Source organism: Pseudomonas sp. SGAir0191 (assembly GCF_002812565.2).
Classification (GTDB): Bacteria; Pseudomonadota; Gammaproteobacteria; order Pseudomonadales; family Pseudomonadaceae; genus Aquipseudomonas; species Aquipseudomonas parafulva_B.
Window position 1 is genome coordinate 57672 of record NZ_CP025035.2, and the last position, 115343, is coordinate 173014.

Sequence of the window (115343 nt, forward strand, 5' to 3'; positions counted from 1 at the left end):
TTGACACTGTCCGACTTCACCGTCTTCGAGATCGAAGAACTGATGAACCTGGGCGACAAGTATGCCCTGCCCGTGCTGCTGTACCTGTTCCGCCGTATCGAGCGCGCGCTCAAGGGGCAGCCGGCGGTGATCATTCTCGACGAAGCCTGGCTGATGCTTGGCCACCCCGCTTTCCGCGAGAAGATCCGCGAGTGGCTCAAGGTATTGCGTAAGGCCAACTGCCTGGTACTGATGGCTACCCAGAGCCTGTCGGACGCCGCGAACTCCGGCATTCTCGATGTCATCGTCGAGTCGACGGCCACCAAGATCTTCCTGCCTAACGTCTATGCACGTGATGAAGACACTTCGTTGCTGTACCGGCGCATGGGCTTGAATGCCCGGCAGATCGAAATCCTCGCCACCGCCGTACCCAAGCGTCAGTACTACTACGTATCGGAAAACGGTCGACGGCTATATGACCTTGCCCTGGGCCCGCTCGCCCTGGCGTTCGTCGGTGCCTCCGACAAAGAGTCGGTTGCTGCCATCAAGCGACTGGAAGCCAAGTATGGCAACGGTTGGGTGGACGAATGGCTGGCCGCCCGTGGCCTCAGACTGAATGATTATGGAGTGGCCGCATGAGCTTCGCTGAACGCATGAAGGCGATGGTGCGCAAACGCCCCGCTGAACCCGTCGATACCGCTTCCGGCGCCCCGTCGCCGCAAGGCGCGGTACTCGACAACCCTTACCTGACGGCCCGTCGTACCTGGAACGACCATGTCGGCAGCGTCGTGACTTCGCGCCTAATGTGGCAGGTGGTTGCGATCCTGTCGATGATGATCGCGCTGGCCTGTGTGGGCGGCCTGATCCATATCGGCAGCCAGTCCAAGTTCGTACCCTACGTGGTCGAAGTGGACAAGCTTGGACAGCCGTTGGCGGTAGCGCCGGCGCAGGTGGCGCAGCCAGTCGATCAGCGCGTCGTGAAATCGCAAATCGCCAGCTTTATTGCCGATGCCCGCACCGTCACGCCGGATGTGGCGCTGTTGCGCAAATCGATCTTCCGCATTTATGCGCTGCTCAGCCAGAACGATCCGGCTACGCAGAAAATGAACGAATGGCTCAACGGCACCAAGGACTCGAGCCCGTTCGTGCGCGCCGCAGAAGAGACCGTCAGCGTCGACATCCGTTCGGTCATGCAGCAGACCCCGGAGACCTGGCAGGTGGACTGGGAAGAAGTCACTCGTGATCGGCAAGGCCTGGTCAAGAGCAAAGTCAACTGGCGTGCCCTGGTGACCACCTATACCGCCGAACCCACTACTCAAACCAGCGAAGAGCAACTGCGGATGAACCCGATCGGGACCTATGTGCGCGACTTCTCCTGGTCTAAGCAACTCTGAAGGACCGACCATGAACCGTTATCTTTGCGCTTTGCTCGCCGCCGCACTGCCTGCGTTCGTTCAGGCCGCGCCCGGCACCAGTCAGGCCGACTTGTATTTCTCGGACGCCAATCCAACCCTTACTCCGCAGGAAAAGGCCGCCCTGGCCATTTCCCAGCGTTGGCAGCAGGCCAGTGCCACCGGCATCAAGCCGGTCGATGGTGGTGATGGCACTGCCCGCTTCATCTTTGGTGCCCAGCAGCCGAGCATCGTCTGCGCCGTGTTGCAGGTGTGCGACATCGCCCTGCAGGCCGGTGAGCAGGTCAACTCGATCAACCTGGGCGACACTGCCCGCTGGACGGTCGAGCCGGCCATCACCGGTGCTGGCCCGAGCGAAGTGCAGCACCTGATCATCAAGCCCATGGACGTGGGGCTGGAAACGTCGCTGGTGGTCACCACCAACCGCCGTACCTACCACTTCAAGCTCCGCTCGCACCGCACCCAGTACATGCCGCAAGTGGCCTTCACCTATCCCGAAGAAGCGCTGGCGAAGTGGAACATGATCAAGCAGCGCGAAACCACCGAGCGCAAGCGCGCGACCATCCCCGAAACCGGCGAATACCTGGGTAACCTGAGCTTCGACTACACCGTCGAAGGCGACACTGCCTGGAAACCCGTGCGGGTTTATAACGATGGCAGCAAGACCATCATCCAGATGCCGCAAACCGTAGCCCAGACCGAGGCTCCGTCGCTGATGGTGGTGCGCAAGGACGGCGGCTGGTTCCGAGATGATGAGACCGTGATGGTCAACTACCGCATCCAGGGCGACCGTTACATTGTCGACACCGTGTTCGACAAGGCCATCCTGATTGCCGGCGTGGGCAAGTCCCAGGACCGTGTCACCATCCAGCGGGGTAAATGAGCATGCGCGCTTGTCTAGCACTGTTCGCCACCCTGTGGCTGGCCGCCTGCGCCAACGGGCCTTATGGCAACTTCGCCGAGCGCACATCGCCTGCGGTCAACCAGCAGCTGGCGCAGGCCACCGTTCGCCAGTTGGCAGTGGTGCACCCGCCTGCCAGTACCCGCTTGCGTTTTGCCCAGGAAACCCGTGATGGCTTCGGCACTGCCCTGTTGAGCACCCTGCGCGCCTCAGGCTATTCCGTGCAGGAGTTCGACCCCAAGGCCCAGCCAGCGTCTGCCGCGCGCGGTGTGGTACCTGCTCTGCCGCTGAACTACGTGGTCGACACCCCTAAGGACACCCAGCTGCTGCGGGTGATTCTGCGGGTCGGCCCAGAAACCCTGAGCCGTGCCTATGGCGTGCAGAATGATCGCCTGCTGGCCGCTGGCGCCTGGGTTCGCAAGGAGTGACATGGGATGAGTAAAGCTAACGATGCCATGTCCCCGGACGCCTCCCCCGGCAAGCTGAACCGCAGCAGCGGTGTGCGCCGTGTGAACAACTGGCCGATGTACATCATCGGCGCTGCAACCGCTATCTTCCTGCTGATCATGATGCTGGTGGCAGCGGATCGGTCGGGCGAGCAGAACGAGCCGAAGGACAAGAAGAGTGAAAAAACGGGCAACAGCAGCCTGTTTGCCAGTCAGATCAGCGGTATGGACTCGGACGGGATCATCCCGAGTAAGGCAGAACCGCCGAAAGTGCCAGTGCTCGACAACGCGCCAGCGCGCGAGCCTGAGCGGCTACAAGTGGTGCGCCCGGACAACCTTGACGCGCCGCCATTGCCGCCGCGTGCGTCGCAGCCGGATGTGAATGCGGACGAGTTGGAACGTATTCGCGTAATGAAGGCGCAGCAGTTCCAGGAGGCAGTGCGCGCCAGGAGTACGGTTCAGGTGCAGGCGCCGCGTAGCGCAGCATCCTCTCAACCGACCCACGGTCCGCTCGGCCCTCAGGACGCGCTTGCAAACATTGCGGCTGCACGCCAACGGTTGGACGAGCAGGCACGAAGTGATCCAAACAGCGCCTTCAAGGCCCGGATGGCCGAACTGCGTCGTGCAGGCATGGGCGGCGTCGGTGGTGGCGACGATGATTCGCCGTTTCGAGTTACGCCTTCATCTTCTCGTAATGCGGGCTACGATCAGTTCGCTGCAGATGGGAGCGAAGACCGTTGGGCGCTGAAGTCGAAAGTGGAGGCACCGAGGAGCCCCTACGAGTTGCGCGCTGGCTTCATTATTCCCGCGATGCTGGTGTCTGGGATCAACTCCGACTTGCCAGGGCAGATCATTGGGCAGGTCACTCAGGGTGTCTACGACACGGCGACCGGCAAGCACTTGTTGGTGCCTCAGGGCGCGCGACTGGTGGGGTCTTACTCCAGCGAGGTGGCCTATGGTCAGGCGCGAGTGCTGGTTGCCTGGCAGCGTATTATTTTTCCAGATGGCAAGGCGATGGATATCGGCGCCATGCCTGGGGCGGACGGCCTGGGCTATTCCGGGCTGAGTGATCAAGTCAATAACCATTACGTGCGACTCTTCGGGTCTGCCTTCCTGATGTCCGGCGTAGTGGCCGGGATCAGCTTGAGCCAAGACCAGAACAACAGCAGCAGTTTTGGTGGCGGCAATCAGCGTGAAAGTGCCAGCAGCGCCATGAGCGAGGCATTGGGGCAGCAGTTGGGTCAGGTAACGGCTCAGATGATCGCCAAGAACCTGAACATCGCCCCCACCCTCGAGATCCGCCCTGGATTCCGCTTCAACGTAATGGTCACCAAAGATCTTACGTTTTCCAAGCCTTATCAATCGTTTGACTACTGATGGACTAAGTCAAGGAGAGGACTATGAACAGACCTACTGCGTTTAAATCGGCTCTGGGCTTAGTGGCTGGTATTGGGCTCGCCCTGCAAGCCCATGCGGGGATTCCAGTCTTTGATGGTGTGAGTGTGGCTGAGAGCGTTAAGCAGACATTGCAGCAGCTTGAAGACTATAAAATGCAGGTGAGCCAATACACGGCGCAACTTGATCAATACGAAAACATGCTCAAAAATACTGCCGCACCTGCAGCCTATATCTGGGATGAAGCGAACAACACGATCAACAAACTGATGCGTGCGCAAGACATGCTTGACTATTACACCAATCAGGCAGGTAGCTTCGACTCGTATCTGGACAAGTTTCAGGACACTAGCTATTACAGAAACTCTCCCTGCTATGGGAGCGGTGGGTGCACTGCGGCAGACGAGGCGGCTATACAGAAACAGCAGGACATGGCCACTGCATCTCAGAAAAACGCAAACGATGGGATGTTCAAGAGCATCAAACAGCAGCAAGAAAACCTAAAAGCGGACGCTCGGCAGCTTGAGAGGCTCCAACAGGCTGCCACCACTGCCGATGGGCAAGTGAAGGCCATTCAATACGCCAACCAACTGTCTAGCCAGCAGGCCAATCAGCTACTGCAACTGCGTACGTTGATGCTGGCGCAGCAAACCGCCGAAGCCAACCGTCATGCTGCAGAGCTCGATGAGCGAGCACGTGGCGAAGCCCAGAACCGCAGGCTCACCGATTGGACGTATAAAAAGAGCCCTAAAGATGATTTTTAACGGAGAAGTTATGAAAGTGTTTAGCGTAAAAGCTGCCCTCGTGCTGGTCACTGCCGGGTTGCTGGCAGGTTGCTTTGGCGAAGACGTACCGCAGGCTACGGCTGAAAACTGCTCGCCCATTATGTACGAAAAAGTTCTTGCAGAACTTTCGAAAGAGGCCAGTAAAAATGAGTTCAAAGCCAACTGTGATAGTTTCTTGTCTTCGAAAAAAATGACGGATTGGGAATTTAAGAAAAGTCCGAAAGACGATTTCTAGTAAGGAATGAGTTTTATGCTTGGCAAACGTCGGGATTTGTTCGTAAACGCCTTGGCTATCCTCGCCATTCTGTCAATCCCGGCGGTGGCTCAAGCGGCGGGCCCCGGGTTAGGCAGCTCGGGAATCATGAACGAAGTACTCCATCGCTTCCGTGATGCCACCCAGGAATGGTTGCCCGCCATTCAGGCTGCGGCTGAACGGTTATTTTTGGCGCTGACCGTGATTTCCATGGTGTGGACGTTTGGGCTCATGCTGCTCAAGAAAGCCGACATCGGCGAGTTTTTCGCAGAGCTGATCCGGTTTCTGGTGGTGTTCGGGTTGTTCTGGTGGTTACTGAGAAATGCCATGCAGGGCCTCCAATTGGCTGAGAGCATCGTGAGATCATTGAGCGAATTGGGATCGACAACCGGTAAAATTGGTACCACTGATCTCCAGCCGTCTACCATTGTCGACATAGGGTTCGAACTCTATGACCGTACCGTTAAAGCGACTGATAAGCTGAGTTGGTACCAAATGGGCCGCCAGATCACTATGGAACTAATGGCGATCGTTGTTCTGGTCGTTCTGGCCGTGGTGGGCATCAACTTGCTGATACTTCTGGCATCCAGTTGGTTCTTGTTGTATGCCGGTGTGTTTTTCCTAGGCTTCGGCGGCTCGCGATGGACTTCTGATATTGCCTTGAACTATTACCGAGCAGTATTGGGTGTTGGGGCCCAGCTATTTTCAATGGTCCTTCTTGTCGCCATCGGTAAACGTTTCATTGAAGACTTCGCTAACCGCATCAGCGATAAGATGGCAGTGCAAGAGCTCGCGGTGATGCTCGTAGTCTCTGTGCTGCTACTTTTACTTGTCCACAAGATCCCGCCCATGATCGCAGCGCTGGTCGGTGGCGCAGGCAGTGCTTCATCGGGCATCGGAAACTTTAGCGCAGGCGCGGTAGTGGGTGCGGCAACTACCGCCGCTTCGATGGCTGGGAAGGGTGCTTCTGCAGTCGCCAGCGGTGGGGCAAACTTGATAGGTGGCGCCCAGGCTGTGCATGCCGCATTCAAAGGAGCGCAATCAAGCGTTGCGTCCGGCTCCGACATTGGCACGCGCATGGCTAGTGGTCTTTCCGGCATGTTGGGTGGTGGCACCAATGGTGGCCAAGCGGGTTCACCTGGCGGCAAGAGTAGTAGTTCGGAATCAAGTCCTCTCAGCTCAGTGATGGGCCTGTCCTCATCATCGAGTGCGGGAAGCGTACAAAGCGCCTCTTCCAGTGGAGGCGAACAGTCCTCGGCCGGTGGAGGTGCAGAGTCGGCGGGTTCATCTGCTGGCGGGGCGCAAGAGAGTGTCGCGGACGCTGGAGGTGGAAGCACGGCTGGGGGCGGTAACGACTCTAGCGCTGCCGCTGGCGCTGCGGGTGCCCAGGGGGGTAGCACCTCCTCCGCTTCAAAAGACGCTGCAGGCAGCACCGCTGGCAGCGGTTCAGCTCAAACCTCGTCAAGCAAAATGGGTAATGCTGGACGTGTCGCTCTGCAAACAGCAGCGAATCTGATCTCAGGTTCAGGCAGCGTGGCACAGGCGCGTGTCGACAAAAGCCTGGGCGGTAAGCTGGCACAGGCGGTGAGCAGTAGCGGGCAGCGTTCATCAGGCAATTTGGACACGCAGTCGAAAAGCCGTGACTTCAACCCCGACGCAGAAGTGAAAAGCTTCAGCGAGCGCAAACAAGATTTGACCTGACCTGGAGACTGTTGTGAAAAGCTCAATACGCTCAACTCATATACTGTTGGCCGCCACGCTCGCACTTGCTGTTGTGAGCCCCGCCCAAGCGGGTGACCCATGCGCCACTGTGTTGTGCATGTTTGGCAAACTGAAAGGCGCCGGTGTCGTTGAAGGCTGCGAGGGTCCGGTAGCGGACTACTTCAATATCGTGAAGAAAAAGAAAGGCAAAATCAGGCTGGATAGGACCGCCAACGCAAGACAGTCTTTCCTGGACAGCTGCCCAGCAGCTGACTCGGATAAGACCAAAGAAATTAACAAGAAATTTGGCAAAGTGATCTAGGCCTACGCGCATGCCCATCGACGCCCCGCCTTCGCTCCCGCCACTTGAAGAGCCGATCGTATGCTCGGTCATGGCCGCCGTTAAATACGAGCTGCCCGTGAATATCGTGCTCGCGGTGGCCGCTCAGGAAGGTGGAAAGCCGGGGCAATGGGTGCGCAACACCAATGGCACCTACGACGTAGGCCCCATGCAATTCAATACCAGCTACCTTCGCGAACTCGCCCGTTACGGCATCACTGCCCAGGATGTGGAGCAAGGTGGCTGCTATGCCTACGACTTGGCGGCTTGGCGCTTGCGCGGCCATGTGCGCAACGACCGTGGCGATTTGTGGACGCGGGTCGCCAACTACCACTCGCGTACCCCCGCGATCAATGCCCGCTATCGCCAGCAGGTGATGCGGCGTGCGGCCTGGTGGGCCGATTGGCTGGATGAGCGCTTCGCCACGCAGCAGATAGCACAAGCCGCCGTCTTGTCTGGCGCACCGGGCCAATCGCCTGTCGTTGCGGCGAACATCTCTTCTGGAGCGACGCCGGTCGTTGAAACGCAGCCAGCCGTGGCCCAGCCTAAGGCGGCGACGGCGTATGTGCCGCGAAGTCTGGTGCTGGGGGGCAAATGATGGGGAAGGTACTGCGCGGTGACAGTGTAAGCAGCGGAAACCGGGAGTTGTCCACATGGGTGGATAACCGAGTAGTGGCCCCGATTTCGGGATCAATCAGTATGCTTCCATCAACCTAGCCGGATGACCCCGTGCGAATTCAACCTATCAAGCGCCACCCGAAGACGGGCGTCATGGAGAATAAATGAGTAGAACCGACAACCTGAGTACATGGGTTCCCGTCGCTGCAAATAGCGCCATTCAAGGCTGCTGGTCTCGCCTGCGCCTGAGCTGGCTCGCCCCGCTGGTTTTCGGAGCGTTCGTGCTCCTGCCGGCCACTTCCTCTGCACTCCAAGCCAAGGAGATTTCCATGCAAGACAATCAAGGCCAATACCAACCCTACACACCTGGCATGAAGCTACCGGAAGGTGTGTTCCCTCCTATGCAGGGTTATACACACGAAGATTTGGTAGGCGCTGCCGCCAAGCGTGCCGAGGCCGTGCTGAAACGTGGTGGCGTGGATCCAACGCTCATACGCGAATCGTTGATAGCGCTAGCCAAGCACTTCAACCAGGCGCTTGAAGCCCAGAATGTCGAGTACCAGATATCGACCTGGTATCAGAAACCTTATGCAAACCCTGCCGATCGCGACAAAAGCGTCGCTGACATGGCAGAGACCTTCGGCGCACTGGCCGTCCGGGCCGCAACTGAATCCCTCAAGGGATCGCCGTTGCTGGATCAAGACAGAGAGCTGCTGGGTGAATACATCAGCAGTGCTGGGGATGGCGTTCACGATTTGATCGCTGGCTTGGAAAAGCCAGGCGCCTGATCGTTATCCAAAGCGGTACCTTAATCCTGTACCGCGCTCCAAAAGCACCATAGGGACATGAAATGAGTGATGCCAAGCGCTTTACGGTGTACTTCGATGGCACCGGGAACAACAAAGACCTGAATACGCCGGAAGGTACGCAGACTAACGTCGCGCGCCTTTTTGAACTCGACACGGCCAAGGGCACCAACTTGGCACGTAACTCAGGGCATGTTCCGCAGCAGTACGACGCGCAGGAGCGCTCGGGCCAATCTGAGAAAATCTATTTCGATGGCGTGGGCAGCCAGGGCCAGACGTCGGGGCGCTCGCTCATCGAAGGCGCTACCGGGCGCGGCGCGCAGGAGCGCATTGACCAGGCCTACGACGCTATCGTGGCCTTTCATAACAAGTACCCCGATGAGCAGGTTGACGTAAATATTGTCGGCTTCAGCAGGGGTGCATCCCAGTCCCGAGCACTCGCTAACAAGTTCATTGAAAGCGGCGTGCCCAAGCTTGATGGGCAAGGCAAGCCTACCGGGGAGTTTCTGATTCCGCCTGGCCAAGCGCATGTCAACAAGCTGGGGATCTTCGACACCGTGGCCACCGATGGCCTGTCCAATACAGATACGCACCTGGGCAAAAATCTCGAAATCGGCAAGAACGTCGATTCGACTACCCACTTGGTGGCCATGAACGAATACCGAGATACGTTCAGGCTGACCAGTGCGCTGCGCAATGACGATAACGGCAAAATCGAGGAGCTGAAGTTCGCAGGTGCCCACTCGCAGGTGGGGGGTGGTTATCAGAATGACGTACTGGCCGCAGGCCCGCTTGCCGTGATGTACGACCGCCTGCAGTCAGCAGGCATCGAACTCAAACCGATGCAGCAGGAAGATGTGCAACGCGTCGAGCAGTACAATGAATTGATTAAGGATCCGCAGAAGGTCCAAGCAGCGCTCATTGATTCACGCCTGATAAAAGGTGAAAAGGCATTTTCCCAAGACGAGAACGGCGTCTACAAAACCCTCGACAATCAGCCCTTTCCTCTGGAAAGAGGGACTATCAATATCTTTGATCGCCAAAACCGGCCTTTTGATCATGAGCCCGATGGCAGGGGCGTGATTTTCGAGAACGACGACAGACTAAGCCGCAGCAGCATCACGCGTGGTCTGGAAGGGCTGGGTGGCAGTCTTAAGGCGTTGGGCCAGAATGCACTGGACGCCACATCGCGTTTCGTTGGGCTTGATACGCGTAAGCAGGCCAAGCAAGACGGTCTTGACGTCATCGATCAGCTGCAGGCAGAAAGAGCAGCAGCTGCGCAGAAGCAGGTTTCTGATTTGACGGGCGACTTGAAGGCCTCGCGACCCAACGCGACTTACATCGAAGGCATAAAATTACAACCTGTCCCGATCCCCAAAACTGCTTCGCAAGCCCAGGAACTTGATCCTCTCTCGCAGCAGCGTAACGAGTCGTTCAAAGCGATGGAAGAGAAGGCTCGAGCCATCAGTTCGTCAGCAAGTATCAATGAAGCGTCTCAATCCGGGCGCAAGGCCACCAGCGGTATGGTCGTCGGCATGGACGAACACCATATCCTTCAAAAAGTCGGTCAGACTGATCAGTTCGTGATCCATGACCGGCGTGACGTCGATCCTAACCGGAACTTCCAGATAGGCAAAAGTACAGCCATCGTCAACGAGAAGGGTATCGGGGAGCTGGGGCGTAGCACCACACCCAAGATAGAACTCGATGTGGGGCTTGGTCAGGCGATGCGTAGGTGAGCGAATTATCGGACGCTCATCAGAGTTGTCCGATAACCGTATGCCGAATCCCAAAGCGCACTTCTGATGCCGGAGCAATGGCGAAGCCTTCAATTTCTATGCTTTTTGCGCAGCTAGGGAAGCGCGGTTGGATTCGCCTCTGGGGCTTAGGGATGAAGTATTTTTCCCCAAGGCTAGTCAGCATGGCGGGCAGGGATGCTGAATGAACGCTGGGCTGCGCTTGTCAAGAAAGCTTCGATGCCAAAGAAGCTATCCGTCTCCGTGAACCCATCTGTCGGCATTGGCGTTGAATTGCACTCTCATGACGCTGCTAATCATTCTTTCCATTGAAGCAAAGGAGCCAACCATGGCTGGAAAAGAATACATCTGCCGTCCCTATAGCCCCGGCATGGAACTGCCTGAGGGCGTCTTTCCACCCCTGCAAGGCTATACCCATGGTGATTTGATTGCTGCAGCCCATGGGCGTGTCGAGGCATTGATGCTAAAAAAGGGTATCGATCCTACGCTTATCCGTGAGTCACTTATTGCACTTGCCACCCATCTCACTGAAGCGTTTGAAAAAGAAGCAGTTGAATATCAAATCGCCAGTTGGTATCAAAAACCTTACATTGATCCAGCCGCTCGCTCCCGAAGCGTTGAGAAAATGGGCGAAGACTTTGGCGGCGCAGCAGTTGATGCTGCTGGTGATTCTTTGAAGAGATCGCCACTGCTTCTGCAAGGCAAAAACTTTTATGGCGATTACATAGAGGCTGCTGGCGATGCTGTGCACGATCTGATTGTGACCTTGAATGCAAGAGAACCTAACGCATTGTAGAGTTTCGGGGCATATATTTTGAGATGCTTAGATGAGTCAACCGAACTTTTGGACCCAGGAACGCTGGACGCGCTCAAGGATTGGCGTATTGGGCCTCGCACTGTCTGTCAGTCTAGTAGCGCTGCTGCTCACCTCCCCAGTTCACGCAAAGGAGCCAACCGTGGCTGATAAAGACTACACCTACCACCCCTATACCCCTGGCATGAAGCTCCCCAACGGGGTCTTCCCGCCCATGGAGGGCTACACCCATGGTGACCTGATCGCAGCCGCTCAAGTCCGCGTTGAGGCGTTCATGAAAGCGCACGATATCGACCCCACGCTGATGCGCGAGTCGTTGATTGCATTGGCGGCGCACATGAATGAAAAGTTCGAACGCGAAGGCGTCGAATACCAAGTGTCGAGTTGGTATCAGAAACCCTACGATGATCCTGCTGCACGAGCGCGCAGTGTCAAGGCAATGAGTGAAGAGTACGGCTCTGCGACCGTTGAAGCGGCCGCAGAATCGATGGGCAGCTCGCCATTGCTACATCAGGGTAGGGGTTTCTACAAAGGTTACATCGGGGCGGCAGGTGAGGCCGTTCGCGACCTCATCATCACTTTGAACAAATCAGATGCCTAAACGAATACAGACGGGTATGCGCGTCAGTACTCGGACACGATGCATGGCAACTGCATAGGGACATGACATGAGCAACGTTCTGCGGCTTCCGATATTTGTCCATGCCACTGGCAATCGCAACTGCGACAAAAAGCCTGAAGTTACTCCAGTGAGCCGGGCTTGCCTGTACGGCTTTTACGATGCCTCAAGTATCATGACACCCAGGTTCTGTCTCGAAACTGGACAAGGCCAGGCGATGCGCAGATGACACTCACCAGCACGCATTGCACCCCCGCCCCTGCCGATCAGGTAGCAGCCCCGGGCATTCGATTCCAGACCGGTGCGCTCGAAGCGTTGAAGTGGCTGGCATTGCTGTTGATGACCGGCGATCACGTGAACAAGTACCTGTTCAACGAGACGCTTCCCTACCTGTTCGAAGCTGGCCGTATCGCGATGCCGCTGTTCGTGATGGTGCTGAGCTACAACCTGGCGCGCCCAACGGCTTGGCCCAATGGCGGCCACCGGCGTACCGCCTGGCGCCTGCTGGGCTTCGGCGTGCTCGCCACGCCGCCGTTCATCGCCTTGGGCGGGCTGTGGTATGGCTACTACCCCTTGAACATTCTCTTCACTCTGCTGGTGATTACGCTCACCCTGGCCGCCTGCGAGCGCGCCTTGGCAGGCCAACGCTGGGCGTGGTTCGTGGCGCTGATGGTGTGCGTGCTGGGTGGCGCACTGGTGGAGTTCTGGTGGCCGGCGGTACTGCTGGGGCTGTGTACAACTTGGTTCGTCCGCCGTCCCAATCTGCTAGCCGCATTGGGCGCAGTGCTCTCGTTGGCATCGCTTACCTATATCAATGGCAATGCCTGGGCCATGGTTGCCCTGCCCCTCGTGCTGCTGGCGCGCGGCCTGTCACTGAACGTGCCGCGGTGGCGCTGGCTGTTCTATGCCTATTACCCCCTGCACCTTGCGGCGCTTTGGCTGATCCGTATCCCCATGGCCAAGGCCGGCTACCTGTTCCTGATTTGAGGAGTGCTTGATGAAAATGCCCACCCCCATCAACCCGCCGGCCGATGATGCCGGCCAAGGTATCGAGGCGCAGGCCCAGGCATTGGCCGCCGAGCAGGCTGCACTGCTGCAGGGCAGTTCGGTGCAGGCCCGCTATGATCAGGCCCTTGGCGAACTGGTCGAGCAGAAAGCCGATCAGGCGGGTGCGCTGGAACAGCGGCTGGAGAACATGCTGGACCGCCAGCAGGCGCAATTGCAGCAGAACATGGCTTCACGCCCAGGCATGATCGCCCTGCCCTCCACGCGTGCTGCCTGGGAACAGGCGAACCAGCGCTGCCAGGCACGCCTGCAACAGTTGCAGGCACGCCTGGAGCGGGTGCAGGACCTGCACCATGGCATGGGTCTGTACTCCCCTCGTATCGAGGAAATGGCAGCGCGCCAGTTACGAGCCCAGCAACCTGAGCTGGTCGAGCAATGGAGCCTGCAACGCCAGGCCGAGCGCAGCTTGACCGAAACACAGCGCCGCAGCCTCACCCAAGAGCTGAGCCGTGGCCGGACACCATCGCCATGATTCCAGCCCTATTTCCTAATCACTTCATCCTTTCCGGAGCCCATCCATGAAGCACAACAACGCCGTTGGGCCGCAAATTCGCGGCGAGAAGCGCGGCGGCGCCAGCCGTTGGCAAGCTTTGCTGGCGCTGGCGTTTTTGCTCGCCGGGTTGGCCACTGCCACGCAATATTTCGCCTATTTGTTCAACTATCACGCCGCCCTTGGGCCTAACCTCAACGGGGTCTATGCCCCTTGGATGATCTTGGTGTGGGCCGCTCGCTGGTCGACCGAACAGCAGGACGCGCTGATGACCGCAGGCTCCGTCGGAGTACTGGTCACAGGGGTTGGCCTGATTGCCGTGGTGGTGGTGCGCATGATCACTAACAACAGCGCCCAGGCCAACGCCTTCCTGCACGGTTCGGCGCGCTGGGGTGGGCACAAGGACATCCAGAGCGCGGGTTTGCTGGCCGATGAAGGCGTGTACGTCGGCGCCTGGCTCGACAAGCGCAACAAGCTGCATTACCTGCGTCACAACGGGCCGGAACACATCCTCACCTTTGCCCCGACGCGCAGTGGTAAGGGCGTGGGGCTGGTGATTCCTACCTTGCTGTCGTGGAAGCACAGCGCTGTGATCACGGACCTCAAGGGTGAGCTGTGGGCGTTGACCGCAGGGTGGCGCCAGCAGCATGCGGGCAACCGTGTGCTGCGTTTCGAACCGGCGACCGCCAATGGCTGCGTGGGTTGGAACCCGCTGGAAGAGATCCGCCTGGGCACCGAGTTCGAGGTGGGAGATGTACAGAACCTGGCCACACTGATCGTCGACCCTGACGGCAAGGGCCTGAACGACCATTGGCAGAAGACTTCCCAGGCCATGCTGGTCGGCTGCATCCTGCACCTGTGCTACCGCGCCCAGGATGAAGGGGGCGTGGCCAGCCTGCCGATGCTCGATGCCATGCTGGCCGATCCGTCCCGGCCCATTGCGGAGCTGTGGGAAGAGATGACCCATTACGGTCACCTGGACGGCGAAAACCACCCGCTGGTGGGCTCTGCCGCGCGTGACATGCTCGATCGGCCGGCCGAGGAAGCCGGCTCGGTGCTGTCTACCGCCAAATCCTACCTGTCGCTGTTCCGCGACCCGATCGTGGCCCGCAACGTGGCGCGCTCGGAGTTCAAGATCCGCGACCTGATGAACCACGATGACCCGGTCAGCCTGTTCATCATCACCCAGCCCAACGACAAGGCGCGCCTGCGCCCGCTGGTGCGAATTCTGGTGAACATGATCGTGCGGCTGCTGGCCGACAAGATGGACTTCGAGGACGGCCGGCCCAAGGCCCACTACAAGCACCGCCTGTTGATGATGCTCGATGAGTTCCCAAGCCTGGGCAAGCTGGACATCATGCAGGAGTCGTTGGCGTTCGTGGCCGGCTACGGCATCAAGTGCTACCTGATCATCCAGGACTTGTCGCAGTTGCAGGAATTCTACGGGCAGAACGAGAGCATCACCTCCAACTGCCATATCCAGAACGCCTACCCGCCTAACCGCGTGGAAACCGCCGAGCATCTGTCCAAGCTGACAGGCCAGACCACCATCGTGAAAGAGCAGATCACCACCAGCGGGCGCCGCTCCAGTGCGTTGCTCGGGCAGGTTTCGCGCACCATTCAGGAGGTCCAGCGCCCCTTGCTCACCACCGACGAAGCCCTGCGCATGCCTGGCCCGCGCAAGGACAGCCAGGGCAACATTCAGGAAGCCGGCGACATGGTGGTGTACTGTGCAGGCTACCCGGCGTTCTACGGCAAGCAGCCGTTGTACTTCCAGGACCCGATCTTCCTGGCCCGCGCCAAGGTGCCTGCGCCGCGCGAGAGCGATCGCACCATCGACCTGCGGGACACTGCGGCCACGGCATGAAACGACCGCTGAGCGTGGCTGCCGCCGTGGCCATCCTGTGTTTCCTGCTGTTGCCCCTGGCGCTGCACTGCGGCGCCAGGATCAACGTGACCAGTAGTTTCCCGCCCGGTATCTATTGGGTAGTCGACAAGACGCCGGCCAAGGGCGACCTGGTGATGTTCTGCCCGCCCGAGCAACCTCTGTTCGATCTGGCCCACAGCCGTGGCTACCTGGGCAGCGGATCATGCCCTGGCGGCTACATGCACATGCTCAAGCGCCTTGTGGCCGTGGCGGACGACGAGGTGGACTTTGCCGAGACGGGCGTGCGGGTCAATGGTCAGTTGCAGGTGCGCAGCCAGCCGCTGGCCAAGGACCCCAGTGGGCGGAGCATGCCACGCCCGCCTCAGGCTCACCTGCGCCTGGCGGACAGCGAGGTGCTTCTGCTCTCCGACTACAGCAGCTTGTCGTTCGACGGTCGCTATTTCGGGGTCTTGCCGCGCAAGCAGGTGAACGAAGTGGTCAGGCCTTGGCTGGTATGGCAGCGCGAGCCACGTTGAGCGCTGGGGGTTTAATCCCCAGCCTCACTAATCCGAGCAAATAATTGCAGTCATGGTACTTGGCAATTGATGCTTTTTTGCTACTATTGAAGCACCCTCCTGATCATCTGGAACGCCCGTTCTAGAGCCTCCGAATTAAGTTTCAGTTAAGTTTTCCCGGCTAGCGTAGGAAATCAGTCCACACCGACTGTGATTTATGCTCAATGCCTGTCATCTAAATCCCAGCATTGCCAGAATCTTTCACCGGTAAAATGGATTTGCCTACTCACCGTCAAGAGGATGAATCATGCCCGTAAAGGACCCATCCAAGGTCGTGCCGCAGGTCCCTGCGGAAAGCGCCGATGCCGCCCTGAAGCACATTGTCGACGGCTTCCTGCGCTTTCATCATGATGTTTTTCCTGAGCAGCAAGAGCTGTTCAAGAAACTCGCCACGGCGCAAACGCCGCGCGCCATGTTCATTACCTGCGCCGACTCGCGCATCGTGCCGGAGCTGATCACGCAAAGCTCGCCGGGCGATCTGTTCGTCACCCGCAACGTCGGTAACGTGGTCCCCCCTTATGGACAGATGAACGGCGGCGTTTCCAGCGCCATCGAGTACGCCGTCATGGCGTTGAAAGTGCATCACATCATCGTCTGCGGCCACTCCGACTGCGGCGCCATGCGCGCCGTGCTCAACCCGCAGTCGCTGGCCAAGATGCCGACCGTCAGCGCATGGCTGCGTCATGCCGAAGTCGCCCGCACCGTGGTAGAGAACAACTGCTCGTGCGAAACCGAGCATGAAAACATGCAGGTGCTGACCAAGGAAAACGTCATCGCCCAGTTGCATCACCTGCGTACGCACCCCTCCGTCGCCTCGCGTCTTGCCGCGGGCGAGCTGTATATCCATGGCTGGGTATACGACATCGAGACCAGCAAGATCGAAGCCTACGACGCCTTGAGCGACAGCTTCCTGCCGCTGTCGGCAGACCAGCCAGTGCCCTGCGCTACGCCGAGAGGCCGCTACTAAGCGACCCGACCACCGCTGAACCTTGATGGCCGGCTACACCCCGCTAGGGTGTGGCGTGGCCGTCTGCTGCCCTGAATTCCCTGACTGGTGTGCCGGCTGCTGCGCTGGCGGCCTGCTGCTGCGCGCCTGTCGGGGCTAAACGTGCCCACGGCCAGAGGAATGGCCGTGCGATAGAGAAAGGAGTAATACGGTGAACATTACACAGCTGAAAGCGGCCCTGCCGCGTGAGTTGCTGGCCTCGGTAGTGGTCTTTCTGGTGGCCCTGCCCTTGTGCATGGGCATTGCGATCGCCTCCGGCATGCCGCCGGCCAAGGGGCTGATCACCGGTATCATCGGCGGCATTGTCGTCGGTTTTCTCGCCGGTTCCCCGTTGCAGGTCAGCGGACCGGCAGCTGGGCTGGCGGTGCTGGTCTTCGAACTGGTGCGCCAGCACGGCATGGCCATGCTCGGGCCGATTCTGCTTCTGGCAGGCTTGCTGCAGTTGCTGGCCGGGCGCCTGCGCCTGGGCTGCTGGTTTCGAGTGACTGCACCCGCGGTGGTGTACGGCATGCTGGCGGGTATCGGGGTACTGATCGTGCTGTCGCAAGTCCATGTGATGTTCGATACGGCGCCTCAGCCGTCAGGCATGCAGAACCTGCTGGCGTTCCCGGCAACCGTCGCTGGGGCGTTGCCGCTGGAAAGCGCAGGCATGGGTTGGCAGGCCGGTGCATTGGGGTTGGGCACCATGCTCATCATGTGGGGCTGGAAGCGATTGCGGCCACAGCGCTTGCGCTTCATTCCGGGAGCGTTGCTGGGCGTGACAGCCATGACTGCCATCAGCCTGTGGCTGGCGCTGCCGGTGAACCGCGTGCAGGTACCGGCGGACTTGTCCGAGGCCATCGACTGGATTCGCCTCGATGACCTGATGAAGCTGACCGACCCTGGCCTGCTGGTGGCGGCCTTTGCACTGGCATTCATCGCCAGCGCCGAAACCTTGTTGTCTGCCGCAGCGGTGGACCGCATGCACAGTGGCCAGCGTTCGGATTTCGACCGGGAACTGTCGGCCCAAGGCATCGGCAACATGCTGTGCGGGATACTGGGCGCGCTGCCCATGACCGGCGTGATCGTGCGTAGCTCGGCCAACGTCCAGGCCGGCGCACAAACCCGGGCCTCGGCGATTCTGCATGGCGTGTGGCTGTTAGCGTTTGTGGTGGTGCTCAGCAGCATTCTGCAGCAGATTCCGATAGCGAGCCTGGCCGGGGTGCTGGTGTTTACCGGGATAAAACTGGTCGATCTCAAAGCCTTCCAGGGCCTTGGGCGCTATGGCCGGATGCCGATGTTCACCTATGCGGCTACCGCTCTGGCGATCATCTTCACCGATCTGCTCACGGGCGTCTTGTTGGGCTTTGCCCTGACGTTGCTCAAGCTCGCCTTCAAGGCCGCACGCCTCAAGATCAACCTGGTGGACCTGCCCAAGGCTGGGCACATGGAACTTCGCCTGAGCGGCGCGGCAACCTTCCTCAAGGTGCCGGCGCTGACCAAGGTGCTCGACGGCGTTCCCGCCGGCACCACGCTGCATGTGCCGCTGGGCAACCTCAGCTACATCGACCACGCCTGCCTGGAATTGCTCGAAGACTGGAGCCGCAGCAATGCGGCCAGTGGTTCCAAGCTTCGAGTCGAGCACAAGCGCTTGAAACGACGGGTGGAAGGACGGCTACGCACCACGTCCGGCGTGGGCGCCTGACCTCGGGCTGTGGCCCAGGCTGGCCATCGCAACGTCGGCCAGCCCAGCCATGCTCAAGCCGGCTGGCCGAGCTCCACGCCCAGCTGACGTGACAGGCAAGGCCATCGCTTCCAGGCAGCGCCGGTTTCGGGGCTGCTCAGCTTTTCACGGTAGGCTTCCACTGATTCGGCGGCAAAGCTCTCGTCGTCGAGCATTTCATCGACCGAATGGTGCACCACCTCATCGAGCTGATTGGCAAAGGCCTCGCCGATCAGCTGGTGAGCGATCAGGTTGGCAACGGTGGTATCGACGGGGATGAGCGGCTGCTGGAAGTGCCGGATGTACAGGTCGTTGACCTCCTCCACCAGGCGATGGGCCAGGTAGGCCTCGTCCAGCAGGCAGTCGAGGCCGACATGCCCTTGCATCACGCTAGGCGGCTGCAGGAAGTAAGCCTCGGCAATCTTCAGCACCGGCGTGATCTGCGACTCGATGCCGGCTTCACGCGCGACTTCATGGGCCGCTTCAAGCAGTTCCGGCACCTGATCGATGTAGGCACCCACAAAGCGCGCCAGCGTGTCCTGAGCGCCCTGCTCCGGCAATTGGATGGAAGGGTGCAGGTGCGGCAGTTGCAGCGCGAGGCGTTTTTTCAGCTGGCCGGTCTGGCCTTCGTGTTGGTGGGCTTGACTCACCTGCTCGCGTACAGCAGCGATGTTCATGACAACTCCAAGGACAAAACGTTTCAAACGGAAGACACTAACTTAGCTGGATATTCAATTAAGTTAAGATCCATTTGTTATAAACGGATGCGATGCCTGTCGCATCCAGCATATATGGCGCTCCCTGCGTGACCGTTCTCCTTCAATTACATCGGTTTAGAGCCATTGGGCTGTTGATGAAGTTCATTTCATGCAAACCCGGGTGCACTGTGCTAATCGTCCCGGACGGCCTATCAAGACCAATGCAGGCCGTGGCGCCGCGCCGCATGCGCAGTACGCCGGCATGGCGTACCCTAGCGCCTACCTTGTGCGCTGTTCATCGCAGTGATCGTCGACCTCAACCTGTACCGAGCCCATGACCCGAACCCAGAAAGCCGTCTTCATCATCGCTGCCCTGATCGTCGTGATCATGGGCCTGATCCTCAACAATGTGCTCAACGCCAAGCGCCTACCGAGCGCTACCGAGCTCATCGATGCCGGCATCATCCTGCTGCCGCAAAGCCGGACGGTGGTTGACGTGACCATGACCAACCAGAATGGCCAGCCGGTGCAACTGGGTCAGTTGAAAGGCAAGTGGTCGCTGCTGTTCTTTGGCTATACCTACTGCCCAGACATCTGCCCCACCACATTGGCGCAGCTGCGACAGGTAAAGAGTGAACTGCCCAAGCAGGCGCTGGACCGCTTGCAGGTGGTATTGGTGAGCGTGGACCCCAACCGCGACACGCCGAACCAGCTCAAGCAATACCTGGGTTACTTCGACAAGGACTTCGTGGGGTTGGCCGGTTCCGTGGAAGACACCCAGAAGCTGGCCAATGCGCTTAGCATCCCCTTCATCCCCGCCGACACCAGCAAGCCCGGTTACACCGTGGACCACAGCGGCAACCTGGCAATCGTCGGCCCGGATGGCCGTCAGCGTGGCTTCATTCGTGCGCCGTTCGACAGCAAGAAGTTGGTGGCCCGCCTGCCCGGTCTGGTACAGGGCGACTGAGCATCTGTCAGGGCCCTGCGCGGGACCTGGCCTCTGGAGCGACAGCACAGGCGCATGACCCCCGTGCTTGCGTCACGCTCCAAATGGCAACCTCACCCTGGGCCGCTTGGCGACCCAGGGTGCAGGCTCAGAACGCGGGTACTACGGCGCCTTTGTACTTCTCAGTGATGAACTGCTTCACCTCGGGCGAATGCAGGGCGGCTGCCAGTTTCTTCATGTCCTCGCTGTCCTTGTTGTCCGGACGCGCGACGAGGATATTCACGTAGGGCGAATCGCTGCCCTCAATGGCCAGCGCATCCTTTTCCGGGTTCAGCTTGGCTTCCAGCGCATAGTTGGTGTTGATCAGGGCGGCATCGACCTGGGTCAGCACGCGCGGGATGGTGGCCGCTTCAAGTTCGCGGAACTTGATGTTCTTCGGGTTCTCGGCAACGTCCTTCACGGTGGAGAGGATGTTTGTGTTGTCCTTGAGCTTGATGACGCCGGCCTTGTCCAGCAGCAGCAGGGCACGGCCACCGTTGGTGGCATCGTTGGGGATGACCACGGTAGCGCCGGACGGGAGTTCGTCGAGCTTCTTGATCTTGGTGGAATAAACGCCCAGCGGTTCGATGTGCACGCCAGTCACATTCACCAGATCGGTGCCCTTGGCCTTGTTGAACTCATCGAGGTAAGGCTGGTGCTGGAAGAAGTTGGCGTCCAGGCGCTTTTCCGCCACCTGCACGTTTGGCTGGATGTAGTCGGTGAATTCCTTCACCTTCAGCTCCACCCCTTCCTTGGCCAGCAGCGGCTTGACCACGTTGAGGATCTCGGCGTGGGGTACCGGCGTAGCAGCGACGGTCAGGGTATCGGCCTGGGCCGAGAAGGCCGCAATGGCGGCAGCGACAGCAAGCAGCTTCTTCATTGATCACTCCTTGTGAGGGCCGCGACGGCCCCCGAACGAGTCGGCCGAGCCGACCCCATTGGGGTTACTTACGGGAAAAATGCACAACCAGCCGGTCGCCGACACTTTGCAGGACCTGCACCAGCACCAGCAACAGCACTACGGTCACGACCATGACGTCAGTCTGGAAACGCTGGTAGCCGAAACGAATCGCCAGGTCCCCCAGACCACCCGCACCCACGACACCGGCCATCGCGGTATAGGAAACCAGCGTGATGGCCGTGACGGTGATCGCGGCGAAGATCCCTGGCCGGGCCTCGGGCAACAGGGCGCTGGTGATGATCTGGCGCGTGGTGGCACCCATGGACTGTGTGGCTTCGATGATGCCGCGATCCACTTCGCGCAGAGCGGTTTCGACCAGGCGGGCGAAGAATGGCGTGGCGCCCACCACCAGGGGCGGAATCGCACCCGCCACGCCCAGCGACGTGCCGGTGATCAGCACGGTGATGGGGATCATCACGATCAACAGGATGATGAACGGCAGCGAACGCAGCACGTTGACCACTAGCGACAGCAAGGCGTACACGCCCTTTTGTTCGAACATCTGGCGCGGACCGCACAGAAACAGCAGCACGCCCAGCGGCAGGCCCAGCAGCACGGTGAAGAACAGCGAGCCGAACAGCATGATCAGGGTATCGACGGTTGCCAGCCAGATTTCGGCCCAGTCGACATTGGCAAAGAAACTCAAGGCGTCCATCAACGCAGTACCTCCATATGAACATCCGCGGCCTTGAAGCGGGCAAAGGCCGCTTGCATGTCGCCGCCAATCAGGGCGAGCGTGAGCTGACCGTAGGGGACGTCCTTGATGCGGTCGATACGCCCGGCAAGGATGCTGTAGTCCACGCCGGTCTCACGGGCAACGGTACCCAGCAACGGCGCGTAGGTGGCTTCGCCCTGGAAGGTCAGGCGTACGATGCGGCCTGGCACATGGGCGAAGTCGTCGCGCTGTTCGCCTTCATCGACGTGATCGTCTTCCTGCACGAAGCGCTTGGTGGTGGGGTGCTGCGGGTGCAGGAACACATCCGCCACCGAGCCTTGCTCGACGATCTGACCGGCGTCCATCACTGCTACCCGGTCGCAGACGCGGCGAATCACGTCCATTTCGTGGGTGATCAGCACGATGGTGAGTTTCAGCTCCCGGTTGATCTCGGCCAGTAGCTGCAGTACCGAGGCAGTGGTCTGCGGGTCCAGGGCGCTGGTCGCCTCATCACACAACAGGATTTTCGGGTTGGTGGACAAGGCACGGGCAATGCCGACGCGCTGCTTCTGACCGCCCGACAACTGCGCAGGGTACTTGCGCGCATGGTCCGACAGACCGACCCGGGCCAGAAGCTCGACCACGCGTTTGTCGATCTCGGCACGCGACAGTTGGCCAGCAAGGGTGAGCGGCAGGGCGACGTTGTCTGCAACGGTCTTGGAAGCCAGCAGGTTGAAATGCTGGAAAATCATGCCGACCTGTTGGCGAAAGCCGCGCAATTGGGTGGCATTGAATGCGGTCACTTCTTCACCGTCGACGATGATCTTGCCGCCTGAAGGCTCTTCCAGGCGGTTGATCAGGCGCAGCATGGTGCTCTTGCCGGCCCCGGAATGGCCGATCAGGCCGAACACCTGGCCATCCTCGATCGTCAGGGTCGTGGGATTCAGTGCGGGAATTTCTCTACCGGCAACGCGGTAAGTCTTGTGTACCTGTTGGAACTCGATCACGTAGCGAACCTTGTGGGGCGCATGGAAATTGATTCAGCGGTGGGCTGGGGGCCGCATTTTAGCCTTTTATAACCGCTGTTCTTAGCATTTATTTTGCCTCTGACCAATCTGAACGCTATATGGCGACAGCTGGTCATCCCGATGGAACGCTCGCTCCTCTGCCCGAGTCACTAGCTGGACAAGCCCGATCGGGCGCCTGAAGACTGATGAGGAAAGCCAACCATGCCCAGCAAGAACAAGGATGCGCCGAAGCACAGCGAGGCCGCAGGTACCCAGACCCCGGATCGGGCCAATACCAATGCCAAGCTGCAGAGCCTGGAAGCAGACCGCAGCGATGCCACCGGGCAGGCGCTGCGCACTAATCAGGGTGTGCGCATCTCGGACAACCAGAACACCTTGAAGGCCGGCGACCGCGGCCCCTCGCTGCTTGAAGACTTCATCATGCGCGAGAAGATCACCCATTTTGACCATGAGCGCATCCCGGAGCGTATCGTCCACGCACGAGGCACCGGTGCCCACGGTTATTTCCAGAGCTATGGCTGCCACGCCGAACTGACCAAGGCCGGGTTCCTGCAAGACCCGGAAAAGATCACCCCGGTATTCGTACGCTTCTCCACCGTACAGGGGCCGCGTGGCTCCGGTGACACGGTACGTGACGTGCGCGGCTTTGCCGTGAAGTTCTACACCGATGAAGGCAACTTCGACCTGGTCGGCAACAACATGCCGGTGTTCTTCATCCAGGACGCGATCAAGTTCCCGGACTTCGTACACGCCGTCAAGCCCGAGCCGCACAATGAGATCCCTACCGGCGGCTCGGCTCACGACACCTTCTGGGACTTCGTCTCGCTGGTGCCTGAATCGGCGCACATGGTCGTCTGGGCCATGTCCGACCGTGCCATTCCGCGCAGCCTGCGCATGATGGAAGGCTTCGGCGTGCACACCTTCCGCCTGGTCAACGCCGAAGGCGTGGCCCACTTCGTCAAGTTCCACTGGAAGCCCAGCGAGGGCGTGCACTCCGTACTGTGGGACGAGGCGCAAAAGCTGGCAGGCAAGGACACCGACTATCACCGTCGTGACCTGTGGGAAGCCATCGAAACCGGCGATTACCCGGAATGGGAACTGGGCGTGCAGATCGTGCCTGAGGCCGACGAGCACAAGTTCGACTTCGACCTGCTGGACCCGACCAAGATCATCCCCGAAGAGCTGGTACCGGTCACTCCACTGGGCAAGATGGTGCTCAACCGCAACCCGGACAACTTCTTCTCCGAGGTCGAGCAGATTGCATTCTGCCCAGGACACATCGTACCGGGTATCGACTTTACCAATGACCCGTTGCTGCAAGGTCGCCTGTTCTCCTACACCGATACCCAGATCAGCCGCCTGGGTGGCCCGAACTTCCACCAGATCCCGATCAATCGCCCGGTCGCGCCGAACCACAACAACCAGCGCGACGCGATGCACCAGCATATCGTGCACAAGGGCCGCGCCGCCTACGAGCCCAACTCCATCGATGGTGGCTGGCCGAAGGAAACCCCGCCCGGCCCCCGCGATGGCGGTTTCGAGACCTATCAGGAACGCGTCGATGCGCACAAGATTCGCCAGCGCAGCGATTCGTTCGGTGACCACTTCTCCCAGGCGCGCCTGTTCTTCCAGAGCATGAGCCCGACCGAACAGCAGCACATCATCAAGGCCTACAGCTTCGAATTGGGCAAGGTGGAGCGTGAGCACATCCGCGCCCGCCAGGTGAATGAAATTCTCGCCAACATCGACCTGAAGCTGGCAGCCGCCGTGGCCGAAAACCTGGGCCTGCCAGCCCCTAAAGCCGGTACCGTCAAGGTCAAGGGCAGCCAGCTGGCCGAATCGCCAGCCTTAAGCCAGATGAACCACCCGGGCAAGGTTGGGATCAAGGGTCGCAAGATCGCTGTACTGATCGCCAACGGCGTAGATGCTGCCAGTGTCGACAAGATGGTCAAGGCTCTGGAGGCGCAGAGTGCTCGCCCCATGCTGCTGGGCCCGACCTCCGCGCCTGTGAAGGCCGCCGACGGTACGCAACTGCCGGTGGATGCATCGATGGAAGGCATGCCGTCGATCATGTTCGATGGCATCGTCGTACCCGCTGGCAAGGCGTCCACCGATGCCATGGCGGCCAGTGGCCTGGCCAAGCACTTCCTGCTTGAGGGCTACAAGCACCTCAAGGCGATGGTGTTGACTCAGGAACTGCTGGCAACGTTGGGTCTGAAGGAAGACAAAGGTCTGCTGACCGGCGACGACCAGAAGGCCATGGACGCGTTCGTCAAGGCAGTGGAAGGGCATCGCGTGTGGGAGCGTGAAGCGGCTGCCGAAGCGGTTCCTGCTTAAATCACTGGTGTATCAGGGGCTGCCTCGCAGCCCCTGTTCACTGGCTTAGCGCTGGTGGGGAACCAGCACCACCTGAGCAGGCAGCGCGCGCTGGATATCGTGCTTCTGTTTCAGCTCGAAGGTGCTGTCGATCTTGCGAACACGCTTGGCCAATAATGTCTTCAGCCACGGCGCATCCGCGCTGCGTGGTACCTGGAACACCACATCGCAACCATAGTTGACCACGTCGGCGGCAATGTCATCGAGTTGCTGGCGCATGGCTTGGATGTTGGTGGTTTCCAACGCAATGACCGTGCTGGGCGCACTGGGGTCGATCACCCGAGCCCTGGGCTTGGCTTCGGCAGCCTTGAGTGCGGCTTCGGCCTTGGCCAGCTCGGCCTTGCGCGCTTGTGAAACGGCATCACCGCCAGTAACCGCCGGAGCCTGTGGCATGAGTGCGCGCGCGCGCGCCAAGGCTGTGACCGCCGCGTTCACGTCACCCTTCTGCAGCATGATCTGACTGCGTTGCAGGTAAGCTTCGGCCAGCTCGCGCTGGTATTGTTCGATGCGGCCGTCGCCAGGCGACTGCGCTTGCAGGGAGACCAGTTGGTCCTCTGCGGTGGCCAGCTCGTTGCTGGCGATACTTTGTTGCAATTGCTGCCATGCATCAGGCTGGGCAGGCGTGCTGGCCTGTTCGACCGGTGCTTGGGAGCACGCGGCGAGGAACAGGGAAAATACGCCAACAAGCAGACAACGGGAGGCAAACGGCTTCATTCCTGCGGCTCTCTATTTGCGCAAAAAGCGAGCAAGTCTACACCCAGGTGCGCACGCTCGAAAACTGGTCTTACAGACCCTTAACTGCGCCGAAGGTTGCAAGGCAGGCCTTGTAAGCCTTTCGCTCACCGTTTGGGCAGGGCCAGACTCAGCAAGAATAGCACCGCAGCGCACACCACAATGGATGGGCCGGCAGGGGTGTCCTTGAACCATGACAAGGCCAGCCCGCCGCAGACCGCTAGTACGGCGATGACGCTGGCGCCTACAGCCATCTGCTCCGGAGAGCGCGCATGCCGTTGTGCAGCTGCCGCCGGAATGATCAATAAAGAAGTGATCAGCAAGACGCCGACGATCTTCATGGCCACCGCAATGACCACGGCAATGAGCAGCATCAGCGCCATGCGCAAGGCTGCAACCGGTAGCCCTTCGACCGTTGCCAGTTCTTCGTGGACGGTGACGGCGAGCAAAGGGCGCCACAAGACGGCGATCAGTACGAGTACCAGGGCGCTGCCGCCCAAGATCCAGGCAAGATCGGTCGGGCTGATGGCCAGCAGATCTCCGAACAGGTAAGCCATCAGGTCGATGCGCACGTCGTGCATGAAGCTCAGCACCACCAGGCCCAGGGACAAGGTACTGGGTGCCAGGATACCCAGCAGTGTGTCGGATGCCAGAGGCTGGCGTTGCTGCAAGGTCACCAGCAGAATCGCCAGCAACAGGCAGCCCACGGTGACGGCCAACGTGGGGCTGACATCCAGCACGAAGCCCAGGGCCACGCCCAGCAAGGCGGCATGGGACAGAGTGTCGCCAAAATAGGCCATGCGCCGCCAGACGACGAACGAGCCAAGAGGGCCAGCTACCAGCGCGAGGGACAGACCAGCGAGCAGGGCGTAGAGAAGAAAATCAGCCATGCTTGCAGTGCGCTCCGTGAACATGGGGGGCTGGGGCGACCACCGAACCGTGCAGGTCGTGGCTGTGGTCATGATGATGGTGATAAATGGCCAGGCTCGGTGCGGTCTGGCCGAACAGTTCGACGAATGCCGGGTCACCGCTGACCTGCTCGGGATGACCGGAGCAGCACACATGGCGGTTCAGGCACACCACCTGGTCGGTCGCACTCATGACCAGGTGCAGGTCGTGGGAAACCATCAACACGCCGCAACCCAGGCGGTCACGCAGTCGGGTGATGAGGTTGTACAGCTCGGTCTGCCCTACCACGTCAACGCCTTGGACCGGCTCGTCCAGCACCAGCAACTGCGGCTCTCGCAGCAGTGCACGGGCCAGCAGCACGCGCTGCATTTCACCCCCGGACACAGTCTGGATCGGGCTGTCGATCACGTGCTCGGCGCCGACCTGCTGAAGCGCTGACAAGGCCGCCACGCGATCTACGCCGGGCACCAGGCGCAGAAAGCGCAGCACCGACAATGGCAGCGTGGCGTCGACCTGGATTTTTTGCGGCATATAGCCAATGCGCAGCCGGGGTTTGCGCCATACCGAGCCGCGGTGTGGCTTGAGCAGCCCCAGCACGGCGCGGACCAACGTGGTCTTGCCCGCCCCATTGGGCCCGATCAGGGTGACGATCTGGCCGGGCGCGACTGCCAGGTCAATGCTGTCGAGCACGGCCTCGCCGCCATAGGTGACGCCGACCTGCTCCAGGCGGATCAGCGCGTCGCTCATGCCGCATCCTTGCAGTTGCTGCACACGCCCACGACTTCGACGGTCTGGTTCTCGACCGTGAAACCCACATGCCTGGCGCTGCCGACGATGGCATCGCTGATACTCGCCTGCTCCAGTTCAATGGCGATATGGCACAGTCGGCAAATCAGAAACTGCCCCTGGTGCGAATGCTCGGGATGGCTACAACCGATGAAGGCGTTCAGCGAGGCGATGCGGTGCACGAGGCCGTTCTCCAGAAGGAAGTCCAGCGCGCGGTACACCGTGGGCGGCGCCGCGCGACGACCATCCTGTTCGCTGAGCACCGCCAGGATGTCGTAGGCGCCCAGCGGTTTGTGGCTCTGCCACACCAGCTCCAGTACCCGGCGACGCAGCGCCGTCAGGCGCAGCCCCTGACGGGCGCACAAGGCGTCGGCTTCGGCCAGGGCGCTGTGCACGCAATGGGAATGGTCATGGGGACGGTTGGCCAGCGGCGTAATGGACATGGGCAGCGACGATTCTGGATGGAGACGTTATTATGTTACCTGTTTCTGACGATTCGAGTACCTACCGTGGCCCGATTCCTTACCCTGTTTGTCGCTTTCATCGCATTTTCCGCCCACGCCGACGTGCGTGTGCTGACCAGCATCAAGCCACTGCAACAGATCGCCGCTGCTGTGCAGGACGGTGTCGGCAGCCCTGAAGTGCTGTTGCCGCCAGGCGCCTCGCCTCACCATTACGCATTGCGTCCCTCGGACGTGCGCAGGGTCGCGGATGCGGATTTGCTGTACTGGATCGGCCCGGACATGGAAGGCTTCCTGCCAAGGGTGCTGGGCAACCGCAGCAAGACGACCGTCGCGGTACAGTCGCTGCCGGGCATGAAGCTGCGTCACTTCGGTGAAGATAGCCATTCCCATGACGAAGACCATGACGACCATGACCATGACCACCGCCCGGGCAGCCTCGATGCGCACTTGTGGTTGTCTTCGGTGAACGCCCGGGTGATCGCTGGAAAGATGGCCGCCGATCTCGCCAGCGCGGACCCTGCCAATGCCGACCGCTACAAGCGTAACCTGGCGGCGTTCACCCAACGCCTGGACGCGCTCGACGCCCGTATCAAGGCACGGGTAGCGGGCGTGGCCGGCAAGCCGTACTTCGTATTCCACGAGGCCTTCGATTACTTCGAAGCTGAATATGGCCTCAAGCACACCGGCGTGTTCAGTGTGGCCTCCGAAGTGCAGCCCGGCGCTCAACACGTGGCCGCCATGCGCAAGCGGCTGCAGGAAGTGGGCAAGACGTGCGTCTTCAGCGAGCCGCCCTTGCGCCCTCGGCTGGCCGAAACCCTGACAGCCGGTTTGCCGGTGCGCCTGGCCGAGCTCGATGCGCTTGGCGGCACCGATCCGGTAAATGCGCAAGGCTACGAGCGCTTGCTCGACAAGCTAGGAAGCGACCTGGCGAGCTGCCTGGAGCAGTTGTAATGGTATGAGGTGGCGGCATGCCTGGGTTGAGCGCCGCCTGGGCAGCGCCCGATTCCCAAGGGCAGGCCCAGGGCCTGCCGACAGGGTCCGGGTCAGAGGGCGAACGGCAGCTTCACGGCCACCTGTTGGCGCTGCGCCAGGCGCACTTCGAATTCGCTTGGGTCGTGGATCATCACGTCCATGCCGGCGAAGGACTCTGCCGCGATCAGGCGAGACAGCCAGAACCGCACGCAGGCAACGCGCAACATCTGCGGCCAGAGTTCAGCTTCGGCTGCCGTGAATGGCCGCAATGCGGCGTAGGCGGCAAGCAAAGCCTGGGCGCGGGGTACATCGATGCCGGCCTGTGCATCCAGGCACCAGTCGTTCAGGGTAATGGCAATGTCGTACAGCATCGGCCCCGAGCAGGCATTGTAGAAGTCGATGACCCCAGACAAGTGGGTGCCTTCGAACATCACGTTGTCGCGGAACAGGTCGGCATGCAGGTTGGCCCGGGGCAATGCCAGGATCTGCGCCTGGTAGGCGGCGATTTCATCCAGCGCCGGTTGCAGCAGGCTGGCCTGCTCGGCGTTCAGGCGCGGCAGCAGTTCGGCCCCGGCGGCTAGCATCCACTCAAGGCCTCGGTCCGTGCGGCGCTCGATGATATGTTCGCGGGTGGCCAGGTGAATGTGTGCCAGCAGTTCACCGACCTGGGCACAATGCTGGGCATTGGGCGCCTTGATATGTTTGCCCGAGAGCCTGGGTTGCAGCAGCGCCGGCTTGCCGCACAGTTCGCGCAGGCCATGGCCGTCACGGTCACGAATGGCGTAGGGCACTGGCATCCGGGCCGTATGCAGGGTATCGAGCAACTCGATGAAGAACGGCATGTCCTCGCTGGGCCCACGCTCGATCAGCGTCAGCACGAACTCCCCCTGTTCGAGGCTGACGAAGAAATTGCTGTTCTCGGTGCCGGCGGCGATACCCTGGAAATCGAGCAGACGACCCAGCTCGTAAGGTGCCAGAAAGGTTTCCAGCTCAGGCCGGGTCACGGGGGTGAAGACTGACATGATGAAAGATTGCCCATGCAGGCACTTCTGGCCGAAGTGCCGGGTTGATGTGAACGGTGCGCTTCAGATTACCACTCGAAGATCTTCCAGGACGGAATCAGCATGTCCGGCTGGTCGGAACGAATGAAATTGCCATCGGAGCCATCGGCGCGTACCAGAAAGTAAGGTTTGCCATGTTTGGGCGTGATCTTGATCGCATACAGGAAGCCGTTTTGGCGATACTCCTGAATGGTCTTGTCGCCTTCCGTGCGAATGGTCACCTCGGGATCGGCCGAAGGCGCGTCATCCGCCGCCAAGGTGACGACGGGCAGACCTGCCATCAGGCAGAGCAGTAACAGGCGATTGAGTGTACGCATGATAACCTAGTCCCTTTGTCGTCAATGATTCTGGCTATTCTAGCGCCGGACCCGTCGAAAAGGTTGATTCTGCTCATGAGCCAAGCGCCCCTCGTCCTCGTGGACGGTTCCTCCTACCTTTATCGCGCCTTCCATGCCCTGCCCCCGCTGACCACGTCCAAGGGTATGCCGACCGGTGCGGTCAAGGGTGTGCTCAACATGCTCAAGAGCCTGCGCAGGCAGTACCCGGACAGCTTGTTCGCGGTGGTGTTCGACGCCAAGGGCGGCACGTTCCGCGACACCCTGTTTGCCGACTACAAGGCCAACCGCCCCAGCATGCCGGACGATCTGCGGGTGCAGATCGAGCCGCTGCATGCCAGCGTCAAGGCCATGGGCTACCCACTGTTGTGCGTCGAAGGCGTCGAGGCTGACGATGTCATCGGTACCTTGGCCCGTAGCAGTGCGGCGCTGGACCGGCCGGTCATCATTTCCACCGGCGACAAGGACATGGCGCAGCTGGTCGACGGGCACATTACCCTGGTCAACACCATGACCGGTAGCGTGCTGGACGTGGCTGGCGTGCACGAGAAATTCGGGGTCGGCCCCGAGCACATCATCGACTTCCTGGCGCTGATGGGCGACAAGGTCGATAACATTCCAGGTGTGCCAGGTGTGGGCGAAAAGACCGCCGTCGGGCTGCTGACCGGGATCGGCGGGGGCCTCAGCGACCTGTACGCGAACCTGGACAAGGTGCCTGCACTGCCTATTCGTGGCGCCAAGAGCCTGCCCGCCAAGCTTGAAGAGCACCGGGATGCGGCTTTCATGTCCTACGAGCTGGCTACCATCAAGATCGACGTGCCGCTGGACATCGAAGTCAATGCACTGGTGTGCGGCGAACCGGACCGCGAGGCGCTGCTGGCGCTGTACACCGAAATGGAGTTCAAGAGCTGGATTGCCGACCTGCAGCGCGATGCGGCTCGGGAGGGGGACCAACTGCCCCCGATGGAGGCCCCGGCGGCCATGGTCGAAGCCCGCTATGAAACCATCCTTGATCAAGAACGCTTCGACGCCTGGCTCGAGAAGCTGCGCCAGGCACCGCTGTTCGCGTTCGATACCGAAACCACCGGCCTTGATGCCCAGCGCGCCCAGCTGGTAGGGATTTCCTTTGCCGTCGAGCCCCATGAAGCGGCCTACGTCCCTTTGATGCACGACTACGAAGGCGCCCCTGTCCAGTTGGATCGTGAGGCCGTCCTGCTTGCGCTCAAGCCCCTGCTGGAGGATCCGGCAAAAGCCAAGGTGGGCCAGAACGCCAAGTACGATATCAACATCCTTGCCAATGGTTCTCCCGCGATCCAGGTGCGGGGTGTGGCCTATGACACCATGCTCGAATCGTACGTGTTCAACTCGACGGGCACGCGGCACGACATGGACAGCCTGGCGCAAAAGTACCTTGGGCACACCACCATCGCTTTCGAGGACATTGCGGGCAAAGGTGCCAAGCAGCTGACCTTCAACCAGATTCATCTGGACAAGGCTGGCCCCTATGCGGCCGAAGATGCCGACATCACCCTGCGCCTGCACCAGGCGTTGCAGGCGCACATGGCCAAGACGCCCAGTGTGCAGCCAGTGCTCATGGACATCGAAATGCCGTTGGTGCCGGTGCTGGCCAAGATCGAGCGCCAGGGCGCATTGGTCGATGCGGCACTGTTGCACGTCCAGAGCGGCGAGCTGGGTGTGAAGATGGCCGAGCTGGAACAGCGGGCCTTCGAACTGGCGGGGGAGGAGTTCAATCTGGGTTCGCCCAAGCAACTGGGCGCGATCCTGTACGACAAGCTGGGCATGCCGGTGATCAGCAAGACGGCCAAGGGCCAGCCATCGACGGCAGAAGCCGTGCTGGACGAGCTGGCCGAGCAAGGGTATCCACTGCCTGAAGTGCTGATGCAGTACCGCAGCCTGAGCAAGCTCAAGAGCACCTATACCGACAAGCTGCCAGGGCAGATCAACCCGCGCACGGGTCGAATCCACACGTCGTACCAGCAGGCAGTGGCGGCCACGGGCCGTCTTTCGTCCAGTGACCCGAACCTGCAGAACATTCCGATCCGCACGGCCGAAGGCCGGCGAATCCGCCAGGCCTTCATCGCAAGCCCTGGCTACAAGCTGCTGGCCGCCGACTACTCCCAGATCGAGCTGCGCATCATGGCGCACCTGGCCAAGGACGAAGGTCTGCTGCACGCCTTCCAGAACGATCTGGACGTGCACCGTGCGACGGCAGCGGAAGTATTCGGCGTCGCGCTCGAACAGGTTACCCATGACCAGCGGCGCAGCGCCAAGGCGATCAACTTCGGGCTTATCTACGGCATGAGCGCTTTTGGCCTGGCCAAGCAGATCGGGGTGGACCGCAAGCAGTCCCAGGACTACATCGATCGTTACTTCACCCGCTATCCAGGGGTGCTGGCCTACATGGAACGTACCCGTGCCCAGGCCGCAGAGCAGGGGTTCGTGGAAACCTTGTTCGGTCGCAGGCTCTACCTGCCTGATATCAACGCCAAGAACCCAGCCTTGCGCCGGGGAGCCGAGCGCACGGCGATCAACGCGCCGATGCAAGGCACGGCCGCCGATATCATCAAGCGCGCCATGGTCAACGTGGACAACTGGCTGACCGAAAGCGCACTGGATGCGCGGGTGATCCTGCAGGTGCACGACGAACTTGTTCTCGAGGTGCGCGAAGACCTGGTGGACCTGGTGAAAGATGAAATTCGAAAGCATATGAGCCAGGCGGCGCAGCTGGATGTGCCGCTGCTGGTCGAGGCCGGTGTAGGCGCGAACTGGGACGAAGCCCACTGATTGCACGGGCCAAAGGGGCGTTGTGTGGCGATTTTTCGTTACAGGCGCCCCGGCCTGTGTCCAGCTGTTTCATGAAACTGCGGCAAATAGTTCCAGGCCCCAGGAACTAAAGCAGTGAACTGCAACTCAGAGTACCTGAATGGCTGGTGAAGCCGTTCGATGCTCCTATGTTGTGTTAAGTGTTGGCAGATATCCGGCCCCCGCCCTAGCGGTCCGGGCTTGGACCCCGAACTTCCCCCTCCCCATACGAAGTCCGGGGTTTTTTTTGCCTGAAATTTGCCTGATGCGGGCCTTCGCCCTCAGGCGGCAGGCTTGTCTTCGAGCGCCATCCAGTCGGCCAGCACGCGGTAGGCGTCTTCAAGGCCCAGGCGCTTGGGGGCCGAGAACAGTTGGATGGTCACGCCTTCGCCCCAGCCTTTCCTGATCTCCGATTGCACCTTGAGCAAGGTGTTCTTGGCGGCGCCGTGGGTGAGCTTGTCGGCCTTGGTCAGCAGGATGTGCATGGGCATGCCGCTGGCCTTGGCCCAATCGAGCATCATTTTGTCGAAGTCCGTCATCGGGTGGCGGACATCCATCATCAAGATCACGCCACGCAGGCATTCGCGGCTACCCAGGTAAGCTTCCAGGTGGCGCTGCCAGTGCTGCTTGAGGGGGATGGGCACCTTGGCGTAGCCGTAGCCTGGCAGGTCGACCAGGCGGCGTTCGTCATCCAGGCTGAAGAAGTTCAGCAACTGGGTACGGCCGGGTGTTTTCGAGGTACGGGCCAGGCTGGCATGGGTCAGCGTGTTCAGTGCGCTGGATTTGCCGGCGTTGGAGCGGCCGGCGAAGGCCACCTCGTAACCCTGGTCGTCCGGGCATTGTTCGACCTTGGCAGCGCTGAGGGCGAATTTGGCTTTCTGGCACAGGCCGAGGATGGGGTTCTTGACTTGCATGGGATATCCGATGTGGTGATGCCAGCCCCCTGTCGAGCGGAGCCTGGCAAGCGGTGTCGTTTCCGTTTGGGTGGCGGAAGTATATAATGCCCCAGTTTTTGTGTGCTCATTCTCCCGGCTTTGGGGGACGAGCATGGGGTGTCGAACATGAGCTTGCGCATTAGAACGCAGCGCGGCCCCCAACCCTGAACGTCATGGCGTAGTACGCAATGGCCGCTTGCTGTCGGTCTGTTCCTGCCGGTTTTCAGCGCACAGGCTACACAGGATTCCGAGGTGTTGTACAACCGCGTGTGTGCGGGGGGTACAGCGAACGCCTGCTCCATGAGCCCAGACGGGCGATCGGGCAACCCGAATCCTGATCTGGCGCAATGCATGAATAGCTCGGCACGGCACAATGCTCAGGGTTTCAAGGCTATGCCGCCGCGTGGATTGTGCATGGACTGCAGTGCCGAGGACTACCGTCTGGTCATCCTTTGGATGAATGGCAGTCCCGATACATAACATTTCACCCCTAGCCGTGTTGGATTAGCTGATGAACAAACTAGTCGTGAGTCTGCTGTTGAGCCTGGGTGTCGCAGGTGCGGCCACTGCTGCGCAGCCCGTCAAAGGCGATGCCGCCGCAGGTCAGGCCAAGACGGCCGTCTGCGGGGCCTGCCACAACCCAGATGGCAATAGCCTGGCACCGAACTTCCCCAAACTGGCAGGTCAAGGCCAGCGCTACCTCGAAAAACAAATGCACGACATCAAGTCCGGCAAACGCGTCGTGCTGGAGATGACCGGCATGCTGGCCGGCTTCAACGACCAGGACCTGGCCGACATCGCGGCGTATTTCGCCAGCCAGAAAGGCAGCGTGGGTGCAGCCGACCCTGCGCTGGTCGAGCGTGGGCGTGCGCTGTTCAACGGTGGCGACCTGGACAAGGGCATGCCGGCCTGCACGGGCTGCCACTCGCCTGACGGGGCAGGTATCGCACTGGCCGGGTTCCCTCACCTGAGCGGGCAGCATGCCCAGTACGTGAGCAAGCAGCTCACCGACTTCCGTGAAGGCAACCGCACCAATGATGGGGATGCCATGACCATGCGCACCATCGCCGGGAAGCTCAGTAACCATGACATCGAGGCCTTGGCCAGCTACATCCAGGGCCTGCATTAATGCCGGGTTAATGTTGCAAGCCAAAGATGAAAGGGCGGCGCGGCTGCCCTTTTTTTTGCCCGCAGCCGTTACACTACAGAACTAGAGCCCTCCCCGGCCTGTCTCAATCCAGGTCGTGCCGTGGCGACCCATGACTGCTCAGGAGTAAAGCATGCGTAAACTGATTCTCAGCGCTGCGCTGGTCGCTGCCAGCGTACTTGGTATGACTTCCGTCCAGGCCGCAGAGCCTGTAGCCGGCAAGGAATATGTCGAGCTGAGCAACCCGGTTCCGGTTTCCGTGCCTGGCAAGATCGAAGTGGTCGAGTTGTTCTGGTATGGCTGCCCGCATTGCTATCACTTCGAGCCTGTCATCAACCCTTGGGTCGACAAGCTGCCCAAGGACGTCAACTTCAAGCGTGTGCCGGCCATGTTCGGTGGCCCTTGGGATGCCCATGGCCAGATGTTCCTGACCCTGGAAGCGATGGGCGTCGAGCACAAGGTGCACGCGGCGGTATTCGACGCCATTCAAAACCAGCGCAAGCGTCTGACAGACCCAGAAGACATGGCCGATTTCCTGGCAACGCAAGGTGTGGACAAGGCCAAGTTCCTGGCTACCTACAACTCCTTCGCCATCAAGGGACAGGTCAACCAGGCGAAAGAACTGGCCAAGAAATATGAAATCACTGGCGTTCCCAGCATGGTGGTTAACGGTAAGTATCGCTTCGACCTGGGCACCGCTGGTGGGCCAGAGGGCGTCCTCAACGTGGCCGACCAGTTGATCGACAAGGAGCGCGCTGCCAAGTAGGCAGCGCACCCATGCCTCGTCTACGGGCCACGCGCGGCGTTGCCCTGCCCCAGCCGCAGGTCAACGAGCATCACCTGCAAGCCCCCGGTTTGCCGGAAGATGGTCGTCTGCGGCTGCTTAGCTTCAATATCCAGGTAGGCATCAGTACCGAGCGTTATCGGCATTACCTGACGCGCAGCTGGCAGCACCTGTTACCGCATACTGGCCGAGCCAGCAACTTGCAGAAAATCGGTAAGTTGCTTGGGGACTTCGACCTGGTGGCCCTGCAAGAGGCGGATGGGGGCAGCATGCGCTCGGGCTATGTCAACCAGGTCGAGCATCTGGCCCAACTGGGTGCCTTCCCCTACTGGTACCAACAGCTCAATCGCAACCTTGGGCGCTTCGCCCAGCACAGCAATGGCGTACTGAGCCGTCTGAAGCCTCATCAGCTCGAAGATCACCCACTGCCTGGCCCAGCAGGGCGCGGGGCTATCCTGGTGCGCTTCGGCGAGGGTGAGGACGCGTTGATCGTGGTCATGATGCACCTGGCATTGGGCGCCAAGACCCGCGCACTGCAGCTGGCCTACATCCGCGAACTGATCGGCGGGTACCGCCATCAGGTGTTGATGGGGGACATGAACACCCATGCCACTGACCTGCTCGAGCACTCACCCTTGCGCGACCTTGGCCTGATCGCGCCCCAGGTGGAGGCCACCTTCCCCAGTTGGCGACCACAGCGCTGCCTGGACCACATCCTGCTCAGCCCGAGCCTTACCCTGGAAAGGGTCGAGGTGCTGGCCCAGCCGATTTCCGATCATCTTCCCGTGGCCGTCGAGATCCGATTGCCTGATGCATTGACTGTGGATACGCTGCCGGCCTTGAGCTGAATCAACTGACGCCTCGCTTGCCCTCAAGTGTCCCGGGCGCGCGCCGACAGTGTGTATCAGACAGCCCCAGTTGTATCACCCGTGCGGACACAGGCATGACCGAAGAAGCCGAGCGCTGGAAAGAAAAATACCTGATAAGCATTGAGCAACAGGAGAAGCTCGAACGTCGCTGGGAAGCGCGCCTGGACTTGCTGCGTCGAGGCCTGGTTCGCAGTACGTTGGCCGCCGAGGGCAGCGACAAGGTCGTCGACCAGTGCATGAAGGAAATGCGCGAGGTCATTCGCAGTGACAATATGGATGCCGGGCTTGCCGGCCTGATCCCCCGTCTTGAAAAAGCCGTACTGGAGTCTGAGCAGCGCCGCGAAACCCGCATGCACCAAGTGGGCGATGCGCTGACGGCGCTGGTCGATCAGTTGCAAGGCCTGCCGTTGAGCAGCGATGTCTCAAGGCCCTTGAAGAAGCTTGCCAAGCGGCTGGAGGCCGGCGTTACCCAGTCTCGTGATCTGCCGCCACTGCTGGGGGAACTCAGTGGTCTGCAAGGGCGTGCGTTGGCCGCGCTGGACAGGCCCGAAGGCGGATCGCGGGGCGGCTTTCTGCAGCGATTGTTCAAAGGCCGCGATGAACCGGCGCCTGTCGAGGCCGCCAGCGAGCAGGTGACGGGCCCCGCCCCTGTTGCCGCGCAACCCCTGGTACAGGAAGTATCTCTTCTGCCTCAACACAATGGGCATGAAGGCAACGATGCGTCCCCGTCGCTGGTCGAGTCTGAACACGTGCCGGGTGTCGAGCCGCCACCCATTCCCCCGGCACCTCCCATGGCAATGGATACGCCATTGCGAACTGGAGCGGATGATGGCCCGACCCCTCTGACTGATGTGCCGTTGGCTGATCAAGACGCCTATGCGTTGCCCTACGCAGTCGAGCCGCCCTACAGTCAGGTTGCCGCCCATATCGAGCAGACGCTGCTCGGTCTATTGGATGACCTGAGCCTGCCAGATCGCCACAAGGCCCAGGCGCAGGCGATGCGCGAACGGGTGGCGCGCGGTATGAACTGGTACGAGTTGATTCCTGTACTGGATGATCTTGCCGTGTTGCTGCTGGCGATCACCGACAGTGGCCAGCATGAGTTCGAAACCTATCTGCAATTGCTCAATGAACGGCTCGAAGGTTTCCACGGCCACTTGCAGGCCGCCAGTGCCGGTCACGCCGACAACAGCAGTGCAGCACGCCAGCTGGACACGCAATTGCGTGAACAGGTGGACGGGCTGCAAACCGACATGCAGGGCGCCGCAGACGTATCGAGCTTGAAGCACCTGCTCGAAAGCCGGCTCGAGGGCTTGCTGATGACAATGGACCAGCACCAGCACGAGCGCGACCGCCGCGAGCAGGCGCTGGCTGGGCGCCTGCAGGGCCTGTCCGAGCGCGTGGCCAGCATGGAGCAGGAAGCGTTGGGTTATCGTGAGCACCTAGAGGAGCAGCGGCAAAAGGCATTGCTCGACCCACTGACCGGCCTGCCCAATCGTGCGGCCTGGAGCGAGCAGGTAGAGCGCGAAATGCAGCGCTGGCAGGAAAACGGCGGCGACCTGGCCATGGCGATTCTGGACCTGGATCATTTCAAGCAGATCAATGACGGCTACGGGCATCTGGCCGGCGACAAGGTATTGAAGATCGTGGCCGATCAGTTGCGCAAACGGCTGCGGGGCCAGGATTTCATTGCCCGCTTCGGGGGCGAGGAGTTCGTGTTGCTACTGCCCGATACCTCGCCGGCAGACGCATTACAGGTCGTCGAAACGATGCGCCTTGCCGTAGAGGCCTGTCCGTTTCACTTCAAGGGAGAGCGGGTGGTAGTGTCCACGTCCATTGGCCTGAGCGCCTTCAGGCCCGGCGAGGTGGCCGATCAGGTGCTCAAGCGTGCCGACGCAGCGCTTTACCGTGCCAAGCAACGGGGGCGCAATTGCGTGGAGCAGCACTGACCGGGGCCTGGCAAGGGCGAGCGCAGATGCGGGGAGACCGTTATACTGTAGCGCTCATTCGCTGAGGCCACTGCCGTGCTTTCCACGCTGAAAAAAACACTGATCACCCTGCTGCTGCTGACTGTCGCCGGTTGTTCGACGGGCTTGCGCATTGACCGCAGCCACCCGTCAGCCAATCACGACAACCGCATTCAGTTCGTGGTGCTGCACTATACCAATGCTTCGCTGGAGCGCTCGTTGGCGTTGCTGACCCACGGCGAGGTCAGCAGCCACTACCTGATCGGTGATGGCCCCGCCACTGTCTACCAGTTGGTGGATGAAAGCAGGCGAGCCTGGCACGCTGGCGATAGCCAGTGGCAGGGCAGAACCTGGTTGAACTCATCGTCCATCGGCATCGAGATCGTCAACGCTGGCTTTACCGATACGCCTGCCGGGCGGGTATGGCACCCCTACAGCGAAGCGCAGATCCAGTCGCTGATCGCGCTGCTCAAGGACATCGTCAAGCGTAACGGCATCGAGCCACGGCACATCATTGGCCACAGCGACATCGCGCCACTGCGCAAGCAGGACCCCGGCCCGCTGTTCCCGTGGAAACGCCTGGCCGACGCCGGCCTGGGCGTTTGGCCTGACGCCTCTGCCGTGGCTCGCCAGCAGGCCTATTTTGAGGTCAATCCCCCTACGATTGGGTGGTACCAGCAGGCCCTCGCCCGGTTTGGCTATGCCGTCGAGCAGACGGGCGTGCCCGATGTCCAGACACGGCACGTGATCGCGGCGTTCCAGATGCGTTTTCGACCTCAACGCTTCGACGGCCAGCCCGATGCGCAGACGGCCGCCATGCTCGAGGTGCTCAACCGCATGCCGTAAAGCGTTGACGGCTGGCAGTTTGGTCCTCGCCCAAGCGAAGCGCTAAACGGCAAAGGTAATTGTCCATTGAGTTGCTATACCTTGGTAATCAACTGGATGCCTTCGATGCCTGATCGCCTGACGGCCTTGCGCCAATTTTTCTACCGTCCCTGGATGCTTGCCGCTTTGGCGGCAATCGCCAGTGCCGCCTTGTTGCTGACCGCCAGCATCGCCATAGCGTTGCAGCAGATGAAACAAAGTGAAAGCGAACAGATGAATGCTCAGGGCGAGCGTTTTCTGGAGCGACTCGAGCAGGTGTTCGGGCAGTTGCGCGAAGGCGTGGACTTGTTGGAGACGCAGCCTTTGCGTGGCTGCGGCCCCGCCATGCTGACGGCCTTGCAGCAGATCGGGTTGAGTTCACGGTTCATCTACGAGGCGGCCTATGTCGACGGTGATGTCGCGTGTTCGAACCGAGGTGACGAGCGGGCTTTCGTGCCGCTGCGCCCGCCAGACATCAAGGGGCCGGTCTACAGCTATTGGCTCAATACCACCACCGAGCCCGACGAAAACCTTGCCGCGCTGATGCTGGGGCGTGGCCGGTTTCTGGTGTCAACGTCCCGCGGGCACCTGACCGACGTGGTGGATTTGCCCCCGGGCGGCAGCTTGTTGGTCGTGCTGGATAACGGTGCCCGGGCGATCCCGGTACTGGGCCCGCCTCAAGTGTGGCCACCGCCTTCTGTGTGGTCGACCAGCCACAAAACGCTGCTGGAGTTCAGCGACCGTCTGATCTATCGCATGCCCACCAAGTCTCCTGATTACCAGTTGGTTCTGATCGCACCACGCGCAAGTCTCCCCCTGCGCATGAATGGCGCTCTGTGGCTGCTGTTTCCAGGCAGCGTACTGGGTGCTTGTTGCATCGGCTGGCTGGTCTTGCAGCTGGCGCAACAGCGACGCTCCATGAGCTCGGAGCTGCAGCAGGCGCTGAGTCGTGGCCAGTTGCAAGTGCTTTACCAGCCGATTTTCGAGCTCGACAGCAGGCGCTGTGTGGGTGCCGAGGCATTGGTGCGTTGGCGTCGGCCCGATGGCAGCTTGACCAGCCCTGAGCTGTTCATCCCGCTGGCCGAGAATACCGGGCAGATCCGTGAGATCACCGACTTCGTCCTGCGACGCGTCCTCGAACAACTTGGCCCACTGTTGCGCTCACGGCCCATGCTGTACATCTCGGTGAACCTGGCGGCGTGCGACGTGATGGTTCCGCGTGTTGGGGAAGTGGCGGCGCGCTTGCTGGCGCTGCACCGGGTGGCCCCTAGGCAGATCGCCTTCGAGGTGACCGAGCGCGGCCTGATCGATGTGGTGGTGGCGCGCGAAAACCTGCAAGCACTGCGCGCCCAGGGCCATCAGGTGCTGATCGACGATTTCGGTACGGGCTACTGCAGCCTGGCCTATCTCCAGACCTTGCCCGTGGATTGCCTGAAAATCGACAAGGCATTCATCGATGCGCTGGGCCACGATGCCGCCAGCAGCGGCGTGGCACCGCATATCATCCGCATGGCCCACGACCTGCATCTGCGGGTGATCGCCGAAGGTATCGAGCGTGAAGACCAGGCACTGCTGCTGCTTGGGGAGGGCGTGAAGTACGGCCAGGGCTGGCTGTTCGCCAAGGCCCTGACGGCCCGTCAGTTCGCCGAGCTGGTCACGCGGGATAAATTGCCACGGGGCAGACAGGCCTGACGCGCCTTGCGAGCATCAGACCGGCAGGGCCAGGTAGAACTGGGTACCTTCACCCGGTCGCGAGAAGACGCCCATGCGCCCACCGTGCAACTGCACGATTTCCTTGCACAAGGCCAGTCCCAGGCCGGCTCCACCTTTCTTGCGCCCTACTTGCACGAACGGCTCGAAGATACGGGCCTGCTGGCCATAGGCGATACCCTCACCCGTGTCCTCGACACTGATGATCACGCGTTCGGCATGGCGCCGCGCATGCAGGCGGATGCGCCCGCCCTGTGGGGTATGCCTGACCGCGTTGTGCAGCAGGTTGTCCAACACACGGTCGAGCTGGGCAACGTCAGCCTGAATGCGTGGCAATGGCGGTTCCAGGGCCAGGACCAGTTCGATCTGCTTCTGGCCCGCCTGGTCGGCGAAGCGTAATTGCGCCCGCTCCAGCAGTTCATCGACGGCGCAGGGCGCCAGGTCGAGCTTTTGCAGGCCGCTTTGATAGCGGCTGAAGTTGAGCAGGTCATTGATCAACTGGGTCAGGCGCTGCATTTCTTCGCCGATGGTTTCCAGCAGATCGTACTCACGCGCTTCTTCGGGAAACTTGACCCGTTCGCGCAGCAGGCCGAACGCCATGTGCATACCGGTGACAGGCGTGCGCAGCTCGTGGGAGGCGCGGAGCACGAACTCGCTGCGCACCCGCTCGAAGGCACGCTGTTCTGTCACGTCGTGAAGCACCATCACAGCGCCCAGGATCGGGCCCTGGGGATGGCTGACGGGCGTCAGGCTATAGGTCAGCAGACGCGTTTCCTCGTCAACATCGATGTGAAGGTCATCCGGTTGCCGGTCCAGACTGCCGCCGCGCAGCACCTGGCACAGTTGCTGTTCCAGCTCAGGTCGTTCCAGGGCTTCGGCCAGGCTGCTGCCAACACGGCTGTCGTTCCAGCCCAGTTGGCGTTGAGCAACCGGGTTCAAGTGCTCAAGCAAGCCCTGTCGATCGATGATCAGCAGGCCATCATCGATACTGTCGAGCACGGCTTGCAGCCGCTGCTGCCCGGCGAGCAATTCGTCGACATTGGTGGCCTGATGCTTGCGCAGGGCGTCGGCCATGATCCCGAAGCGACGCGTGAGCTGGTTCAGCTCGCTAGCTTGAGTGATCGGGAGCGTGACATCGAAATTGCCCTTGCCGAGCTGATCGGCTGCCTTGGCCAGGGCCTCGATGGGCTGTCCGAATCGGCGGGCAATGTTGTGAGCAGTGATGAAGCCCAGAACCAGGACCACCAGGCCCATCAAGCCAAGCACGCCGCCGACCAGCAAGGCGCGGGCACGGCTTTGTTCTTCGCTGCGAGCGATGTTGGCCAGCGCTTGTTTGTGGGAATCGATCAGGTCGGTGCGCACTTGATTGAATGCGGCGCCCAGTGGCTGGTCCACGGCCAGGCTGCGCGAAGGCGCCGGGGTTGCGTGGTAAGCCTCGAGAAATGCCTGGTAGTGGTCGCGGGCTTCGCTGAACCCAGGCCGCTGGCCACCGTCGGCCAGGCTTTGGTCGAGCAGGTGTTGGAAATTGTCTTGCAGTGCTTGCAACTGATCTGGAGCCGTGTCCGTATCCAGCAGCAGGATGAGTTGCTCACCGAGGTTCTGGCGTAGCTTCAACCCCACATCCAGCGAGTGATTGGTGTCGCGAACCAGTGCCTGTTGGGCCGAAGCCATTTGCAGGACGCTTACCAAGCCAAGCAGCAGCCCCAGCAGGGCGACCGTGACCAGCGCCGAGATGCTGAGAAAGAGCCGCGTGCGCAGCTTCATGGTCGGCCACTTCACAGGTTGTACTGCTTACGCTTGCGATACAGGGTCGACGCGTCGATCCCGAGGGTCTTGGCGGCCTGGTCAAGCGTGTCGCTGGCAGCCAGCACGGCGCCGATATGCGCGCGCTCAAGCTCATCCAGGCTCAAGGCGGCCCCTACACGCGGCGCGTTGCTTGCCGGTTGCTCGCCCATACCCAGATGGCTGATCTCGACCTTTTCCTGGGGACAGATGATGCTGGCCCGCTCGATCACGTTACGCAATTCGCGAATGTTGCCCGGCCAGCGGTAATTGAGCAGCGCTGCGCGTGCCTCGTCGCTGAAGCCGCGGGCTGGCCTTGAGTATTCCTTGACGAAGCGGGCCAGGAAGCGGTCGGCGAGCGTGAGGATGTCTTCACTGCGCTCGCGCAGGGGCGGCAGGTGCAAGGTGATGACGTTCAGGCGGTAGAGCAAGTCTTCGCGGAAACGGCCCTCGCGCACCATTTCCTCAAGGTTGAGGTTGGTGGCGGCGAGGATGCGCACATCGGCCCGGCGGGTGACGGGGTCGCCAACACGCTCATATTCCTTGTCCTGGATGAAGCGCAGCAACTTGGGTTGCAGGGTCAGGGGGAAGTCACCGATTTCATCGAGGAACAACGTACCGCCGTCCGCCTGGTTGACGCGGCCAAGGGTGCTCTCGCTGGCGCCGGTAAAGGCCCCTCGCGTGTGGCCGAACAGTTCGCTTTCCATCAGCTCGGCATTGAGCGACGGGCAGTTGATGGTCACGCAGGCCTTGCGCGCACGCTTGCTCCAGCCGTGGATGGCGCGGGCCAGCTCACCTTTACCGGTCCCGGACTCGCCCAGGATCAGGATGTTGGCATCTGTGGTTGCTACCTGGCGGGCTGTTTCCAGTACGACCATCATGGCCGGGCTGTGGGAGTCCAGGCCATCCTTGGGCTTGCGCACTTCGCCTTCCAGGGCTTCCAGGCGGGCGGAAAGCTGGCGTACCTCCAGTTGCTTGGCTGTGGCCAGGCGCAACTGGTCAGGACTGCAAGGCTTGACCAGGTAGTCGGCGGCACCGGCTTGAATGGCATCGACCGCCGTGTCGATAGCGGAGTGGGCGGTCACGATGACCACGCGCATCCACGGTGCCTGAACACGCATCTGGGCCAGCACGTCCAGGCCATTGTCCTCGCCAAGGCGCAGGTCGAGGAAGCACAGGTCGAACACCTGGCGCTGCAGCAGGCTCTCCGCCTGGGTGGCGCTATTGGCGGTCGCCACGCTGTAGCCCTCGTCTTCCAGGCAGTAGCGGAAGGTGCGCAGGATCGCGGACTCGTCATCCACCAGCAGAATGCGGCCTTGCTTGTCCTGGGCTGATTCCATGTACCTGCGCTCCTTTGGGAAATATCTTTGTTTAGTGTGGGAAAAATCGGGCAAGTTGCATGGTCAATTCTGAAGGATTCTGCCCTTTGCACGCCAGCGGGTCGACCAGGAAGCTTGAAGACACCCGTGGGGCCGGCGATTTGCTTAGAGAGGTTGGTTGGCACATTGGTTGCGAAGAGTTTCAGATTTTGCCTACAAAAGGAGACTACGACATGCCTTTCCCCTTTCGCGCACTTGCGCTAGCGGTCAGTTTGCTGCCCCTCGCCGCTGTGGCCAGTGACGATCCTGTCCACGATGCTCGCCTGGAAGGTTCGCTGCAGACGGCAGTGTCCTTGAATCGGATCCTCAATCCTTATCGAATCACCGTTAAGGTCGATGGCGCGTCGGCGCGTTTAGCTGGGGAGGTCGAGAATGAGGTTGAGCGACGTTTGGTCGAGGAGGTGGCCTTGGCCACTTCAGGTATCGAGAAGGTCGACAATCAGGTGCAGGTCAATCCTGAGCTGGTCGAGCGTCCACTGGCGTTGCGCGCTTATGCCCAGCGCACGGAGGACGTGACGCTTACGGCAGTCATACGGTCACGGCTGTTGTGGAGCCGCCTGACTGAGAAGGCACCCATAGAGGTACAAAGTGACAGCGGTGTCGTCACGCTCCGGGGACGGGTAGACAACCCCGAGGCAAAGGAGCTTGCGGGCGTCGTGGCGCGTACGACCGAGGGGGTGTACTTGGTCAACAACCTGATCAGCCTGGACACCGCAGCCATGATCAAAGCTAAAGACCAGCCTGTGGATGCCCCGACCGGACCGCAGCCAAGCGATGCCTGGATCGTCGATAAGGTCCAAAGCAGTTACAGCTTCAGCCGCAACCTTGACGGGCTGAATCTGAAGGTGGTGAGCCAGGATGGCCTGGTCAGACTCTCCGGCGAAGTCGTCAGCCCGGAGCAGAAGAATATCGCGACGGACATCGCCAGACAGATCATTGGTGTGCGTGGGGTCGATGCCGACATGCTCAAGGTGGCAACCAAGGTTGAAGGGTGATCGTGCATTTCGCACGGCCCCCCAGGGGGCATCGTGCAGGATACGTGGTAGGTCCTAATGGTTCAATCTTTTAACTCTTTGAAAAATAAGGATATTTTATAATTTCAAAGCTGGCACGCAGGCTGCAATTACTTGTTCAAGTCTGGACAAAAATCACAGCAGGAGAAGCCGGTATGAACCGCCCATCTGTCAACCGTTTGCACGTTACCGCCCTGCCACTGCGTCAGATCATGTCGCTTGGCATCGCGGTCATGCTGACTTTGGCAGCAGGGCTGTTCTACTACAGTGTGCAAACCGCCCGCCTGGCCGACCAAGTGGCGGCGCAAACCGCCCTGCTGTCGCAGATCCAGAACACCCGCGCCAGTAACCTCGTGCAAGCAGCCGAGCCGCTGCCATCGAAGGGCAAGGCCGAGTCCCCTGCAACCGTTGAACATGTCGTACCACAGGACCGTTGGGTGTTCTGATCACCCTGCTTTTGAAAACAAAGGAGAATCACCATGCTGAGCTGGGCTATCACTTTCCTCATCATCGCCATCGTCGCTGCAGTTCTGGGCTTTGGTGGTATCGCTGGCGCTGCAACGGGTATCGCCAAGATCCTGTTCATCGTCTTCCTGGTTCTTTTCGTTGCTTCGTTCTTCTTTGGACGCGGTCGCAGATGAGCAGGCTGTTACGCAATGCCGTAGCTGGCGTTCTGATGATGAGCGCCACTGCAGCAGCGCTGGCGGCCAATGATGGCCAGCTACGCGTCGATCAATTGCTGGGTAGCGACGCCGAGTACCGGGAATCCTGGCAGGACGCCGTAAAAGGCGAGGAACGCCTGCCCGATTGGGTGTTGAACCTGACGGGAAGTTCGCCTCAGCAGATGTCGGCGGTCACGGAAGACGGTGATAACTACCTCGTAGGCCCGCTCTGCGAAGCCGCGGACAAATGCACTTACAAGCGTTTGATCGTCGCATTCAGCTGGGACAAGGATGATGCCTACGGGATGCTGGTGGAGGTACCGGAAGGCCTGCCCAGCGACAAGTCGCCCACCCGCCATGCGCAGTATCGGTGGCTTGGCAAACCTGACGAGGGCATGAAAACCATGCTTCAGGAGCAACTCAAGCGGGACCCGAACTGGTACTGAGTCGCAAGACCGGTGTGGTTCAGGTTCGGCACTGTCATGAAATAGAAGCTGAACGGCCGTAGGCTTGCAGCCTTCTATGATGCGCCGCTCCGAGGAGGAGCAGCACATGACCAAGGGGCCGGGCTGTTTTGATCGCTACAGGATCGGAGTGGCCTAGGGGTACAGGGAGTGCCTCCACCTGTTGGGCCGGGTCAGGCAAGGCAGAATCGGAAGTTCCAGGTCAGTAGAGCCGTGAACGATCTTCAGGGTGGACCTGGCTTCCGAGGAGCCATCCAGATGGCAGTGCACGATGCACGAAATCCATCTGGGGACACATTTTGTCTCAACCGCGCGTCTTTTTTTTCATGAGCTGTGCTATCTATATCAGCTGCGTTTGAAGCATTCGGATTGTCGAACAACGCAACGTTTTCTACATTTCTTTGCGACTATTTCAGCCGCCATCTGGCGTTTATGTCTTGTTCGGGATTCCGAACAGCGCCTCGCAGGACGCCTATACCCTTACGAATGCCCTTACTTTCCCATGCTCAATCGGTATGGGGTATGCGTTTCCGGCATTAGATTTCCCTTCTTCCCATCGCAATAGTTGCGGCCTTTTTCGCCGACCGAGCCCTGCGCTCGTCTGCGCTGTCCTTACAACACGTCGCTAATCGGCGAATTCACTCCGGGCTTGTGTCCATCTGCTGTCCGGTAGCCGTTAGTCGACATGACCACTACAACAAAGGGTAAAGACATGAAGAAGGCAAAACTGAGCCTCGCCTGGCAGATCGTCATAGGTCTGGTATTGGGCGTTGCAATCGGCGCGCTCCTGAACCATTTCAGTGCAGAAAAGGCCTGGTGGATCAGCAACGTCCTTCAGCCTGCTGGTGATATCTTCATTCGCCTGATCAAGATGATCGTAGTCCCGATCGTGATCTCGTCGCTGATCGTGGGTATCGCAGGGGTTGGCGATGCCAAGAAGCTTGGCAGTATTGGCCTGAAGACCATTCTTTACTTCGAGGTCGTCACGACCATTGCCATTGTCGTGGGCCTGGTGCTTGCCAACCTGTTCCATCCGGGCGCGGGTATCGACATGAGCACCCTCGGTACAGTGGACATCTCCAAGTACCAGGCGACCGCCGCCGAGGTGCAGCATGAGCATGCCTTCATCGAGACCCTGCTCAACCTGATCCCGTCGAATATCTTCGCGGCGCTGATGCGCGGTGAGATGTTGCCGATCATCTTCTTCTCGGTCATGTTCGGCCTTGGCCTTTCGAGCCTGCAAGCCGAGCTGCGCGATCCTCTGGTACGCACCTTCCAGGCCGTATCGGAGACCATGTTCAAAGTCACCCACATGATCATGAAGTACGCGCCGATCGGTGTGTTCGCGCTGATCGCGGTGACCGTTGCCAACTTTGGCTTCAGCTCGTTGCTGCCACTGGCCAAGCTGGTGCTGCTTGTGTATTTCGCCATCGCCTTCTTCGCCTTCATGGTGTTGGGGCTGGTAGCGCGCCTGTTCGGTTTCTCGGTGATCAAGATCATGCGCATCATGAAAGATGAGCTGATCCTGGCCTACTCCACCTCAAGCTCGGAAACCGTCCTGCCACGGGTTATCGAAAAGATGGAGAAGTACGGCGCGCCCAAATCGATCTGCTCGTTCGTGGTACCCACCGGCTACTCGTTCAACCTCGACGGCTCCACTCTGTACCAGAGCATCGCGGCCATCTTCATCGCCCAGCTCTACGGTATCGACCTGTCGTGGAGCCAGCAGTTGCTGCTGGTGCTGACCTTGATGGTGACCTCCAAAGGCATCGCCGGGGTACCAGGCGTTTCGTTCGTGGTGCTGCTGGCCACCCTGGGTAGCGTGGGTATCCCACTGGAAGGCCTGGCGTTCATTGCCGGTGTCGACCGCATCATGGACATGGCGCGCACGGCACTCAACGTGATCGGCAATGCCCTGGCGGCGCTGGTCATCTCCCGCTGGGAAGGCATGTACGACGCGGCCAAGGGCGAGCTGTACTACGCTTCGCTGATCGCCGAGAAGCCTGAAACTGCCATGGTGGGTGAAGCAGCCAAACGCTGAGGCCAAACCTGTTGGACCCAAAGCCCCGACCCGTCGGGGCTTTTTGTTGTCTGCGGCATCCATACTCACGGCGAGCCGCAGCCAGGGCAGTGTTCGATACGTTATGATTCGGGCATTTTCGGGGAGGTACGTGGATGCTCAACGGCTTGTGGCTCGGCTTTTTCCTGGTAGCGGCCATATCTGCCATGGCTCAATGGCTGGTGGGTGGCAACGCCGGCATCTTCGCGGCCATGGTCGAAAGCATCTTCGCCATGGCGAAGCTGTCGGTCGAGGTCATGGTATTGCTGTTCGGCACTCTGACCCTATGGCTGGGCTTTCTGAAGATCGCCGAGCAGGCAGGTATCGTCGAGTGGCTGGCCAAGGTACTGGGCCCTTTGTTCGCACGGCTGATGCCCGAAGTGCCGCCTGGGCACCCTGCGCTAGGGCTGATCACCATGAATTTCGCGGCCAACGGTCTGGGCCTGGACAATGCTGCTACCCCTATCGGCTTGAAGGCCATGCGTGCCCTGCAGACGCTCAACCCCAGCAGCACCACGGCCAGCAACGCGCAGATCCTGTTCCTGGTGCTCAACGCGTCTTCCTTGACCCTGCTCCCTGTAACCGTGTTCATGTACCGCGCCCAGCAAGGCGCGCCCGACCCAACCATGGTGTTCCTGCCTATCCTGCTGGCCACCAGTGTGTCGACGCTGGTAGGGCTGCTGTCGGTCGCGGTGATGCAGCGTTTGCGGCTATGGGACCCTGTGGTGCTGGCGTACCTGGTACCCGGCGCGTTGCTGCTGGGGGGCTTCATGGCCTTTCTCGGCACACTGTCGGCAGCCGCGCTGGCCAGCTTGTCCTCGATCCTGGGCAACCTCACGCTGTTCGGGGTGGTCGTCGTCTTTTTGATCATCGGCGCGCTCAAGCGGGTCCAGGTCTACGAAGCATTCGTCGAAGGGGCGAAGGAAGGCTTCGACGTTGCCAAGAGCCTGCTGCCCTACCTGGTGGCGATGCTGGTGGCGGTCGGTGTACTGCGCGCATCCGGGGCGCTTGAGGTGGCGTTGGACGGTATCCGCCATGCGGTGAACTGGATGGGCCTGGATACGCGCTTTGTCGAAGGGCTGCCAACTGCCTTGGTCAAGCCGTTTTCCGGCAGTGCTGCACGGGCAATGCTGATCGAGACCATGCAGGCCCAGGGTGTGGACAGCTTCCCTGCCTTGGTCGCAGCGACCATTCAGGGCAGTACCGAAACCACGTTCTACGTCCTGGCCGTGTACTTCGGCGCCGTGGGCATCCAAAGGGTGCGCCATGCCGTGGGGTGTGCACTGTTGGCCGAGTTTTCCGGTGTGGTGGCAGCGATCTGCGTTTGCTACTGGTTCTTTGGCTGACCGGCGTTTCTGGCGCTACACGATGCGCCGCTCATGAAGCGGCGGCATCCTCGACTACCTTGAAGCGCAGTACACCGATCACCTGGCCATCCTCAGTCAGTACCCTCACCTGCCAACGCCCCACCGGGTTGGGTGGGAAGTTCTGCTTGTGGGTCCAGGCTCGGTAGCCTTCCTTGCGCCCACCGTGAATATCCAGGGCGATACGGTCCACTTCCTGCCCGTCTTTCTGCCACACATGGTAGATCCGCTCATTCAGGCCGCGCGGCGCGTTGATGGCGGTGTAGGCGTACAGGCCGCTGCTGCGGATACGGCTGGCAGCGATTTTATCCAGTGAATCTCCCGGCTCACGGTTGATGACCTCGGTGCTCACGGCGACTTCGGTCATCCACAAGGTGGCCGGCGGCACCCAGGAGCGTAACAACCAACCCCCGCCACCGACGGCCAGCGTGATCACCACCAGGGCGACACCGCGTCGCCAGTTGCTGACCGGAAAACTGCTGACCAGGCTCGGGAAGGACAAGGCCATGGCGATGATCAGGGCCAGCTTGAAGCTTTGCGCGGTGGTGAGGTGAAGGATGATCGGCAGGGCGGTCAGCAAGGCGGCGAACAGGGTCAGGGTGTGAAGCGCCATGAACAGCCAGCGCCGCGGCGCGAGCCAGCGGTAGTACAGCGGGTCGATGATCGAAACCAGTCCGGCGGCGCCCAGCAAGCCTGTAAAGATCGACTGGCCGCTGTTCCAGGTGGTGGTGATGAAGAAAAACGGCAGTACGAAGAACAGGGATTCCTGATGGATCATCTGCGTGGCATAGCGCAACAGCGGCTGGGGTATTTCACGCTTGAAGGTACGCGTGAACAGGCGGGTGAGCGTGCTTTCGAGCATCAGCCAGACCCAACTGACCAGCAGCAGGACGGCGATCCAGCTGGCGAGGCCCGCCTGCCGGTCGACCAGGATGAAACTGCCTACACCTGATAGAAAACCACCCAAGGCAATGACGCCCGGATAGCGTTTGAGCAGTTCGATGATGCGCTGGGCGATCTTAGGTATTGGGGGCATGGGGCTGCAATGCTTGGAGTGGCTAGGAGGCGGCCCTTGCATGCACGACGCGGGCATTGAAAGGATACCGCCGTTTCACATGTGCCGAGTAGCACCGCTTGGCTTGTCAGGGGCCTGTCGGCGCCAGCGCAGAAGGCATGCGGCGAGCAGCACCCCTGCCAGCAGGAACGACAGGCCGTAGAGCTCGTCGTACCCGAGCAGCGGTTTTTCGATACGAATGTAGCCTTCATGGGCGAGCAACTGTTCGAGCGCCTGGTTGGCTTGCTCCAGGCTCACGCGCTGCAACTGACGTACAGGGCTGGCGAAGCGGCCGTCGGTGTAGTCGTTCAGTGCGCCCCAGTAGTAATCGGCAAGGGCACTGTTGCCCTGGTTTGCCCAACTTTCCTTGGCGATGCTCGCTTGCTTGATGCGGGCAAAGGTTTCCGGGTCCAGGCCCTGCTCGCGCAAGTGATCGAACAAGCGCCGCATGACCTCGATCGCCCTTCCTATATCATCGCGCTCAAGGTCGGCGTTGAGGCTGAGCAGGCCGGTATCACCGAAGCTCTCGCGCTGGACCGAGGGCCCATAGGACAAGCCATTGCGCAGGCGCAGCTGGTCATATACTGCCCAGTCCAGATAGCGGGAGAGCAGATCCAGGGTGGCCTGGTGGTCGTTGTCCAGCACCGGCTCGATGAACAGCCAGTGGAGTTTGGCCGTGTCGCCCAGCCAGCCGTGCATCAGGTCGCGCCGTTGCTTGGCCTCTTGGCTGATCGATTCCAGGTCGCGGCGGTCTTCCGGCTCGGTGGCCGGGAGTTCGCCGAAGGTTCTTTCCAGGTAGGCGGGCAACAGGCGGTCCAGCCCACCCACCATGATCAGCGTCATGTTGTTGGCCGCGTACCAACGCTCGCGCAGGCCCTGGACCTGTTCGAGAGTCATGTCGTCGAGGTTGGAACGCTCGGGGCATTTCAAGCCCAATTCCGTTGCCAATTGCTGCCCGGCGGGGTGACCGATGTCTTGCCGGTCCAGCCAGCGCTGTAGATGCCCGTAGTGGCCACCGTCCTCACGCTCAATGATGCGCTTGGCAGTCGCCAGGGCCTTGGCGTCGATCTGGGTGTCGCGAATGATCGACAGCAACAGGTCGAGTACCTTGCGCTGATTGCGTGCGGGCGCTTCGATCACGAACGTGGTGTCGGCATTGCCCGTGAACGCATTCCATTCGCCACCCAGTGCCTGCAGGCGCTCTTCGAGGCCTCCTTCGCCCGTGTCGTCCACCCCACTGAACAGCAAGTGCTCCAACAGGTGCGGCAGTTCTTTCTGGTCACAGCCGAAGTCGTCCAGGCCCACGCCCACGACCAGGCGAATAGACACATGGTCGCGTTCGTAGCCGTCCTTGAGGATGACCTGCAGGCCGTTGGGCAGCAGGTAGCCCTCCACGCGAGCGCGGTCCAGGGCAAAGGAGCAGAGGCTAAACATCAGCAGGCAGATGAACATCAGGCAACGCATGGGCGAGCGGGGGTCCTCAGGTCGGCGACATCACGGCGGCGGGGCTTCGTCCGGCACGCTGTCGAGCATCAGCCCGCCCGTGTCCGAGCCGCCCAGTACCACATAGGCACTGCTGCAGAACAAAGAGTTCAACCGCTTCATGTCGGCGATGAGCTCCAGGTGGATGGAGCTGGTCTCGATGCTCTGTACCACTTTGCGCTGCAGGCGGCTGACATGGGCATGGGCCAGGCGCCGCTCCTGGGCGCGAAAACGACGCTTCTCGCGCAGCAGCAGACGCGCGCTTTCCGGGTCGGCGCTGAGGAATACCGAGAGGCCAAGGCGCAGATTGGCCAGCAATTGCTCTTGCAACCCGGTCAGTTCTTCCAGCCCCATTTGGGAAAAAGCGCGTCGTTGGCTGGTCTTCTGCTGCTGAACTTTGCGCAACATGCGTTCGATCAGGTCGCAGGCCAGCTTGAGGTTGATCGCCAGCTCGATGATCTCGGCCCAGCGACGGTTGTCGTGTTCGCTGAGGTCCTCGCGGGTCATCTGCGCCAGGTATAACTTGATGGCGCTGTACAGGGCCTCGGCATCCTCCCCCAGTGCACGCACCTGCTGAGGCAATGCAGCCTGGGTGCCGCGCAGTGCGCCAAGCATGGCTTCGAGCAAGTTGTCGACGATGTCCCCCAAGCGCAACGTCTCCCGGGCAGCATTGGCCAGCGCCAGACTGGGCGTTTCCAAGGCCGAGGCGTCGAGATGGCGCGGGCGTATCTGCCCGTTGTCGCGCTCGCGCTCTGGCAACAGGCTGTTGCACAGCCGTCCCATGGGCTTGACCGTAGGTAGCATGATCAGGCAACGGGCAGTGTTGTAGAGCAAGTGGAAGCCGATGACCAGCTCCTGCGGGCTGAAACTCAGTGTGTCCATCCAGTCCACCAGCGGGTGGAGCACCGGGATGATCAACAGCAGGCCGATCAGCTTGTACAGCAGGCTGCCCAGCGCCACGCGGCGGCCAGCGGCGTTCTGCATGCTGGTGCTGATGAACGCCAGCAGGCCGCTACCAATGTTGGCGCCGACCACCAGGCCTATGGCCACAGGCAGGCTGATCACCTCGGCCCCTGCCAGTGTGGCGGTGAGGAGGACGGCGGCCAGGCTCGAATACGACACCATGGCGAAAAATGCACCGACCAGGGCATCGAGCAGAATGTCGCCGGTCAGGGAGGCGAAAAGCACCTTTACGCCCTGGGCATGGGTGATGGGGGCAGCTGCCTGGACGATCAGTTCCAGCGCCAGGATGATCAGGCCCAGGCCGATGCCGACGCGGCCAAGTTGGCCAGCACGGGTCTGCTTGCGTGAAAGGAAGAAGATCACCCCCAGGAAAATCAGCAGGGGCGAAAGCCAGGACAAGTCGAAGGTCAGTACACGGGCCATGAGCGCTGTGCCCACGTCAGCCCCTAACATGATGGCCAGCGCCGGGGTCATGGCCATAAGGCCCTGGCCCACGAATGAGGTGACCAGCATTGCGGTTGCGTTGCTGCTCTGCACCATTGCAGTGACGAGAATGCCCGCGATGAAGGCCAGCGGACGTTTGTCCATGTTCTGGCCGATGATGCGTCGCAGGTCCGAACCGAATACCCGCAAAATGCCGGTTCGCACGATGTGCGTGCCCCACACCAGCAATGTGACTGCCGAAAGCAGGTTGAGTAGGGTCAGCATGACGAGAGCCCCCTGATTGCACCGGCCAAGCTGGCCAGTCGAAAAGACGTGGGCGCAGTGCTGTTTGCACAGGCCTGTTCAAGCTTTAGTTCTAATATGCCGCTGCCGCCAGCTTCGCATGGCTGTCATGATTTTGAAACATCTGCGGCCAGGGCTGGCGGGATGCGCAAAGGGCCCCGCAGGGCCCTTTATTTCGTGACGCGCGGGGTTATTGACCCGGCACATCCTTGCGCAGTTTCACGGCCTCGTGTTCCTTGCCGGCTTTGCGTGCCAACGACGTACGCATGCGGATATTGATGGCTTCGACCGCCAGGGAGAAGGCCATGGCGAAGTAAACGTAGCCTTTAGGGACATGCACATCGAATGCTTCGGCGATCAGCACGGTACCTACCACGATCAGGAACGACAGTGCGAGCATCTTCAACGAAGGGTGCTTGTCGATGAAGTCGGCAATGGTGCCGGCGCACGCCATCATGACCAGCACGGCGACGATGATTGCGGCGATCATCACCGGCACGTGCGACACCATCCCCACAGCGGTAATCACCGAATCGAGCGAGAAAACAATGTCGATGATCGCGATCTGGATGATGGTGTAGAGGAACTTGCCGCCAGAGCCCTTGGGTTCATCGGCGTTTTCTTCTTCGCCTTCCAGGCCATGGTAAATCTCCTGCGAGCTTTTCCAGAGCAGGAACAGGCCGCCGAAGAACAGGATCAGGTCACGTCCGGATATGCCCTGCCCCAGGACCACGAACAGATCGTCGGTCAGGCGCATTACCCAGGTGATGGACAGCAGCAGCATGATGCGGGTCACCATGGCCAGGGCCAGGCCGAAAATCCGGGTGCGCGGCTGCATGTGCTTGGGCATGCGGCTGACCAGGATCGAGATCATGATGATGTTGTCGATGCCCAGAACGATTTCAAGCGCGGTCAGGGTGAAAAAGGCAACCCAGATTTCCGGGCTGGTCAGCCATTCCATGTGTTTTCCTTTGAGCGGTATAGGCAATGCGCCTGTATCGAGGCGCATTGCGGTGGAGAGAGGTCTGTTATCAGAGACTGCTGAACAGCGGGAAAATGCCCATGATCAGCGCGGCGAACATTATGCACAGGCACACCAGCACTGCCCACTTGAGCGTGAAGCGTTGGTGATCCCCGAATTCGATGCCAGCCAGGGCGACCAGCAGGTAAGTCGAGGGTACCAGCGGGCTCAGCAGGTGCACCGGCTGCCCGACGATGGACGCACGGGCCATTTCGACCGGGCTGATGCCATAGTGGCTTGCCGCTTCGGCCAGCACCGGCAGGACACCGTAGTAGAAGGCGTCGTTGGACATGAAGAAGGTGAACGGCATGCTCACGATCGCCGTGATCACCGCCAGGTACGGGCCCAGGGCTTCGGGAATGACGGCCAGCAGGCTTTTGGACATGGCATCGACCATGCCGGTGCCTGACAGGATGCCGGTGAAGATGCCTGCGGCGAAGATCAGACCGGTGACCGCCAGCACGCTGCCGGCGTGGGCTGCAATACGGTCTTTCTGCTGTTGCAGGCAGGGGTAGTTGACGATCATGGCGATGCTGAAGGCGATCATGAACAGCACTGGCAACGGCAGCAGGCCGGCGATGAGGGCTGCCATCAATGCAGCGGTCAGTGCGCCATTGAAGTACAGCAGCTTAGGCCGGCGCGCCTCTGGATATTGCGAGACGCTGATGTCGCTGTGATCGACATCGTCGGTTGGCAGGTGCAGCTCGCCCAGGCGGGCACGTTCGCGTTTGCCGTACAGGTAGGCAATGGCCAGAATTGCCACTACGCCGAACAGCATCGCTGGAATCATGGGCACGAAGATATCTGAAGGGTCCACGTGCAAGGCGCTGGCCGCCCGCGCTGTGGGCCCGCCCCATGGCGTCATGTTCATGACCCCGCCGGCAAGAATGATGAGCCCCGCCATGATGCGCGGGCTCATGCCCAGGCGGCTGTACATGGGCAGCATGGCCGCACAGCAGATCATGTAGGTGGTGGCGCCGTCACCGTCCAGCGATACCACCAGGGCCAGCACGGCGGTACCTACCGACACTTTGAGCGGGTCGCCCTTGACCAGCTTGAGGATCTTTCGCACCGCAGGGTCGAAAAGGCCGGAGTCGATCATCAGGGCAAAGTAGAGAATGGCGAACATCAGCATGACGCCGGTGGGCGCCAGCTTGCTGATGCCCTCGAGCATCATGGGGCCGATCTTGCTGGCGAAACCGCCGAAGATGGCGAACAGAATGGGCACAAGGATCAGCGCGATCAAGGCCGACAGGCGCTTGGTCATGATCAGGTACATGAACGTGACGACCATGGCGAAGCCGAGGAAGGTCAGCATGGCAATACTCCAGGCGAGGCGCGACGAAAAAGAGGACGGTTCGGGCGGGTCAGCGTGCAGGACGCGGCGCGTGGAGTGGGTCGAACAAGACTGAGAGAAGTCGGGCACGGAAAGGCATCGGTATCACCATTGTTGTTGTTGGATGCGCCGGGCGGAGCACGTACCTCGCCCTGGCTGACCGGTCTGTGCCGGCAATGGGGCTATCCTATGCGGGCAAGCTTTCAGCCAGCTTTCGCTCGAACAAGGGTGACAAAAGGTAGGGAAGGCGCGTGAGTGGGCTGTCGTGCCGCTACAGCTGCAGCCCACCCGCTGCCTTGTGCAACGCGCGAAGATGCTCTGCGATGTGCTTCACGTTAGCTTCGACTGCCGCTATCTGCCTTGCACGGGAAGGCTCGAGTAGCGCCCTCACCTCCTTGTCCAGGTTGGTACTCAAGCGCAGCAGCTGCGCCTGGCGTTCGCTGCTGACCTTTTCCAGGTGAACCCGCTCTGCTTGCTGCGGCAGTCCGTAGCCGGTGGTATCGAGCAGTTCAGCCGGGCGGCTCAGGAAACCGCTGTTGGCGAGCATCTGCTTGAGGGTGGCATCAGCCTTGTCGACGCTGCCATCCTTGAGCGCTGCGGCATTGAGGTAGCGTTGCTTGACCTCGTCCTGGGCCAATAGCAGTTGCCGTCGCAGGCCCGCCTGTTCCAGAAGCAGCAAGGCTGCACTGGTGCGCAGGTCAGCCTGGTCGAACCAGGGCTTGCGTTGTTCGGCGTCCAGGGCCAACCAATCCTCCACCTTGGTCTGCTTCACCGGCAGCTGCTTCTTCAGGACGTCGAACATGGCCTGATAACGGTCGCGGTACGAGTCGAAGCGGTAGCCAAGGCGCAGCGCCTCCCGCGGATCGTCCAGCACGCTGGTGTCAGCCAGCCCACGCCCATCGAGCACGGCCAGCAGGCCATTGGGCATGATGCTGTCGAGGTCGTTGAGTTTTGGGTTGGCGGTACCGCTGCGCAGCAGCTTCAGCGATTCCACCGCGCAGTTATTGGACAGGAACCAGTAGTTGCCGTCGTAGCTCCAGTGCATCTCAGCGGCCTGGCGGACCAGGTTCTCGATCTCCTCTCGATTGAGCTTGAGCGGCACCGAGGCCAGGCTGCGCAGTTCGGTCTTGGTGTATTCATCGATCACCTGCCCCAGCGGCAGCACGAACAACCGCGAGGGGTAGACGCCGACCAGCCCATCCCAACTGGACAACTGGACGTCGTTGACGAAAGCGCGGTACGAGAGCACCAGGCTTTGATCGAGATCCAGGCGGCAGTCCGGGCCTCGTGGCCGGCCGGGTTTGCAGATGACCAAGCGCAGCATGCTGTGCCCCCAGCGGCTGACCAGGTTCTGGTTGGCCTCGGCCAGCAGGTAATCCACCTCGTACACCCGCTCGGGGTCGACTTCACCCAGGGGTTGGCGCGCGAAGTCGCTACCGGCATTGATGAACGGCAGGCCTTTGGCGCAGGCGTCCTGGGGTGGGCTCCAGCCAAAATGTTGTGTCAGGTACCGATTGAGCGCGGGGCGGCGACAGCCATAGCTAGGGTCAAGAAGGAAGTACTCCATATTGACCGCGACGTATTCCTTCGGGCTGCTCAGCTCGTAGCGGTCGGGGCTGCGCACGAACTGGCCGTTATGCTGTTCGCGTTCGCCGCGCCGGCCTACGTACTGGGGCCAGCCGGCGAGGTCCAACAGACGTGGGTCATCGCTGAGCGTGAACCGTCGCCCCGCCTGGCCGCGGCACTCTCCGGGCAGGCCGATGTTCCCGACAGTGCCTTGCAGGCGGTTGCATCGAGTGAGCACGGGATGCTGTTGCCCCGGCCATAACCGGGCGCGGTCGTAGATATGAGTGAGCTCGTGCACCACGGTCGCCAACAGTTCGTTGCGCACAGTGCCATGGGGGCGATGCGTCAGCTCGGTGGTCGCGGTGCCGTCGGAAAGGCTTGGCAGCAGGCGCCGATTGAGCATCAAGCTGGATACCAATGATGCCTGGCCGTAGGCGTCAGGCGGCATCTGGTCGCTCCAACTGACGCTGACGGTGCGATCAAGCCGCTGTTTGAACGAGGGTGGCAGGCTGGCCATCGCTTGGTCGAGCAGCGCCTGGCTGGCGCTGACCTGCTGCGGGGTCAGGTCGGCGGTTTGCAGGTCAAGGTGCAAGTCTGCAAGCGCGGGCGTGCCAAGCAGTGTCAGAAGGCAGCCGAACCACCCGGCACGCAGTGACTTCACAGCGCGAGAATAGCTTCGGCCAATACCTGGTCACTGGCATCGCGTGCCTGCGGTACACGCTCGCGCAACGTCGTGAACGCCGCTTCCAGTTGCGCGCCACGGATATCGCCGTTACTGGCTACGAAGCTGGCTGCATCGTCGTGAGCTTCACGTACCACTTTGGAATCGCGAATGGATGTCGTGGTATCTGACGTGAAGTCGATCGAACGGCCAAAGGCGCGCACGATGATGTTGCTGGTGGCCACCAAGGTCTGGGCCTGGGCCAGGTCGGCCAGCAGAAACATGCCGAGAGTAGCGGCAATCAGCGGTTTACGCATGGAGCATCTCCGAAAATACTGGGGAGGAAAAGGATACTCATTCGACGAGGATTGCTCGCGCCAGTTCCAGGTCGCTGGCAAAGCGCGCGGGTTTATGCACGCGAATGGCTTCAAGGGCTGCCTCAAGCCGTGCGCCGCGCACACGACCCTCGGTGGCGACGAACACTGCCGCATCGTCGCGCGCTGCGCTTATGAGCTTGCGATCAAAAGGTGCAGTGGTGACCTGGGTCGTGACGTAACCCGAGATCACCAGGCCTTGGGTGGTGGTGTCCAGCGCGTGAGCCGTGGCCATGCCTGCGATCCAGAGCAGGGGTAATAGCAGAAAACGCATGAGCGATCAGTTGGGGACGGCCTGCTGACTCAGAGAGCCAGGATGGCTTGAGCCAGCTGCTCGTCGCTGGCGTGCAAGGCAGGTGCCTGGGCACGGATGTGAGCCAGCGCGCTTTCGAGTTTGGCGCCTCGGATGCTGCCCTGGCTGGCGACGAAGCTGGCGGCGTCGTCGCGGGCTGCTTGCACGATTTTGTTGTCGCGCAAAGATGAAGACGCATCTGAGGTGGCGTTGGTAGAGGCAGCGACGCCTCGTACCACGGTGTCGGTGGTGACGACGAAACTGCTGGCACTGGCTGTACCAGCCAGGCCAAGCATCAGCGCAGCGCCAATGAGGTAATTACGGGTCATGAACGTAAGCTCCTGGTGTAAGGAAATCCAGCTGGGAACGTGGGCAACGGCCCCTGCCTAGGGTATGACAGTCGGTTCTACCAGACAGTAAAGCGAAGCGTATCACGCTGTGCTGTATCAAGATGTTAATGATAGAAGGCTGCTCAACTGTTATGCCTGAGAAATCAATTAAAGGAACTGTACCGGTCGCGCGGATTTTCTTTAAAGCAGAAGCAAAAAACCCGTCGCAGGGCCCTGCGACGGGTTTTTGAGATTAACGCTGCCAGTCAGGCTGGCAAAGGCGCTTAGCGCCAGAAAGGCTTGCTCAACTCTTCGTAGCGCTGCGATTCGCTGATACCGGCGTCTGCCAGCAGGCGTGCATCCAAGCGAGCCAGTTGACGACGGCTGGCCATACGACGCTGCCAAAGCAGCAGAGTGGAAGCTACGCGCAGGGGGAACGAAGCGTTGGATTGCTTGGCGGTGCTTTCAAAAACCAGACCGGAACTGAGGGTACGTTCCATGATGATCATCCTTCCGCTTATGGCGGCATTAGATAGTGATTTAACTGATGCCAATGATCCTCCCCTCTTGTCCATAACAGTAGATACAGTTGCAGGTAAAGACGGCAAGCCAGTTAACTGTGTAACGCTACTGTTGCACTCGAAAGTGGCTTAACTGTACTGGTGCGCACAAATATGGTGCAAATTTATACAATCCGCTTGGTTTGTTGACATGCTTGAGTTAAAAAAACAGTACAGTAGTACAGTTTTATAGAGTCTTGCTGGTATCTGTTTTGTTGATCACGCAAAAAAGGGTCGCCAAGCGACCCTTTGATGTTTCTGCGTACTTCAGAGCGTGTTACAGGGCAAGCATGCGACCTGTTTCTTCCAGGTTTTCATGCCATGCCAGCGCTTCACGCAAGATGTGCGGCGTGTGCCCGCCCCGCAGGCAAGCGCGCTCGAAGTAGTCGTTCAAGGCCGCGCGATAGTCAGGGTGCACGCAGTTGTCGATGATCGCCCTGGCGCGTTCCCGAGGAGCCAGGCCGCGCAAGTCGGCCAGACCTTGCTCGGTGACCAGAATGTCCACGTCATGCTCGGTATGGTCCACATGGCTGACCATAGGGACCACACTCGAGATGGCGCCGCCCTTGGCAATCGACTTGGTCACGAATACGGCCAGGTGTGCATTACGGGCGAAGTCGCCGGAACCCCCAATGCCGTTCATCATTCGGGTGCCGCAGACATGCGTGGAGTTGACGTTGCCATAGAGGTCGAATTCCAGGGCAGTGTTGATACCGATGATGCCAAGGCGCCGAACCACTTCGGGGTGGTTGGAGATTTCCTGCGGGCGCAGCACCAGCTTGTCCTTGTACTTTTCCAGGTTGCCGAACACGTCGGCGTTGCGGCGACTGGACAGGGTGATGGAGCTGCCGGAGGCGAAGCGCAGCTTGCCCGCATCGATCAAGTCGAAGGTGGAGTCCTGCAGCACCTCGGAGTACATGGTCAGGTCTTCGAACGGCGAGTCGATGAGCCCGCACATCACGGCGTTGGCAATGCTGCCGATCCCCGCCTGCAAGGGGCCCAACCGGTTGGTCATGCGCCCTGCTTCCACCTCTTTCTTCAGGAAGCTGATCAGGTGGTCGGCAATGCCTTGGGTTTCGTCATCGGGTGGCAGCACCGTCGAGGGCGAATCGGGCTGGTCACTGATGACGATGCCCACGATCTTGGCAGGGTCGATGGCAATGGCGGTACTGCCGATGCGGTCGTCTACCTTAACCAATGGGATGGGCGTACGAGTAGGACGGTACGTAGGTATATAGATGTCGTGCAGCCCTTCCAGATTCGGGTTGTGCGACAAATTGATCTCGACGATCACTTTCTTGGCAAAGATCGCAAAACTTGCCGAGTTGCCAACCGAGGTGGTCGGCACAATATGCCCCTGCTCGGTGATGGCCACCGCTTCGATCACGGCAATGTCGGGCAGCTTCAGTTGCTGGTTGCGCAGTTGCTCGACGGTCTCCGACAGGTGCTGGTCGATGAACATGACCTTGCCATCGTTGATGGCCTTGCGCAGCGTACTGTCCACCTGGAATGGCATGCGGCGGGCCAGTACACCGGCTTCGGTCAGCTGTTTGTCCAGGTCGTTGCCAAGGCTCGCGCCGGTCATCAGGCTGATTTGCAGTGGCGACTGCTTGGCGCGTTCGGCCAGCGCGTGGGGGACGGCCTTGGCTTCACCGGCGCGGGTGAAGCCGCTCATGCCGACGGTCATGCCGTCCTCGATCAGGCCAGCGGCGTCGGCCGCACTCATTACCTTGCTATGCAGGGAGGACAAGCGGATGCGATCACGGTACATGGATTGTTATCTCGGGCTACTAAGCTACTGCAGCGCAGTCTAGTGATTTAGACCGGTGCCGTCCCGCGACCATGGTCGTATTACCCTCGCCGCTTCATGGCCGTTGATCCGGATCAATAAATGAAAAAGCCCTGGCCGTTACCGACCAGGGCTTCTCGTTCACAGGGTCAGAACCGAACCTGTCTCACTCCACGGCCTTGACCATGTCTTCGATGACCTTCTTGGCATCGCCGAATACCATCATGGTCTTGTCGAGGTAGAACAGCTCGTTGTCCAGGCCGGCGTAGCCGCTGGCCATGGAGCGCTTGTTGACGATGATGGTCTTGGCCTTGAAGGCTTCGAGAATCGGCATGCCGGCAATGGGTGACTTGGGGTCATTCTTGGCGGCCGGGTTGACCACGTCGTTTGCGCCCAATACCAGGACTACGTCGGCCTGGCCGAACTCGGCATTGATGTCTTCCATCTCGAACACTTGATCGTAGGGTACTTCGGCTTCTGCCAACAGCACGTTCATGTGCCCGGGCATGCGTCCTGCCACCGGGTGAATGGCGTATTTGACGGTGACGCCGTTGTGCGTGAGCTTCTCGGTCAGTTCCTTGAGCGCGTGCTGGGCGCGTGCTACGGCCAGGCCATAGCCGGGAACGATGATCACGCTGTCGGCGTTGCTCAGCAGGAAGGTCGCATCGTCGGCCGAACCGGATTTCACCGGGCGCTGCTCCGTGGACCCTTGGGCAGCGCCAGCTTCGGCATCACCACCAAAGCCGCCTAGGATGACATTGAAGAACGAGCGGTTCATGGCCTTGCACATGATGTAGGACAGAATCGCCCCGGACGAGCCTACCAGCGAACCGGCGATGATCAACATGGAGTTGTTCAGCGAGAAGCCGATCCCTGCCGCCGCCCAGCCCGAGTAGCTGTTGAGCATCGACACCACTACCGGCATGTCCGCCCCGCCGATCGGGATGATGATCAGCACGCCCATGATGAACGCCAGAACCAGCATGAGGGTGAAGGCGCTGTAGTGGCCGGTGAAGGTGAACAGCAGCCCCAGCGCAATGGTAGTCAGGCCGAGAATGAGGTTGAGCTTGTGCTGACCGGCAAACTGCACCGGCGCACCCTGGAACAGACGGAACTTGTATTTGCCCGACAACTTGCCGAAGGCGATCACCGAGCCCGAGAAGGTAATGGCACCAATGGCTGCCCCCAGGAACAGCTCCAGGCGGTTGCCCGTAGGGATCGGATCGCTGATGGCAGCGACGATGCCCATCGACTGGGGCTCGAGCACCGCGGCAATGGCGATGAATACCGCGGCAAGGCCGATCATGCTGTGCATGAAGGCGACCAGCTCAGGCATCTTGGTCATCTCGACACGTTTGGCCATCACCGAGCCCGCGGTGCCGCCCACCAGCAACCCGACGATCACATAGCCGATGCCGGCCGTGGCCAGCTCAGCGCCGAGCTTATAGATGAGGCCGACCGTGGTGAGGATCGCGATACCCATGCCGATCATGCCGAACAGGTTGCCACGCCGGGATGTAGTGGGATGGGACAGGCCCTTGAGCGCCTGGATGAAACACACCGAAGCGACCAGATACAGAAGCGTTACCAGATTCATGCTCATGCTGACTTCTGCCCCTCGTTCTTGACCTTTTTCTTGAACATTTCAAGCATGCGGCGGGTGACCAGGAACCCGCCAAACACGTTGACTGCAGCCAGGGCCACGGCGAGCGTGCCCATCACCTTTCCGGCAGGTGTGACCGTCAGCGCAGCGGCGAGCATGGCACCAACGATAACGATGGCCGATATTGCGTTGGTGACTGCCATCAGCGGGGTGTGCAAGGCCGGTGTAACGTTCCAGACCACGTGATAACCCACATAAATGGCCAGCACGAAAATGATGAGGTTATAAATGCCATGGGAAATCAGCATGTCTTCCATTTGTCGTGCTCCTCAGCCGTTCTTGCGGACGATTTGACCGTCGCGGCACATCAGGCAGGCCGCGACAATGTCGTCTTCGAGGTTGATGGTCAGGGCGCCGTCCTTGTCGAACAGCAGTTTCGTGAAGTCCAGCAGGTTGCGTGCGTAAAGGGTCGAAGCGTCCGCTGCGACCAGGGCTGGCAGGTTCGTTGGGCCCACGATGGTGACACCATGGGCATGTACGACCTCGTCGGCCACGGTCAATGGACAGTTGCCGCCTTGGGCCGCTGCCAGGTCGATGACCACCGAACCTGGTTTCATCTGGGCAACCGTGTCGGCGCTCAACAGGGTAGGCGCCTTGCGGCCCGGGATCAGTGCGGTGGTAATGACGATGTCTGCTTGCCGAGCGCGCTCGTGTACGGACTGAGCCTGGCGCTGCATCCAGCTTGCCGGCATGGGCCTGGCGTAGCCGCCGACGCCTTGGGCGCAGTCGCGCTCCTCATCGGTCTCGTACGGTACATCGATGAACTTGGCGCCGAGCGATTCGATCTGCTCCTTCACCGCAGGGCGCACGTCCGATGCCTCGATGACGGCGCCAAGACGCTTGGCCGTCGCAATCGCTTGCAGCCCCGCCACCCCTGCCCCCAGGATCAAGACGCGCGCGGCCTTCACCGTGCCGGCGGCTGTCATCAGCATCGGCATGAAGCGCGGATAGTGATGCGCGGCCAGCAATACAGCCTTGTAGCCGGCGATGTTGGCTTGGGACGAAAGCACGTCCAGGCTTTGTGCCCGGGAAGTTCGGGGCGCGGCCTCCAGCGCAAAAGCCGTGAGGCCGCGCGCGGCCATTTTGGCGATAATGTCGTTATTGAACGGGTTGAGCATGCCGACCAGAAGGCTGCCGCTGCTCATCAGCGCCAATTCATCATCGGTTGGCGCGACTACCTTGAGCACCAACTGCGCGCCATAGGCTTCAGCCGCCGAGCCCAGGCGGGCACCGACAGCTTCGTAGGCGCTGTCCGGAATGCTGGCATTGACCCCAGCGCCTTGCTGGACCGTAACCTGATGACCCTGACCTATCAGTTTCTTGATGGTTTCAGGCGTCGCGGCGACCCTTGTCTCGCCGGCCTGCGTCTCGAGCGGAACACCAATGTGCACGACTATTTCTCCTGCGATGACCTTTTTTATATTTGTGAGGCCAGCGCACTTCGTAGGGTGCGCCGGAGCGGCTAAGGGCCTTACCGCCCGATCCTGGGCGGGCACAGCATTTTGCAGACGAACCGAACGGGCTTCAATAGAATCTGGAGCGAAACCAAACAATAACTACAAGTCACCATGTGACCAGATGTCGCAGCTAATCTGTAGCAAGCACTTAAGCATCTTTACTCGGCAGAATAGGACGATTTTCAGCGGAAAATCTGAATTTTTCGTATTTAAGCAGGCGAATGTCGCAAAAAGATGCCTGATTGAAGAACGCGGAAGTACTTTATCACCGTCAGGAGCATTGCAATATAGTTATTTAAATGCGACAGATCATTATATCTGTAGGTGTCAATGATAATTGACTACGGGGTCAGCTTTCTTTGGTGTCCGCGTAGTTCGCCGCCTGCGCTACCAGCCACTCACGGAATGCATTCAGCGTGGTCGATTCGACCCTGCGCTCCGGAATCATCAGATAGTAGGCCCTGTCGCTACGTAGAACATGCCTGTTAGCGACCACCAACCTACCCTCGCCGAGCTCGCGTTGAATCAGAAAGGGTGGAATGAGCGCGACCCCCATTGCGTGCATGGCCGCTTGTGCGAGCATTGAAAAAAGCTCAAGGCGGGGGCCGGTCATGTCGGTTGCCACAGAAATGCCGACGCTGCTGAACCACTGGCGCCATGCATAAGGCCGTGTGCTTTGCTGCAGCAGGGGGAGTTGTGCAATGTCGTGAGCCTGGAGGGTTTGCCTGCCACCGAGCAATGCGGGGCTGCAGACAGGGACAGGATTTTCACCCATCAGCCTGTGCGACTGAGTGCCTGACCAATCACCGTCACCAAAGTAGATGGCGGCATCGAAGCTGGTATCGGCAAATAGGAAAGGCCTTGTGCGATTGGTCAGGTTGACCGTGACATCGGGTTGGCGCTGTTGGAAATCCATCAAGCGCGGCAGCAACCATTGAGTGCCGAACGTGGGCACCACTGCAAGCTCGATCACGCTGGCGCCCTGCTGACGCATCACCGACAGCGTATCGCGCTCTACCGCATCGAGTTGCGCCGCCACTTGCCGGCTATAGGACAGCCCTGCCTCGGTCAGCTTCACGCCCCGGTGTGAGCGGCGGAACAACTCGACGTTCAAAAAGCCCTCAAGGCTGCCGATCTGCCTGCACACAGCACCCTGGGTCAGCGACAGTTCCTGAGCAGCCTTGGTGAAGCTTTCGTGGCGTGCGGCAGCCTCGAAGCAAACCAGGGCTGTAGTGCTGGGTATCTTCCGACGCATGCCTATCTCTCACTCGTGAATGATTGATTTTTGAGCTTTTACTTATTTATGAGTGAGAAAATAGCACTCCTTGGTGCACAAACGTCGTTTGTCCTCGCCGCAAGCCCGGCCTAGGATCACTGCATATGTCATCCACCGTCTGGGAGAAATGTACTCATGGCCGCCAAAGCAAGCTTCAGCTGGATCGACCCCCTCTTGCTGGATCAACAGCTCACTGAAGAGGAGCGCATGGTTCGAGACAGTGCCTATCAGTTCGCCCAGGACAAGCTGGCTCCGCGTGTGCTTGAAGCGTTCCGTCACGAGAAGACAGATACAGCGATCTTTCGTGAGATGGGTGAAGTGGGGCTGCTGGGCGCCACGATTCCGGAGCAGTACGGTGGGAGCGGTCTGAACTACGTGTGTTACGGGCTCATTGCACGCGAGGTAGAGCGCATCGACTCGGGGTATCGCTCGATGATGAGCGTGCAGTCGTCGCTGGTGATGGTGCCGATCAATGAATTCGGCTCCGAAACACAGAAGCAGAAGTACTTGCCCAAGCTGGCCAGTGGCGAGTGGATTGGTTGCTTTGGCCTTACTGAGCCCAACCATGGGTCGGACCCGGGGTCGATGGTCACGCGTGCCCGGAAAGTCGAGGGCGGCTATCGCTTGACCGGTAGCAAGATGTGGATCACCAACAGTCCTATCGCTGATGTGTTCGTGGTATGGGGCAAGGATGATGCAGGTGACATCCGCGGTTTCGTTTTGGAAAAGGGCTGGGAGGGCCTGAGTGCACCGGCCATTCATGGCAAGGTTGGGCTGCGCGCCTCCGTGACGGGTGAGATTGTGATGGACAACGTGTTTGTGCCCGAGGAGAACATGTTCCCTGAGGTGCGCGGGCTCAAGGGGCCTTTTACTTGCCTGAACTCTGCACGCTACGGGATTTCCTGGGGAGCGCTAGGCGCTGCCGAGGCCTGCTGGCACACAGCGCGGCAGTACACCCTGGACCGGCAGCAGTTTGGCCGGCCGCTGGCGGCCAACCAGCTGATTCAGAAGAAGCTGGCCGACATGCAGACCGAGATCACACTGGCGCTGCAAGGCTGCTTGCGCTTGGGGCGCATGAAGGATGAGGGCACGGCTGCTGTCGAGATCACGTCGATCATGAAGCGCAACTCATGTGGCAAGGCGCTGGACATCGCCCGCATGGCGCGTGACATGTTGGGCGGTAATGGCATCTCGGACGAATTCGGCGTGGCGCGTCATCTGGTGAACCTTGAGGTGGTGAATACCTATGAAGGCACCCATGACGTGCATGCTCTGATACTGGGGCGTGCGCAGACGGGTATCCAGGCTTTCTATTGATAAGGAGGCGGTCATGGGAGCGCTTTCGCATCTACGCGTGCTGGATCTGTCACGGGTACTGGCGGGGCCATGGGCTGGTCAGATCCTTGCGGACCTGGGTGCCGATGTAATCAAGGTCGAGCGCCCAGGTAAGGGGGATGACACGCGGGCGTGGGGGCCGCCTTATCTCAAGGACAGCGAGGGCGGCAGTACCGGCGAGGCGGCCTATTATCTGGCGGCCAACCGCAACAAGCGTTCGATCACGATCGACTTTACCCAGGCCGATGGCCAGCGACTGATTCGCGAGCTGGCTGCCAAGAGCGATATCGTCATCGAAAACTTCAAGGTAGGTGGCTTGGCGGGCTATGGGTTGGATTATCCCAGCCTGAAGGCTGTCAATCCGAAGCTCATCTACTGTTCGATCACCGGGTTCGGGCAGACAGGTCCCTACGCGCAGCGTGCGGGCTATGACTTCATGATTCAGGGGCTTGGGGGGCTCATGAGCCTGACAGGGCTGCCGGAGGGTGAGGTGGGCGCGGGGCCTGTGAAGGTTGGGGTGGCGCTGACGGACATTCTTACCGGGCTGTATTCGACGGTGGCGATTCTGGCGGCACTGTCTCATCGGGGGCAGCGTGGTGAAGGTCAGCACATCGACATGGCCCTGCTGGATGTCCAGGTGGCGTGTCTGGCCAATCAGGCGATGAATTACCTGACAACGGGCGCGCCGCCGCGGCGACTGGGCAATGCGCACCCGAATATCGTGCCTTATCAGGACTTTCCCACGGCCGATGGCGATTTCATTCTCACCGTGGGCAACGATGGCCAGTTTCGCAAGTTTGCAGAGGTGGCTGGAAATGCTCAGTGGGCGGATGATCCGCGGTTCGCTACCAATAAGGCGCGTGTGGCCAATAGAGGCGAACTAGTGCCTTTGATCCGCCAGGTGACGGTGTTCAGAACGACGGCGCAGTGGGTGGGTGATCTGGAAGCAGTAGGTGTGCCGTGCGGGCCCGTCAACGACCTGGCGCAGGTGTTTAGTGATCCCCAGGTAGTGGCGCGAGAACTGGCGGTGACCATGGCGCACCCGCTGGCGGGGACAGTGCCCCAGGTCGCTTCGCCGATTCGCTTGTCGCAGACGCCTGTTGAGTACAGGCATGCGCCACCGCTTCTGGGTGAGCATACGGAGAGCGTATTGAAGACGCTGCTAAGTGTGCCGGATTCCGAAGTGGAGCGACTGCGGGTGGCCGGGGTGATCTAGCGGGTCATTGCATCTATAGATAAGCGGGGGGCGGCAGCCCCCCGCTTTGCTTTTGATTTATATGAAATTAAAGGTTGACGCGGTTTCGAATCCCCTTATAATGCGCCCCACTTCCAGCGACATCGGAACGCGAAACTCCTTGAGATTCAATGAGTTAGCTAGTTCGGGTGGTGCTGTAAGGGTTGCGATCGAACAGATCGGCAGCGGTTGAGAAGAAGGTTGACAGCGTGTTGAAACGCTGTAGAATTCGCCTCCCGCTACGAGAGATCGAAGCGAGTCAAGTGTTTGAAGTTGAACGAGTTTCTCGAAATAAACTTCAAAATAAACGCTTGACAGGCAGTGAGGAAAGCGTAGAATGCGCGCCTCGGTTGAGACGAAACGCTCTCAGCCACACGCTCTTTAACAAATCGAATCAAGCAATTCGTGTGGGTGCTTGTGAGTACGGACTGATAGTCAAAAAGTTTATCAGCATCACAAGTGACCGTGCGAGAAATCACATAGTCATTTGAGGTTGCTGAGCCAAGTTTAGGGTTTCTTAAAAACCCAAGCAGTATTGAACTGAAGAGTTTGATCATGGCTCAGATTGAACGCTGGCGGCAGGCCTAACACATGCAAGTCGAGCGGATGACGGGAGCTTGCTCCTAGATTCAGCGGCGGACGGGTGAGTAATGCCTAGGAATCTGCCTGGTAGTGGGGGACAACGTTTCGAAAGGAACGCTAATACCGCATACGTCCTACGGGAGAAAGCAGGGGACCTTCGGGCCTTGCGCTATCAGATGAGCCTAGGTCGGATTAGCTTGTTGGTGAGGTAATGGCTCACCAAGGCGACGATCCGTAACTGGTCTGAGAGGATGATCAGTCACACTGGAACTGAGACACGGTCCAGACTCCTACGGGAGGCAGCAGTGGGGAATATTGGACAATGGGCGAAAGCCTGATCCAGCCATGCCGCGTGTGTGAAGAAGGTCTTCGGATTGTAAAGCACTTTAAGTTGGGAGGAAGGGTTGTAGATTAATACTCTGCAATTTTGACGTTACCGACAGAATAAGCACCGGCTAACTCTGTGCCAGCAGCCGCGGTAATACAGAGGGTGCAAGCGTTAATCGGAATTACTGGGCGTAAAGCGCGCGTAGGTGGTTTGTTAAGTTGGATGTGAAAGCCCCGGGCTCAACCTGGGAACTGCATCCAAAACTGGCAAGCTAGAGTACGGTAGAGGGTGGTGGAATTTCCTGTGTAGCGGTGAAATGCGTAGATATAGGAAGGAACACCAGTGGCGAAGGCGACCACCTGGACTGATACTGACACTGAGGTGCGAAAGCGTGGGGAGCAAACAGGATTAGATACCCTGGTAGTCCACGCCGTAAACGATGTCAACTAGCCGTTGGAATCCTTGAGATTTTAGTGGCGCAGCTAACGCATTAAGTTGACCGCCTGGGGAGTACGGCCGCAAGGTTAAAACTCAAATGAATTGACGGGGGCCCGCACAAGCGGTGGAGCATGTGGTTTAATTCGAAGCAACGCGAAGAACCTTACCAGGCCTTGACATGCAGAGAACTTTCCAGAGATGGATTGGTGCCTTCGGGAACTCTGACACAGGTGCTGCATGGCTGTCGTCAGCTCGTGTCGTGAGATGTTGGGTTAAGTCCCGTAACGAGCGCAACCCTTGTCCTTAGTTACCAGCACATTATGGTGGGCACTCTAAGGAGACTGCCGGTGACAAACCGGAGGAAGGTGGGGATGACGTCAAGTCATCATGGCCCTTACGGCCTGGGCTACACACGTGCTACAATGGTCGGTACAGAGGGTTGCCAAGCCGCGAGGTGGAGCTAATCTCACAAAACCGATCGTAGTCCGGATCGCAGTCTGCAACTCGACTGCGTGAAGTCGGAATCGCTAGTAATCGCGAATCAGAATGTCGCGGTGAATACGTTCCCGGGCCTTGTACACACCGCCCGTCACACCATGGGAGTGGGTTGCACCAGAAGTAGCTAGTCTAACCTTCGGGGGACGGTTACCACGGTGTGATTCATGACTGGGGTGAAGTCGTAACAAGGTAGCCGTAGGGGAACCTGCGGCTGGATCACCTCCTTAATCGACGACATCAGCCTGCTGATGAGCTCCCACACGAATTGCTTGATTCATTGTAAAAGACGATGTTGTAAAGCGACCCTGTTATAGGTCTGTAGCTCAGTTGGTTAGAGCGCACCCCTGATAAGGGTGAGGTCGGCAGTTCAAATCTGCCCAGACCTACCATTACTTGGTTCAGCCGTAGAATACGGGGCCATAGCTCAGCTGGGAGAGCGCCTGCCTTGCACGCAGGAGGTCAGCGGTTCGATCCCGCTTGGCTCCACCAATCCTTCAGGCTTCAGGTTTGCAGCACTGTTCAGAACACAGAAATGAACATTCCGGTGTGAATGTTGATTTCTGACTTTTGTCAGATCGTTCTTTAAAAATTCGGATATGTGATAGAAATAGACTGAAGACCAGTTTCACTGCTGGGATTCAGGCTAAGGTAAAATTTGTGAGTTCTGCTCGTAAGAGCAACGTGCGAATTTTCGGCGAATGTCGTCTTCACAGTATAACCAGATTGCTTGGGGTTATATGGTCAAGTGAAGAAGCGCATACGGTGGATGCCTTGGCAGTCAGAGGCGATGAAAGACGTGGTAGCCTGCGAAAAGCTTTGGGGAGTCGGCAAACAGACTGTGATCCAGAGATCTCTGAATGGGGGAACCCAGCCAGCATAAGCTGGTTATCTTGTACTGAATACATAGGTGCAAGAGGCGAACCAGGGGAACTGAAACATCTAAGTACCCTGAGGAAAAGAAATCAACCGAGATTCCCTTAGTAGTGGCGAGCGAACGGGGACCAGCCCTTAAGTTGATTTGAGATTAGTGGAACGCTCTGGAAAGTGCGGCCATAGTGGGTGATAGCCCCGTACACGAAAATCTCTTGTCAATGAAATCGAGTAGGACGGAGCACGAGAAACTTTGTCTGAATATGGGGGGACCATCCTCCAAGGCTAAATACTACTGACTGACCGATAGTGAACCAGTACCGTGAGGGAAAGGCGAAAAGAACCCCGGAGAGGGGAGTGAAATAGAACCTGAAACCGTATGCGTACAAGCAGTGGGAGCCTACTTTGTTAGGTGACTGCGTACCTTTTGTATAATGGGTCAGCGACTTATATTCAGTGGCGAGCTTAACCGAATAGGGGAGGCGTAGCGAAAGCGAGTCTTAATAGGGCGTTTAGTCGCTGGGTATAGACCCGAAACCGGGCGATCTATCCATGGGCAGGTTGAAGGTTAGGTAACACTGACTGGAGGACCGAACCGACTACCGTTGAAAAGTTAGCGGATGACCTGTGGATCGGAGTGAAAGGCTAATCAAGCTCGGAGATAGCTGGTTCTCCTCGAAAGCTATTTAGGTAGCGCCTCATGTATCACTGTAGGGGGTAGAGCACTGTTTCGGCTAGGGGGTCATCCCGACTTACCAAACCGATGCAAACTCCGAATACCTACAAGTGCCGAGCATGGGAGACACACGGCGGGTGCTAACGTCCGTCGTGAAAAGGGAAACAACCCAGACCGTCAGCTAAGGTCCCAAAGTCATGGTTAAGTGGGAAACGATGTGGGAAGGCTTAGACAGCTAGGAGGTTGGCTTAGAAGCAGCCACCCTTTAAAGAAAGCGTAATAGCTCACTAGTCGAGTCGGCCTGCGCGGAAGATGTAACGGGGCTCAAACCATGCACCGAAGCTACGGGTATCACCTTATGGTGATGCGGTAGAGGAGCGTTCTGTAAGCCTGTGAAGGTGAGTTGAGAAGCTTGCTGGAGGTATCAGAAGTGCGAATGCTGACATGAGTAACGACAATGCGAGTGAAAAACTCGCACGCCGAAAGACCAAGGTTTCCTGCGCAACGTTAATCGACGCAGGGTTAGTCGGTCCCTAAGGCGAGGCTGAAAAGCGTAGTCGATGGAAAACAGGTTAATATTCCTGTACTTCCAGTTATTGCGATGGAGGGACGGAGAAGGTTAGGCCAGCCTGGCGTTGGTTGTCCAGGTTTAAGGTGGTAGGCTGAAATCTTAGGCAAATCCGGGATTTCAAGGCCGAGAGCTGATGACGAGTTGCCTTTAGGCGATGAAGTGGTTGATACCATGCTTCCAAGAAAAGCTCCTAAGCTTCAGATAACTGGGAACCGTACCCCAAACCGACACAGGTGGTTAGGTAGAGAATACCAAGGCGCTTGAGAGAACTCGGGTGAAGGAACTAGGCAAAATGGCACCGTAACTTCGGGAGAAGGTGCGCCGGCGAAGGTGAAGGGCTTGCCCCGTAAGCTTTTGCTGGTCGAAGATACCAGGCCGCTGCGACTGTTTATTAAAAACACAGCACTCTGCAAACACGAAAGTGGACGTATAGGGTGTGACGCCTGCCCGGTGCCGGAAGGTTAATTGATGGGGTTAGCGCAAGCGAAGCTCTTGATCGAAGCCCCGGTAAACGGCGGCCGTAACTATAACGGTCCTAAGGTAGCGAAATTCCTTGTCGGGTAAGTTCCGACCTGCACGAATGGCGTAACGATGGCGGCGCTGTCTCCACCCGAGACTCAGTGAAATTGAAATCGCTGTGAAGATGCAGTGTATCCGCGGCTAGACGGAAAGACCCCGTGAACCTTTACTATAGCTTTGCACTGGACTTTGAATTTGCTTGTGTAGGATAGGTGGGAGGCTTTGAAGTGGGGACGCCAGTTCTCATGGAGCCATCCTTGAAATACCACCCTGGCAACTTTGAGGTTCTAACTCAGGTCCGTCATCCGGATCGAGGACAGTGTATGGTGGGTAGTTTGACTGGGGCGGTCTCCTCCCAAAGAGTAACGGAGGAGTACGAAGGTGCGCTCAGACCGGTCGGAAATCGGTCGTAGAGTATAAAGGCAAAAGCGCGCTTGACTGCGAGACACACACGTCGAGCAGGTACGAAAGTAGGTCTTAGTGATCCGGTGGTTCTGTATGGAAGGGCCATCGCTCAACGGATAAAAGGTACTCCGGGGATAACAGGCTGATACCGCCCAAGAGTTCATATCGACGGCGGTGTTTGGCACCTCGATGTCGGCTCATCACATCCTGGGGCTGAAGCCGGTCCCAAGGGTATGGCTGTTCGCCATTTAAAGTGGTACGCGAGCTGGGTTTAGAACGTCGTGAGACAGTTCGGTCCCTATCTGCCGTGGACGTTTGAGATTTGAGAGGGGCTGCTCCTAGTACGAGAGGACCGGAGTGGACGAACCTCTGGTGTTCCGGTTGTCACGCCAGTGGCATTGCCGGGTAGCTATGTTCGGAAGAGATAACCGCTGAAAGCATCTAAGCGGGAAACTTGCCTCAAGATGAGATCTCACTGGGATCTTGAATCCCCTAAAGGGCCGTCGAAGACTACGACGTTGATAGGTTGGGTGTGTAAGCGCTGTGAGGCGTTGAGCTAACCAATACTAATTGCCCGTGAGGCTTGACCATATAACACCCAAGCAATTTGCTTCTGCAGATTGCGGTGGTGAAGATGACATGAACCGAAAGTTCGCAACGCATCGCAAACATCACATATCCGAATTCGCTGGGCTGTCCAACAGGACATTCTGGCTACAGAATTTCTTGACGACCATAGAGCATTGGAACCACCTGATCCCATCCCGAACTCAGTAGTGAAACGATGCATCGCCGATGGTAGTGTGGGGTTTCCCCATGTGAGAGTAGGTCATCGTCAAGATTCATTTCGCAAAACCCCTATCTGCGCATGCAGGTAGGGGTTTTGTCTTTAAGTAGGAACTACAGAGATTCGCATGCACGTCGACGACGGGCCAGCACACAGAATTTCTTGACGACCATAGAGCATTGGAACCACCTGATCCCATCCCGAACTCAGCAGTGAAACGATGCATCGCCGATGGTAGTGTGGGGTTTCCCCATGTGAGAGTAGGTCATCGTCAAGATTCAAACAAAAAGCCCCTGTCTGCGTTGCAGACAGGGGCTTTTTCTTTCCGGGTTAAACACCCCACATAGCTAGCTTCTGATAAGCGGCTGTCCCGCTGTGCGCTTCAGAACTGGTAGCTCACTGTGGCGCTGACATTGCGCTCTTCGCCCATATAGCAGTAATTCAAGCTGGCACACGAGGTGATGTAGCGCTGATTGGTCAGGTTGTTGGCATTCAGGCGGACATCCAAGCCCTTCAAACCCAGCTTACCCAGGTCATAGCCCAACGAGGCATCAACCAATGTGTAGGAAGGCACCTTGCGGCTGTTCTCTGCATCGGCCCAGCTATGCCCCACATACCTCACACCACCGCCCAATTTAAGCCCATCGAGCGCGCCTTGCCGGAAGTTGTAGTCGGCCCACAGCGAGACCATTTGCTCCGGGGCCTGGGTGGGCGAATTGCCTTTGTTGTCCAGACCGCTGGATACCAGGCTAGGCATCGACTTCGAGTACTCGATGTCGGTGTAGGTATAGCCACCCAGCAGTTTCAGATTATCAGTAACCTGCACATGCGCTTCGAGCTCCAACCCTTGTGAGCGCACTTGACCAACAGGCCTGTAGAAGTCTTCGTCAGGTTGTTTGGAAGCCAGGTTCTCCTGCTCGATACGGAACACCGAGGCGGTATACAGGTTGTCGCTACCAGGTGGCTGATACTTGATGCCGGCTTCCCACTGTGTGCCCTCGGTAGGAGCGAGCGGTTTTCCGTCTTGATCGGACACGGTATTCGGGTTGAAGGACTCGGAATAGCTCACATACGGCGCCAGGCCATTCTCGAAGAGATAGAGCACCCCAGCGCGAGTCGTGAAGTTGGACCGCTTGTCACTGACCCTGGTATCGGTATCGCGATTGTCCTCTGATACCTTGACCCAGTCCTGGCGCAGGCCCAGTGAGAAGCGCCATTGATCCAGCTCCACCAGATCCTGCAGATAGACCCCCGTCTGTTGCAACCGGCGTTGGTATCGGTTTTCACCAAGCACCTGCAGGTTGCCGTTACCATACTGCGGGTTAGCCGCATCCAGGGGGTCTACAGTGCCATAGCGCCACGAGACATCGGCTTTGCGACGCTGGTAATCCGTGCCCAGCAGCAGGGTGTGCTTGGCGATGCCGGTGAAGAATTCAGCCTGGACCATGTTGTCGATGATGTAGGAGTGCAGCCGCTCATCACCCCCGGTGTAGGCTCGGTTCAGTACGGTACTGTCGGCATCTGCCCAACCTGCCGAGTACACTTGGTCCATCGACACGTCCGAGTCCTGGTAGCGGAAGTTCTGCCGCGCGGTAAATACATCGTTGAAGCGATGCTCGAACTGATAACTGAACGACTGCTGGGTGCGCTCGTAGTTATCGATGCCCGGCTCCCCTTCAAAGAAGTGATTCGACAGGCGTACCCCATTACGCTTACTCAGCATTCCGTCTGCAGGGTTGCCACCGTGATAGCCCCCGTTTGGATCATGCTGCAGGTAGGCTTGCAGGGTCAGCGATGTGTCTTCGCTGAAGTCGATGCTAAGCGACGGGGCGATGGCGTAGCGTTCTTCCTTGTTGTGATCGAACTGCGTATCCGAAGCGTCTGCCAAACCGGTCAGACGGTAGGCAATACGCTTGTCTGAATCCAATGGGCCGCTGGTGTCGAAGCCCAGCCCGCGCTGACCTTGCGTGCCGACCGATGCTTGAACTTGATGAAAAGCGGTGTACACGGGTTTCTTGGTGGTCAGTGCGACCAATCCACCCGGTGAGCTACGGCCATATAGGACCGAAGAGGGCCCTTTCAAGACATCGATCCGCTCCAGGAAATAGGGGTCGACCTGCATCGTGCTGTAGGTGCCGTTGTCCCCCATGGACTTGAGGCCATCTACATAGATGTTATCCACCGAGCCATCGTTGAAGCCTCGCATGGCCACGTAGTCATACCGGTGCGTCGCACCATAGGGGTTGGTCATCACGCCTGGGGTATAGCGCATGGCCTGTGCGACGGTTTGAGAGCCTTGGTCGTCGATCTGTTGCCGGGTTACCACCGAAACCGATTGAGACGTCTCGACCAATGCCAGGCTGCTTTTAGTGGCGATCTGGCTATGGGTGGCGTTATAACCCTCCATGCTCCCCAGAGCATTGCCAAGGGTGAAGCCTCGAATATCCGTATCGGGTAACGCCAGCGCTGCCTCCGCTGGCTGGGCCTGTACGATGAAGGTTCGGTTTCCTTGGTTCGCTGCTGTCAGACCGCTTCCAGCCAGCAGCACCCCTAGCGCCTGCTCAGCTGAGTACTGTCCATGAAGGCCTTTGGACTGCAATCCTTGAGTGAGTGCCGGTGTACTGGAAAGCGTGATGCCAGCTTGACGGGCAAATTGATTGAGCACTTCATCCAGGGGGCCAGGCGCAATGGCATAGGTCGAGCTGACCTGCGAGGCATCAGCGGCGAGTGTCATGTCAGGCACCATGGCCAATCCAAGCGCCGTCCCCAGCAAGGCAGCGCGGATGGCATTGCTCAGCAAATCTGAGTGCAAGACAGGTCGAAAATCATTCGCGCCAAAGGCGTACAGTTTTACCCGGTTGGTTGACATGAAAGCGTCCGTAAAGTGTGCAGGAGATTCTTCTCACTGACCTAGCCGGATGCGCGGCCAAAACCCGACACATTAGAATCAGGCCTTGTTGATCAAAGACTAGGCATGGCCCAGCGCCTCCACGCGCACCCACCATCGCGTCAACTGACGGACTTGAACGGGAAGCGTGGTAGGCAGCAATTGCAGCAGTTGCTCTGGATCCTGAAGGCGGAATACCCCGGACAAGCGAAGCTCAGCAATGTCATCGCTGCAGGTGAGATAACCCCGGCGGTATCGGCTGATCTGCGTCAGGAAATCCTTGAGCAGCATGTTCTTGCCGACGATAAGGCCTTCGGTCCAGGCCATCGCGTCAATCCCTGAAGGCGCCACGTGCTCGGCACCAGTGGCGGTGACGCGCCATTCTCCACCTGGCTCTAGCCATTGGATCAGGCCGGTGCCCTGCCTGCGGGTGAATACCCGCCCCTCGCTGACGACCACCCGCAGGCAATCGTCCTCCGCACGCCCCACGAAGCGCCCCCCGACGGTTTGCAACGATGCGGTACTGGTGCGCAGCGTGACTGGCGCTTGTCCAGGACCTGCCTGTCGACAGTCCAGCATGACCTCCCCACGCTTGAGGTCGATCGCCAATTGCTGCCTGGTGAAGGCCACGTCCACGGCACTGCGGGTGTTGAGTTGTAATCGAGAGCCGTCGGGTAATGTCACGTGTCTGCGCTCGCCCGTGGCTGTCGCGTAGTCGGATGACCAGGCCTGCACCATACTCAAGTCCTTGCTCAGCCATGCAGCCGATCCGAACAGGGCAACGGTGCCCAGCAACTTCAACGTCTGCCGCCGCTCAAGGCGGCGATGACTGGCCTCCAGTGTCTGCAGTGCAACCCCCGCAGCGGGCACGTGGCGCATGTCCAAGTCCTGGTCCAAGTGCAGGACGCGCTGCCAGGCCAGCTCATGGGCCGCAGCCTCGGCCCGCCACTGCGCGATGCGTTCGTTTAGAGCCGGGTCTTCGCTGTGGCGAAGTTTCAGCATCCACTGGATTGCCTGTCTGACTGTCTTGGCGTCTGGATGAGGGCTAGGCATAAACTGTGACATTACGCTTCATAGCGCAGCAGGTAGCAGTGATAAAGCGCGTCGGCAATGTAGCGCTCCACCGTTCTCACCGATACGCCCATCTGCTGTGCAATTTCCTGATGCCGCAAGCCTTCACATTGGGCTAGCAAGAAAGCAGTGCGCACCTTTGGCTTGAGACCATCGAGCATCTTGGCGATACGTTCTAGTAGCTCCAGTAACAGCTCGCGGGTCTCAACATCGGGGGTGTTAGCCTCAGGCACCCGCGCCAGCGCTTCCAGATAGGCTTTGTGCAGTTCCTCTCGACGCCAATGGTCGATGATCAACCCGCGCGCCACCGTGCGCAGAAACGCCCTGGGCTGCTGTATCTGCAGATGCTCGCGGCGTTGCAACAGCCGCATGAAAGTATCCTGAGCTACGTCAGCAGCGTCGGCCGCATTGCCAAGCCTGTGGCGCAGCCAGGTGTGCAGCCAGCCATGATGAGCGCTGTAGAGGGTTTGCACGAGATCGTTGCTAGGCATGAGACACAGCTGTCAGGGCTTAAATGATAATTAGTCTCATTGTTTCGCCCGGCGCGAGATTTTGCAACCTACCTGTCGATACCCAAGCCATTCAGTGGGGTCGCTGGCTGTCCAAATACCTTCGAATGGTCACAGCTGCGCTGTTGAGGTGATGCTCCAATACCGCAATCGCATCGTTCACACGTTTGGCACTGGCAGCATCGACCAAGGCTGTGTGATCGTCCTGGGTGAGCTTGCCCAGGCCCATCGACGAAAGATGAAAGCGCAGAAACCGCTCCTCCTGCATCAATTCGTTATCGATCAAGCGCAGCAGTTTCTGGTTTGCTGCTTTGCTATACAGCACCATGTGAAGCTCACGATTAAGGCGAGCAATCTCGGCATGTCGCGTCTCGTTTTCCAGTTGCTGGATACAACTGCGGGCCTTGGCGATGTCCTGAGCCGTCAGAAACGGAATGGATTGGCGCAACGCCTCGCTCTCGAGCAGAACACGCAAGTCGTAGGCATCTGCCGCATCCTCGCCGATCAGCGGCGCGACGACTGCGCCCTTGTGAAGCTCCACGTTCAACAGTGACTGCGCCTCCAGTTGACGCAACGCCTCACGCACGGGCATACGACTGACGCCATAAAGTGTCGCCAATTCCTGTTGCCTGATTGCCGTTCCGGGAGGCAAACGACCCTCGAGAATGGCACCGCGCACGCGTTCTTCGATAACGCCGCGGGCCAGATGTGGCAGCAACTGTTCACTGTTCAACACGCTGCTCAGTTTGATTTTGTCGGCCACGCAACGCCTGCCTTAAACGATTACCAAAGTTGGATCCAATGACACAGTTATAGCTGTATGACGTGTCAAATGCCGGCTTCTACAAAGCCATGCCTCAGGGCGCGGCTATGGTGGATGAAGTTGCTCTGCAAAGGAAGTGACATGACCCGCGCGGCAAGCGTTGATGCGGCGGACGCCGACCGGGAGGCCGATGATCGCGATGTGCCATTGTCTTTTGCGGTGTCAGGCCGCACCATCGCTTCTTTTGACTGGCCTGGACAGGGCTTGGCAGTGGCGATCACCCCGATGCTCAAAACCGTGCTGCACCGAGTTGCCCTGGCTGCGCTGCTGGGTGGCCTGCTGCTGGGCGGTTTGCATGCCGACTGGGATTTCGCCCAGATCAGTCGCAAGTCGCAAGCGCTGTACGGGCCCTTGGGGGAGGGCAAAGCGCGGATCGATGCCTGGCAAAACCTCATGGCCACCCAGAAGCAGGGGACAGAGCTTGAGCGTCTGCAGGTGGTCAACCGGTTCTTTAACCAACAATTGCGCTACGTCGAGGATATCGATCTATGGCACGAGGTCGATTACTGGGCAACGCCGGTCCAAGCACTGATAAAAGGGGCTGGCGATTGCGAGGATTACGCTATCGCCAAGTACTTCAGCCTCAGGCGCATGGGCATCCCCAGCGAGAAATTGCGGATCACCTACGTCAAGGCCTTGCGACAGAACCGGGCACACATGGTACTGACTTATTATTCAACGCCCCAGGCGCAGCCGTTGGTGCTCGACAGCCTGATGGACGCGATCAAGCCAGCCAGCCAGCGTCCCGACCTGTTGCCCGTCTATGCCTTCAACGGTGAAGGCCTATGGCTGACAGGCGCCGGTGGCAACAAGAAAGTGGGCGACACCAAGCGCTTGTCGCGCTGGCAGGACCTATTGAAAAAAATGCAGGCCGAAGGCTTCCCGGCCGAGCCGGTTTACTGAAGGAGCACAGATGTCACTGTTCAAACAATTGCTGTTGGCTATTTGCCTGTTCCTGGTAGTGGCGTTCACCGGCAGTTTCATGGTCAGCCTGGAGAGTTCGCGAAGCCAGTATGTCAACCAGCTGCGCTCGCATGCACAGGATGCAGCCACTGCGCTGGCCCTGTCGCTTACGCCCAATATCGATGACCCTGCCATGGTCGAGCTGATGGTGAGTTCGATCTTCGACAGTGGCTACTACGCCAGTATCAAGGTGGTGGACCTGGCTTCCAATACGGTGCTCGTCGAGCGCCATGCCGAACCCGACCCTGGGGGCGTACCCCGTTGGTTCGTTCACCTGATCGGCTTGGAAGCTGCCGGCGGTGATGCGTTGGTCAGCCGTGGCTGGCAGCAGGCGGCACGCGTCGAGGTCATCAGCCACCCCATGTTCGCCATTGCCAAGCTCTGGCAAAGCGCGCTGGGCAGCCTGGGCTGGCTACTGCTCTGTGGTGCTGCCAGCGCCATCCTGGGCGCGTTGCTGCTGCGCCGGCAGCTCAAGCCGCTGGACTACATGGTCGAACAGTCCCATGCCATCGCCAGGCGTGAATTCCTGAGCCTGCCTGAACTGCCCCGCACGCCCGAGCTCAGGCGCGTTGTCCAGGCCATGAACCAGATGGTCGAAAAGCTCAAGGCACTGTTCACCGAGCAGGCCGAGCGCAGCGAGCGGTTACGCGCCGAGTCCTACCAAGACACCTTGACCGGCCTGTCCAACCGTCGCTATTTCGAAATGCAGCTCAATGCTCGGGTCAGCAACCTTGAGGAAGCACGGGCAGGCTACCTGTTGTTGCTTCGGGTTCAAGGCCTGGCGGGCCTCAACGCGCGTCTAGGGGGCCAGCGCACGGATCAGTTGCTGCAGGCGGTTGGTGAGCAATTGCGCCGCGCCTGCGCGAGCTTCCCGGAAACCAACGACCTGATTTCCCGCAGCCGTGGTGGGGAATTCGCCGTACTGGCACCTGGTATGGTGCATGAAGAAGCCATACAGCTGGCCCAGGCGCTCGAGGCCACGCTGCAGAGCCTGCATGAGACGGGCGCTACCGATATTCAACCGGTGGCCTGCATCGGCTTGGCCCCCTTCAGCCCGGGCGACGCTCCCCCAGCCCTACTCAAACTGGCTGATGAGGCCCTGGCACGCGCGGAGAACCAGCCAACCCCAGGTTGGGTCTGCCTGGAGCAAGGCGTCGCTGCCGTGGCTGCCGACAGCCAGCACGACTGGCATGAGCGCCTCGACCAGGCCTTCACCAACGGCCACTTCGAGCTGTTCTTCCAGCCGGTGGTCGATTGTGCAACTGCCCAGCATGTGCTGCACCACAAGGTGATATCCCGCCTGAAGGATCGACAAGGCGAGGCGCTGCCAGCCGGTCGATTCCTCCCTTGGCTCGAGCGCTTTGGCTGGATGCCAAGGCTGGACCTTCTGGTGCTGCAGAAGGTGCTGGCGCACATGCGTGGCCACGACCAGGTGCTGGCGCTGAACCTCTCCGCCGCTACCTTGGCGGACGCCCAGGCTCTGCACCGCATTTTCGAACTGCTCAGCCAGAACGTCGCTCTCGGATCGCGTTTGGTGTTCGAAATCGGAGAAGAGCAGCTACCAGACCAGCCGGCGTTGGAGAAACTGACCCGAAGGCTGCATAGCCTTGGCTTCGGCCTGGCACTGCAACGGTTTGGCGGGCGCTTCAGCATGATCGGCAATCTGTCCCACCTTGGGTTGGCCTACCTGAAGATTGATGGCAGCTACATCCGCAACATCGACCATGAGCAGCACAAACGTTTGTTCATCGAGGCGATCCAGCGTGCCGCGCACAGCATCGACCTGCCCCTGGTGGCCGAGCGCGTGGAAACCGAAGGCGAGCGCGCAGTGCTCTGCGAAATGGGTGTAGGGGGGATTCAGGGGCAGTTGGTGGGTGAACCTGCCCCTTGGGCGCACCATAAGCGCTGACCCACAGTAATGAGGGCCCGCACGAGACCGTGCGGGCACCGCCTCAGCGTTCGCGCAAGGCCTCGGAGCGGGCTTTCATGATGGGCTTGAGCAGGTAGCTCATGATGGTCTTCTTGCCGGTCATGATATCGACCGTCGCCACCATACCGGGAATGATCAGCAGCGGCTTGTCATCGGTGCCCAGATGGCTGCGGTCGGTACGCAGCTTGATCAGGTAGTACGTGGTCTTCTTGTCTTCGTCGGTGATGGTATCGGCGCCGATCTGCTCGAGCTTGGCCTTGAGCCCCCCGTAGATGGTGTAGTCGTACGCGGTGAACTTGACCGTGGCTTCTTGGCCCGGGTGCAGGAAGGCAATGTCCTTTGGCAGGATCTTGGCCTCGATGACCAGCGTATCGTCCAGCGGCACGACCTCAATGATGTCGCTGCCTGGCTGAATCACGCCGCCGATGGTGTTGACCAGCAACTGCTTGACGATACCCCGTACAGGCGAGGTGACCATGGTGCGGTGGACACGATCATCCAGCGCCTTGCTGGTAGCGGTCGCTTTGTTCAGTTCGGTCCGGGCCTCGTTCAGTTGGGTGAGCGCCTCGCTTCGGAACTTGCCGCGGGTCTCCTCGATCTTGCTCTGTACTTCTCGAACGGCCGCTTCGGCACGGGGGATGGCCAGCGACGTGGAATCGAGCTGACCACGGTTTTCAACCTCGGCACGACGCAAGCGCAACACTTCCACCTGGGAAATGGCACCCGTCGCGACCAAAGGCTCCGACATGCTGATCTCTTTACGCAGTAGCTCAAGGCTGTTGGCGTACTGCCCGCGCTTGGAGCTGTACTCGCGAAGTTCCTGCTGGCGCTGGACCAGTTGCTGTTGCAGTCCGCCAATCTCGTCCTGAAGCTGCTGGCGCCGACTCTGGTACAACGATTCTTCGCTGGCCGCTTGGCTAGGTGCGGCCTTGCGCAATTCTTCGTCGATTTCAAGCGGCTTGCCGTCAACCTCTGCGCTCAGGCGCTGAACTCGCAGGGCCATGGACAGCCGATCGGCTTCCGTTTCCCCCACGTTGGAGGCGAAGCGGGTCTCATCCAGGCGCAGCAGAGGCTGCCCCACCTCGACGATTTCGCCTTCCTTGGCGAAGATTTCCGCCACGATGCCGCCTTCCAGGTTCTGGATTTTCTGCACCTTGGATGACGGGATGGCCTTGCCCTCACCACGCGTCACCTCATCGATGGGCGCAAAACTGGCCCAGACGATCAGAAATACAAAGAACAGAATGACGCCCCAGATCGTCAGGCGCACCACACGCGGCGCATCTTCGATAAGGGCCTTGTTGACCTCTGGCAGCGGCTGACCGCCCAGCGAGTCACTGCCTTTGAAGTAACGCCGCAGGCCTTCCTTGAGTTGCCCGAAATCCAGCTTATGCGACACTGATCTGCCCCTTCTTCAACGCATCCATGACGGCCGCTTTCGGGCCATCGGCAACGATCTGCCCGCGATCGATCACGATCAGGCGGTCCACGAGTGACAGCAGCGAAGCCCGGTGAGTCACCAGCAGCACCGTCTTGCTTTCCACCACAGCCTGCAAGCGCTGTTTCAAGCGTTCCTCGCCGGTGTTGTCCATGGCGCTCGTGGGTTCGTCGAGCAGCAGGATCTGTGGGTTCAACAGCAAGGCGCGGCCCAAGGCCACGTTCTGACGCTGCCCGCCGGACAGGTTCTGCCCACGTTCGCCTACCTGCAGCTCGTAGCCGTCCGGATGCAGCCGCGCGAATTCATGCACGCCCGCAAGCTCGGCCGCCTGCAAGATCATTTCGTCGTCGATGTAGCGGGCCCCGCTGACCAGATTGTCCCGCAGCGTGCCCGCCAACAGCTGAATGTCCTGGGGCACATAACCAATGTTGTGGCGCAGTTCGCTGACATCGATCTGGCGAATATCCACGCCGTCGACCAGCAATGAGCCGCCATCGGCCTCGTACAGGCCAACGATCAGCTTGGCCAGTGAACTCTTGCCCGACCCGCTGCGCCCGATGATCCCCACCTTTTCGCCAGGGCGGATGGTCAGGTTGATGTTCTTAAGCGCCATGTTCTGCTGGTTGGGGTAGGTGAAGTCCACGCCGCGGAACTCTACGCTGCCCTGCAATACTCTGCGGCTGAGCGGGCGCTCTTCGAAGTTGCGCTCTTGCGGCAGCTCCATCATGTGGTCGGTGGACACCATGGTCACCTTGGCTTGCTGGTAGCGAGCCAGCAGACCATTGAGCTGCCCTAGCGGCCCAAGGGCACGGCCGCTGAGCATGTAGCACGCTACCAGGCCGCCCATGCTCAGGTTGCCGTCGATGATCAGGTAGACACCCACGCAGATCATCGCCACCCCTGCCAGCTGCTGAATGAGCAGGGTGATGTTCATCGCCAGGCTCGACAGGACCTTGACGCGCAACTCCAGCCGGCTGAGGGTACCGAGCGTCTGCTCCCACATGTACTGTCGCTCGCTCTCGGCGTTGTTGACCTTCACCGCGTCCAACCCTGCCAGGGTCTCGATCAGGCTCGACTGGCGCTCCGATGCCAGCGCCATGGTCCGCTCCATGGTCGCCATCAGCGGCCGCTGCAGTGCATAGCCGATGCCCAGGGCCAGCGGGAAGGCGATGATCGGAATCCACACCAGGTGCCCGCCGATGATTGCAATGACGATCAGGATGAGCACCGTGAACGGCAAGTCGATCAGGCTGGTCAGCGTCAACGACGCCAGGAAGTCACGTAATCCCTGGAACTCGTGAATGTTCTGGGCAAAGCTACCTACTCGGGCCGGCCGATACTTCATCGACATGCCCACGATGCGTTCGAACAGTGTCGCCGAAATGATCAGGTCGGTCTTTTTCCCTGCAAGGTCCAGGCATAACCCGCGCAGACCCTTGAGGATCAGGTCGAAGATATAGGCACCCGCGATACCGACCGCCAGCACCCATAGGGTCGAGGTCGCCTGGTTGGGAACGACCCGGTCATACACGTTCATTACGAACAGTGGCGCGGCGAGGGCGATCAGGTTGATCACCAGGCTGGCGGCGATGGCATCGATGTACAGCCACTTGCTGCGCAGCAGCGTATCTCGGAACCAGGATTTGGCCCGCGGGATCAAGTTGCCATGGTTGACGTCGAATTTGTGCTGCGGCTGAGCGAAGAACACTCGCCCGCTGTAGTCGTCCTGAAGCGTCTCGCGGCTGACCTGCACTTCGCCGCCATCGCTTTCGCTCAGCAACAGCCGCGCGGTGTCTTCGTTTTCCCACCCGAGCAACACAGCGCTGCGTCCACCCTTGAGCAACAGGATGGCGGGCATGGCGATGCTTGGGATCTGCTCCAGCTTGCGCTGCAACAGGCGGCCCTGCAGGCCGGCCCTGGCCGCCGCACGGGGCAGCAGCTCGGGGCTCAGGCGCTGGGCGGGCAAAGGCAGGCCCGTGGTAAGCATGACCCGGCTGGCAGGTTTCTGGTGCAGTACACACAAGCTCAGCAGACTATCCAGCAAAGGATCGTCGTGCTGACTACGTGGGTCATGGTTGAGCTGGACTCGACTGACTTCTGATTCCACGCGGCGCTCTCTTCATCCTTGTGGTGGGTGGGGGTGAGCTGGCTGCCGATCATTTAATGGCAGCAAACTCAGGCATTCAGTGGGGCAATGCATGTCGGCGCCCGGCAGGCGTGCAGCGAGCGATGCAGTGTGTCGCCAATGGTCGCCTTGAATAAGGTGGTGAGTAAACAACTGTATTGGTCTCTTTACTACATGACGCTGATCAGCAGACAAACGTTTCATTTCTGAATCACTCTGCAACCCAGGCTTCAGCTGCTGAGAAAGGAGCAGAGAAACGACATGTATTGGGCCTGTCATTACAGCCTAGCTTAATGTCATTTATCAGGCGCTGGTTTGCTGGCGGTCGTGCAACCCATGTTAGGTAAAATTCATGCCTTAAAGCCCACCTCCTTGGTCGACTCTGGCCGATAATCGCAGGCGCGTGGCAAGGCCTGGTTTAGGCGATGAGCGCCTTCGGCTGCCAGTTATTCTGCGGTGAGCCAGCCTGAAAATTTGCAGCACCTCGAGCCATTCTCGGACATGTAATCGGCAAGGTTTATGCTTACGAGACTGAGGAATGCGGCGTCAATAAACAAAATTGACCTTCTGTTGACGCTGTCGGTCCTATTGAGCCCGACGAACGGTTGAAAAGCATGTGATTTCTGGCCGCTGTCATCACTTGGGCCCGCATGCTCTGTGCCATTGCGCTGTTTTAATGACGCAACGCATTTGCTGTTGATTGGCCCTTGGCTAAGGTAAAAATATCAATGTGACATTACCTTGGTGATTGTTTAGGATGGCCAATATAAGGTCAATAGTTTGGCAGAAATCTAACTTCATGTCGTCATAGACAGAATGTTGACGCAATCAAGCGTCAAGAGAACATCGACATAATTCCTGTTCAGGTGGCTGCGGATGCCGCTCTGGCACAGAAGTACCCCAGCGGGTCACACGGAGAGTCCAATGAGCAGCGTTGTAGCCATCGTCAAAAGTATTGTCGGCCAGGTTATTGCGGTATCCCCTGAAGGCATCAGGCGTGTGCTCATAGAAGGCGATCGACTTCTTGCAGGTGAACAGGTCCTTACCGGTCCGGGTGGCGCGGTAACGCTGGAGTTGGCAGACGGCCGGTTGCTTGACCTTGGTCGTGATACCCAGTGGAGCGCAGACACGCCTGACAGCAGTACTGACTTGGGCCAGGCCGCTGTCCAGGCAGCGCCGTCGGTCGAGGAATTGCAACAAGCGATCGCTGCAGGCGCTGACCCGACCACCGATCTTGAAGCCACGGCTGCCGGGCCGACCGCTGCGGGCGGCGGTGCGGCAGGTGGCGGCCACAGTTTCGTCATGCTGGAGGAAACGGCCGGCAGCGTTGATCCCACGATTGGCTTCCCTACAGAAGGCCTTGGTTTTGCCGCAGCGGCCGCCCCCGTGGAGGTAGCTGGAACCACTGCTGACAATCGCGTCACCGCGCCGACAACCAGTACTACGGTTGCCACCACCCTTGTGGTCGGGGCCACGCCATCGATCAGCGAAGCGGGTGGCGTCATTGTCTATACCGCTACGGTTGGCCAGGCACCGAGCAGCGACCTTCTCATTACCCTGGCCAATGGCTCTGTGATCGTCATTCCGGCCGGGCAGACCACTGGCAGTGTCAATGTCGTGATCCCGCCGAATGACACGCCCTACATTGATGGTGGGCAAATTTCGACCACGGTTACCGGTACCAGCGGGGGGAGTGGCATTTCAGTAACTCCACCTCAAGGGCCGTTGGTTACTGAAATTACAGATACCATCGATGTCACCACTGCAACGTTGACCGCCACTCCCTCGGTCACCGAAGGCGGTGTGATCACGTACACCGTGACATTGACCAACCCGGCCCAGACGCCGGTTACCGTAACCCTGTCCAACGGCCAGGTCATCACTGTTGAGGCAGGCAAGACCCAGGGCAGCATCGACTTCCAGACCCCGGCGAATGACGTCTACAACAACGGTTCCACCGTTAGCGTGACCATCGACAGCGCCACGGGCGGTAACTTCGAACAGCTGACCCCGAACCCAGCGGCTGCCGTTACTACGATCAATGATTCGATCGACACCACCACTGCCACGCTGACGGCTTCGCCGAGCGTTATTGAAGGCGGCGTGATCACGTACACCGTGACCCTGACCAACCCGGCTCAGACTCCAGTCACCGTGACCCTGTCCAATGGTCAGGTCATCACCGTTGAAGCAGGCAAGACTCAGGGCAGTATCGATTTCCAGACCCCGGCCAACGATGTCTACAACAACGGCTCGACCGTTAGTGTGACCATCGACAGCGCTACGGGGGGTAACTTCGAACAGCTGACGCCTAACCCGACGCCAGCTGTAACGACGATCAATGATTCGATCGACACGACCACTGCCACGCTGACGGCTTCGCCGAGCGTCACCGAAGGCGGTGTCATTACCTACACCGTTACCCTGACCAACCCGGCTCAGACTCCGGTCACCGTGACCCTGTCCAATGGCCAGGTCATCACCGTTGAAGCAGGCAAGACCCAGGGCAGCATCGATTTCCAGACCCCGGCCAACGACGTCTACAACAACGGCTCGACCGTTAGTGTGACCATCGACAGCGCCACGGGCGGTAATTTCGAACAGCTGACCCCGAACCCAGCGGCTGCCGTTACTACGATCAATGATTCGATCGATACGACCACTGCCACGCTGACGGCTTCGCCGAGTGTCACCGAAGGCGGCGTCATCACCTACACCGTGACCCTGACCAACCCGGCTCAGACGCCGGTGACCGTGACCCTGTCCAACGGCCAGGTCATCACTGTTGAGGCAGGCAAGACCCAGGGCAGCATCGACTTCCAGACTCCGGCCAACGATGTCTACAACAACGGCTCGACCGTTAGTGTGACCATCGACAGCGCTACGGGGGGTAACTTCGAACAGCTGACGCCTAACCCGACGCCAGCGGTTACCGCGATCAACGATTCGATCGATATCACTACCGCGACCTTGACCGCGAGTCCTTCGGTCACCGAAGGCGGTGTCATCACTTACACCGTGACCCTGACCAACCCGGCCCAGACGCCGGTGACCGTGACCCTGTCCAACGGCCAGGTCATCACTGTTGAGGCAGGCAAGACCCAGGGCAGCATCGACTTCCAGACTCCGGCCAACGATGTTTACAACAACGGCTCGACCGTTAGTGTGACCATCGACAGCGCTACAGGGGGTAACTTCGAGCAGCTGACGCCTAATCCGACGCCAGCCGTAACGACGATCAACGACTCGATCGACACGACCACTGCCACGCTGACGGCTTCGCCAAGCGTCACCGAAGGCGGCGTCATCACCTACACCGTGACCCTGACCAACCCGGCCCAGACCCCGGTGACCGTGACTCTGTCCAACGGTCAGGTCATCACCGTTGAAGCAGGGAAGACGCAGGGCAGCATCGACTTCCAAACCCCGGCGAACGACGTCTACAACAACGGCTCGACCGTTAGTGTGACTATCGACAGCGCCACAGGCGGTAACTTCGAGCAGCTGACCCCGAATCCAGCGGCTGCGGTTACCACGATCAATGACTCGATCGAGACCACCACTGCCACGCTGACGGCTTCTCCAAGCGTTACTGAAGGCGGCGTGATCACCTACACCGTGACCCTGACCAATCCGGCTCAGACTCCGGTTACCGTGACCCTGTCCAACGGCCAGGTCATCACCGTTGAAGCAGGCAAGACTCAAGGCAGCATCGACTTCCAAACCCTGGCGAACGACGTTTACAACAATGGCTCGACCGTTAGTGTGACGATCGACAGCGCCACGGGCGGTAACTTCGAGCAGCTGACGCCCAACCCGACGCCAGCTGTAACGACGATCAATGATTCGATCGACACCACTACCGCGACCCTGACCGCGAGTCCCTCGGTCACCGAAGGCGGCGTCATCACCTACACCGTGACTCTGACCAATCCGGCGCAGACTCCGGTTACCGTGACCCTGTCCAACGGCCAGGTCATCACCGTTGAAGCAGGCAAGACTCAAGGCAGCATCGACTTCCAGACCCCGGCGAACGACGTCTACAACAACGGTTCCACCGTTAGCGTGACCATCGACAGCGCCACGGGCGGTAATTTCGAACAGCTGACGCCTAATCCGACGCCAGCGGTAACTACGATCAACGACTCGATCGACACTACCACTGCCACGCTGACGGCTTCGCCAAGCGTCACTGAAGGCGGCGTGATCACCTACACCGTAACGCTGACCAACCCGGCTCAGACTCCGGTCACCGTGACCTTGTCCAACGGCCAGGTCATCACTGTTGAAGCTGGCAAGACTCAGGGCAGCATCGACTTCCAAACCCCGGCCAACGACGTCTACAACAACGGCTCGACCGTTAGCGTGACTATCGACAGCGCCACAGGCGGCAACTTCGAACAGCTGACCCCGAATCCAGCGGCTGCAGTTACCACAATCAACGACTCGATCGACAACACCACTGCCACGCTGACCGCTTCGCCGAGCGTCACTGAAGGCGGCGTCATCACCTACACCGTGACCTTGACCAACCCGGCTCAGACTCCGGTCACCGTGACCCTGTCCAATGGTCAGGTCATCACCGTTGAAGCAGGCAAGACTCAAGGCAGCATCGACTTCCAGACCCCGGCGAACGACGTCTATAACAACAACGGTGCCCCCGTTAGCGTGACCATCGACAGCGCCACGGGCGGTAACTTCGAACAGCTGACGCCAAACCCGACGCCAGCGGTAACGACGATCAACGACTCGATCGACACCACCACTGCCACGCTGACGGCTTCGCCGAGCGTCACCGAAGGCGGCGTGATCACCTACACCGTGACCCTGACCAACCCGGCTCAGACTCCGGTTACCGTGACCCTGTCCAACGGACAGGTCATCACCGTTGAAGCAGGCAAGACTCAAGGCAGCATCGATTTCCAGACCCCGGCCAACGATGTCTACAACAACGGCTCGACCGTTAGTGTGACCATCGACAGCGCCACGGGCGGCAACTTCGAGCAGCTAACGCCTAACCCGACGCCAGCTGTAACGACGATCAATGATTCGATCGACACGACCACTGCCACGCTGACGGCTTCGCCGAGCGTCACCGAAGGCGGTGTCATTACCTACACCGTTACCCTGACCAACCCGGCTCAGACTCCGGTCACCGTGACCCTGTCCAATGGTCAGGTCATCACCGTTGAAGCAGGCAAGACCCAGGGCAGCATCGACTTCCAAACCCCGGCTAACGACGTCTACAACAACGGCTCGACCGTTAGCGTGACTATCGACAGCGCCACGGGCGGCAACTTCGAGCAGCTGACGCCTAACCCGACGCCAGCGGTAACTACGATCAACGACTCGATCGACACTACCACTGCCACGCTGACGGCTTCGCCAAGCGTCACTGAAGGCGGCGTGATCACCTACACCGTAACGCTGACCAACCCGGCTCAGACTCCGGTTACCGTGACCCTGTCCAACGGACAGGTCATCACCGTTGAAGCAGGCAAGACTCAAGGCAGCATCGATTTCCAGACCCCGGCCAACGATGTCTACAACAACGGCTCGACCGTTAGTGTGACCATCGACAGCGCCACGGGCGGCAACTTCGAGCAGCTAACGCCTAACCCGACGCCAGCTGTAACGACGATCAATGATTCGATCGACACGACCACTGCCACGCTGACGGCTTCGCCGAGCGTCACCGAAGGCGGTGTCATTACCTACACCGTTACCCTGACCAACCCGGCTCAGACTCCGGTCACCGTGACCCTGTCCAATGGTCAGGTCATCACCGTTGAAGCAGGCAAGACCCAGGGCAGCATCGACTTCCAAACCCCGGCTAACGACGTCTACAACAACGGCTCGACCGTTAGCGTGACTATCGACAGCGCCACGGGCGGCAACTTCGAGCAGCTGACGCCTAACCCGACGCCAGCGGTAACTACGATCAACGACTCGATCGACACTACCACTGCCACGCTGACGGCTTCGCCAAGCGTCACTGAAGGCGGCGTGATCACCTACACCGTAACGCTGACCAACCCGGCTCAAACCCCAGTTACCGTGACCCTGTCCAACGGCCAAGTCATCACTGTTGAAGCTGGCAAGACTCAGGGCAGCATCGACTTCCAAACCCCGGCCAACGACGTCTACAACAACGGCTCGACCGTTAGCGTGACTATCGACAGCGCCACAGGCGGCAACTTCGAGCAGTTGACCCCGAATCCAGCGGCTGCCGTTACTACGATCAATGATTCGATCGACACCACTACCGCGACCTTGACCGCGAGTCCTTCGGTCACCGAAGGCGGCGTCATCACCTACACCGTGACCCTGACCAACCCGGCTCAGACGCCGGTGACCGTGACCCTGTCCAACGGACAGGTCATCACCGTTGAAGCAGGCAAGACTCAAGGCAGCATCGACTTCCAAACCCCGGCCAACGACGTTTACAACAACGGTTCCACTGTTAGCGTGACCATCGACAGCGCCACAGGCGGCAACTTCGAGCAGCTAACGCCTAACCCGACGCCAGCTGTAACGACGATCAATGATTCGATCGACACCACTACTGCGACCCTGACGGCGAGTCCTTCGGTCACCGAAGGCGGTGTCATCACCTACACCGTTACCCTGACCAACCCGGCTCAGACTCCGGTCACCGTAACCCTGTCCAATGGTCAGGTCATCACCGTTGAAGCAGGGAAGACGCAGGGCAGCATCGACTTCCAAACCCCGGCCAACGATGTTTACAACAACGGCTCGACCGTTAGCGTGACCATCGACAGCGCTACGGGGGGTAACTTCGAGCAGCTGACGCCGAATCCAGCGGCTGCGGTTACCACGATCAATGATTCGATTGATACGACCACCGCAACTCTGACCGCTTCTCCAAGCGTCACCGAAGGCGGCGTCATCACCTATACCGTGACTTTGACCAACCCGGCCCAGACGCCGGTGACCGTGACCCTGTCCAACGGCCAGGTCATCACTGTTGAGGCAGGCAAGACCCAGGGCAGCATCGACTTCCAGACTCCGGCCAACGATGTTTACAACAACGGCTCGACCGTTAGTGTGACCATCGACAGCGCTACGGGGGGTAACTTCGAGCAGCTGACGCCTAACCCGACGCCAGCGGTTACCGCGATCAACGATTCGATCGATATCACTACCGCGACCCTGAGCGCGAGTCCTTCGGTCACCGAAGGCGGTGTCATCACCTACACCGTTACCCTGACCAACCCGGCTCAGACTCCGGTCACCGTGACCCTGTCCAACGGCCAGGTCATCACTGTTGAGGCAGGCAAGACCCAGGGCAGCATCGATTTCCAGACTCCGGCCAACGATGTTTACAACAACGGCTCGACCGTTAGTGTGACCATCGACAGCGCTACGGGGGGTAACTTCGAGCAGCTGACGCCGAATCCAGCGGCTGCGGTTACCACGATCAATGATTCGATCAACACCACTACCGCGACCTTGACCGCGAGTCCTTCGGTCACCGAAGGCGGTGTCATCACTTACACCGTGACCCTGACCAACCCGGCCCAGACGCCGGTGACCGTGACCCTGTCCAACGGCCAGGTCATCACCGTTGAAGCGGGCAAGACTCAAGGCAGCATCGATTTCCAGACCCCGGCCAACGACGTTTACAACAACGGTTCCACCGTTAGTGTGACCATCGACAGCGCTACGGGCGGTAACTTCGAACAGCTGACTCCAAATCCAGCGGCTGCCGTTACTACGATTAATGACTCGATCGACACCACCACTGCCACGCTGACGGCTTCGCCAAGCGTGACCGAAGGTGGCGTGATCACTTACACCGTCACGCTGACCAACCCGGCTCAAACCCCGGTGACCGTGACCCTGTCTAACGGCCAGGTCATCACCGTTGAAGCGGGCAAGACTCAAGGCAGCATCGATTTCCAGGCCCCGGTCAACGACGTTTACAACAACGGTTCCACCGTTAGTGTGACCATCGACAGCGCCACGGGTGGCAACTTCGAGCAGCTGACGCCTAATCCGACGCCAGCGGTAACTACGATCAACGACTCGATCGACACTACCACTGCCACGCTGACGGCTTCGCCGAGCGTCACTGAAGGCGGCGTCATTACCTACACCGTTACCCTGACCAACCCGGCTCAGACTCCGGTCACCGTGACCCTGTCCAATGGTCAGGTCATCACCGTTGAAGCTGGTAAGACTCAGGGCAGCATCGACTTCCAAACTCCGGCGAACGACGTCTACAACAACGGCTCGACCGTTAGCGTGACCATCGACAGCGCCACGGGTGGTAATTTCGAACAGCTGACGCCTAATCCGACGCCAGCGGTAACTACGATCAACGACTCGATCGACACCACCACTGCCACGCTGACGGCTTCGCCAAGCGTCACTGAAGGCGGCGTGATCACCTACACCGTAACGCTGACCAACCCGGCTCAGACTCCGGTCACCGTGACCCTGTCCAACGGCCAGGTCATCACCGTTGAAGCGGGCAAGACTCAAGGCAGCATCGATTTCCAGACCCCGGCAAACGACGTCTACAACAACGGTTCCACCGTTAGTGTGACCATCGACAGCGCTACGGGCGGTAATTTCGAACAGCTGACGCCTAATCCGACGCCAGCGGTAACTACGATCAACGACTCGATCGACACCACCACTGCCACGCTGACGGCTTCGCCAAGCGTCACTGAAGGCGGCGTGATCACCTACACCGTAACGCTGACCAACCCGGCTCAGACTCCGGTCACCGTGACCCTGTCCAACGGCCAGGTCATCACTGTTGAAGCTGGCAAGACTCAGGGCAGCATCGACTTCCAAACCCCGGCCAACGACGTCTACAACAACGGCTCGACCGTTAGCGTGACTATCGACAGCGCCACAGGCGGCAACTTCGAACAGCTGACCCCGAATCCAGCGGCTGCAGTTACCACAATCAACGACTCGATCGACAACACCACTGCCACGCTGACCGCTTCGCCGAGCGTCACTGAAGGCGGCGTCATCACCTACACCGTGACCTTGACCAACCCGGCTCAGACTCCGGTCACCGTGACCCTGTCCAATGGTCAGGTCATCACCGTTGAAGCAGGCAAGACTCAAGGCAGCATCGACTTCCAGACCCCGGCGAACGACGTCTATAACAACAACGGTGCCCCCGTTAGCGTGACCATCGACAGCGCCACGGGCGGTAACTTCGAGCAGCTGACGCCTAACCCGACGCCAGCCGTAACGACGATCAACGACTCGATCGACACCACCACTGCCACGCTGACGGCTTCGCCGAGCGTGACCGAAGGCGGCGTAATCACTTACACCGTGACGCTGACCAACCCGGCCCAGACTCCGGTAACTGTGACCTTGTCCAACGGCCAAGTCATCACCGTTGAGGCAGGCAAGACCCAGGGCAGCATCGATTTCCAGACCCCGGCGAATGACGTCTACAACAACGGTTCTACCGTTAGTGTGACCATCGATAGCGCCACGGGCGGTAACTTCGAGCAACTGACGCCTAGTCCGACGCCTGCCGTAACGACGATCAATGATTCTATCGACACCACCACTGCCACGCTGACCGCGAGTCCTTCGGTCACCGAAGGCGGCGTCATCACCTACACCGTGACCCTGACCAACCCGGCCCAGACCCCGGTGACCGTGACTCTGTCCAACGGTCAGGTCATCACTGTTGAAGCAGGCAAGACCCAGGGCAGCATCGACTTCCAAACCCCGGCGAACGACGTCTACAACAACGGCTCGACCGTTAGCGTGACCATCGACAGCGCCACGGGTGGTAACTTCGAGCAGCTGACGCCTAACCCGACGCCAGCCGTAACGACGATTAATGATTCAATCGACACCACTACCGCGACCCTAACCGCTTCGCCGAGCGTCACCGAAGGCGGTGTGATCACCTACACCGTAACGCTGACCAACCCGGCTCAAACCCCGGTGACCGTGACCCTGTCCAACGGCCAGGCCATCACCGTTGAAGCAGGCAAGACCCAGGGCAGCATCGACTTCCAGACCCCGGCCAACGACGTTTACAACAACGGTTCCACCGTTAGCGTGACCATCGACAGCGCCACCGGCGGCAACTTTGAAAAACTGACCGCAAACCCCACGCCAGCCTCCACGGTCATCAACGACAGTATCGACACTGTCACCGTTAGCATCGTCAGTAACGGCAATGTGACCGAAGATCAGCAGCCGTCCTTCACGGTCAAAGTCAGTCAAGCCTTGGACCGTCCGCTCACTGTCACATTGTCGAATGGTGACAAAGTCACCATCGAGGCTGGAAAGACTGAGGTCGAGTACAAGCTCGCCGCACAAGGCGACGATGTCATCAAGGATCCAGGCTCCGTCACGCTAGGTGTGACCGACGCTAGCGTCCCGGGCGCCACGTTCGAGAACCTAGTCATCGGTGGCCCGGCAACAGTTGAAATTTCCGACACCATCAGCGAAGTCATCGCAACCCTTACGGCGGACAAGACGACTGTTACAGAGGGTGGCCAAGTTACCTACACCGTAACCCTGAGCAACGCTCAAGGCTTGCCTGTCACTCAACATGGAGCACTGACTTTCACGCTGACTGACGGGACGAAAGTCACCATTCCAGCCAATAGCGTCGCTGGCAGCACTACTATTGCCGTTGGCGATGATGTGTATATGGGTGGCCAGCCTGCTCTGGTGAACAAGCTAGAGTCGGTTTCGGGTGGAGATAACTTCGAGAAGTTGACGCTGGGCAATGAGGTTGTAACCACTACCGTAACTGACGAGCCAGGTTCGGGTACCCCGGGCACGGGTAACCAAGGCGATCTGGTGCTGGTCACTATTACCGCTGACCAGAACTCCGTTGCTGAGAACGTCAAGCCGACGTTCACTGTTCAGATCAACAAGGCCTTGGCCAACGACTTGGTCGTTACCCTGAGCAACAATGCGCAGGTCACCATCAAAGCCGGCCAGACTGCTGTTTCCTACGAGCATGCCGCTCAAGGCGACGACGTCTACAAAGACTCGGGCGAAATCAGCCTGGGCATCAAGTCGGCAGCTGATGCTGGCGGTCGCACGTTCGAAAACCTGCAACTGGGTAACGATGCTTCGGTCAAAGTCACCGATACCATCGACGAAGTTGTGGCCAAGCTCACTGCGACTACTTCGGTTGCCGAAGGCGGCGAGATCACCTACACCGTGACGCTGACCAACAAAGACGGTCTGCCGATCAACAATCACGCTGAGTTGTACTTCCACCTGAAAGACGGCACCACCGTCGTGGTCCCTGCCAACAGCACCGTAGGTTCGGCCACCGCTACTGCGCCGGACAACGTATATGTGGGCACGAACCCTGCCGTCGTGAACTCGATCGAATCGGTCAGCGGTGCGGATGCCTGGAAGTTCGAGCAACTGACGCTGGATAAAACCCAGGTCAGCACCGAAGTTACCGACGAGCCAGGCTCGGGTACTCCGGGCACGGGTAACCAAGGCGATCTGGTGCTGGTCACTATTACCGCTGACCAGAACTCCGTTGCTGAGAACGTCAAGCCGACGTTCACCATTCAGATCAACAAAGCCCTGGCCAACGACCTGGTCGTGACCCTGAGCAACAATGCTCAAGTCACCATCAAAGCCGGCCAGACTGCTGTTTCCTACGAGCATGCTGCTCAAGGCGACGACGTCTACAAAGACTCGGGCGAAATCAGCCTGGGCATCAAGTCGGCAGCTGATGCTGGCGGTCGCACCTTCGAGAACCTGCAACTGGGCAACGATGCTTCGGTCAAAGTCACCGATACCATCGACGAAGTTGTGGCCAAGCTCACCGCTTCGACTTCGGTCGCCGAAGGCGGCGAGATAACCTACACCGTGACGCTGACCAACAAAGACGGTCTGCCGATCAACAACCACGCTGAGTTGTACTTCCACCTGAAAGACGGCACCACCGTCGTGGTCCCTGCCAACAGCACCGTAGGTTCGGCCACCGCTACCGCGCCAGATAACGTTTATGTGGGCACGAACCCTGCGGTCGTGAACTCGATCGAATCGGTCAGCGGTGCGGATGCCTGGAAGTTCGAGCAACTGACGCTGGATAAAACCCAGGTCAGCACCGAAGTTACCGACGAGCCAGGCTCGGGTACTCCGGGCACGGGTAACCAAGGCGATTTGGTGCTGGTCACTATTACCGCTGACCAAAACTCCGTAGCTGAGAACGTCAAGCCGACGTTCACTGTTCAGATCAACAAGGCTCTGGCCAATGACTTGGTTGTGACCCTGAGCAACAACGCTCAAGTCACCATCAAAGCCGGCCAGACTGCTGTTTCCTACGAGCATGCTGCTCAAGGCGACGACGTCTACAAAGACTCGGGCGAAATCAGCCTGGGCATCAAGTCGGCAGCTGATGCTGGCGGTCGCACCTTCGAGAACCTGCAACTGGGCAACGATGCTTCGGTCAAAGTCACCGATACCATCGACGAAGTTGTGGCCAAGCTCACCGCTTCGACTTCGGTCGCCGAAGGCGGCGAGATAACCTACACCGTGACGCTGACCAACAAAGACGGTCTGCCGATCAACAACCACGCTGAGCTGTACTTCCACCTGAAAGACGGCACCACCGTCGTGGTTCCTGCCAACAGCACCGTAGGTTCGGCCACTGCTACTGCGCCGGACAACGTTTATGTGGGTACGAACCCTGCCGTCGTGAACTCGATCGAATCGGTCAGCGGTGCGGATGCCTGGAAGTTCGAGCAACTGACGCTGGATAAAACCCAAGTCAGCACCGAAGTTACCGACGAGCCAGGTTCGGGCACCCCAGGCACGGGTAACCAAGGCGACTTGGTGTTGGTCACCATTACGGCTGACCAGACCTCCGTTGCCGAGAACGTCAAACCAACGTTCACCGTTCAGATCAACAAAGCCCTGGCCAACGACCTGGTCGTGACCCTGAGCAATAACGCTCAAGTCACCATCAAAGCCGGCCAGACCGCTGTTTCCTACGAGCACGCAGCGCAGGGCGACGACGTCTACAAAGACTCGGGCGAAATCAGCCTGGGCATCAAGTCGGCAGCAGACGCTGGCGGCCGCACCTTCGAAAATCTGCAGCTGGGCGGCGATGCCTCGGTGAAAGTCACCGATACCATCGACGAAGTCGTGGCCAAGTTGACTGCCACTGACTCGGTTACCGAAGGCGGTCAGATCACCTACACCGTGACCCTGACAAACAAAGATGGCCTGCCGATCGACAAGCATGGCGCGCTGACCTTCACACTGGACGACGGCAAGACTGTCATCACCATCCCGGCGAACAGCACTACCGGTTCGGTCACTGTGACCGCCCCTGACAACGACTACGTCGGTGCCAACGATCCGGTTGTGAAATCGATCGCCTCCGTCACTGGCGCAGATGTTGGCAAGTTCGAGCAACTGACGCTGGACAAGACTCCAGTCAGCACCCAAGTTACCGATGAGCCGGGTTCGGGTACTCCTGGCACTGGCAACCAAGGCGACCAGGTGCTGGTCACCATCACCGCTGACCAGACATCTGTTGCTGAAAACGTCAAGCCAACGTTCACCGTTCAGATCAACAAAGCCCTGGCCAACGACCTGGTCGTGACCCTGAGCAATAACGCTCAAGTCACCATCAAAGCCGGCCAGACCGCTGTTTCCTACGAGCACGCAGCGCAGGGCGACGACGTTTACAAAGACTCGGGCGAAATCAGCCTGGGCATCAAGTCGGCAGCCGACGCTGGCGGCCGTACCTTCGAAAACCTGCAGCTGGGTAACGATGCCTCGGTCAAAGTGACCGATACCATCGACGAAGTTGTAGCCAAGCTCACCGCCACCGATTCGGTCACCGAAGGTGGTCAGATCACCTACACCGTGACCCTGACCAACAAAGATGGCTTGCCAATCGACAAGCATGGCGCGCTGACCTTCACGCTGGACGACGGCAAGACCGTCATCACCATCCCAGCCAACGGCACTACCGGTTCGGTAACCGTTACAGCGCCAGACAACGACTATGTCGGTGCTAACGATCCGGTCGTGAAATCGATCGCCTCTGTTGCTGGCGCTGATGTTGGCAAGTTCGAGCAACTGACTCTGGACAAGACGCCAGTCAGCACTCAAGTTATCGACGAGCCAGGTTCGGGCACTCCGGGCACTGGCAACCAGGGCGACCAAGTTCTGGTCACCATTGCGGCGGATCAGACTTCTGTTGCTGAAAACGTCAAGCCGACGTTCACCGTTCAGATCAACAAAGCACTGGCCAACGACTTGGTCGTGACCCTGAGTAACAATGAAAAGGTCACCATCAAAGCCGGCGAAACCAGCGCTCAGTACACCCACGCGGCACAAGGTGACGACGTCTACAAAGACTCGGGCGAAATCAGCTTGGGTATCAAGTCGGCAGCCGACGCTGGCGGTCGCACGTTCGAAAATCTGCAGCTGGGCGGCGAGGCCTCGGTGAAAGTCACCGATACCATCGACGAAGTCGTGGCCAAGCTGACTGCTACTGACTCGGTTACCGAAGGTGGCCAGATCACTTACACCGTGACTCTGACCAACAAAGACGGCTTGCCAATCGACAAGCATGGCGCGCTGACCTTTACGCTGGACGATGGCAAAACTGTCATCACCATCCCAGCCAATGGCACAACCGGTTCGGTCACTGTGACCGCGCCAGACAACGACTATGTCGGTGCTAACGATCCGGTCGTTAAATCGATCGCCAGTGTTGCTGGTGCGGACGTTGGTAAGTTTGAGCAACTAACGCTCGACAAGACGCCAGTCAGCACTCAAGTTATCGACGAGCCAGGTTCGGGCACTCCGGGCACTGGCAACCAGGGCGACCAAGTTCTGGTCACCATCACTGCCGACCAAACTTCTGTTGCCGAGAACGTCAAACCAACGTTTACCGTGCAGATCAACAAAGCCCTGGCTAACGACCTGGTCGTGACCCTGAGCAACAACGCTCAGGTCACCATCAAAGCCGGCCAGACCGCTGTTTCCTACGAGCACGCGGCGCAAGGCGACGATGTTTATAAAGACTCCGGCGAAATCAGCTTGGGCATCAAGTCGGCAGCCGACGCTGGCGGTCGCACGTTCGAAAATCTGCAGCTGGGCGGCGATACCTCGGTGAAAGTCACCGATACCATCGACGAAGTCGTGGCCAAGCTGACTGCTACTGACTCGGTTACCGAAGGTGGCCAGATCACTTACACCGTGACTCTGACCAACAAAGACGGCTTGCCAATCGACAAGCATGGCGCGCTGACCTTTACGCTGGACGATGGCAAAACTGTCATCACCATCCCAGCCAATGGCACTACCGGTTCGGTCACTGTGACCGCGCCAGACAACGACTACGTCGGTGCTAACGATCCGGTCGTTAAATCGATCGCCAGTGTTGCTGGTGCGGACGTTGGTAAGTTTGAGCAACTAACGCTCGATAAGACGCCTGTCACCACCCAGGTTACCGACGAGCCAGGCTCGGGTACTCCGGGCACGGGCAACCAGGGCGACCAAGTGCTGGTCACCATCACTGCCGACCAGACTTCTGTTGCCGAGAACGTCAAACCGACGTTCACTGTTCAGATCAACAAAGCCCTGGCCAACGACCTGCTCGTGACCCTGAGTAATAACGCTCAAGTCACCATCAAAGCCGGCCAGACCGCTGTTTCCTACGAGCACGCAGCGCAGGGCGACGACGTTTACAAAGACTCGGGCGAAATCAGCTTGGGCATCAAGTCGGCAGCCGACGCTGGCGGCCGTACCTTCGAAAATCTGCAGCTGGGCGGCGAGGCCTCGGTGAAAGTCACCGATACCATCGACGAAGTCGTGGCCAAGCTCACCGCGACCGACTCGGTCACCGAAGGTGGTCAGATCACCTACACCGTGACCCTGACCAACAAAGATGGCTTGCCGATCGACAAGCATGGTGCGCTGACCTTCACACTGGATGATGGCAAGACTGTCATCACCATCCCGGCGAACAGCACTACCGGTTCGGTCACTGTAACCGCGCCAGACAACGACTATGTCGGTGCTAACGATCCGGTCGTTAAATCGATCGCCTCTGTTGCTGGCGCTGATGTTGGCAAGTTCGAGCAACTGACTCTGGACAAGACGCCAGTCAGCACACAAGTTATCGACGAGCCAGGTTCGGGCACTCCGGGCACTGGCAATCAGGGCGACCAAGTTCTGGTCACCATTGCGGCGGATCAGACTTCTGTTGCTGAAAACGTCAAGCCGACGTTCACCGTTCAGATCAACAAAGCACTGGCCAACGACTTGGTCGTGACCCTGAGTAACAATGAAAAGGTCACCATCAAGGCCGGCGAAACCAGCGCTCAGTACACCCACGCGGCACAAGGTGACGACGTCTACAAAGACTCGGGCGAAATCAGCTTGGGTATCAAGTCGGCAGCCGACGCTGGCGGCCGCACGTTCGAAAATCTGCAGCTGGGCGGCGAGGCCTCGGTGAAAGTCACCGATACCATCGACGAAGTCGTGGCCAAGCTGACTGCTACTGACTCGGTTACCGAAGGTGGCCAGATCACTTACACCGTGACTCTGACCAACAAAGACGGCTTGCCAATCGACAAGCATGGCGCGCTGACCTTTACGCTGGACGATGGCAAAACTGTCATCACCATCCCAGCCAATGGCACTACCGGTTCGGTCACTGTGACCGCGCCAGACAACGACTACGTCGGTGCTAACGATCCGGTCGTTAAATCGATCGCCAGTGTTGCTGGTGCGGACGTTGGTAAGTTTGAGCAACTAACGCTCGATAAGACGCCTGTCACCACCCAGGTTACCGACGAGCCAGGCTCGGGTACTCCGGGCACGGGCAACCAGGGCGACCAAGTTCTGGTCACCATCACTGCCGACCAGACTTCTGTTGCCGAGAACGTCAAACCAACGTTCACCGTGCAGATCAACAAAGCGCTGGCCAACGACCTGGTCGTGACCCTGAGCAATAACGCTCAAGTCACCATCAAAGCCGGCCAGACCGCTGTTTCCTACGAACACGCGGCGCAGGGCGACGACGTTTACAAAGACTCGGGCGAAATCAGCCTGGGCATCAAGTCGGCAGCCGACGCTGGCGGCCGTACCTTCGAAAACCTGCAGCTGGGTAACGATGCCTCGGTCAAAGTGACCGATACCATCGACGAAGTTGTAGCCAAGCTCACCGCCACCGATTCGGTCACCGAAGGTGGTCAGATCACCTACACCGTGACCCTGACCAACAAAGATGGCTTGCCAATCGACAAGCATGGCGCGCTGACCTTCACGCTGGATGATGGCAAGACTGTCATCACCATCCCGGCGAACAGCACTACCGGTTCGGTCACTGTGACCGCGCCAGACAACGACTATGTCGGTGCTAACGATCCGGTCGTTAAATCGATCGCCAGTGTTGCTGGTGCGGACGTTGGTAAGTTTGAGCAACTAACGCTCGATAAGACGCCTGTCACCACCCAGGTTACCGACGAGCCAGGCTCGGGTACTCCGGGCACGGGCAACCAGGGCGACCAAGTTCTGGTCACCATCACTGCCGACCAGACTTCTGTTGCCGAGAACGTCAAACCAACGTTTACCGTGCAGATCAACAAAGCGCTGGCCAACGACCTGGTCGTGACCCTGAGCAATAACGCTCAAGTCACCATCAAAGCCGGCCAGACCGCTGTTTCCTACGAACACGCGGCGCAAGGCGACGACGTTTATAAAGACTCCGGCGAAATCAGCCTGGGCATCAAGTCGGCAGCCGACGCTGGCGGTCGCACGTTCGAAAATCTGCAGTTGGGCGGCGAGGCCTCGGTGAAAGTCACCGATACCATCGACGAAGTCGTGGCCAAGCTGACTGCTACTGACTCGGTCACCGAAGGTGGTCAGATCACCTACACTGTGACCCTGACCAACAAAGACGGATTGCCAATCGACAAGCATGGTGCGCTGACCTTCACACTGGATGATGGCAAGACTGTCATCACCATCCCGGCGAACAGCACTACCGGTTCGGTCACTGTAACCGCGCCAGACAACGACTATGTCGGTGCTAACGATCCGGTCGTTAAATCGATCGCCTCTGTTGCTGGCGCTGATGTTGGCAAGTTCGAGCAACTGACTCTGGACAAGACGCCAGTCAGCACACAAGTTATCGACGAGCCAGGTTCGGGCACTCCGGGCACTGGCAACCAGGGCGACCAAGTTCTGGTCACCATTGCGGCGGATCAGACTTCTGTTGCTGAAAACGTCAAGCCGACGTTCACCGTTCAGATCAACAAAGCACTGGCCAACGACTTGGTCGTGACCCTGAGTAACAATGAAAAGGTCACCATCAAGGCCGGCGAAACCAGCGCTCAGTACACCCACGCGGCACAAGGTGACGACGTCTACAAAGACTCGGGCGAAATCAGCTTGGGTATCAAGTCGGCAGCCGACGCTGGCGGTCGCACCTTCGAAAATCTGCAGCTGGGCGGCGAGGCCTCGGTGAAAGTCACCGATACCATCGACGAAGTCGTGGCCAAGTTGACTGCGACCGATTCCGTAACCGAAGGCGGTCAGATCACCTACACCGTGACCCTGACCAATAAAGATGGCCTGCCAATCGACAAGCATGGCGCGCTGACCTTCACGCTGGACGATGGCAAGACTGTCATCACCATCCCGGCCAACGGCACTACCGGTTCGGTCACTGTGACCGCACCAGACAACGACTATGTCGGTGCCAACGACCCGGTCGTTAAATCGATCGCCAGTGTTGCTGGTGCGGACGTTGGCAAGTTCGAGCAACTGACTCTGGACAAGACTCCGGTCAGCACCGTCGTGACCGACGAACCAGGTTCGGGCACTCCAGGTACAGGCAACCAAGGCGACCAAGTGCTGGTCACCATCACCGCTGACCAGACTTCTGTTGCTGAAAACGTTAAGCCGACGTTCACCGTTCAGATCAACAAAGCCCTGGCTAACGACCTGGTCGTGACCCTGAGCAACAACGCTCAAGTCACCATCAAGGCTGGTCAGACTGCTGTTTCCTACGAGCACGCAGCGCAGGGCGACGACGTCTACAAAGACTCCGGCGAAATCAGCCTGGGCATCAAGTCGGCAGCAGACGCTGGCGGCCGCACGTTCGAAAATCTGCAGTTGGGCAACGATGCCTCGGTCAAAGTGACTGACACCATCGACGAAGTTGTAGCCAAGCTCACTGCAACCGACTCGGTCACTGAAGGCGGTCAGATCACTTACACCGTGACCCTGACCAACAAAGACGGCTTGCCAATCGACAAACACGGGGCGCTGACCTTCACGCTGGACGATGGCAAGACCGTCATCACCATCCCAGCCAATGGCACAACCGGTTCGGTCACTGTGACCGCGCCTGACAACGTCTATGTTGGCGCGAACGATCCGGTCGTTAAATCGATCGCAACTGTTACTGGCGCAGACGTCGGCAAGTTCGAGCAACTAACGCTCGATAAAACACCTGTCAGCACCCAGGTTACCGACGAGCCAGGCTCGGGTACTCCAGGGACTGGCAACCAAGGCGATCTGGTCCACGTGACCATCACCGCCGACCAGACCTCGGTCGCCGAGAACGTCAAGCCGACTTTCACCGTGCACGTGAACACGGCCCTGGCTAACGACCTGGTCGTGACCTTGAGCAACAACGAGAAGGTCACCATCAAGGCCGGCGAAACCAGCGCCCAGTACACCCACGCAGCGCAAGGCGACGACGTTTATAAAGACTCCGGCGAGATCAGCCTGGGCATCAAGTCGGCAGCCGACGCTGGCGGTCGCACCTTCGAAAATCTGCAGCTGGGCGGCGAGGCCTCGGTCAAAGTCACCGATACCATCGACGAAGTTGTGGCCAAGCTCACCGCTTCGACTTCGGTCGCCGAAGGCGGCGAGATTACCTACACCGTGACGCTGACCAACAAAGACGGTCTGCCGATCAACAACCACGCTGAGCTGTACTTCCACCTGAAAGACGGCACCACCGTCGTGGTTCCTGCCAACAGCACCGTAGGTTCGGCCACTGCTACTGCGCCGGACAACGTTTATGTGGGTACGAACCCTGCCGTCGTGAACTCGATCGAATCGGTCAGCGGTGCGGATGCCTGGAAGTTCGAGCAACTGACGCTGGATAAAACCCAAGTCAGCACCGAAGTTACCGACGAGCCAGGTTCGGGCACCCCAGGCACGGGTAACCAAGGCGACTTGGTGTTGGTCACCATTACGGCTGACCAGACCTCCGTTGCCGAGAACGTCAAACCAACGTTCACCGTTCAGATCAACAAAGCCCTGGCCAACGACCTGGTCGTGACCCTGAGCAATAACGCTCAAGTCACCATCAAAGCCGGCCAGACCGCTGTTTCCTACGAGCACGCAGCGCAGGGCGACGACGTCTACAAAGACTCGGGCGAAATCAGCCTGGGCATCAAGTCGGCAGCCGACGCTGGCGGCCGTACCTTCGAAAACCTGCAGCTGGGTAACGATGCCTCGGTCAAAGTGACCGATACCATCGACGAAGTTGTAGCCAAGCTCACCGCCACCGATTCGGTCACCGAAGGTGGTCAGATCACCTACACCGTGACCCTGACCAACAAAGATGGCTTGCCAATCGACAAGCATGGCGCGCTGACCTTCACGCTGGACGACGGCAAGACCGTCATCACCATCCCAGCCAACGGCACTACCGGTTCGGTAACCGTTACAGCGCCAGACAACGACTATGTCGGTGCTAACGATCCGGTCGTGAAATCGATCGCCTCCGTTGCCGGTGCAGACGTTGGCAAGTTTGAACAGCTCACTTTGGACAAAACGCCGGTCACCACCCAGGTTACCGACGAGCCAGGCTCGGGTACTCCAGGCACGGGCAACCAGGGCGACCAAGTTCTGGTCAGCATTACGGCCGACCAGACCTCTGTCGCCGAGAACGTCAAGCCGACGTTCACTGTGCACGTGAATACCGCACTGGCCAATGATCTGGTCGTGACCCTGAGCAACAACGAGAAGGTCACTATCAAGGCCGGCGAAACCAGCGTTCAGTACACCCACGCAGCGCAGGGCGACGACGTTTATAAAGACTCGGGCGAAATTAGCCTGGGCATCAAGTCGGCAGCCGACGCGGGTGGTCGCACCTTCGAGAACTTGCAACTGGGTAACGAGGCGTCGGTCAAAGTCACCGACACCATCGACGAAGTAGTCGCGAAACTGACTGCGACCGACTCCGTGGCCGAAGGCGGTCAGATCACCTACACCGTGACCCTGACCAACAAGGACGGCCTGCCAATCGACAAGCACGGCGCGCTGACCTTCACCCTGGACGATGGCAAAACCATCATCACCATCCCGGCCAATGGTACGACCGGCTCGGTCACCGTCATCGCACCTGACAACGTCTACATCGGCGCCAACGACCCGGTCGTCAAGTCGATCGCGGCGGTCAGCGGTCCGGATGTCTGGAAATTTGAGCAGCTGACCTTGGACAAGACCCCGGTCAGCACCGCAGTCACCGACGAGCCAGGCTCGGGTATGCCAGGCAATGACAACCAGGGTGATCTGGTTCTGGTTAACATCGTGGCCAATCAGGTCTCGGTCAACGAGGCCACGCCACCCCTGTTCACCCTGACCCTGAACCGCGTGCTGGACAAGGATCTCACCGTCACCCTGAGCAACAACGCCACTGTTGTGTTCAAGGCCGGCGAGACCAGCAAGTCCTATGTCGCACCTGCCCAGGGTGATGACGTCTTCAAGGACGAAGGCAAGATCCAGATCGGCATCGTCAAGGCCGAAGTGCCGAATGCTACCTTCGAGAACCTGGTGCTAGGCGCACCTGCATCGGTCGATGTCACCGACACCATCAGCAAAGTCACGGCTGTGCTGGCTGTGGATAACACCTCGGTCGTCGAAGGCGGGAAGATCACCTACACCGTGACCTTGATCAGCGAAGACAGCGACCTGCCGGTGACTGGCCACGGCGGCGTGACCGTTACCTTGACCGGTGGCACCCAGGTGTTCATCGCCGCTGGCTCTGCCACTGGCACCGTCACCATCAATGCGCCAGATGACGTCTACGTCGGCGGCCAACCTGCGGTCACCAAGTCGATTACCGACATCACGGTCGCAGGCGCCAAGCAATTCGAAAACCTGGTAGCGGACAAGTCGCCGGTCACCACCACCGTGCACGACGAACCTGCCGGCCAGGGCGACCTGGTGCAGGTCAATATCGTCGCCAACCAGGTGTCGGTGAACGAAGCCACGGCACCGACCTTCACCCTGAGCCTGAACCGTGCACTGGACAAGGACCTGACCGTCACCCTGAGCAACAACGCTACCGTTGTGTTCAAGGCTGGCGAGATGACCAAGACCTACACCGCCGCTGCGCAGGGCGATGACGTGTTCAAGGACGAAGGCAAGATCGAGGTCGGCATCGTCAAGGCAGAGGTGCCGAACGCCACCTTCGAGAACCTGGTCATTGGCGGCCCGGCTTCGGTCAACGTTACCGACACGATCAGCAAGGTTACTGCGGTACTGGCTGTGGATAACACCACCGTGACCGAAGGCGGCAAGATCACCTACACCGTGACCTTGGTCAGCGAAGACAACAACCTGCCAGTGACCGGCCATGGTGGCGTGACCGTCACCCTGACCGGTGGCACGCAGGTGTTCATCGCCGCCGGGTCTGCCAGCGGTACCGTCAGCATCAACGCACCGGATGACGTATACGTCGGCGGCCAGCCTGCAATCACCAAGGCCATCACGGATATCAGTGTGGCCGGTGACAAGCAGTTCGAGAACCTGGTGGCCAACAAGTCGCCAGTGACCACCACCGTGACTGACGAACCTGCTGGCCAGGGCGACCTGGTGCAGGTGAACATCGTTGCGGATCAAGCGTCGGTCAATGAAGCCACGGCCCCAACCTTCACCCTGAGCCTGAACCGTGCGCTGGACAAGGACCTGACTGTCACCTTGAGCAACAACGCTACCGTTGTGTTCAAGGCTGGCGAGATGACCAAGACCTATACCGCCGCGGCGCAGGGCGACGACGTGTTCAAGGACGAGGGCAAGCTGGAGATCGGCATCGCCAAGGCTGAAGTGCCGAACGCCAAGTTCGAGAACCTGGTGCTGGGCGCCCCTGCCTCGGTCAACATCACCGACACCATCAGCAAGGTCACCGCTGTGCTGGCTGTGGATAACACCACTGTGGCTGAGGGCGGCAAGATCACCTACACCGTGACCTTGCTCAGTGAAGACAACAACCTGCCGGTCATCGGCCATGGTGGCGTGACCGTCACCCTGACCGGCGGCACCCAGGTGTTCATCGCCGCCGGCTCTGCCAGCGGCACCGTCAGCATCAATGCGCCGGACGACGTGTACGTCGGCGGCCAGCCTGCCATCACCAAGGCCATCACGGATATCACCGTCGCCGGTGACAAGCAGTTCGAGAACCTGGTGGCCAGCAAGGCGGCAGTCACGACCACCGTCACCGACGAGCCGGCTGGGCAGGGCGACCTGGTGCAGGTGAACATCGCTGCAGACCAAGTGTCGGTCAACGAAGCCACTGCGCCCACCTTCACCTTGAGCCTGAACCGTGCGCTGGACAAGGACCTGACCGTCACCCTGAGCAACAACGCCACCGTTGTGTTCAAGGCTGGCGAGATGACCAAGACCTACACCGCCGCGGCGCAGGGCGACGACGTGTTCAAGGACGAGGGCAAGCTGGAGATCGGCATCGCCAAGGCTGAAGTGCCGAACGCCAAGTTCGAGAACCTGGTGCTGGGTGCTCCTGCCTCGGTCAACATCACCGACACCATCAGCAAGGTCACCGCTGTGCTGGCTGTGGATAACACCACTGTGGCTGAAGGCGGCAAGATCACCTACACCGTGACCTTGGTCAGTGAAGACAACAACCTGCCGGTGACTGGCCATGGTGGCGTGACCGTCACCCTGACCGGTGGCACTCAGGTGTTCATCGCCGCCGGCTCTGCCAGCGGTACCGTCACCATCAATGCGCCGGATGACGTGTATGTCGGTGGCCAGCCTGCAATCACCAAGGCCATCACTGACCTCACCGTCGCCGGTGACAAGCAGTTCGAGAACCTGGTGGCGAGCAAGAACACGGTCACCACGGCGGTGACCGATGAGCCGACTGGCCAGGGCGACCTGGTACTGGTCAACATCGTGGCCAACCAGGCCTCGGTCAATGAAGCCACGCCGCCTCTGTTCACCCTGACCTTGAACCGCGTGCTGGACAAAGACCTCACCGTCACCCTGAGCAACAACGCCACCGTTGTGTTCAAGGCCGGGGAGACCAGCAAGTCCTACGTCGCGCCAGCTCAGGGCGATGACGTGTTCAAGGACGAGGGCAAGCTGGAGATCGGCATCACCAAGGCCGAAGTACCAAACGCCAAGTTCGAGAACCTGGTGCTGGGCGCGCCTGCCTCGGTCAACATCACTGACACCATCAGCAAGGTCACTGCTGTGCTGGCTGTGGATAACACTACCGTCGTCGAGGGTGGCAAGATCACCTACACCGTGACGCTGGTCAGTGAAGACACCAGCCTGCCTGTGACAGGCCACGGCGGCGTGACCGTGACCCTGACCGGTGGCACGCAAGTGTTCATTGCCGCGGGTTCTGCAAGCGGTACGGTCAGCATCAATGCGCCGGATGACGTGTACGTCGGTGGCCAGCCTGCCATCACCAAGGCCATCACCGACATCAGCGTTGCCGGTGACAAGCAGTTCGAGAGCCTGGTGGGCAGCAAGACTGCCGTGACCACGACCGTGACCGACGAGCCGAGCGGCCAGGGCGACGTGACCACCGTCGGTATCAGTGGCACCACCTCGCTCACCGAAGGCGAGACGGCGCACTACACCCTGACGTTGAGCAACCCGTCCCAGTCCGAAGTCACTGTGACCCTCAGCTACTCGGGCACGGCCAAGAACGGCGAAGACTTCACGGGTGTCACCACCGTGAAGATCCCGGCCAACAGCTCCGGCGTGACCTTCGATGTGCCGACGATCGACGACAAGCTGGTCGAAGGCACCGAGAACTTCACGGTCAAGATCGAAAGCGCCACCGGTGGCAACTTCGAGAACCTGCAGGTAAACGGCAGCAAAGGCAGCGTCACCACCGCCATCCTCGACAACGACAACCTGCCGGTATCTCAAGGCGGTGCCGTGTATGGCGTGGAAGACACCGACTATGTATTCGCCTGGGGTGACTTCAAGGTCACTGACCCGGATGGCAATACCGGTCTGGCCGTGACCATCACCTCGCTGCCGGCTGCAGGCAGCCTCAAGTACTTCAACGGCAGCACCTGGACCAACGTTACTGTCGGCCAGGTGGTCAGCCAGGCCGATATCGCCGCCAGCAAACTGAAGTTCGTGCCACTGCTCAACCAGTCCGGCGCTGATGGCTACGGTGGCACCGGCGTGGGCAACCAGCAGGCTGACTACGCGCAGTTCAAGTACAAGCCCAACGACGGGACCAACCTGGGTACCGAAACGACCATGAAGGTCGACATCAGCCCTGTGGCAGACATGCCGACGCTGGCCATCGGCAGCGCCGATGTAGTGTCCAAAGGCTTGACCAAGGAAGTGTGGACTACCCTGAAGGACCTGGGCACCAACGGCAATGGCATCACCGGTGATGCACTGAAGACGGTCTTTGCCAACTCCGGCAGCGCCACCTCCAGTGCCACCACCACCAACGTCCAGTCCGACGGCAGCGTGAATGGAGGCAGCGGTTCGAAGACCTCCGGCCTGATCTACCTGGAAGCTGGCAAGACCTACACCTTCAGTGGTACTGCCGACGACAGCTTCCTGGTCAATATCGGTGGCAAGACCGTGGTCACGGCCACGTGGGGCGGCGGCGGCCAGGTGACGGGGTCGTTCACGCCTACGGCGACCGGCTACTACCCGATCGAGGTCTACCATGCCAACCAGTCCGGCCCGGGCAGCTATGACCTGAACATTCAGGTCGGCTCTGGCGGCGTGACCGACCTGAGCAGCGCAAACATCCGCATGTACCAGAACGTGACCGAGATGGCCAACGCTGGTCTGAGCGTGTCAGACGCGCACACGGTCAACGGCCAAACCTACTACGATGGCTACAAGCTCAACGAAGGCCAAGAGAACGGTACGGTGAAACTGGTCGGTATCTCGACTGCCCTGACCGATACCGACGGTTCCGAGACGCTGAGCGTCAAACTATCCGGTATCCCTGCAGGGGCGGTGGTCAGCGATGGTGCTGGTCATACCGCTACCGTCGGCGCCAGCGGCGTCGATGTGACAGGTTGGAAGTTGGGCAGCCTCACCATCAAGCCACCGGCCTACTACCAAGGCCAGTTCGACGTGAAGGTCACTTCTACCTCCACGGAGAGCGTGGGCGGCAGCAAGGCGGTCAACGAAGGCACGATCAAGGTCACGGTGTACCCTGATACCTACTCGGCGACCAACCTCACGGCCGAGAGCGATACGTTCACCGGAACGGGCGCCAACGAGATCATCGTTGCCGACATCAGCGGCCTGCATGTGGTCCCAGGTCAGAACTACAACCTGGCCTTCATCGTGGACACCTCGGGCAGCATGAAGGACTCCGTGGACCCTGCGCAGAAAGCACTGCAGTCGGTCTTCACCACGCTGTCCAACAGCGTCAAAGGGGCAACGTCCGGCACGGTCAACGTGTTGTTGGTGGACTTCGCCACTCAGGTGAAATCCACCGTTGCGGTCAACCTGTCCGACAGCAATGCCCTGCAGACGCTGAAAAATGCCCTGACGGCCATGACGGCCAAAGGTGGCACCAACTACGAGGACGCCTTCAAGACGACGGCCAACTGGTTCCAGAACCTCAAGGATTCCGGCGTTACCGGCAATAATCAGACGTTCTTCATCACCGACGGCGAGCCAACGTATTACCAGACCGGTGAGCGTGGTAACCCAGCGCTGCTCAGCAGCAAGGGCATCATGATGGATGCTTACCTGTCGTCCATTAACTACAAACTCGGCCAGACCGTGAACGTCTACCTGGACAGCAGCAACGTCCTGAACATCGACAGCTCGGGGTACCTGACGGTTACCAGATACGGCTTCTGGAGCTCGACCCAGACCTTGTCAGGTACATTGCACGCGCAGGGCGATGGCACCTACGAGCTGTCCAGCCTGGCAGGCCAGGGCAGCTACGCCGATGCTGACACGATTGCCAACTCCCAGAACGCGTACGCGGTACTCAAAGGGTTGTCGCCGACCATCGAGGCGATCGGCATCGGCAGCGGCGTCAACATCGATGACCTCAAGCCGTACGACTCCGATGGCAATCCGCAGAGCAACATCGATGCCTCCAACCTGGCCAACGCCATCCTGGGCCACACCGAGGCCATCCAGCCTGGTAGTGACACCGTCAATGGTGGCGATGGCAACGACATCCTGTTCGGCGACGTGATCACCATGCCGTCGGTAGCGGGTAACGGTATCGAAGCGCTGCAGAACTATGTGGCGATGAAGACCGGCGTCGATGCCAGCGCGGTGGACAGCAAGGCGATGCACCAGTACATCTCCGAGCACTACACCGAGTTCGATATCTCCGGGCCCAACGGCGGCAACGACATCCTGTCGGGCGGCAACGGTAACGACATCTTGTTCGGTCAGGGCGGCAACGACATCCTCGATGGCGGCAAAGGCAATGACATCCTGTTGGGTGGCACAGGCAACGACACCCTCATCGGCGGCCCGGGTAACGACATCCTGATCGGCGGCAGCGGTGCCGATACCTTCGTCTGGAAGGCCGGCGATTATGGCAATGACGTTATCAAGGACTTCAACCGCTCCGAAGGTGACCGCATCGACCTCAAGGACCTGTTGCAAGGCGAGAAAGGCAGCACCATCGACAACTACCTCAAGCTGTCGACCGTGGAGGGCACCACGACGCTGCAGGTCAGCAGCGAAGGCAAGCTCAACACCGATGGCGGGCTGGCCAATGCTGACGTCACCATCAAGCTCGAAGGTGTGAACTGGTCCAACCAGACGATCAACTCGTTGATCAGCGGTGCCGACCCGACCATCATCATCCACAACAAAGACAGCTGACGGCCCATCACCGGGGCAACCGTAAAAGGTTGCCCCGGTATGCCTTGACCTGGCGCAACTGGCTGGGCAGGCCTTCCCGCCACGCACTCCCACAGCGCATACTTTCGCGCCGCATCCACGCGTACGGCGCTTTTTGCCTATGCTGCTGTCTACCCTGAAGGAATCCATGTGACGAGGGACATCGCCATGTTCTACGTGCAACGCGACGCCGCTGGCCAGTTGCAGCGAGTGGAAGCTGCTGCGTTCGACGAATTTACCGAAATGCTTCCGGCCGACCATGCCGACATCCAGGAATGGTTTGCCGACGACGTTGTGGAAAACAGCCTCAATCAGCTCAAGCAAAGCGACCTGGACATGATCCGGGTGCTTGAAGACCTGATCGATGTCCTGACCGCCAAAGG

Annotated in this window: 78 protein-coding genes, 2 tRNA genes and 4 rRNA genes (2 of these 84 cut by a window edge); 50 read left to right on the forward strand and 34 right to left on the reverse strand. The window is 59.6% G+C overall.

Going from position 1 to position 115343, the window contains the following annotated elements:
- The 20 genes from CWR53_RS00280 to CWR53_RS00375 all read left to right on the forward strand — a co-directional run.
- A protein-coding gene (locus CWR53_RS00280; RefSeq protein WP_058603658.1) for a VirB4 family type IV secretion/conjugal transfer ATPase crosses the window boundary here: on the forward strand, positions 1-618 show its end. It extends 1941 nt beyond the left edge of the window; only the last 618 of its 2559 coding nucleotides appear in the window; the start codon falls outside the window, past its left edge; its stop codon occupies positions 616-618.
- Complete coding sequence (locus CWR53_RS00285) at positions 615-1373, forward strand: VirB8/TrbF family protein (RefSeq protein WP_058603659.1); 759 nt, start codon at positions 615-617, stop codon at positions 1371-1373. Before CWR53_RS00280 ends, CWR53_RS00285 begins: the two co-directional genes overlap by 4 nt.
- A gap of 10 nt (positions 1374-1383) precedes the next feature.
- Positions 1384-2274, forward strand: a complete 891-nt coding sequence (trbG, locus tag CWR53_RS00290; RefSeq protein ID WP_058603660.1) for a P-type conjugative transfer protein TrbG — start codon at positions 1384-1386, stop codon at positions 2272-2274.
- A gap of 2 nt (positions 2275-2276) precedes the next feature.
- Positions 2277-2720 (forward strand): hypothetical protein, encoded by a 444-nt coding sequence (locus tag CWR53_RS00295; RefSeq protein WP_081322814.1) that lies wholly within the window; start codon positions 2277-2279, stop codon positions 2718-2720.
- A 6-nt stretch (positions 2721-2726) separates the two neighbouring features.
- Positions 2727-4115 (forward strand): TrbI/VirB10 family protein, encoded by a 1389-nt coding sequence (locus CWR53_RS00300; RefSeq protein ID WP_100850542.1) that lies wholly within the window; start codon positions 2727-2729, stop codon positions 4113-4115.
- A gap of 23 nt (positions 4116-4138) precedes the next feature.
- Positions 4139-4897 (forward strand): P-type conjugative transfer protein TrbJ, encoded by a 759-nt coding sequence (trbJ, locus tag CWR53_RS00305; protein ID WP_081322812.1) that lies wholly within the window; start codon positions 4139-4141, stop codon positions 4895-4897.
- Positions 4898-4907: 10 nt separating this feature from the next.
- Positions 4908-5153, forward strand: a complete 246-nt coding sequence (trbK, locus tag CWR53_RS00310; RefSeq protein WP_058603663.1) for an entry exclusion lipoprotein TrbK — start codon at positions 4908-4910, stop codon at positions 5151-5153.
- Positions 5154-5168: 15 nt separating this feature from the next.
- Complete coding sequence (gene trbL / locus CWR53_RS00315) at positions 5169-6872, forward strand: P-type conjugative transfer protein TrbL (protein WP_058603664.1); 1704 nt, start codon at positions 5169-5171, stop codon at positions 6870-6872.
- A 118-nt stretch (positions 6873-6990) separates the two neighbouring features.
- On the forward strand, positions 6991-7194 hold the full coding sequence (locus CWR53_RS00320) for a TrbM/KikA/MpfK family conjugal transfer protein (RefSeq protein ID WP_138031799.1): 204 nt from the start codon (positions 6991-6993) through the stop codon (positions 7192-7194).
- A 10-nt stretch (positions 7195-7204) separates the two neighbouring features.
- Positions 7205-7810 (forward strand): muramidase, encoded by a 606-nt coding sequence (locus CWR53_RS00325; RefSeq protein WP_100850543.1) that lies wholly within the window; start codon positions 7205-7207, stop codon positions 7808-7810.
- A gap of 184 nt (positions 7811-7994) precedes the next feature.
- A complete protein-coding gene (locus tag CWR53_RS00330; RefSeq protein ID WP_100850544.1) occupies positions 7995-8618 on the forward strand; it encodes a hypothetical protein in 624 nt (207 codons plus the stop codon).
- Positions 8619-8680: 62 nt separating this feature from the next.
- Positions 8681-10375, forward strand: a complete 1695-nt coding sequence (locus CWR53_RS00335) for a DUF2235 domain-containing protein (RefSeq protein WP_100850545.1) — start codon at positions 8681-8683, stop codon at positions 10373-10375.
- Between the two features lie 346 nt (positions 10376-10721).
- Positions 10722-11189, forward strand: coding sequence for a hypothetical protein (locus CWR53_RS00340; RefSeq protein WP_058603669.1), 468 nt, complete (start codon positions 10722-10724; stop codon positions 11187-11189).
- Positions 11190-11349: 160 nt separating this feature from the next.
- A complete protein-coding gene (locus CWR53_RS00345) occupies positions 11350-11808 on the forward strand; it encodes a hypothetical protein (RefSeq protein ID WP_258313184.1) in 459 nt (152 codons plus the stop codon).
- A gap of 243 nt (positions 11809-12051) precedes the next feature.
- Positions 12052-12813 (forward strand): TraX family protein, encoded by a 762-nt coding sequence (locus CWR53_RS00350; RefSeq protein ID WP_100850546.1) that lies wholly within the window; start codon positions 12052-12054, stop codon positions 12811-12813.
- Positions 12814-12823: 10 nt separating this feature from the next.
- Positions 12824-13363, forward strand: coding sequence for an IncP plasmid survival protein KfrC family protein (locus tag CWR53_RS00355; protein WP_058603671.1), 540 nt, complete (start codon positions 12824-12826; stop codon positions 13361-13363).
- A gap of 46 nt (positions 13364-13409) precedes the next feature.
- Positions 13410-15248, forward strand: coding sequence for a type IV secretory system conjugative DNA transfer family protein (locus CWR53_RS00360; protein ID WP_100850547.1), 1839 nt, complete (start codon positions 13410-13412; stop codon positions 15246-15248).
- Entirely contained in the window at positions 15245-15784 is a 540-nt protein-coding gene (traF, locus tag CWR53_RS00365; RefSeq protein WP_058603672.1) for a conjugative transfer signal peptidase TraF, read from the forward strand. The genes CWR53_RS00360 and traF overlap by 4 nt, the downstream gene beginning before the upstream one ends.
- Positions 15785-16070: 286 nt before the next feature.
- Positions 16071-16790 (forward strand): carbonic anhydrase, encoded by a 720-nt coding sequence (locus CWR53_RS00370; protein ID WP_058603673.1) that lies wholly within the window; start codon positions 16071-16073, stop codon positions 16788-16790.
- Positions 16791-16980: 190 nt separating this feature from the next.
- Positions 16981-18513: a SulP family inorganic anion transporter gene (locus CWR53_RS00375; protein ID WP_100850548.1), complete on the forward strand. Its 1533-nt coding sequence runs from the start codon at positions 16981-16983 to the stop codon at positions 18511-18513.
- A gap of 53 nt (positions 18514-18566) precedes the next feature.
- Here the strand turns inward: CWR53_RS00375 and CWR53_RS00380 are convergent, their stop codons facing one another.
- Positions 18567-19208 carry a hypothetical protein gene (locus tag CWR53_RS00380; RefSeq protein WP_058603675.1) on the reverse strand — a complete coding sequence of 214 codons (642 nt, stop codon included), beginning with the start codon at positions 19206-19208 and terminating at the stop codon, positions 18567-18569.
- 355 nt (positions 19209-19563) lie between these two features.
- Between CWR53_RS00380 and CWR53_RS00385 the strand changes: the two genes are divergently transcribed.
- Positions 19564-20196 carry an SCO family protein gene (locus CWR53_RS00385; RefSeq protein ID WP_058603676.1) on the forward strand — a complete coding sequence of 211 codons (633 nt, stop codon included), beginning with the start codon at positions 19564-19566 and terminating at the stop codon, positions 20194-20196.
- Between the two features lie 127 nt (positions 20197-20323).
- Here the strand turns inward: CWR53_RS00385 and CWR53_RS00390 are convergent, their stop codons facing one another.
- The 3 genes from CWR53_RS00390 to CWR53_RS00400 all read right to left on the reverse strand — a co-directional run bounded on the left by CWR53_RS00390 (position 20324) and on the right by CWR53_RS00400 (position 22837).
- Positions 20324-21094 carry a MetQ/NlpA family ABC transporter substrate-binding protein gene (locus CWR53_RS00390; RefSeq protein WP_058603677.1) on the reverse strand — a complete coding sequence of 257 codons (771 nt, stop codon included), beginning with the start codon at positions 21092-21094 and terminating at the stop codon, positions 20324-20326.
- Between the two features lie 64 nt (positions 21095-21158).
- A complete protein-coding gene (locus tag CWR53_RS00395; RefSeq protein ID WP_058603678.1) occupies positions 21159-21830 on the reverse strand; it encodes a methionine ABC transporter permease in 672 nt (223 codons plus the stop codon).
- Positions 21830-22837: a methionine ABC transporter ATP-binding protein gene (locus CWR53_RS00400; RefSeq protein ID WP_100850549.1), complete on the reverse strand. Its 1008-nt coding sequence runs from the start codon at positions 22835-22837 to the stop codon at positions 21830-21832. The genes CWR53_RS00395 and CWR53_RS00400 overlap by 1 nt, the downstream gene beginning before the upstream one ends.
- Positions 22838-23059: 222 nt before the next feature.
- On the opposite strand from CWR53_RS00400, the gene katE reads away from it, so the two are divergent.
- Positions 23060-25195, forward strand: a complete 2136-nt coding sequence (katE, locus tag CWR53_RS00405) for a catalase HPII (RefSeq protein WP_027913244.1) — start codon at positions 23060-23062, stop codon at positions 25193-25195.
- A 45-nt stretch (positions 25196-25240) separates the two neighbouring features.
- On the opposite strand, the gene CWR53_RS00410 is transcribed toward katE, so the two are convergent.
- From CWR53_RS00410 to zur, 4 genes are all read right to left on the reverse strand, one after another.
- Positions 25241-25948 carry a PA5502 family lipoprotein gene (locus CWR53_RS00410; RefSeq protein ID WP_100850550.1) on the reverse strand — a complete coding sequence of 236 codons (708 nt, stop codon included), beginning with the start codon at positions 25946-25948 and terminating at the stop codon, positions 25241-25243.
- Between the two features lie 125 nt (positions 25949-26073).
- Positions 26074-26856, reverse strand: a complete 783-nt coding sequence (gene znuB / locus CWR53_RS00415) for a zinc ABC transporter permease subunit ZnuB (protein ID WP_100850551.1) — start codon at positions 26854-26856, stop codon at positions 26074-26076.
- Positions 26849-27622, reverse strand: coding sequence for a zinc ABC transporter ATP-binding protein ZnuC (gene znuC / locus CWR53_RS00420; RefSeq protein WP_058603683.1), 774 nt, complete (start codon positions 27620-27622; stop codon positions 26849-26851). The genes znuB and znuC overlap by 8 nt, the downstream gene beginning before the upstream one ends.
- A complete protein-coding gene (gene zur, locus CWR53_RS00425) occupies positions 27619-28104 on the reverse strand; it encodes a zinc uptake transcriptional repressor Zur (protein ID WP_058603684.1) in 486 nt (161 codons plus the stop codon). The genes znuC and zur overlap by 4 nt, the downstream gene beginning before the upstream one ends.
- A gap of 18 nt (positions 28105-28122) precedes the next feature.
- On the opposite strand from zur, the gene CWR53_RS00430 reads away from it, so the two are divergent.
- The gene (locus CWR53_RS00430; RefSeq protein WP_230382500.1) at positions 28123-29076 is read left to right on the forward strand and encodes a metal ABC transporter solute-binding protein, Zn/Mn family; all 954 of its coding nucleotides are present in this window, start codon (positions 28123-28125) and stop codon (positions 29074-29076) included.
- A gap of 92 nt (positions 29077-29168) precedes the next feature.
- Here CWR53_RS00430 and CWR53_RS00435 read toward each other — a convergent pair whose 3' ends face one another.
- Together CWR53_RS00435 and CWR53_RS00440 are read right to left on the reverse strand one after the other, a co-directional pair.
- Positions 29169-30119 carry a homoserine kinase gene (locus CWR53_RS00435; protein ID WP_100850553.1) on the reverse strand — a complete coding sequence of 317 codons (951 nt, stop codon included), beginning with the start codon at positions 30117-30119 and terminating at the stop codon, positions 29169-29171.
- 68 nt (positions 30120-30187) lie between these two features.
- Positions 30188-30475, reverse strand: coding sequence for a DUF2782 domain-containing protein (locus CWR53_RS00440; RefSeq protein WP_027913237.1), 288 nt, complete (start codon positions 30473-30475; stop codon positions 30188-30190).
- A gap of 75 nt (positions 30476-30550) precedes the next feature.
- Here CWR53_RS00440 and polA point away from each other — a divergent pair, with 75 nt between their 5' ends.
- The gene (polA, locus tag CWR53_RS00445) at positions 30551-33298 is read left to right on the forward strand and encodes a DNA polymerase I (protein WP_181405450.1); all 2748 of its coding nucleotides are present in this window, start codon (positions 30551-30553) and stop codon (positions 33296-33298) included.
- A 299-nt stretch (positions 33299-33597) separates the two neighbouring features.
- Here polA and yihA read toward each other — a convergent pair whose 3' ends face one another.
- The gene (gene yihA / locus CWR53_RS00450) at positions 33598-34230 is read right to left on the reverse strand and encodes a ribosome biogenesis GTP-binding protein YihA/YsxC (protein ID WP_058603688.1); all 633 of its coding nucleotides are present in this window, start codon (positions 34228-34230) and stop codon (positions 33598-33600) included.
- Between the two features lie 228 nt (positions 34231-34458).
- On the opposite strand from yihA, the gene CWR53_RS23075 reads away from it, so the two are divergent.
- The 7 genes from CWR53_RS23075 (at position 34459) to CWR53_RS00485 (ending at position 41574) form a co-directional block, all read left to right on the forward strand.
- Positions 34459-34731, forward strand: a complete 273-nt coding sequence (locus tag CWR53_RS23075) for a cytochrome c5 family protein (protein ID WP_078477785.1) — start codon at positions 34459-34461, stop codon at positions 34729-34731.
- Positions 34732-34762: 31 nt separating this feature from the next.
- Complete coding sequence (locus tag CWR53_RS00460; protein ID WP_023532830.1) at positions 34763-35380, forward strand: cytochrome c; 618 nt, start codon at positions 34763-34765, stop codon at positions 35378-35380.
- A 151-nt stretch (positions 35381-35531) separates the two neighbouring features.
- Positions 35532-36164 carry a thiol:disulfide interchange protein DsbA gene (dsbA, locus tag CWR53_RS00465; protein ID WP_058603689.1) on the forward strand — a complete coding sequence of 211 codons (633 nt, stop codon included), beginning with the start codon at positions 35532-35534 and terminating at the stop codon, positions 36162-36164.
- 11 nt (positions 36165-36175) lie between these two features.
- Positions 36176-37030: an endonuclease/exonuclease/phosphatase family protein gene (locus tag CWR53_RS00470; protein ID WP_023532864.1), complete on the forward strand. Its 855-nt coding sequence runs from the start codon at positions 36176-36178 to the stop codon at positions 37028-37030.
- A gap of 95 nt (positions 37031-37125) precedes the next feature.
- Complete coding sequence (locus CWR53_RS00475; protein WP_100850555.1) at positions 37126-39000, forward strand: GGDEF domain-containing protein; 1875 nt, start codon at positions 37126-37128, stop codon at positions 38998-39000.
- 75 nt (positions 39001-39075) lie between these two features.
- Positions 39076-39864, forward strand: a complete 789-nt coding sequence (locus CWR53_RS00480) for an N-acetylmuramoyl-L-alanine amidase (RefSeq protein WP_058638706.1) — start codon at positions 39076-39078, stop codon at positions 39862-39864.
- Between the two features lie 105 nt (positions 39865-39969).
- Complete coding sequence (locus tag CWR53_RS00485; RefSeq protein WP_058603692.1) at positions 39970-41574, forward strand: EAL domain-containing protein; 1605 nt, start codon at positions 39970-39972, stop codon at positions 41572-41574.
- A 15-nt stretch (positions 41575-41589) separates the two neighbouring features.
- Here CWR53_RS00485 and CWR53_RS00490 read toward each other — a convergent pair whose 3' ends face one another.
- A complete protein-coding gene (locus CWR53_RS00490) occupies positions 41590-43356 on the reverse strand; it encodes a KinB sensor domain-containing domain (RefSeq protein WP_058638795.1) in 1767 nt (588 codons plus the stop codon).
- An 11-nt stretch (positions 43357-43367) separates the two neighbouring features.
- Entirely contained in the window at positions 43368-44714 is a 1347-nt protein-coding gene (gene algB / locus CWR53_RS00495; protein ID WP_023532715.1) for a sigma-54-dependent response regulator transcription factor AlgB, read from the reverse strand.
- A 212-nt stretch (positions 44715-44926) separates the two neighbouring features.
- On the opposite strand from algB, the gene CWR53_RS00500 reads away from it, so the two are divergent.
- The 6 genes from CWR53_RS00500 to CWR53_RS00525 all read left to right on the forward strand — a co-directional run bounded on the left by CWR53_RS00500 (position 44927) and on the right by CWR53_RS00525 (position 50297).
- Entirely contained in the window at positions 44927-45748 is an 822-nt protein-coding gene (locus tag CWR53_RS00500; protein ID WP_100850556.1) for a BON domain-containing protein, read from the forward strand.
- Between the two features lie 173 nt (positions 45749-45921).
- Positions 45922-46212, forward strand: a complete 291-nt coding sequence (locus CWR53_RS00505; protein ID WP_058603694.1) for a hypothetical protein — start codon at positions 45922-45924, stop codon at positions 46210-46212.
- A gap of 33 nt (positions 46213-46245) precedes the next feature.
- The gene (locus tag CWR53_RS00510) at positions 46246-46407 is read left to right on the forward strand and encodes a DUF1328 domain-containing protein (protein WP_023532363.1); all 162 of its coding nucleotides are present in this window, start codon (positions 46246-46248) and stop codon (positions 46405-46407) included.
- Positions 46404-46874, forward strand: a complete 471-nt coding sequence (locus tag CWR53_RS00515; protein ID WP_100850557.1) for an inhibitor of vertebrate lysozyme family protein — start codon at positions 46404-46406, stop codon at positions 46872-46874. Before CWR53_RS00510 ends, CWR53_RS00515 begins: the two co-directional genes overlap by 4 nt.
- 730 nt (positions 46875-47604) lie before the next feature.
- The gene (gltP, locus tag CWR53_RS00520) at positions 47605-48933 is read left to right on the forward strand and encodes a glutamate/aspartate:proton symporter GltP (RefSeq protein ID WP_058603696.1); all 1329 of its coding nucleotides are present in this window, start codon (positions 47605-47607) and stop codon (positions 48931-48933) included.
- 134 nt (positions 48934-49067) lie between these two features.
- Positions 49068-50297 (forward strand): nucleoside recognition domain-containing protein, encoded by a 1230-nt coding sequence (locus tag CWR53_RS00525; protein WP_100850558.1) that lies wholly within the window; start codon positions 49068-49070, stop codon positions 50295-50297.
- Between the two features lie 31 nt (positions 50298-50328).
- Here the strand turns inward: CWR53_RS00525 and CWR53_RS00530 are convergent, their stop codons facing one another.
- The 10 genes from CWR53_RS00530 to CWR53_RS00575 form a co-directional block, all read right to left on the reverse strand.
- Positions 50329-51351 (reverse strand): DUF5924 family protein, encoded by a 1023-nt coding sequence (locus CWR53_RS00530; protein WP_058638702.1) that lies wholly within the window; start codon positions 51349-51351, stop codon positions 50329-50331.
- Between the two features lie 75 nt (positions 51352-51426).
- Positions 51427-52833, reverse strand: a complete 1407-nt coding sequence (locus tag CWR53_RS00535) for a pitrilysin family protein (RefSeq protein WP_100850559.1) — start codon at positions 52831-52833, stop codon at positions 51427-51429.
- A 30-nt stretch (positions 52834-52863) separates the two neighbouring features.
- Positions 52864-54522, reverse strand: a complete 1659-nt coding sequence (locus tag CWR53_RS00540) for a Na/Pi cotransporter family protein (protein WP_100850560.1) — start codon at positions 54520-54522, stop codon at positions 52864-52866.
- Positions 54523-54730: 208 nt separating this feature from the next.
- Positions 54731-55501 (reverse strand): TerC family protein, encoded by a 771-nt coding sequence (locus tag CWR53_RS00545; protein WP_027913220.1) that lies wholly within the window; start codon positions 55499-55501, stop codon positions 54731-54733.
- 70 nt (positions 55502-55571) lie between these two features.
- The gene (locus tag CWR53_RS00550) at positions 55572-56879 is read right to left on the reverse strand and encodes a CitMHS family transporter (RefSeq protein ID WP_058603701.1); all 1308 of its coding nucleotides are present in this window, start codon (positions 56877-56879) and stop codon (positions 55572-55574) included.
- Between the two features lie 289 nt (positions 56880-57168).
- Positions 57169-59115: a DUF4105 domain-containing protein gene (locus CWR53_RS00555; protein WP_375335510.1), complete on the reverse strand. Its 1947-nt coding sequence runs from the start codon at positions 59113-59115 to the stop codon at positions 57169-57171.
- A 5-nt stretch (positions 59116-59120) separates the two neighbouring features.
- Positions 59121-59441 (reverse strand): DUF2388 domain-containing protein, encoded by a 321-nt coding sequence (locus tag CWR53_RS00560; RefSeq protein ID WP_058603703.1) that lies wholly within the window; start codon positions 59439-59441, stop codon positions 59121-59123.
- Between the two features lie 37 nt (positions 59442-59478).
- Positions 59479-59772 carry a DUF2388 domain-containing protein gene (locus CWR53_RS00565; RefSeq protein ID WP_100850562.1) on the reverse strand — a complete coding sequence of 98 codons (294 nt, stop codon included), beginning with the start codon at positions 59770-59772 and terminating at the stop codon, positions 59479-59481.
- Positions 59773-59801: 29 nt separating this feature from the next.
- On the reverse strand, positions 59802-60119 hold the full coding sequence (locus tag CWR53_RS00570) for a DUF2388 domain-containing protein (RefSeq protein ID WP_058603705.1): 318 nt from the start codon (positions 60117-60119) through the stop codon (positions 59802-59804).
- Positions 60120-60403: 284 nt separating this feature from the next.
- Positions 60404-60619 carry a DUF1127 domain-containing protein gene (locus tag CWR53_RS00575; protein WP_027913215.1) on the reverse strand — a complete coding sequence of 72 codons (216 nt, stop codon included), beginning with the start codon at positions 60617-60619 and terminating at the stop codon, positions 60404-60406.
- On the opposite strand from CWR53_RS00575, the gene CWR53_RS22865 reads away from it, so the two are divergent.
- Positions 60618-60773, forward strand: a complete 156-nt coding sequence (locus tag CWR53_RS22865; protein WP_167340202.1) for a hypothetical protein — start codon at positions 60618-60620, stop codon at positions 60771-60773. The two genes, CWR53_RS00575 and CWR53_RS22865, sit on opposite strands and share 2 nt — an antisense overlap.
- Before the next feature lie 183 nt (positions 60774-60956).
- On the opposite strand, the gene CWR53_RS00580 is transcribed toward CWR53_RS22865, so the two are convergent.
- From CWR53_RS00580 to CWR53_RS00600, 5 genes are all read right to left on the reverse strand, one after another.
- Complete coding sequence (locus tag CWR53_RS00580; protein WP_058603706.1) at positions 60957-62450, reverse strand: acetyl-CoA hydrolase/transferase family protein; 1494 nt, start codon at positions 62448-62450, stop codon at positions 60957-60959.
- A gap of 184 nt (positions 62451-62634) precedes the next feature.
- Positions 62635-64071, reverse strand: coding sequence for an NAD(P)(+) transhydrogenase (Re/Si-specific) subunit beta (locus CWR53_RS00585; RefSeq protein WP_027913213.1), 1437 nt, complete (start codon positions 64069-64071; stop codon positions 62635-62637).
- Positions 64068-64388 (reverse strand): NAD(P) transhydrogenase subunit alpha, encoded by a 321-nt coding sequence (locus CWR53_RS00590; protein WP_023532697.1) that lies wholly within the window; start codon positions 64386-64388, stop codon positions 64068-64070. Before CWR53_RS00590 ends, CWR53_RS00585 begins: the two co-directional genes overlap by 4 nt.
- Positions 64389-64400: 12 nt before the next feature.
- Positions 64401-65522, reverse strand: a complete 1122-nt coding sequence (locus CWR53_RS00595) for a Re/Si-specific NAD(P)(+) transhydrogenase subunit alpha (RefSeq protein WP_100850563.1) — start codon at positions 65520-65522, stop codon at positions 64401-64403.
- 415 nt (positions 65523-65937) lie between these two features.
- Positions 65938-66843 carry a LysR family transcriptional regulator gene (locus CWR53_RS00600; RefSeq protein ID WP_058603708.1) on the reverse strand — a complete coding sequence of 302 codons (906 nt, stop codon included), beginning with the start codon at positions 66841-66843 and terminating at the stop codon, positions 65938-65940.
- 156 nt (positions 66844-66999) lie between these two features.
- On the opposite strand from CWR53_RS00600, the gene CWR53_RS00605 reads away from it, so the two are divergent.
- From CWR53_RS00605 to rrf (CWR53_RS00640), 8 genes are all read left to right on the forward strand, one after another.
- On the forward strand, positions 67000-68181 hold the full coding sequence (locus tag CWR53_RS00605; protein WP_100850564.1) for an acyl-CoA dehydrogenase: 1182 nt from the start codon (positions 67000-67002) through the stop codon (positions 68179-68181).
- A 13-nt stretch (positions 68182-68194) separates the two neighbouring features.
- The gene (locus CWR53_RS00610) at positions 68195-69415 is read left to right on the forward strand and encodes a CaiB/BaiF CoA-transferase family protein (RefSeq protein WP_100850565.1); all 1221 of its coding nucleotides are present in this window, start codon (positions 68195-68197) and stop codon (positions 69413-69415) included.
- A gap of 555 nt (positions 69416-69970) precedes the next feature.
- Positions 69971-71506 (forward strand): 16S ribosomal RNA (locus CWR53_RS00615).
- An 85-nt stretch (positions 71507-71591) separates the two neighbouring features.
- Positions 71592-71668, forward strand: a tRNA-Ile gene (locus tag CWR53_RS00620).
- 24 nt (positions 71669-71692) lie between these two features.
- Positions 71693-71768 (forward strand) — tRNA-Ala (locus tag CWR53_RS00625).
- A 250-nt stretch (positions 71769-72018) separates the two neighbouring features.
- A 23S ribosomal RNA gene (locus CWR53_RS00630) occupies positions 72019-74911 on the forward strand.
- 134 nt (positions 74912-75045) lie between these two features.
- Positions 75046-75161, forward strand: a 5S ribosomal RNA gene (gene rrf, locus CWR53_RS00635).
- Between the two features lie 107 nt (positions 75162-75268).
- A 5S ribosomal RNA gene (rrf, locus tag CWR53_RS00640) occupies positions 75269-75384 on the forward strand.
- The 16S, 23S and 5S rRNA genes sit together here with 2 tRNA genes alongside, the layout of an rRNA operon.
- 105 nt (positions 75385-75489) lie before the next feature.
- Here rrf (CWR53_RS00640) and CWR53_RS00645 read toward each other — a convergent pair.
- The 4 genes from CWR53_RS00645 to CWR53_RS00660 form a co-directional block, all read right to left on the reverse strand.
- Positions 75490-77904 (reverse strand): TonB-dependent siderophore receptor, encoded by a 2415-nt coding sequence (locus tag CWR53_RS00645; RefSeq protein WP_309147996.1) that lies wholly within the window; start codon positions 77902-77904, stop codon positions 75490-75492.
- Between the two features lie 171 nt (positions 77905-78075).
- Positions 78076-79047, reverse strand: coding sequence for a FecR domain-containing protein (locus CWR53_RS00650; RefSeq protein WP_100852567.1), 972 nt, complete (start codon positions 79045-79047; stop codon positions 78076-78078).
- A gap of 11 nt (positions 79048-79058) precedes the next feature.
- Positions 79059-79556: a sigma-70 family RNA polymerase sigma factor gene (locus tag CWR53_RS00655; RefSeq protein WP_100850567.1), complete on the reverse strand. Its 498-nt coding sequence runs from the start codon at positions 79554-79556 to the stop codon at positions 79059-79061.
- 91 nt (positions 79557-79647) lie between these two features.
- Positions 79648-80337: a GntR family transcriptional regulator gene (locus tag CWR53_RS00660; protein WP_058606120.1), complete on the reverse strand. Its 690-nt coding sequence runs from the start codon at positions 80335-80337 to the stop codon at positions 79648-79650.
- 201 nt (positions 80338-80538) lie between these two features.
- Between CWR53_RS00660 and lapG the strand changes: the two genes are divergently transcribed.
- Together lapG and lapD are read left to right on the forward strand one after the other, a co-directional pair.
- Positions 80539-81300, forward strand: a complete 762-nt coding sequence (lapG, locus tag CWR53_RS00665) for a cysteine protease LapG (RefSeq protein ID WP_178102757.1) — start codon at positions 80539-80541, stop codon at positions 81298-81300.
- Between the two features lie 10 nt (positions 81301-81310).
- Complete coding sequence (lapD, locus tag CWR53_RS00670) at positions 81311-83269, forward strand: cyclic di-GMP receptor LapD (RefSeq protein WP_100850568.1); 1959 nt, start codon at positions 81311-81313, stop codon at positions 83267-83269.
- A gap of 43 nt (positions 83270-83312) precedes the next feature.
- Here lapD and CWR53_RS00675 read toward each other — a convergent pair whose 3' ends face one another.
- Positions 83313-84689, reverse strand: coding sequence for an HlyD family type I secretion periplasmic adaptor subunit (locus CWR53_RS00675; protein WP_100850569.1), 1377 nt, complete (start codon positions 84687-84689; stop codon positions 83313-83315).
- On the reverse strand, positions 84679-86835 hold the full coding sequence (locus tag CWR53_RS00680; RefSeq protein ID WP_028687928.1) for a type I secretion system permease/ATPase: 2157 nt from the start codon (positions 86833-86835) through the stop codon (positions 84679-84681). The genes CWR53_RS00675 and CWR53_RS00680 overlap by 11 nt, the downstream gene beginning before the upstream one ends.
- Before the next feature lie 942 nt (positions 86836-87777).
- Here CWR53_RS00680 and CWR53_RS00685 point away from each other — a divergent pair.
- Entirely contained in the window at positions 87778-114942 is a 27165-nt protein-coding gene (locus CWR53_RS00685; RefSeq protein ID WP_258313186.1) for an immunoglobulin-like domain-containing protein, read from the forward strand.
- Positions 114943-115128: 186 nt separating this feature from the next.
- On the forward strand, positions 115129-115343 hold the 5' portion of the coding sequence (locus CWR53_RS00690) for a hypothetical protein (RefSeq protein WP_023535786.1). It continues 127 nt past the right edge of the window; 215 of the gene's 342 nt are visible here — the first part of the coding sequence; it begins with the start codon at positions 115129-115131; the stop codon falls past the right edge of the window.

Excerpts from the sequence above, each read along its gene's own strand:
- CWR53_RS00285 (WP_058603659.1), top strand. The coding sequence starts at position 615 with ATGAGCTTCGCTGAACGCATGAAGGCGATGGTGCGCAAACGCCCCGCT.
- trbG (WP_058603660.1), top strand. The coding sequence starts at position 1,384 with ATGAACCGTTATCTTTGCGCTTTGCTCGCCGCCGCACTGCCTGCGTTC.
- CWR53_RS00295 (WP_081322814.1), top strand. The coding sequence starts at position 2,277 with ATGCGCGCTTGTCTAGCACTGTTCGCCACCCTGTGGCTGGCCGCCTGC.
- CWR53_RS00300 (WP_100850542.1), top strand. The coding sequence starts at position 2,727 with ATGAGTAAAGCTAACGATGCCATGTCCCCGGACGCCTCCCCCGGCAAG.
- trbJ (WP_081322812.1), top strand. The coding sequence starts at position 4,139 with ATGAACAGACCTACTGCGTTTAAATCGGCTCTGGGCTTAGTGGCTGGT.
- trbK (WP_058603663.1), top strand. The coding sequence starts at position 4,908 with ATGAAAGTGTTTAGCGTAAAAGCTGCCCTCGTGCTGGTCACTGCCGGG.
- trbL (WP_058603664.1), top strand. The coding sequence starts at position 5,169 with ATGCTTGGCAAACGTCGGGATTTGTTCGTAAACGCCTTGGCTATCCTC.
- CWR53_RS00320 (WP_138031799.1), top strand. The coding sequence starts at position 6,991 with ATGTTTGGCAAACTGAAAGGCGCCGGTGTCGTTGAAGGCTGCGAGGGT.
- CWR53_RS00325 (WP_100850543.1), top strand. The coding sequence starts at position 7,205 with ATGCCCATCGACGCCCCGCCTTCGCTCCCGCCACTTGAAGAGCCGATC.
- CWR53_RS00330 (WP_100850544.1), top strand. The coding sequence starts at position 7,995 with ATGAGTAGAACCGACAACCTGAGTACATGGGTTCCCGTCGCTGCAAAT.
- CWR53_RS00335 (WP_100850545.1), top strand. The coding sequence starts at position 8,681 with ATGAGTGATGCCAAGCGCTTTACGGTGTACTTCGATGGCACCGGGAAC.
- CWR53_RS00340 (WP_058603669.1), top strand. The coding sequence starts at position 10,722 with ATGGCTGGAAAAGAATACATCTGCCGTCCCTATAGCCCCGGCATGGAA.
- CWR53_RS00350 (WP_100850546.1), top strand. The coding sequence starts at position 12,052 with ATGACACTCACCAGCACGCATTGCACCCCCGCCCCTGCCGATCAGGTA.
- CWR53_RS00355 (WP_058603671.1), top strand. The coding sequence starts at position 12,824 with ATGAAAATGCCCACCCCCATCAACCCGCCGGCCGATGATGCCGGCCAA.
- CWR53_RS00360 (WP_100850547.1), top strand. The coding sequence starts at position 13,410 with ATGAAGCACAACAACGCCGTTGGGCCGCAAATTCGCGGCGAGAAGCGC.
- traF (WP_058603672.1), top strand. The coding sequence starts at position 15,245 with ATGAAACGACCGCTGAGCGTGGCTGCCGCCGTGGCCATCCTGTGTTTC.
- CWR53_RS00370 (WP_058603673.1), top strand. The coding sequence starts at position 16,071 with ATGCCCGTAAAGGACCCATCCAAGGTCGTGCCGCAGGTCCCTGCGGAA.
- CWR53_RS00380 (WP_058603675.1), bottom strand. The coding sequence starts at position 19,208 with ATGAACATCGCTGCTGTACGCGAGCAGGTGAGTCAAGCCCACCAACAC.
- CWR53_RS00385 (WP_058603676.1), top strand. The coding sequence starts at position 19,564 with ATGACCCGAACCCAGAAAGCCGTCTTCATCATCGCTGCCCTGATCGTC.
- CWR53_RS00390 (WP_058603677.1), bottom strand. The coding sequence starts at position 21,094 with ATGAAGAAGCTGCTTGCTGTCGCTGCCGCCATTGCGGCCTTCTCGGCC.
- CWR53_RS00395 (WP_058603678.1), bottom strand. The coding sequence starts at position 21,830 with ATGGACGCCTTGAGTTTCTTTGCCAATGTCGACTGGGCCGAAATCTGG.
- katE (WP_027913244.1), top strand. The coding sequence starts at position 23,060 with ATGCCCAGCAAGAACAAGGATGCGCCGAAGCACAGCGAGGCCGCAGGT.
- CWR53_RS00410 (WP_100850550.1), bottom strand. The coding sequence starts at position 25,948 with ATGAAGCCGTTTGCCTCCCGTTGTCTGCTTGTTGGCGTATTTTCCCTG.
- znuB (WP_100850551.1), bottom strand. The coding sequence starts at position 26,856 with ATGGCTGATTTTCTTCTCTACGCCCTGCTCGCTGGTCTGTCCCTCGCG.
- znuC (WP_058603683.1), bottom strand. The coding sequence starts at position 27,622 with ATGAGCGACGCGCTGATCCGCCTGGAGCAGGTCGGCGTCACCTATGGC.
- zur (WP_058603684.1), bottom strand. The coding sequence starts at position 28,104 with ATGTCCATTACGCCGCTGGCCAACCGTCCCCATGACCATTCCCATTGC.
- CWR53_RS00430 (WP_230382500.1), top strand. The coding sequence starts at position 28,123 with ATGGAGACGTTATTATGTTACCTGTTTCTGACGATTCGAGTACCTACC.
- CWR53_RS00435 (WP_100850553.1), bottom strand. The coding sequence starts at position 30,119 with ATGTCAGTCTTCACCCCCGTGACCCGGCCTGAGCTGGAAACCTTTCTG.
- CWR53_RS00440 (WP_027913237.1), bottom strand. The coding sequence starts at position 30,475 with ATGCGTACACTCAATCGCCTGTTACTGCTCTGCCTGATGGCAGGTCTG.
- polA (WP_181405450.1), top strand. The coding sequence starts at position 30,551 with ATGAGCCAAGCGCCCCTCGTCCTCGTGGACGGTTCCTCCTACCTTTAT.
- yihA (WP_058603688.1), bottom strand. The coding sequence starts at position 34,230 with ATGCAAGTCAAGAACCCCATCCTCGGCCTGTGCCAGAAAGCCAAATTC.
- CWR53_RS00460 (WP_023532830.1), top strand. The coding sequence starts at position 34,763 with ATGAACAAACTAGTCGTGAGTCTGCTGTTGAGCCTGGGTGTCGCAGGT.
- dsbA (WP_058603689.1), top strand. The coding sequence starts at position 35,532 with ATGCGTAAACTGATTCTCAGCGCTGCGCTGGTCGCTGCCAGCGTACTT.
- CWR53_RS00470 (WP_023532864.1), top strand. The coding sequence starts at position 36,176 with ATGCCTCGTCTACGGGCCACGCGCGGCGTTGCCCTGCCCCAGCCGCAG.
- CWR53_RS00475 (WP_100850555.1), top strand. The coding sequence starts at position 37,126 with ATGACCGAAGAAGCCGAGCGCTGGAAAGAAAAATACCTGATAAGCATT.
- CWR53_RS00485 (WP_058603692.1), top strand. The coding sequence starts at position 39,970 with ATGCCTGATCGCCTGACGGCCTTGCGCCAATTTTTCTACCGTCCCTGG.
- CWR53_RS00490 (WP_058638795.1), bottom strand. The coding sequence starts at position 43,356 with ATGAAGCTGCGCACGCGGCTCTTTCTCAGCATCTCGGCGCTGGTCACG.
- algB (WP_023532715.1), bottom strand. The coding sequence starts at position 44,714 with ATGGAATCAGCCCAGGACAAGCAAGGCCGCATTCTGCTGGTGGATGAC.
- CWR53_RS00500 (WP_100850556.1), top strand. The coding sequence starts at position 44,927 with ATGCCTTTCCCCTTTCGCGCACTTGCGCTAGCGGTCAGTTTGCTGCCC.
- CWR53_RS00505 (WP_058603694.1), top strand. The coding sequence starts at position 45,922 with ATGAACCGCCCATCTGTCAACCGTTTGCACGTTACCGCCCTGCCACTG.
- CWR53_RS00510 (WP_023532363.1), top strand. The coding sequence starts at position 46,246 with ATGCTGAGCTGGGCTATCACTTTCCTCATCATCGCCATCGTCGCTGCA.
- CWR53_RS00515 (WP_100850557.1), top strand. The coding sequence starts at position 46,404 with ATGAGCAGGCTGTTACGCAATGCCGTAGCTGGCGTTCTGATGATGAGC.
- gltP (WP_058603696.1), top strand. The coding sequence starts at position 47,605 with ATGAAGAAGGCAAAACTGAGCCTCGCCTGGCAGATCGTCATAGGTCTG.
- CWR53_RS00525 (WP_100850558.1), top strand. The coding sequence starts at position 49,068 with ATGCTCAACGGCTTGTGGCTCGGCTTTTTCCTGGTAGCGGCCATATCT.
- CWR53_RS00530 (WP_058638702.1), bottom strand. The coding sequence starts at position 51,351 with ATGCCCCCAATACCTAAGATCGCCCAGCGCATCATCGAACTGCTCAAA.
- CWR53_RS00535 (WP_100850559.1), bottom strand. The coding sequence starts at position 52,833 with ATGCGTTGCCTGATGTTCATCTGCCTGCTGATGTTTAGCCTCTGCTCC.
- CWR53_RS00540 (WP_100850560.1), bottom strand. The coding sequence starts at position 54,522 with ATGCTGACCCTACTCAACCTGCTTTCGGCAGTCACATTGCTGGTGTGG.
- CWR53_RS00545 (WP_027913220.1), bottom strand. The coding sequence starts at position 55,501 with ATGGAATGGCTGACCAGCCCGGAAATCTGGGTTGCCTTTTTCACCCTG.
- CWR53_RS00550 (WP_058603701.1), bottom strand. The coding sequence starts at position 56,879 with ATGCTGACCTTCCTCGGCTTCGCCATGGTCGTCACGTTCATGTACCTG.
- CWR53_RS00560 (WP_058603703.1), bottom strand. The coding sequence starts at position 59,441 with ATGCGTAAACCGCTGATTGCCGCTACTCTCGGCATGTTTCTGCTGGCC.
- CWR53_RS00565 (WP_100850562.1), bottom strand. The coding sequence starts at position 59,772 with ATGCGTTTTCTGCTATTACCCCTGCTCTGGATCGCAGGCATGGCCACG.
- CWR53_RS00570 (WP_058603705.1), bottom strand. The coding sequence starts at position 60,119 with ATGACCCGTAATTACCTCATTGGCGCTGCGCTGATGCTTGGCCTGGCT.
- CWR53_RS22865 (WP_167340202.1), top strand. The coding sequence starts at position 60,618 with ATGATGATCATCCTTCCGCTTATGGCGGCATTAGATAGTGATTTAACT.
- CWR53_RS00575 (WP_027913215.1), bottom strand. The coding sequence starts at position 60,619 with ATGGAACGTACCCTCAGTTCCGGTCTGGTTTTTGAAAGCACCGCCAAG.
- CWR53_RS00580 (WP_058603706.1), bottom strand. The coding sequence starts at position 62,450 with ATGTACCGTGATCGCATCCGCTTGTCCTCCCTGCATAGCAAGGTAATG.
- CWR53_RS00585 (WP_027913213.1), bottom strand. The coding sequence starts at position 64,071 with ATGAGCATGAATCTGGTAACGCTTCTGTATCTGGTCGCTTCGGTGTGT.
- CWR53_RS00590 (WP_023532697.1), bottom strand. The coding sequence starts at position 64,388 with ATGGAAGACATGCTGATTTCCCATGGCATTTATAACCTCATCATTTTC.
- CWR53_RS00600 (WP_058603708.1), bottom strand. The coding sequence starts at position 66,843 with ATGCGTCGGAAGATACCCAGCACTACAGCCCTGGTTTGCTTCGAGGCT.
- CWR53_RS00605 (WP_100850564.1), top strand. The coding sequence starts at position 67,000 with ATGGCCGCCAAAGCAAGCTTCAGCTGGATCGACCCCCTCTTGCTGGAT.
- CWR53_RS00610 (WP_100850565.1), top strand. The coding sequence starts at position 68,195 with ATGGGAGCGCTTTCGCATCTACGCGTGCTGGATCTGTCACGGGTACTG.
- CWR53_RS00650 (WP_100852567.1), bottom strand. The coding sequence starts at position 79,047 with ATGCCTAGCCCTCATCCAGACGCCAAGACAGTCAGACAGGCAATCCAG.
- CWR53_RS00655 (WP_100850567.1), bottom strand. The coding sequence starts at position 79,556 with ATGCCTAGCAACGATCTCGTGCAAACCCTCTACAGCGCTCATCATGGC.
- lapD (WP_100850568.1), top strand. The coding sequence starts at position 81,311 with ATGTCACTGTTCAAACAATTGCTGTTGGCTATTTGCCTGTTCCTGGTA.
- CWR53_RS00685 (WP_258313186.1), top strand. The coding sequence starts at position 87,778 with ATGAGCAGCGTTGTAGCCATCGTCAAAAGTATTGTCGGCCAGGTTATT.